General features: G+C 58.2%; 121 protein-coding genes (2 of these 121 cut by a window edge). 60 read left to right on the plus strand and 61 right to left on the minus strand.

The window, feature by feature from the left end; all coding sequences use genetic code 11:
- Positions 1 to 694: the final stretch of a YifB family Mg chelatase-like AAA ATPase gene (locus ACR0JX_RS13575; RefSeq protein ID WP_480544326.1), read on the plus strand. 821 nt of this gene lie to the left of the window's left edge; 694 of the gene's 1,515 nt are visible here — the last part of the coding sequence; the start codon falls outside the window, past its left edge; its stop codon occupies positions 692 to 694.
- On the opposite strand, the gene gshB is transcribed toward ACR0JX_RS13575, so the two are convergent.
- The 3 genes from gshB to rsmI all read right to left on the minus strand — a co-directional run bounded on the left by gshB (position 691) and on the right by rsmI (position 2,915).
- The gene (gshB, locus tag ACR0JX_RS13580; protein WP_480544327.1) at positions 691 to 1,623 is read right to left on the minus strand and encodes a glutathione synthase; all 933 of its coding nucleotides are present in this window, start codon (positions 1,621 to 1,623) and stop codon (positions 691 to 693) included. The two genes, ACR0JX_RS13575 and gshB, sit on opposite strands and share 4 nt — an antisense overlap.
- Before the next feature lie 61 nt (positions 1,624 to 1,684).
- Entirely contained in the window at positions 1,685 to 2,056 is a 372-nt protein-coding gene (locus tag ACR0JX_RS13585) for a YraN family protein (RefSeq protein WP_480544328.1), read from the minus strand.
- Between the two features lies 1 nt (position 2,057).
- Positions 2,058 to 2,915 carry a 16S rRNA (cytidine(1402)-2'-O)-methyltransferase gene (gene rsmI / locus ACR0JX_RS13590; protein ID WP_480544329.1) on the minus strand — a complete coding sequence of 286 codons (858 nt, stop codon included), beginning with the start codon at positions 2,913 to 2,915 and terminating at the stop codon, positions 2,058 to 2,060.
- An 88-nt stretch (positions 2,916 to 3,003) separates the two neighbouring features.
- Between rsmI and ACR0JX_RS13595 the strand changes: the two genes are divergently transcribed.
- From ACR0JX_RS13595 to murJ, 3 genes are read left to right on the plus strand one after another with little or no spacing between them, the layout of a single operon-like run.
- Positions 3,004 to 4,176, plus strand: coding sequence for a penicillin-binding protein activator (locus ACR0JX_RS13595; RefSeq protein WP_480544330.1), 1,173 nt, complete (start codon positions 3,004 to 3,006; stop codon positions 4,174 to 4,176).
- The gene (locus tag ACR0JX_RS13600) at positions 4,136 to 6,955 is read left to right on the plus strand and encodes a [protein-PII] uridylyltransferase (protein WP_480544331.1); all 2,820 of its coding nucleotides are present in this window, start codon (positions 4,136 to 4,138) and stop codon (positions 6,953 to 6,955) included. Before ACR0JX_RS13595 ends, ACR0JX_RS13600 begins: the two co-directional genes overlap by 41 nt.
- Complete coding sequence (gene murJ / locus ACR0JX_RS13605) at positions 6,952 to 8,493, plus strand: murein biosynthesis integral membrane protein MurJ (RefSeq protein ID WP_480544332.1); 1,542 nt, start codon at positions 6,952 to 6,954, stop codon at positions 8,491 to 8,493. Before ACR0JX_RS13600 ends, murJ begins: the two co-directional genes overlap by 4 nt.
- Here murJ and ACR0JX_RS13610 read toward each other — a convergent pair whose 3' ends face one another.
- Entirely contained in the window at positions 8,494 to 9,180 is a 687-nt protein-coding gene (locus ACR0JX_RS13610; RefSeq protein WP_480544333.1) for a rhomboid family intramembrane serine protease, read from the minus strand.
- A gap of 86 nt (positions 9,181 to 9,266) precedes the next feature.
- On the opposite strand from ACR0JX_RS13610, the gene trpS reads away from it, so the two are divergent.
- From trpS to ACR0JX_RS13675, 13 genes are all read left to right on the plus strand, one after another.
- Positions 9,267 to 10,295, plus strand: coding sequence for a tryptophan--tRNA ligase (gene trpS, locus ACR0JX_RS13615; RefSeq protein ID WP_480544334.1), 1,029 nt, complete (start codon positions 9,267 to 9,269; stop codon positions 10,293 to 10,295).
- 58 nt (positions 10,296 to 10,353) lie between these two features.
- The gene (locus ACR0JX_RS13620; RefSeq protein ID WP_480544335.1) at positions 10,354 to 11,217 is read left to right on the plus strand and encodes a branched-chain amino acid aminotransferase; all 864 of its coding nucleotides are present in this window, start codon (positions 10,354 to 10,356) and stop codon (positions 11,215 to 11,217) included.
- A 76-nt stretch (positions 11,218 to 11,293) separates the two neighbouring features.
- Positions 11,294 to 11,749 (plus strand): universal stress protein, encoded by a 456-nt coding sequence (locus tag ACR0JX_RS13625; RefSeq protein WP_170535882.1) that lies wholly within the window; start codon positions 11,294 to 11,296, stop codon positions 11,747 to 11,749.
- 1 nt (position 11,750) lies between these two features.
- Entirely contained in the window at positions 11,751 to 12,344 is a 594-nt protein-coding gene (locus tag ACR0JX_RS13630; protein ID WP_480544336.1) for a DsbA family protein, read from the plus strand.
- Between the two features lie 69 nt (positions 12,345 to 12,413).
- Positions 12,414 to 12,977, plus strand: coding sequence for a NifU family protein (locus ACR0JX_RS13635; RefSeq protein ID WP_170535878.1), 564 nt, complete (start codon positions 12,414 to 12,416; stop codon positions 12,975 to 12,977).
- Positions 12,967 to 13,557, plus strand: a complete 591-nt coding sequence (gene tsaB / locus ACR0JX_RS13640) for a tRNA (adenosine(37)-N6)-threonylcarbamoyltransferase complex dimerization subunit type 1 TsaB (RefSeq protein ID WP_480544337.1) — start codon at positions 12,967 to 12,969, stop codon at positions 13,555 to 13,557. The genes ACR0JX_RS13635 and tsaB overlap by 11 nt, the downstream gene beginning before the upstream one ends.
- Positions 13,554 to 13,973 carry a GNAT family N-acetyltransferase gene (locus ACR0JX_RS13645; protein ID WP_480544338.1) on the plus strand — a complete coding sequence of 140 codons (420 nt, stop codon included), beginning with the start codon at positions 13,554 to 13,556 and terminating at the stop codon, positions 13,971 to 13,973. The genes tsaB and ACR0JX_RS13645 overlap by 4 nt, the downstream gene beginning before the upstream one ends.
- Positions 13,974 to 14,125: 152 nt before the next feature.
- On the plus strand, positions 14,126 to 15,124 hold the full coding sequence (locus tag ACR0JX_RS13650; RefSeq protein WP_480544339.1) for a BMP family lipoprotein: 999 nt from the start codon (positions 14,126 to 14,128) through the stop codon (positions 15,122 to 15,124).
- Between the two features lie 91 nt (positions 15,125 to 15,215).
- Positions 15,216 to 16,745, plus strand: a complete 1,530-nt coding sequence (locus tag ACR0JX_RS13655; protein ID WP_480544340.1) for an ABC transporter ATP-binding protein — start codon at positions 15,216 to 15,218, stop codon at positions 16,743 to 16,745.
- A gap of 3 nt (positions 16,746 to 16,748) precedes the next feature.
- On the plus strand, positions 16,749 to 17,843 hold the full coding sequence (locus ACR0JX_RS13660) for an ABC transporter permease (RefSeq protein WP_480544341.1): 1,095 nt from the start codon (positions 16,749 to 16,751) through the stop codon (positions 17,841 to 17,843).
- Positions 17,843 to 18,811, plus strand: coding sequence for an ABC transporter permease (locus ACR0JX_RS13665; protein WP_170535868.1), 969 nt, complete (start codon positions 17,843 to 17,845; stop codon positions 18,809 to 18,811). The genes ACR0JX_RS13660 and ACR0JX_RS13665 overlap by 1 nt, the downstream gene beginning before the upstream one ends.
- A 256-nt stretch (positions 18,812 to 19,067) precedes the next feature.
- Positions 19,068 to 19,988: a sulfite exporter TauE/SafE family protein gene (locus ACR0JX_RS13670; RefSeq protein WP_170535866.1), complete on the plus strand. Its 921-nt coding sequence runs from the start codon at positions 19,068 to 19,070 to the stop codon at positions 19,986 to 19,988.
- Between the two features lie 2 nt (positions 19,989 to 19,990).
- Positions 19,991 to 20,758, plus strand: coding sequence for a TIGR02186 family protein (locus tag ACR0JX_RS13675; RefSeq protein WP_480544493.1), 768 nt, complete (start codon positions 19,991 to 19,993; stop codon positions 20,756 to 20,758).
- 5 nt (positions 20,759 to 20,763) lie between these two features.
- Here ACR0JX_RS13675 and ACR0JX_RS13680 read toward each other — a convergent pair whose 3' ends face one another.
- The 7 genes from ACR0JX_RS13680 to ACR0JX_RS13710 all read right to left on the minus strand — a co-directional run bounded on the left by ACR0JX_RS13680 (position 20,764) and on the right by ACR0JX_RS13710 (position 27,677).
- Positions 20,764 to 21,492 carry an SDR family oxidoreductase gene (locus tag ACR0JX_RS13680; RefSeq protein ID WP_480544342.1) on the minus strand — a complete coding sequence of 243 codons (729 nt, stop codon included), beginning with the start codon at positions 21,490 to 21,492 and terminating at the stop codon, positions 20,764 to 20,766.
- Positions 21,489 to 23,021, minus strand: coding sequence for an ATP-dependent DNA helicase (locus ACR0JX_RS13685; protein WP_480544343.1), 1,533 nt, complete (start codon positions 23,019 to 23,021; stop codon positions 21,489 to 21,491). The genes ACR0JX_RS13680 and ACR0JX_RS13685 overlap by 4 nt, the downstream gene beginning before the upstream one ends.
- A gap of 61 nt (positions 23,022 to 23,082) precedes the next feature.
- Positions 23,083 to 23,721 carry an acyl-homoserine-lactone synthase gene (locus ACR0JX_RS13690; protein WP_480544344.1) on the minus strand — a complete coding sequence of 213 codons (639 nt, stop codon included), beginning with the start codon at positions 23,719 to 23,721 and terminating at the stop codon, positions 23,083 to 23,085.
- 83 nt (positions 23,722 to 23,804) lie between these two features.
- Positions 23,805 to 24,524, minus strand: a complete 720-nt coding sequence (locus ACR0JX_RS13695) for a helix-turn-helix transcriptional regulator (RefSeq protein WP_480544345.1) — start codon at positions 24,522 to 24,524, stop codon at positions 23,805 to 23,807.
- A complete protein-coding gene (locus ACR0JX_RS13700; protein WP_480544346.1) occupies positions 24,463 to 24,681 on the minus strand; it encodes a hypothetical protein in 219 nt (72 codons plus the stop codon). The genes ACR0JX_RS13695 and ACR0JX_RS13700 overlap by 62 nt, the downstream gene beginning before the upstream one ends.
- A gap of 207 nt (positions 24,682 to 24,888) precedes the next feature.
- A complete protein-coding gene (gene ccrA, locus ACR0JX_RS13705) occupies positions 24,889 to 26,175 on the minus strand; it encodes a crotonyl-CoA carboxylase/reductase (RefSeq protein WP_353011947.1) in 1,287 nt (428 codons plus the stop codon).
- A 113-nt stretch (positions 26,176 to 26,288) separates the two neighbouring features.
- Entirely contained in the window at positions 26,289 to 27,677 is a 1,389-nt protein-coding gene (locus tag ACR0JX_RS13710) for a 1-acyl-sn-glycerol-3-phosphate acyltransferase (RefSeq protein ID WP_480544347.1), read from the minus strand.
- Between the two features lie 51 nt (positions 27,678 to 27,728).
- On the opposite strand from ACR0JX_RS13710, the gene ACR0JX_RS13715 reads away from it, so the two are divergent.
- From ACR0JX_RS13715 to deoD, 3 genes are all read left to right on the plus strand, one after another.
- Complete coding sequence (locus ACR0JX_RS13715) at positions 27,729 to 29,789, plus strand: protein meaA (protein ID WP_480544348.1); 2,061 nt, start codon at positions 27,729 to 27,731, stop codon at positions 29,787 to 29,789.
- Positions 29,790 to 29,911: 122 nt separating this feature from the next.
- Positions 29,912 to 30,229, plus strand: a complete 318-nt coding sequence (locus ACR0JX_RS13720) for an H-NS histone family protein (protein WP_480500099.1) — start codon at positions 29,912 to 29,914, stop codon at positions 30,227 to 30,229.
- Positions 30,230 to 30,246: 17 nt separating this feature from the next.
- Positions 30,247 to 30,960 carry a purine-nucleoside phosphorylase gene (gene deoD, locus ACR0JX_RS13725; RefSeq protein WP_480544349.1) on the plus strand — a complete coding sequence of 238 codons (714 nt, stop codon included), beginning with the start codon at positions 30,247 to 30,249 and terminating at the stop codon, positions 30,958 to 30,960.
- A 271-nt stretch (positions 30,961 to 31,231) separates the two neighbouring features.
- Here the strand turns inward: deoD and ACR0JX_RS13730 are convergent, their stop codons facing one another.
- From ACR0JX_RS13730 to ACR0JX_RS13780, 11 genes are all read right to left on the minus strand, one after another.
- Positions 31,232 to 31,375: a hypothetical protein gene (locus tag ACR0JX_RS13730; protein ID WP_353011959.1), complete on the minus strand. Its 144-nt coding sequence runs from the start codon at positions 31,373 to 31,375 to the stop codon at positions 31,232 to 31,234.
- 130 nt (positions 31,376 to 31,505) lie between these two features.
- On the minus strand, positions 31,506 to 32,285 hold the full coding sequence (locus ACR0JX_RS13735) for a succinate dehydrogenase iron-sulfur subunit (protein ID WP_170535844.1): 780 nt from the start codon (positions 32,283 to 32,285) through the stop codon (positions 31,506 to 31,508).
- Between the two features lie 13 nt (positions 32,286 to 32,298).
- Positions 32,299 to 32,925, minus strand: a complete 627-nt coding sequence (locus ACR0JX_RS13740; RefSeq protein ID WP_480544350.1) for a sulfotransferase — start codon at positions 32,923 to 32,925, stop codon at positions 32,299 to 32,301.
- Positions 32,926 to 33,024: 99 nt separating this feature from the next.
- Positions 33,025 to 34,833, minus strand: a complete 1,809-nt coding sequence (gene sdhA, locus ACR0JX_RS13745; protein ID WP_480544351.1) for a succinate dehydrogenase flavoprotein subunit — start codon at positions 34,831 to 34,833, stop codon at positions 33,025 to 33,027.
- A 25-nt stretch (positions 34,834 to 34,858) separates the two neighbouring features.
- Complete coding sequence (locus ACR0JX_RS13750) at positions 34,859 to 35,230, minus strand: succinate dehydrogenase, hydrophobic membrane anchor protein (protein WP_480544352.1); 372 nt, start codon at positions 35,228 to 35,230, stop codon at positions 34,859 to 34,861.
- 11 nt (positions 35,231 to 35,241) lie between these two features.
- Positions 35,242 to 35,625, minus strand: a complete 384-nt coding sequence (gene sdhC / locus ACR0JX_RS13755; RefSeq protein WP_480544353.1) for a succinate dehydrogenase, cytochrome b556 subunit — start codon at positions 35,623 to 35,625, stop codon at positions 35,242 to 35,244.
- Between the two features lie 213 nt (positions 35,626 to 35,838).
- A complete protein-coding gene (locus tag ACR0JX_RS13760; protein WP_480544354.1) occupies positions 35,839 to 36,501 on the minus strand; it encodes a DUF1194 domain-containing protein in 663 nt (220 codons plus the stop codon).
- A 38-nt stretch (positions 36,502 to 36,539) separates the two neighbouring features.
- The gene (locus ACR0JX_RS13765; protein WP_480544355.1) at positions 36,540 to 37,568 is read right to left on the minus strand and encodes a MaoC family dehydratase; all 1,029 of its coding nucleotides are present in this window, start codon (positions 37,566 to 37,568) and stop codon (positions 36,540 to 36,542) included.
- The gene (locus tag ACR0JX_RS13770) at positions 37,568 to 37,774 is read right to left on the minus strand and encodes a DUF1737 domain-containing protein (protein WP_480544356.1); all 207 of its coding nucleotides are present in this window, start codon (positions 37,772 to 37,774) and stop codon (positions 37,568 to 37,570) included. The genes ACR0JX_RS13765 and ACR0JX_RS13770 overlap by 1 nt, the downstream gene beginning before the upstream one ends.
- A gap of 12 nt (positions 37,775 to 37,786) precedes the next feature.
- A complete protein-coding gene (locus ACR0JX_RS13775; RefSeq protein WP_353011985.1) occupies positions 37,787 to 38,341 on the minus strand; it encodes an NnrU family protein in 555 nt (184 codons plus the stop codon).
- A gap of 6 nt (positions 38,342 to 38,347) precedes the next feature.
- On the minus strand, positions 38,348 to 39,205 hold the full coding sequence (locus ACR0JX_RS13780; RefSeq protein WP_480544357.1) for an HpcH/HpaI aldolase/citrate lyase family protein: 858 nt from the start codon (positions 39,203 to 39,205) through the stop codon (positions 38,348 to 38,350).
- A gap of 179 nt (positions 39,206 to 39,384) precedes the next feature.
- Between ACR0JX_RS13780 and ACR0JX_RS13785 the strand changes: the two genes are divergently transcribed.
- Positions 39,385 to 39,690, plus strand: coding sequence for a hypothetical protein (locus ACR0JX_RS13785; protein ID WP_480544358.1), 306 nt, complete (start codon positions 39,385 to 39,387; stop codon positions 39,688 to 39,690).
- On the opposite strand, the gene ACR0JX_RS13790 is transcribed toward ACR0JX_RS13785, so the two are convergent.
- Entirely contained in the window at positions 39,687 to 40,442 is a 756-nt protein-coding gene (locus tag ACR0JX_RS13790; RefSeq protein ID WP_480544359.1) for a sulfite exporter TauE/SafE family protein, read from the minus strand. The two genes, ACR0JX_RS13785 and ACR0JX_RS13790, sit on opposite strands and share 4 nt — an antisense overlap.
- A gap of 161 nt (positions 40,443 to 40,603) precedes the next feature.
- Between ACR0JX_RS13790 and mdh the strand changes: the two genes are divergently transcribed.
- The 10 genes from mdh to lpdA all read left to right on the plus strand — a co-directional run bounded on the left by mdh (position 40,604) and on the right by lpdA (position 51,917).
- Positions 40,604 to 41,566 (plus strand): malate dehydrogenase, encoded by a 963-nt coding sequence (gene mdh, locus ACR0JX_RS13795; RefSeq protein ID WP_480544360.1) that lies wholly within the window; start codon positions 40,604 to 40,606, stop codon positions 41,564 to 41,566.
- Between the two features lie 307 nt (positions 41,567 to 41,873).
- Entirely contained in the window at positions 41,874 to 43,067 is a 1,194-nt protein-coding gene (gene sucC / locus ACR0JX_RS13800) for an ADP-forming succinate--CoA ligase subunit beta (protein ID WP_480500114.1), read from the plus strand.
- Between the two features lie 83 nt (positions 43,068 to 43,150).
- A complete protein-coding gene (gene sucD, locus ACR0JX_RS13805) occupies positions 43,151 to 44,032 on the plus strand; it encodes a succinate--CoA ligase subunit alpha (protein ID WP_170455655.1) in 882 nt (293 codons plus the stop codon).
- A 149-nt stretch (positions 44,033 to 44,181) separates the two neighbouring features.
- Positions 44,182 to 44,694 (plus strand): DUF805 domain-containing protein, encoded by a 513-nt coding sequence (locus tag ACR0JX_RS13810; RefSeq protein WP_480544361.1) that lies wholly within the window; start codon positions 44,182 to 44,184, stop codon positions 44,692 to 44,694.
- Positions 44,691 to 45,233, plus strand: a complete 543-nt coding sequence (locus ACR0JX_RS13815; RefSeq protein WP_480544362.1) for a DUF805 domain-containing protein — start codon at positions 44,691 to 44,693, stop codon at positions 45,231 to 45,233. The genes ACR0JX_RS13810 and ACR0JX_RS13815 overlap by 4 nt, the downstream gene beginning before the upstream one ends.
- Entirely contained in the window at positions 45,230 to 48,187 is a 2,958-nt protein-coding gene (locus ACR0JX_RS13820; protein ID WP_480544363.1) for a 2-oxoglutarate dehydrogenase E1 component, read from the plus strand. Before ACR0JX_RS13815 ends, ACR0JX_RS13820 begins: the two co-directional genes overlap by 4 nt.
- Before the next feature lie 3 nt (positions 48,188 to 48,190).
- Complete coding sequence (gene odhB, locus ACR0JX_RS13825) at positions 48,191 to 49,696, plus strand: 2-oxoglutarate dehydrogenase complex dihydrolipoyllysine-residue succinyltransferase (protein WP_480544364.1); 1,506 nt, start codon at positions 48,191 to 48,193, stop codon at positions 49,694 to 49,696.
- Between the two features lie 2 nt (positions 49,697 to 49,698).
- Entirely contained in the window at positions 49,699 to 49,968 is a 270-nt protein-coding gene (locus ACR0JX_RS13830) for a hypothetical protein (RefSeq protein WP_353012019.1), read from the plus strand.
- Positions 49,969 to 50,048: 80 nt separating this feature from the next.
- On the plus strand, positions 50,049 to 50,459 hold the full coding sequence (locus ACR0JX_RS13835) for an MAPEG family protein (protein WP_480544365.1): 411 nt from the start codon (positions 50,049 to 50,051) through the stop codon (positions 50,457 to 50,459).
- Between the two features lie 69 nt (positions 50,460 to 50,528).
- On the plus strand, positions 50,529 to 51,917 hold the full coding sequence (lpdA, locus tag ACR0JX_RS13840) for a dihydrolipoyl dehydrogenase (RefSeq protein WP_480544366.1): 1,389 nt from the start codon (positions 50,529 to 50,531) through the stop codon (positions 51,915 to 51,917).
- Between the two features lie 21 nt (positions 51,918 to 51,938).
- Here the strand turns inward: lpdA and ACR0JX_RS13845 are convergent, their stop codons facing one another.
- Positions 51,939 to 52,517, minus strand: coding sequence for a TetR/AcrR family transcriptional regulator (locus ACR0JX_RS13845; protein ID WP_480544367.1), 579 nt, complete (start codon positions 52,515 to 52,517; stop codon positions 51,939 to 51,941).
- Positions 52,518 to 52,620: 103 nt separating this feature from the next.
- Here ACR0JX_RS13845 and ACR0JX_RS13850 point away from each other — a divergent pair, with 103 nt between their 5' ends.
- Complete coding sequence (locus ACR0JX_RS13850) at positions 52,621 to 53,214, plus strand: NAD(P)H-dependent oxidoreductase (protein ID WP_480544368.1); 594 nt, start codon at positions 52,621 to 52,623, stop codon at positions 53,212 to 53,214.
- A 9-nt stretch (positions 53,215 to 53,223) separates the two neighbouring features.
- On the opposite strand, the gene ACR0JX_RS13855 is transcribed toward ACR0JX_RS13850, so the two are convergent.
- From ACR0JX_RS13855 to ACR0JX_RS13870, 4 genes are read right to left on the minus strand one after another with little or no spacing between them, the layout of a single operon-like run.
- Positions 53,224 to 53,829: a pyridoxamine 5'-phosphate oxidase family protein gene (locus tag ACR0JX_RS13855; protein WP_480544369.1), complete on the minus strand. Its 606-nt coding sequence runs from the start codon at positions 53,827 to 53,829 to the stop codon at positions 53,224 to 53,226.
- Entirely contained in the window at positions 53,816 to 54,556 is a 741-nt protein-coding gene (locus ACR0JX_RS13860; RefSeq protein WP_480544370.1) for a lysophospholipid acyltransferase family protein, read from the minus strand. Before ACR0JX_RS13860 ends, ACR0JX_RS13855 begins: the two co-directional genes overlap by 14 nt.
- Positions 54,556 to 55,455 carry a cell division protein FtsX gene (locus ACR0JX_RS13865; protein WP_480544371.1) on the minus strand — a complete coding sequence of 300 codons (900 nt, stop codon included), beginning with the start codon at positions 55,453 to 55,455 and terminating at the stop codon, positions 54,556 to 54,558. Before ACR0JX_RS13865 ends, ACR0JX_RS13860 begins: the two co-directional genes overlap by 1 nt.
- A complete protein-coding gene (locus ACR0JX_RS13870) occupies positions 55,452 to 56,129 on the minus strand; it encodes a cell division ATP-binding protein FtsE (RefSeq protein ID WP_480544372.1) in 678 nt (225 codons plus the stop codon). The genes ACR0JX_RS13865 and ACR0JX_RS13870 overlap by 4 nt, the downstream gene beginning before the upstream one ends.
- A 182-nt stretch (positions 56,130 to 56,311) precedes the next feature.
- On the opposite strand from ACR0JX_RS13870, the gene ACR0JX_RS13875 reads away from it, so the two are divergent.
- Positions 56,312 to 57,061, plus strand: coding sequence for a zinc-ribbon domain-containing protein (locus tag ACR0JX_RS13875; RefSeq protein WP_480544373.1), 750 nt, complete (start codon positions 56,312 to 56,314; stop codon positions 57,059 to 57,061).
- 5 nt (positions 57,062 to 57,066) lie between these two features.
- On the opposite strand, the gene ACR0JX_RS13880 is transcribed toward ACR0JX_RS13875, so the two are convergent.
- From ACR0JX_RS13880 to argH, 4 genes are all read right to left on the minus strand, one after another.
- Entirely contained in the window at positions 57,067 to 59,610 is a 2,544-nt protein-coding gene (locus ACR0JX_RS13880) for a TIGR02302 family protein (RefSeq protein WP_480544374.1), read from the minus strand.
- 36 nt (positions 59,611 to 59,646) lie between these two features.
- Entirely contained in the window at positions 59,647 to 60,912 is a 1,266-nt protein-coding gene (gene lysA / locus ACR0JX_RS13885; protein WP_480544375.1) for a diaminopimelate decarboxylase, read from the minus strand.
- Between the two features lie 266 nt (positions 60,913 to 61,178).
- Positions 61,179 to 61,364 (minus strand): argininosuccinate lyase, encoded by a 186-nt coding sequence (locus tag ACR0JX_RS13890; RefSeq protein ID WP_417750407.1) that lies wholly within the window; start codon positions 61,362 to 61,364, stop codon positions 61,179 to 61,181.
- Entirely contained in the window at positions 61,361 to 62,749 is a 1,389-nt protein-coding gene (gene argH, locus ACR0JX_RS13895) for an argininosuccinate lyase (protein ID WP_480544376.1), read from the minus strand. Before argH ends, ACR0JX_RS13890 begins: the two co-directional genes overlap by 4 nt.
- A gap of 21 nt (positions 62,750 to 62,770) precedes the next feature.
- On the opposite strand from argH, the gene ACR0JX_RS13900 reads away from it, so the two are divergent.
- From ACR0JX_RS13900 to yddG, 10 genes are all read left to right on the plus strand, one after another.
- Positions 62,771 to 63,337: a TlpA disulfide reductase family protein gene (locus ACR0JX_RS13900; RefSeq protein ID WP_170535784.1), complete on the plus strand. Its 567-nt coding sequence runs from the start codon at positions 62,771 to 62,773 to the stop codon at positions 63,335 to 63,337.
- A 64-nt stretch (positions 63,338 to 63,401) separates the two neighbouring features.
- Complete coding sequence (locus ACR0JX_RS13905) at positions 63,402 to 63,767, plus strand: hypothetical protein (RefSeq protein WP_480544377.1); 366 nt, start codon at positions 63,402 to 63,404, stop codon at positions 63,765 to 63,767.
- A 131-nt stretch (positions 63,768 to 63,898) separates the two neighbouring features.
- The gene (locus ACR0JX_RS13910) at positions 63,899 to 64,285 is read left to right on the plus strand and encodes a hypothetical protein (protein WP_480544378.1); all 387 of its coding nucleotides are present in this window, start codon (positions 63,899 to 63,901) and stop codon (positions 64,283 to 64,285) included.
- Positions 64,282 to 65,253, plus strand: a complete 972-nt coding sequence (locus tag ACR0JX_RS13915; RefSeq protein WP_480544379.1) for a sterol desaturase family protein — start codon at positions 64,282 to 64,284, stop codon at positions 65,251 to 65,253. The genes ACR0JX_RS13910 and ACR0JX_RS13915 overlap by 4 nt, the downstream gene beginning before the upstream one ends.
- 96 nt (positions 65,254 to 65,349) lie before the next feature.
- Positions 65,350 to 65,538 (plus strand): hypothetical protein, encoded by a 189-nt coding sequence (locus tag ACR0JX_RS13920; RefSeq protein ID WP_480544380.1) that lies wholly within the window; start codon positions 65,350 to 65,352, stop codon positions 65,536 to 65,538.
- An 89-nt stretch (positions 65,539 to 65,627) separates the two neighbouring features.
- Positions 65,628 to 66,461, plus strand: a complete 834-nt coding sequence (locus ACR0JX_RS13925) for an EAL domain-containing protein (protein ID WP_480544381.1) — start codon at positions 65,628 to 65,630, stop codon at positions 66,459 to 66,461.
- Between the two features lie 193 nt (positions 66,462 to 66,654).
- Positions 66,655 to 67,830: an acetyl-CoA C-acetyltransferase gene (locus ACR0JX_RS13930; RefSeq protein WP_480544382.1), complete on the plus strand. Its 1,176-nt coding sequence runs from the start codon at positions 66,655 to 66,657 to the stop codon at positions 67,828 to 67,830.
- Between the two features lie 187 nt (positions 67,831 to 68,017).
- Positions 68,018 to 68,740 carry an acetoacetyl-CoA reductase gene (gene phbB, locus ACR0JX_RS13935; protein WP_170535772.1) on the plus strand — a complete coding sequence of 241 codons (723 nt, stop codon included), beginning with the start codon at positions 68,018 to 68,020 and terminating at the stop codon, positions 68,738 to 68,740.
- 301 nt (positions 68,741 to 69,041) lie between these two features.
- Entirely contained in the window at positions 69,042 to 69,989 is a 948-nt protein-coding gene (locus ACR0JX_RS13940; protein WP_480544383.1) for a transcriptional regulator GcvA, read from the plus strand.
- Positions 69,986 to 70,852 carry an aromatic amino acid exporter YddG gene (gene yddG, locus ACR0JX_RS13945; protein WP_480544384.1) on the plus strand — a complete coding sequence of 289 codons (867 nt, stop codon included), beginning with the start codon at positions 69,986 to 69,988 and terminating at the stop codon, positions 70,850 to 70,852. The genes ACR0JX_RS13940 and yddG overlap by 4 nt, the downstream gene beginning before the upstream one ends.
- Here the strand turns inward: yddG and ACR0JX_RS13950 are convergent.
- From ACR0JX_RS13950 to ACR0JX_RS13960, 3 genes are all read right to left on the minus strand, one after another.
- Complete coding sequence (locus ACR0JX_RS13950; RefSeq protein ID WP_083445267.1) at positions 70,849 to 71,013, minus strand: YdcH family protein; 165 nt, start codon at positions 71,011 to 71,013, stop codon at positions 70,849 to 70,851. The two genes, yddG and ACR0JX_RS13950, sit on opposite strands and share 4 nt — an antisense overlap.
- 115 nt (positions 71,014 to 71,128) lie before the next feature.
- Positions 71,129 to 71,908 carry a tRNA1(Val) (adenine(37)-N6)-methyltransferase gene (locus ACR0JX_RS13955; protein ID WP_480544385.1) on the minus strand — a complete coding sequence of 260 codons (780 nt, stop codon included), beginning with the start codon at positions 71,906 to 71,908 and terminating at the stop codon, positions 71,129 to 71,131.
- Positions 71,905 to 72,120, minus strand: a complete 216-nt coding sequence (locus ACR0JX_RS13960; protein ID WP_170387439.1) for a putative signal transducing protein — start codon at positions 72,118 to 72,120, stop codon at positions 71,905 to 71,907. Before ACR0JX_RS13960 ends, ACR0JX_RS13955 begins: the two co-directional genes overlap by 4 nt.
- Positions 72,121 to 72,176: 56 nt before the next feature.
- Between ACR0JX_RS13960 and ACR0JX_RS13965 the strand changes: the two genes are divergently transcribed.
- Positions 72,177 to 73,175 (plus strand): polyprenyl synthetase family protein, encoded by a 999-nt coding sequence (locus ACR0JX_RS13965; RefSeq protein ID WP_480544386.1) that lies wholly within the window; start codon positions 72,177 to 72,179, stop codon positions 73,173 to 73,175.
- Here ACR0JX_RS13965 and ACR0JX_RS13970 read toward each other — a convergent pair.
- The 4 genes from ACR0JX_RS13970 to soxR all read right to left on the minus strand — a co-directional run bounded on the left by ACR0JX_RS13970 (position 73,168) and on the right by soxR (position 78,033).
- Positions 73,168 to 73,989 carry a 4-(cytidine 5'-diphospho)-2-C-methyl-D-erythritol kinase gene (locus tag ACR0JX_RS13970; protein ID WP_480544387.1) on the minus strand — a complete coding sequence of 274 codons (822 nt, stop codon included), beginning with the start codon at positions 73,987 to 73,989 and terminating at the stop codon, positions 73,168 to 73,170. The genes ACR0JX_RS13965 and ACR0JX_RS13970 overlap by 8 nt on opposite strands.
- Positions 73,979 to 75,691 (minus strand): tetratricopeptide repeat protein, encoded by a 1,713-nt coding sequence (locus ACR0JX_RS13975; protein WP_480544388.1) that lies wholly within the window; start codon positions 75,689 to 75,691, stop codon positions 73,979 to 73,981. The genes ACR0JX_RS13970 and ACR0JX_RS13975 overlap by 11 nt, the downstream gene beginning before the upstream one ends.
- A gap of 104 nt (positions 75,692 to 75,795) precedes the next feature.
- The gene (locus ACR0JX_RS13980) at positions 75,796 to 77,442 is read right to left on the minus strand and encodes an electron transfer flavoprotein-ubiquinone oxidoreductase (protein ID WP_480544389.1); all 1,647 of its coding nucleotides are present in this window, start codon (positions 77,440 to 77,442) and stop codon (positions 75,796 to 75,798) included.
- A gap of 135 nt (positions 77,443 to 77,577) precedes the next feature.
- Complete coding sequence (soxR, locus tag ACR0JX_RS13985; RefSeq protein ID WP_353013598.1) at positions 77,578 to 78,033, minus strand: redox-sensitive transcriptional activator SoxR; 456 nt, start codon at positions 78,031 to 78,033, stop codon at positions 77,578 to 77,580.
- Between the two features lie 88 nt (positions 78,034 to 78,121).
- Between soxR and ACR0JX_RS13990 the strand changes: the two genes are divergently transcribed.
- The 3 genes from ACR0JX_RS13990 to ACR0JX_RS14000 all read left to right on the plus strand — a co-directional run bounded on the left by ACR0JX_RS13990 (position 78,122) and on the right by ACR0JX_RS14000 (position 80,218).
- Positions 78,122 to 78,502 carry a VOC family protein gene (locus tag ACR0JX_RS13990; RefSeq protein WP_480544390.1) on the plus strand — a complete coding sequence of 127 codons (381 nt, stop codon included), beginning with the start codon at positions 78,122 to 78,124 and terminating at the stop codon, positions 78,500 to 78,502.
- A 235-nt stretch (positions 78,503 to 78,737) separates the two neighbouring features.
- On the plus strand, positions 78,738 to 79,208 hold the full coding sequence (gene greA / locus ACR0JX_RS13995) for a transcription elongation factor GreA (RefSeq protein ID WP_480544391.1): 471 nt from the start codon (positions 78,738 to 78,740) through the stop codon (positions 79,206 to 79,208).
- A 14-nt stretch (positions 79,209 to 79,222) separates the two neighbouring features.
- Complete coding sequence (locus ACR0JX_RS14000; RefSeq protein ID WP_480544392.1) at positions 79,223 to 80,218, plus strand: hypothetical protein; 996 nt, start codon at positions 79,223 to 79,225, stop codon at positions 80,216 to 80,218.
- Here the strand turns inward: ACR0JX_RS14000 and ACR0JX_RS14005 are convergent.
- From ACR0JX_RS14005 to ACR0JX_RS14030, 6 genes are read right to left on the minus strand one after another with little or no spacing between them, the layout of a single operon-like run.
- Positions 80,215 to 80,763, minus strand: coding sequence for a GNAT family N-acetyltransferase (locus ACR0JX_RS14005; protein WP_480544393.1), 549 nt, complete (start codon positions 80,761 to 80,763; stop codon positions 80,215 to 80,217). The genes ACR0JX_RS14000 and ACR0JX_RS14005 overlap by 4 nt on opposite strands.
- Before the next feature lie 41 nt (positions 80,764 to 80,804).
- Positions 80,805 to 82,850, minus strand: a complete 2,046-nt coding sequence (locus ACR0JX_RS14010; protein WP_480544494.1) for a molybdopterin-binding protein — start codon at positions 82,848 to 82,850, stop codon at positions 80,805 to 80,807.
- A 20-nt stretch (positions 82,851 to 82,870) separates the two neighbouring features.
- On the minus strand, positions 82,871 to 83,362 hold the full coding sequence (mobB, locus tag ACR0JX_RS14015) for a molybdopterin-guanine dinucleotide biosynthesis protein B (protein ID WP_480544394.1): 492 nt from the start codon (positions 83,360 to 83,362) through the stop codon (positions 82,871 to 82,873).
- Positions 83,359 to 84,003 carry a molybdenum cofactor guanylyltransferase MobA gene (gene mobA / locus ACR0JX_RS14020; protein WP_480544395.1) on the minus strand — a complete coding sequence of 215 codons (645 nt, stop codon included), beginning with the start codon at positions 84,001 to 84,003 and terminating at the stop codon, positions 83,359 to 83,361. Before mobA ends, mobB begins: the two co-directional genes overlap by 4 nt.
- A complete protein-coding gene (locus tag ACR0JX_RS14025) occupies positions 84,000 to 84,536 on the minus strand; it encodes a hypothetical protein (protein WP_480544396.1) in 537 nt (178 codons plus the stop codon). Before ACR0JX_RS14025 ends, mobA begins: the two co-directional genes overlap by 4 nt.
- On the minus strand, positions 84,533 to 85,471 hold the full coding sequence (locus tag ACR0JX_RS14030; RefSeq protein ID WP_480544397.1) for a formate dehydrogenase accessory sulfurtransferase FdhD: 939 nt from the start codon (positions 85,469 to 85,471) through the stop codon (positions 84,533 to 84,535). Before ACR0JX_RS14030 ends, ACR0JX_RS14025 begins: the two co-directional genes overlap by 4 nt.
- Between ACR0JX_RS14030 and ACR0JX_RS14035 the strand changes: the two genes are divergently transcribed.
- Together ACR0JX_RS14035 and ACR0JX_RS14040 are read left to right on the plus strand one after the other, a co-directional pair.
- A complete protein-coding gene (locus ACR0JX_RS14035; protein ID WP_480544398.1) occupies positions 85,470 to 86,180 on the plus strand; it encodes an AzlC family ABC transporter permease in 711 nt (236 codons plus the stop codon). The two genes, ACR0JX_RS14030 and ACR0JX_RS14035, sit on opposite strands and share 2 nt — an antisense overlap.
- The gene (locus ACR0JX_RS14040) at positions 86,177 to 86,509 is read left to right on the plus strand and encodes an AzlD domain-containing protein (protein WP_480544399.1); all 333 of its coding nucleotides are present in this window, start codon (positions 86,177 to 86,179) and stop codon (positions 86,507 to 86,509) included. Before ACR0JX_RS14035 ends, ACR0JX_RS14040 begins: the two co-directional genes overlap by 4 nt.
- Here ACR0JX_RS14040 and ACR0JX_RS14045 read toward each other — a convergent pair.
- The 7 genes from ACR0JX_RS14045 to ACR0JX_RS14075 form a co-directional block, all read right to left on the minus strand.
- Positions 86,498 to 87,130: a hypothetical protein gene (locus tag ACR0JX_RS14045; RefSeq protein WP_170535739.1), complete on the minus strand. Its 633-nt coding sequence runs from the start codon at positions 87,128 to 87,130 to the stop codon at positions 86,498 to 86,500. The two genes, ACR0JX_RS14040 and ACR0JX_RS14045, sit on opposite strands and share 12 nt — an antisense overlap.
- A gap of 20 nt (positions 87,131 to 87,150) precedes the next feature.
- Positions 87,151 to 87,285, minus strand: a complete 135-nt coding sequence (locus ACR0JX_RS14050; protein WP_170535738.1) for an aa3-type cytochrome c oxidase subunit IV — start codon at positions 87,283 to 87,285, stop codon at positions 87,151 to 87,153.
- A gap of 67 nt (positions 87,286 to 87,352) precedes the next feature.
- The gene (locus ACR0JX_RS14055; protein WP_480544400.1) at positions 87,353 to 87,913 is read right to left on the minus strand and encodes a hypothetical protein; all 561 of its coding nucleotides are present in this window, start codon (positions 87,911 to 87,913) and stop codon (positions 87,353 to 87,355) included.
- A complete protein-coding gene (locus tag ACR0JX_RS14060; protein ID WP_480544401.1) occupies positions 87,900 to 89,738 on the minus strand; it encodes a glycerophosphodiester phosphodiesterase family protein in 1,839 nt (612 codons plus the stop codon). Before ACR0JX_RS14060 ends, ACR0JX_RS14055 begins: the two co-directional genes overlap by 14 nt.
- A 56-nt stretch (positions 89,739 to 89,794) precedes the next feature.
- Positions 89,795 to 90,247 carry a DUF6173 family protein gene (locus tag ACR0JX_RS14065; RefSeq protein ID WP_353013580.1) on the minus strand — a complete coding sequence of 151 codons (453 nt, stop codon included), beginning with the start codon at positions 90,245 to 90,247 and terminating at the stop codon, positions 89,795 to 89,797.
- A gap of 3 nt (positions 90,248 to 90,250) precedes the next feature.
- Positions 90,251 to 91,276: an MBL fold metallo-hydrolase gene (locus ACR0JX_RS14070; protein WP_480544402.1), complete on the minus strand. Its 1,026-nt coding sequence runs from the start codon at positions 91,274 to 91,276 to the stop codon at positions 90,251 to 90,253.
- A 19-nt stretch (positions 91,277 to 91,295) separates the two neighbouring features.
- Complete coding sequence (locus tag ACR0JX_RS14075; RefSeq protein ID WP_480544403.1) at positions 91,296 to 92,999, minus strand: acyl-CoA dehydrogenase; 1,704 nt, start codon at positions 92,997 to 92,999, stop codon at positions 91,296 to 91,298.
- A gap of 139 nt (positions 93,000 to 93,138) precedes the next feature.
- Here ACR0JX_RS14075 and ACR0JX_RS14080 point away from each other — a divergent pair, with 139 nt between their 5' ends.
- Positions 93,139 to 94,086 carry an L-threonylcarbamoyladenylate synthase gene (locus ACR0JX_RS14080; RefSeq protein WP_480544404.1) on the plus strand — a complete coding sequence of 316 codons (948 nt, stop codon included), beginning with the start codon at positions 93,139 to 93,141 and terminating at the stop codon, positions 94,084 to 94,086.
- Here ACR0JX_RS14080 and ACR0JX_RS14085 read toward each other — a convergent pair whose 3' ends face one another.
- Positions 94,087 to 94,641 carry a YqgE/AlgH family protein gene (locus ACR0JX_RS14085; RefSeq protein WP_480544405.1) on the minus strand — a complete coding sequence of 185 codons (555 nt, stop codon included), beginning with the start codon at positions 94,639 to 94,641 and terminating at the stop codon, positions 94,087 to 94,089.
- A 145-nt stretch (positions 94,642 to 94,786) separates the two neighbouring features.
- Here ACR0JX_RS14085 and ACR0JX_RS14090 point away from each other — a divergent pair, with 145 nt between their 5' ends.
- Together ACR0JX_RS14090 and ACR0JX_RS14095 are read left to right on the plus strand one after the other, a co-directional pair.
- A complete protein-coding gene (locus ACR0JX_RS14090) occupies positions 94,787 to 95,599 on the plus strand; it encodes a protein-disulfide reductase DsbD domain-containing protein (RefSeq protein WP_480544406.1) in 813 nt (270 codons plus the stop codon).
- A 4-nt stretch (positions 95,600 to 95,603) separates the two neighbouring features.
- Positions 95,604 to 96,023 (plus strand): NUDIX hydrolase, encoded by a 420-nt coding sequence (locus tag ACR0JX_RS14095; RefSeq protein WP_480544407.1) that lies wholly within the window; start codon positions 95,604 to 95,606, stop codon positions 96,021 to 96,023.
- On the opposite strand, the gene ACR0JX_RS14100 is transcribed toward ACR0JX_RS14095, so the two are convergent.
- From ACR0JX_RS14100 to ACR0JX_RS14120, 5 genes are all read right to left on the minus strand, one after another.
- Positions 96,020 to 99,421: an efflux RND transporter permease subunit gene (locus ACR0JX_RS14100; RefSeq protein ID WP_480544408.1), complete on the minus strand. Its 3,402-nt coding sequence runs from the start codon at positions 99,419 to 99,421 to the stop codon at positions 96,020 to 96,022. The two genes, ACR0JX_RS14095 and ACR0JX_RS14100, sit on opposite strands and share 4 nt — an antisense overlap.
- Before the next feature lie 5 nt (positions 99,422 to 99,426).
- Positions 99,427 to 100,875 carry an efflux RND transporter periplasmic adaptor subunit gene (locus ACR0JX_RS14105; RefSeq protein WP_480544409.1) on the minus strand — a complete coding sequence of 483 codons (1,449 nt, stop codon included), beginning with the start codon at positions 100,873 to 100,875 and terminating at the stop codon, positions 99,427 to 99,429.
- Between the two features lie 105 nt (positions 100,876 to 100,980).
- On the minus strand, positions 100,981 to 101,517 hold the full coding sequence (gene moaB, locus ACR0JX_RS14110; protein ID WP_480544410.1) for a molybdenum cofactor biosynthesis protein B: 537 nt from the start codon (positions 101,515 to 101,517) through the stop codon (positions 100,981 to 100,983).
- Positions 101,518 to 102,114, minus strand: coding sequence for a metallophosphoesterase family protein (locus tag ACR0JX_RS14115; protein ID WP_480544411.1), 597 nt, complete (start codon positions 102,112 to 102,114; stop codon positions 101,518 to 101,520).
- The gene (locus ACR0JX_RS14120; protein ID WP_480544495.1) at positions 102,114 to 102,878 is read right to left on the minus strand and encodes a uracil-DNA glycosylase; all 765 of its coding nucleotides are present in this window, start codon (positions 102,876 to 102,878) and stop codon (positions 102,114 to 102,116) included. Before ACR0JX_RS14120 ends, ACR0JX_RS14115 begins: the two co-directional genes overlap by 1 nt.
- A gap of 241 nt (positions 102,879 to 103,119) precedes the next feature.
- Between ACR0JX_RS14120 and ACR0JX_RS14125 the strand changes: the two genes are divergently transcribed.
- The 8 genes from ACR0JX_RS14125 (at position 103,120) to ACR0JX_RS14160 (ending at position 108,268) form a co-directional block, all read left to right on the plus strand.
- The gene (locus tag ACR0JX_RS14125; RefSeq protein ID WP_480544412.1) at positions 103,120 to 103,296 is read left to right on the plus strand and encodes a hypothetical protein; all 177 of its coding nucleotides are present in this window, start codon (positions 103,120 to 103,122) and stop codon (positions 103,294 to 103,296) included.
- 340 nt (positions 103,297 to 103,636) lie between these two features.
- Positions 103,637 to 104,572: an aspartate carbamoyltransferase catalytic subunit gene (locus ACR0JX_RS14130; RefSeq protein WP_353013558.1), complete on the plus strand. Its 936-nt coding sequence runs from the start codon at positions 103,637 to 103,639 to the stop codon at positions 104,570 to 104,572.
- A complete protein-coding gene (locus ACR0JX_RS14135) occupies positions 104,569 to 105,087 on the plus strand; it encodes a hypothetical protein (RefSeq protein WP_480544413.1) in 519 nt (172 codons plus the stop codon). The genes ACR0JX_RS14130 and ACR0JX_RS14135 overlap by 4 nt, the downstream gene beginning before the upstream one ends.
- Positions 105,072 to 105,458: a hypothetical protein gene (locus tag ACR0JX_RS14140; RefSeq protein ID WP_480544414.1), complete on the plus strand. Its 387-nt coding sequence runs from the start codon at positions 105,072 to 105,074 to the stop codon at positions 105,456 to 105,458. Before ACR0JX_RS14135 ends, ACR0JX_RS14140 begins: the two co-directional genes overlap by 16 nt.
- Positions 105,455 to 106,735, plus strand: coding sequence for a dihydroorotase (gene pyrC / locus ACR0JX_RS14145; protein WP_480544415.1), 1,281 nt, complete (start codon positions 105,455 to 105,457; stop codon positions 106,733 to 106,735). The genes ACR0JX_RS14140 and pyrC overlap by 4 nt, the downstream gene beginning before the upstream one ends.
- Positions 106,735 to 107,340: a glycerol-3-phosphate 1-O-acyltransferase PlsY gene (gene plsY / locus ACR0JX_RS14150; RefSeq protein ID WP_480544416.1), complete on the plus strand. Its 606-nt coding sequence runs from the start codon at positions 106,735 to 106,737 to the stop codon at positions 107,338 to 107,340. Before pyrC ends, plsY begins: the two co-directional genes overlap by 1 nt.
- Entirely contained in the window at positions 107,337 to 107,606 is a 270-nt protein-coding gene (locus ACR0JX_RS14155; RefSeq protein WP_480544417.1) for a hypothetical protein, read from the plus strand. The genes plsY and ACR0JX_RS14155 overlap by 4 nt, the downstream gene beginning before the upstream one ends.
- Positions 107,607 to 107,794: 188 nt before the next feature.
- Complete coding sequence (locus ACR0JX_RS14160; RefSeq protein WP_353013544.1) at positions 107,795 to 108,268, plus strand: YHS domain-containing (seleno)protein; 474 nt, start codon at positions 107,795 to 107,797, stop codon at positions 108,266 to 108,268.
- 130 nt (positions 108,269 to 108,398) lie between these two features.
- On the opposite strand, the gene ACR0JX_RS14165 is transcribed toward ACR0JX_RS14160, so the two are convergent.
- The 3 genes from ACR0JX_RS14165 to ACR0JX_RS14175 form a co-directional block, all read right to left on the minus strand.
- Complete coding sequence (locus ACR0JX_RS14165) at positions 108,399 to 109,382, minus strand: quinone oxidoreductase family protein (protein WP_480544418.1); 984 nt, start codon at positions 109,380 to 109,382, stop codon at positions 108,399 to 108,401.
- A 108-nt stretch (positions 109,383 to 109,490) separates the two neighbouring features.
- A complete protein-coding gene (locus ACR0JX_RS14170) occupies positions 109,491 to 110,477 on the minus strand; it encodes an NAD(P)H-quinone oxidoreductase (protein ID WP_480544419.1) in 987 nt (328 codons plus the stop codon).
- A gap of 57 nt (positions 110,478 to 110,534) precedes the next feature.
- Positions 110,535 to 111,124, minus strand: partial view of a COQ9 family protein gene (locus tag ACR0JX_RS14175; RefSeq protein WP_480544420.1) — the 3' portion only. 103 nt of this gene lie beyond the right edge of the window; only the last 590 of its 693 coding nucleotides appear in the window; the start codon falls outside the window, past its right edge — the gene reads right to left on this strand; it ends in the stop codon at positions 110,535 to 110,537.

Raw genomic sequence — 111,124 nt, forward strand, 5'->3', positions numbered from 1 at the left:
GGCGGCGATTGTTGGTGGTGGTAAGGGCGCGAAACCGGGTGAGATATCGCTGGCCCATAACGGCGTGCTGTTCATGGATGAGTTCCCCGAATTCCCCCGAACAGTGCTAGAGACCCTGCGCCAGCCGATTGAAACCGGCGAAGTCATGGTCGCCCGTGCCAATGCCCATGTGAAATACCCCTGCCGCTTCATGCTGATCGCGGCGGCAAACCCCTGCAAATGCGGATATTTGACCGACCCGTCCCGAGCCTGTTCGCGTGCACCCGGATGCGGTGAGGACTACCTAAACCGCATTTCCGGCCCGTTGATGGACAGATTCGACCTGCGGATCGAGGTGCCGCCGGTTGCATTCACCGACCTCGATCTGCCGCCCTCTGGTGACAGTTCAGCCACCGTCGCCGCACGCGTCGAACAAGCACGGGCGGTGCAGGCCGCCCGGTTCGAGGGCCACAGTTCAGTACGTCAGAACGCCGACGTCGAAGGCAAACTGTTGGAAGAAGTTGCCGCGCCAGATGCTGAAGGGAAAGAGCTGTTGCTTAAGGCCGCTGACCGGTTTGGCCTGTCAGCCCGCGCGTTTCACCGCATTCTGAGGGTCGCGCGCACCATCGCGGACCTCGAAGGAGCACCTGATATCCGCCGCCCTCACGTGGCCGAGGCGCTGAGTTTTCGCATCAGCGCCAAGGTGATGGCTTAAACTTTGGCCTCAATCGCCTGCCAGATCTTTTCGGCAATGTTCTCACCATTGAACCGTTCAAGCTCTTGTATGCCGGTCGGCGAGGTCACGTTGATCTCGGTCAGATAGTCGCCAATGACGTCGATGCCGACAAAAATCTGGCCCTTTTCTTTCAGAAGCGGGCCGATTGCAGCACAGATCTCCAGATCGCGTTCTGTCAGCCCGATTTTCTCGGGCCGACCGCCCACATGCATGTTCGATCTGGTCTCACCTTCGGCAGGAACACGGTTGATGGCGCCGACGGCCTCGCCATCCACAAGGATCACACGCTTGTCGCCATTTCTGACGTCGGGCAGGAATTTCTGCACAATCAACGGCTCACGCGAAAAGCCGGTAAACAGCTCATGCAGAGAGGTTAGGTTACGATCACCCGCATCCAGCCGGAACACGCCTGCGCCGCCATTGCCATAGAGCGGCTTCAGGATGATGTCCTGATGCTTGTCCCTGAACGCTTTGATGGTTTGCAAATCCCGCGCAATCGTCGTGGGCGGTGTCAATTCCGGGAAATCCAACACCAGCAGTTTTTCAGGATAATTGCGCACCCAGAACGGATCATTCACGACAAGCGTCTGACCTTTGAGCCGATCAAGAAGATGTGTCGACGTGATATAGTGCATATCGAACGGAGGGTCCTGACGTAGCCAGACGACATCAAAATCGGCCAGATCAACTTCGCGCTCTGGCCCAAGTATAGCCGGGTCGCCAGGTATCCGCTGCACCGTCATATCGTGACCCCGTGCCGTGATCCTGCCTTCTTGATAGGCCAATTGGTCCGGGCCGTAGAAGAACAGCTCATGACCTCTGGCCTGCGCTTCTTCCGCCAGGCGGAAAGAACTGTCGGCATTGATGTCAACGTCCCCGATCGGGTCCATTTGAAAGGCGATTTTCATGGCATGTCCCTCAACTTCATGCCAGATACATGGCCCAGCAGGCCGAGTGGTTCAATGGGGCTTAGGCCTGACCAAATGCGTTTTCGATGATTTGAACCGCGCCTGAGCGATCTACCAGGGCAGCGTCAAACCGGACATTCGTCAGTTGCCCACCCGGTTCGCTTTCCAGAAACTGCGCGGCAGAGGCGCAAATTCGTTCCGTTTGCCGCCGCGTGATCCGGGCAGCGGCCCGGTCAAAACTGCTGCTTTTCTTCACTTCGATGAACACCAACCCATTCGCATCACGTGCGATCAAATCAATCTCTCCACGTGCGCCGCGCCAGCGTCGATGCGCAATCGAATATCCGCGTCGTTCATAATCGCTTGCAACCCGCGATTCAGCGGCCTGCCCTGCATGATACGAGACCGATCCCTGATCCGACCGTTGCGCCATCTTATCCCTTTCCCAGTTTCAGGGCCTTTTGGTAGATCGGGCGGCGCGGCAGTTCGTACATTTGCGACACCAGATCCGCCGCATCCCGTACCGAATGGGTTTGCAAGGCCTGGATCAGTGCTTCTTCTACGTCAGACTCGTTAACGGTTTGCGAATGACTTCGATCCACCAGTAGAACAACTTCACCTTTGACGGACTGGCCCTCATAGGCGTCCGAAATCTCACCCAAGCTGCCGCGCCGAACCTCTTCGAACTTTTTCGTCAATTCGCGGCAAAGCGCGGCTTGGCGGTCCGATCCCAGAACATCTGCCAGATCAGACAGACACGCCGCCACACGCTTTGGCGATTCGTAAAAAACAAGCGTGCCGGGAATATTACGCAGCGCTTCGATACGACTGCGACGTGCGCCAGACGCATTTGGCAAAAATCCCGCGAAAAAGAACGCATCCGTAGGCAATCCGGCCAGCGTGAGCGCGGTTAAAACCGCCGACGGGCCGGGCGCGCAGGTCACGGTATAGCCGGCTTCGGATGCCTGCCGCCCTAGATCATAGCCTGGGTCCGCAATCAGCGGCATTCCAGCCTCGGACGCATAGGCCACCGAAAGCCCCTGGTCTAACGCATCCATGATCTTGCCGCGTGCTCCTGCACCGCTGTGATCGTGATAGGCCTGAATGCGCCGCCCCTGTAGTGGAACGCCATGAATCTCCATCAGTCTGCGCAGACTGCGCGTGTCTTCGGCTGCGATCATGTCGGCAGAGGCCAAGACGTCCAAAGCCCTGAGCGTAATGTCGCGCGCGGTTCCGATGGGTGTGGCAACAAAATACAGGCCCGCAGCCAATCTGATCTTTTGGAAATTCAAAGCTGGACCCTCACCGCGTGACGTTTATTATCTCGGATCGACAGAACAGCGGCGTCGCGCGCTGCCGGATCAGGGAGTTTTCTTTTAGATGTTTACTGTTTGCAATCCCATAAGCAAGCTGGCAAAAGCCGCAGCGGCCCTGGCCATCGCAGCATTACTGTCAGCCTGTGAGCCCGGCGGCCTTGGCGGAGGTCCATCAATCGATACATCCGATCCCGTTCCGGTCGCCCTATTGGTGCCGCGCGGTTCAGGTCAGGCCGGAGACGCCGCATTGGCACAAAGCCTCGAAAATGCCGCTCGGCTTGCCATGTCTGATCTGCCGAACGTGAAAGTCGACCTTCGGGTCTATGACACGGCCGGAAATGCGGGCACCGCCTCGACAGTCGCGCAACAGGCTGTGGCAGACGGTGCAAAGATCATTATTGGCCCGGTTTACGCGCAGGCCGCAAATGCCGCTGGCTTGGCCGTGTTAAACAAAAACGTCAATGTCCTGTCTTTCTCGAACAATACCAGCATCGCCGGAGGCAATGTCTTTGTTCTTGGTCCAACCTTCCAGAACACAGCGAACCGGCTGGTGAACTATTCGGCCGCTCAAGGCAAAACCGGAACCGTGATCGTCTACAGCAACGACGCAGCCGGCCAGTTGGGGCAATCTGCAATTGCCTCTGCCTTAGGCAGCAGCCCGGTCAACAACGCGGGCAACGTATCCTATGACCGCTCGCAACAAGGGGTGATCAACGCGGTGCCGACCATCAAGGCCACCGTCGATTCTTCCGGTGCGGACTCGGTCTTCCTGACGGCGACAACAGCTGGGGCGTTGCCTTTGCTGACACAGCTTTTGCCCGAAGCGGGCGTGTCCCCTGCCACAACGCAATTCATCGGCCTGACGCGTTGGGATATACCGCCTCAAACACTTGAACTACCAGGGGTTCAGGGGGGGTGGTTTGCCCTGCCCGACCCATCCAAGGCGCAATCCTATCGTCAGCGCTATAACGCGACCTATGGCGAAGCACCGCATCCGATCAGCGGCCTCGCCTATGACGGGATCGCCGCGATTGGCGCGCTGGTTGCACAAGGCAAATCAAATGCGCTGACCGGAGCAGCCCTGACCCAGAGCGCCGGATTCCAGGGCGTAGGCGGCATTTTCCGCCTGCTTCCGAATGGCACCAATGAACGCGGTCTGGCCGTCGCCACGATCCAGAACAAACAGGTGGTTGTGATTGACCCTGCCCCACAAAGCTTCGCTGGCGCCGGTTTCTGACCGGTCCGGCCTGATCACAGCGCCTGATGCTGAACTGATCTGCCCCGCCAACGACATTTTCGACAGTGCCAATGTGACGGAACACTTGGCTGCTGCATTTGAGACCTGCTCGGACAATACCGCCATGCGGGCAGAAACGGTGCGAATCCTGCGGGAGGCTCAAAAATCCGGACGCAAAGCGATTGCCGATGCCTTCGCGAAGCGCCCATTTGAAGCGCGCCCCTTGACGCGTTCGTATACCTACCTAACCGATCAGTTGGTGGGCACGGCAATGCGCGTGTCCAGCGAACGACTGCACCCGCTTGCGACACCCACACAAGGCGAGCGGATCGCCGTTCTGGCGGTTGGCGGTTATGGGCGGGGCGAAATGGCCCCCGCATCCGACGTGGATCTGCTGTTTCTGACGCCTTACAAGATCACCGCCTGGGCCGAGAGCGTGATCGAATCCATGCTCTATATCCTGTGGGATCTGCGGTTAAAGGTCGGGAATTCCTCTCGCACGATCAAAGACTGCCTGCGCCTCGGGGCAGAGGACTTTACCATCCGCACAGCCATGCTGGAGCAACGCTATCTGGCGGGTGACAAGGCGCTGGCGGATGAGTTGGACAAACGGCTTAAATCCGAACTGTTCAAAGGAACCGAGCGCGAGTTTATTGAAGCCAAGCTGCAAGAACGCGACGCCCGGCACCTGAAGCAGGGCCAGCGCTATATGGTCGAGCCCAATGTGAAAGAGGGCAAAGGCGGATTGCGTGACCTGCAGTCGCTGTATTGGATCGCCAAATACATCTACGGTGTCCAGGACGTGGCCGAACTGGTGCCTTTGGGGTTGTTCACACCCGAAGAATTTCAAACATTTGTCGAGGCCGAAGATTTCCTATGGGCCGTTCGATCACATCTGCATCTGGTGACCGGCCGCGCAACGGAACAGCTGACCTTTGACCTGCAAGTCGAAGTGGCCGAGCGCATGGGATACAAAGACCGTGCCGGGCGACGCGCGGTCGAAGTGTTCATGCAACGCTATTTCCGCGAAGCGACCCGCGTAGGCGAACTGACGCGAATCTTCTTGACCAAGCTGGAAGCGGCGCATGTGAAAGGTGCCCCGCTGCTGGAACGGATTTTCCGCCGGCGTCCTCAGGTCAAAGACGGTTACAAGGTTGTGCATGGGCGGCTGGACATTGCCGACCCGGATGCGTTTCTGTCTGACAAGGTCAACTTACTGCGCCTGTTTGAAGAAGGGCTGCGGACCGGCATGTTGATCCATCCCGACGCCATGCGCCTTGTTACGGCCAATTTGCACTTGATCGATGAAGACATGCGCAACGATAAAGAAGCGCGGCGCATTTTCCTGGACCTGATGCTCAAACACGGCAACCCCGAACGCGCCCTAAGGCGCATGAACGAGCTTGGAGTGCTATCGGCTTTCCTGCCCGAGTTCGAGCCCATCGTCGCGATGATGCAATTCAATATGTATCACAGCTACACGGTGGACGAGCATACCATCCAATGCATCACGAACCTGGCTCAGATTGAACGTGGCGAATTGGTTGAGGCTTTGCCATTGGCCTCATCAATTCTGGAAGGCGGCGTCAATCGCAAGGTTTTGTATGTGGCGCTGTTGCTGCATGATATTGCCAAAGGGCGGCCCGAAGATCATTCGATCCTTGGGGCGCAAATCGCGCGCAAAGTGGCCCCACGGCTTGGGTTGAACAAGACCGAATGTGAAACCGTCGAATGGCTTGTTCGGTATCACCTGCTGATGTCAGACATGGCACAAAAACGCGACGTCTCGGACCCACGCACGGTGCGCGACTTTGCCAAGGCGGTGCAGACCGTCAAGCGGCTGGACCTGCTGACCGTGCTGACGGTGTGTGATATTCGCGGCGTCGGGCCAACCACCTGGAACAACTGGAAAGCCACCCTGCTGCGTGCGCTGCATGCTGAAACCAAACGTGCATTGGACACCGGACTGGAGGTCCTGAACCGCGCCAATCGTGGAGCCGAGGCGAAAAAGGCGTTGCGGGCCGAACTGGCCAACTGGACCAAGACAGACCTCAAGACAGAAACTGGTCGTCACTATGCGCCTTATTGGCAGGGTCTGCCTCTGTCGGCTCATGTCGAATTTGCCGAGATGTTGCGCGCGCTTGAGATCAGCGGCGATCCGGGGGCAATGGAAATTCGCCTACACCCGGATGAAGATCGTGATGCGACCCGCGCCTGCTTTGCGATGGGTGATCACCCCGGCATTTTCGCACGGATCGCCGGTGCGCTGGCATTGGTCGGTGCCAATGTCGTGGACGCGCGCAGCTACACCACCAAGGACGGCTATGTCACCGATGCGTTCTGGATACAGGATGCCGAGGGTCACCCATTCGAAGCTTCGCGCCTGCCGCGCCTAACGCAGATGATCCAGAAGACGCTCAAAGGTGAGGTGGTCGCCGGTGAAGCACTGAAATCCCGCGACAAGATCAAGAAACGCGAACGCGCCTTCAACGTGCCGACCCATATCACCTTCGACAACGAGGGTTCCGAGATTTACACGATCATCGAGGTAGATACCCGTGATCGGACAGGGCTTTTGTATGATCTGACCCGTACGCTTGCTTCCTCGAACGTCTATATCGCCAACGCGGTGATCGCGACCTATGGCGAACAGGTTGTGGATACTTTCTATGTGAAAGATATGTTTGGCCTGAAGTACCACTCGGAAAGCAAGCAACGCGGGCTTGAGGCAAAGCTGCGCAAAGCCATCACCGAAGGCGCCGAGCGCGCGGTCTCATGAAGCAAATCCGGTTGTTTTCGGGCCTGTTTACGGTTGGGTTCTGGACCCTGGCCAGCCGTATCCTTGGGTTTTTGCGAGAGATTCTGCTGACCGCCTATATCGGCCCCGGACCGGTGATGGACGCGTTTGTCGCCGCGTTCCGCCTGCCCAACATGTTCCGCAGGTTCTTTGCCGAAGGGGCATTCAACGCCGCCTTTGTACCGATGTTTTCGAAAAGGCTGGAGGGCGATGAAAACGCCGAAGGGTTCGCGCAGGATGCCTTTAATCTACTAGGTGCCGCTGTACTGGTACTGGTTGGTCTGGCTATGGTTTTCATGCCCGGCCTTGTTTGGCTAACGGCAGAAGGGTTTTATGGAGACCAAAGGTTCGATCTGGCCGTCGACTATGGCTATATCGTCTTTCCTTACATCCTTTTTATGTCTCTGGCGGCATTGTTCTCAGGTGTCCTGAACGCTACCGGACGCTTTGCAGCCGCCGCTGCAGCCCCCGTTTTGCTGAACATCTTCGCCTGCACAGCCCTGATCTTCGGCGCTCTGTCCGGGGGGGAGGTCATTCGCTGGCTGATCGCAGTGATCCCTGTTGCTGGTGTCGCACAACTGGCACTGGTCTGGGTAGCAACGGAACGGGCCGGCATCCGCATTCGCCCCGGCGTACCCCGACTTAGCCCCGAGATGCGCAACATGGTTCGCATCGCCATACCGGCGGCTTTGGCGATGGGTGTCACACAAGTCAATCTGGTGGTTGGACAATTGGTTGCTTCAAAAACCGAGAAAGCCGTCAGTTGGCTTTTTGCGGCAGATCGGCTGTATCAACTCCCCTTGGGCGTTGTGGGGATTGCTATCGGTATCGTCCTGCTGCCTGATCTGTCCCGACGCCTGCGCGCGGATGACAAAGATGGCGCACGCAACGCCTTTTCCCGCGCTGGCGAGTTCATGCTGCTGCTCACGCTGCCCTCAACCATTGCCTTTTTGATCATCCCAATCCCACTGGTTTCGGTCCTGTTCGAACGGGGCCAATTCAGCCCCGAGGATACTGCCGCCACAGCGTTGGCCGTTGCCGTCTATGGCGTCGGGCTTCCCGCTTTTATGCTGCAGAAACTTCTGCAACCCCTGTTCTTTGCGCGCGAGGATACGCGGTCGCCCTTCCGCTATGCTGTGGTCGCCATGGTCATCAATGCGGCGTTGGCCTTTGGGCTCTATCCGCTGGTCGGATGGATTGCGCCCGCTATTGCCGCCTCTGCCGCTGGATGGGCCATGGTCGCCTTACTGGCCATCGGCGCGCGCCGCATGGGCGATGAGGCGCGGTTCGATGATCGGTTCAAACAACGGGCATGGCGGATTGGGGCGGCTTCGGTTGGGATGGGTGTCGTGTTGTTTGCTGCCATCCAGTTGTTTGGTTGGGCCTTCGCGTTGGCAGGCTGGCGTTATCTTGCCCTATTGGGTCTGATCAGCGTCGCAGCCGTAACGTATTTTGTGCTTGGACACCTGTTGGGGGCTTTCAAGCTGGCCGAGTTCAAACGCGCCTTGCGACGGTCCTGATCAATCCCGCCGAATGCGACCTCTGATCCGGGCCCAACCACCCGGTGCCAGAAAGAATGACAATCCGAACCCGGTGGCAAACCCGGCCAGATCGGCGATCCAATCCGGCGCCCCGCCAAAGATCAATCGAAACAGAAACTGAATTCCCATCAGCACTGCAATCAATTGAAACGCCCTTGCCTGGTTCTCGCCCACCAAAGACAGCTTGCGCCACAAAAGCCATGTGAATGCGCCGATCAAGCCGTAGACTGGTGGAAACCCGCCAACCAGATACGCGCCAGGAGCCAGGATCAACGCATAGACCACAGCTGCGCCGACACCAGACAGCACAAAGATCAGCAACGTCGCAATGCTCCCGAACACTTCGGCAACCATCTTACCCATGGCTAGAACGAAGACGCAGACAAAGACGGATTGCGTGAAGTTGAACGAGACAAACGGATATGTGACCAGGCGCATCAGATAATCGGCGCGCCACTGCCCTGTCTGCAACATCCGGTCAAACTGGCTGACAAAGAACGAATAACTGTCAATCGCCTGCGTGCGCCAGCCAATAGCCCCAGGCCCGCCGATCAGGCCGCGCTCTCCCAGAATAAAAGCCAGCTCGATCCCCATGATGAACAGAACCAGCGCCACGACGACTGGCGGCAGAGGGTTCACGGCGGGTGTATAATGCTCACTGCTCATCTGCCGGGCCTTTCGCGGCTGTTGACGTCCCTGACCCTCATGGGTAAGCGACGAGGGCTGATTTTTCCAGACGGGAGTTCCCTTCGATGACCCAGACCCAATTCACGCCGCGCGTGTTTTCCGGCATCCAACCTTCGGGCGGGCTGACCTTGGGCAACTATCTGGGCGCGCTGAAGCGCTTTGTGGATATGCAAGGGCCAGAGTTCGAAACCATCTATTGCATGGTCGACCTGCATGCGATCACCACATGGCAAGACCCCGCAGTGCTGTCGCACAATACCCGCGAGCTATGCGCCGGGTTCATCGCGGCTGGCATCGATCCGGAACAGTCGATACTATTCAATCAAAGCCAGGTGCCGGAACACGCACAGCTTGGTTGGGTCTTCAACTGCGTCGCCCGGATGGGCTGGATGCAGCGCATGACCCAGTGGAAGGACAAAGCGGGCAAGAACACACAGAACGCCTCGTTGGGTTTGTTTGCATATCCGTCGCTGATGGCAGCTGACATTCTGATCTACCACGCGACACATGTGCCCGTGGGGGATGACCAGAAACAGCATTTGGAATTGACGCGCGACATTGCGATCAAGTTCAACAATGATTTCGGCGTGGATTTCTTTCCGATCACTGAACCCGTGATTGAAGGGGCAGCGACACGCGTCATGAGCCTGCGGGACGGATCCAAGAAGATGTCCAAATCCGACCCGTCGGATATGAGCCGCATCAACATGACGGACGATGCCGACACCATCGCCAAAAAGATCCGCAAGGCCAAAACGGACCCGGATGCCCTGCCCTCCGAGGCAGACGGTTTGGACGACCGGCCTGAGGCACGTAATCTGGTCAATATCTACGCGGCCCTTTCGGATCAAAGCGTGGAACAGGTACTTTCAGATGTGGGCGGCAAGCAATTCGGAGACTTCAAACCGATGCTGGCCGATCTTGCGGTCGAAAAGCTCTCGCCCATCTCGTCCGAGATGGCCCGCCTGATGAATGATCAGTCCGAGATCGACCGCATCCTGGCCCGAGGTGCCGAACGCGCGCGCGAGATCACCGTGCCGATCCTGAAACAAACCTACGAGATCGTTGGAATGGTCGGCGCGTCGACGCGCTGATTGCACTGGACCTTCGCCTGACGCCCTCCTAGGTTTGCCCAAAGATTGGGAGGGCGTCATGGCAACGGGCAAAAACATCCGCACCTATTTTGAAGGGCAGTGGCATGATGGGGACGCGCCTATTATGCGCGCGGCAGATCATGGTGCATGGCTGGGGTCGTCCGTCTTTGACGGGGCACGGTATTTCAACGGTATGGCCCCAGACTTGCTGGCCCATTGCGCCCGCGTGAACCGATCCGCCAAAGCGCTGATGCTGACCCCGACTGTGACCCCTGAACACATGGTCGAGTTGGTGCATGAGGGGCTGCAAAGCTATGCCCCTGACAGCGCTGTTTATATTCGCCCTATGTATTGGGGCATTGATGGCGATCACACCGCAATCGTGCCGCAGGAAAACAGCACAGGATTTGCCATCTGTCTGGAAGAAATCCGGATGGCGCCCGAAACGGCCTCTGTCACGCTGACAACTACTCAGTTTCGGCGGCCGGTTCTGGAGTCTGCCGTGGTGAACGCCAAGGCCGGGTGCCTGTATCCGAACAATGCCCGGATGTTGGCCGAAGCGAAGGCCAAGGGTTTCTCAAACGCACTGGTGGCGGATGCGATGGGCAATGTTGCCGAGACTGCAACCGCCAACATCTTCATGGCCAAGGATGGAGAGGTGTTTACCCCAATCCCGAACGGCACGTTCCTAGCCGGAATCACCCGCGCGCGTCATATCGCGAATTTACGCGCGGATGGTGTCACGATCCACGAAACCATCCTGAGCTTTGATGATTTCCACGCAGCGGATGAGGTGTTCATGTCCGGGAACATGAACAAAGTGACGCCCGTGACTGCTCTGGACGATACACAATATCAGATTGGCCCTATCGCGCGGCGCGCACGCGCGCTTTACTGGGATTGGGCTGCAAGCGAAGGCTAACCGATCACCCGGTATTTGCCCGAGTTGCCAGCACGCTATCGGTCGGGCATGATCCCCGAAATGAATGAGGACCCCCATGCGCAAGTTTCTGGTCGTATTGGATGATAGCCGCGAATGCCTGAACGCCATGCGCTTTGCCGCCATGCGCGCCTCGCACACCGGTGGCGGTGTCACGATCCTGTCCGTGATCCCGCCGGATGAGTTTAACCATTGGATCGGCGTGGCCGAAGTGATGCGGGAAGAAGCGCGCGAGCGTATCCATGCGCATTATGAGGTGTTCGCCAAATGGATGCGCGACAAACAGGGCGTCGATCCTGAACTTGCGATCCGCGAGGGCGATCCCGTGCCTCAGATCATCGAACATGTTCAATCGGACCCTGAGATCGGGGTGCTGGTTCTGGGCGCAGGAACCGACAAGAAAGGTCCCGGCCCCCTGATCACCCAGTTAACAAAAAGCTCTGGCAGCTTGCCGATTCCGATCACGATCGTACCTGGTGATCTAAGCAAGGAAAAACTTGAGGAAATCACCTGATATGGGGGCACGGGTCGAATTCTGGTTCGAATTCGCCTCGACCTATTCCTATCTCAGCGCCATGCGTATCGAACAGGCAGCCTCTGATCGCGGCGTAGTGGTCGACTGGCAGCCCTTTCTGCTGGGGCCTATCTTTGCGGAACAGGGGTGGACCACATCGCCGTTCAACCTCTACCCCGCCAAGGGCACATATATGTGGCACGATATGGAAAGGTTATGCTCCGCACGGGGCCTGCCATTTCAGAAACCGGACCCTTTTCCCCAAAATGGCCTGCGCGCGGCGCGGCTTGTTTTGGCAATCGACGACCCAGCTGATAAGGCCCGACTTGTATGTGCGGTCTACAATGCTGAGTTTGGAGATGGGCGCGATATCTCGCACGAAGCGACGCTGCTGGCCTGTTTGAACAAGGCTGGGCTATCGCCAGATCTGCTGCACCGAACCGCTGAGCCGGACATCAAATCCGCCTTGTTCCAGCAAACCCAGCGTGCCAAGGAAAAGGGTATCTTTGGAGCCCCGAGTTTTTGCGTTAGTGACGAACTGTTCTGGGGTGACGACAGATTGGACGAGGCGTTGGACTACGCGACTCGAATTTAGAACCGTTCCAAATCTTGACTTCCACGAGCGCCACGCGCATATCAGAGGCATCTCAGATGGAGCTGCCCCATGTTCATTCAGACCGAATCCACCCCAAACCCGGCTACGTTGAAGTTTTTGCCCGGCCAGACGGTGCTGGAAGCGGGAACAGCGGATTTCCCAACTGCCGAAGCGGGTGAGAAATCCCCCTTGGCCAAGCGTATCTTTGGTGTCAGCGGTGTGACTGGCGTGTTTTTTGGCAATGACTTCGTCACGGTCACCAAATCTGACTCTGTAGAATGGGATCACATCAAACCCGCCATCCTTGGCGCAGTGATGGAGCATTTTCAGTCCGGCCAACCGGTCATGGGTGCAGACGCAACGGCGGCCTCGGGCCATGCGGAACATACCGGTGAAGACTCGGAAATCGTGGATCAGATCAAGGACCTGCTGGACAGCCGCGTCCGGCCAGCGGTTGCGCAGGATGGGGGTGACATCACGTTCCACGGTTTTGACCGGGGCGTGGTTTATCTGCATATGCAGGGCGCCTGTGCGGGCTGCCCGTCTTCGACCCTGACCCTGAAAATGGGCATCGAGAACCTGCTGCGCCACTATATTCCCGAAGTGACCGAGGTTCGCCCGGTTGCCGTCTGACCCAACAATATTGGCATTTGACACATCGGCCGCGCATTGCGCGGCCGCTTTGCTGCGGGATGGGCAAATCATTGTGTCAACCACCGAGGCCATGTCGCGCGGGCAGGCCGAACGGCTGATGCCGTTGCTGGAAGAGGTTTTGGAGCAAGCTGGCTGTATCTGGGCCGATCTTGACGCAATTGGCGTCGGTGTCGGACCGGGGAATTTCACCGGCATTCGAATCTCGGTCTCGGCAGCGCGGGGTCTGGCATTGGGGCTAGGTGTTCCGGCCGTCGGGGTTTCAGGCTTCGATGCCTTGGCCGAAATCGCACCGAACGGTCAGATCCCGGCCATTCAGGCACCGCGCGAACAGGTCTATCTGCAGCAATGCGACGGCCCCGCGCGCCTGATGCCCAAAATCGAGGCAGACACGCTCGGACAGCTGTTCTTTTGCTCCGATCCGGCAGCACAGGCACAGGCAATTGCCACAGTTGCTGCGCGTCGCTGGAAAGACGTCTCAGACCCACCTGCCCCGCTGTATGTCCGGGCTGCTGATGCCGCGCCATCCGGCGACCAACCTCCGGTGCTACTGGACGAATGACCCCACACGAGATGGCCCAAACACATGCGGCTGCATTCACACAATCCCGCCCGTGGACAGCGGCAGAGTTTGCCGACCTGCTGGCAAACCCGTTTACGCACTGCGTTGGATCAAGTGATTCTTTCGCCCTGTTTCAGGTCATCGCGGATGAAGCGGAACTGCTGACCATTGCGACTCACCCCGCGTATCAGCGGCGGGGTCTTGGCCAGCAATGCATGGCGGACTGGCATTCTAAGGCCAAAACGCTTGGGGCAAAACGCGCCTTTTTGGACGTGGCCGCCGACAACCTGCCCGCAATTGCGCTGTATGAACGGTGCGGATACCGGCCTTGTGGGCAGCGAAAGGGCTACTATGCCCGAAAATCCGGCGAAACCTGCGACGCAATGGTCATGGAATACCTGTTGCACCTTAACTAAGGCACAATTTTTGGACCAACTGGTCAAAAACCACTTGACCCTGCCGGTTGCAAACACCCTTAATTCCCGTCATCACAACGGTTATGCTCGCTCTGAGTGGGTAAACGGGGCTATCTTGGTTCCGGACCGACAAAAACCAACGGGAGTAAAAAATGACCCTGATGAAATCTTTGATGGGTGCCGCTGCGGCGGTCGCACTGACAGCTGGCACTGCTCTGGCCGAGCCCGCGCTGATCTTTGACCTGGGCGGTAAGTTCGACAAATCGTTCAACGAGGCGGCCCACAATGGCGCCACACGCTGGGCCGAGGAAACCGGCGGTACATACCGCGAGATCGAATTGCAATCTGAAGCCCAGCGCGAACAGGCACTGCGCCGCTTTGCCGAAGCGGGCGCGAACCCGATCATCACCATGGGCTTTGCCATGGCCGATCCGCTGTCGGCCGTTGCCGGTGACTATCCGGACACCAAATTTGTCGCCGTCGACGTCACTTGGCTGGATGCACCAAACATCCGTCAGATCGGATTTGCCGAGCACGAAGGCTCCTACCTGGTTGGCATGATGGCCGCGATGGCGTCGGAATCCGGCACCGTTGGCTTTATCGGCGGTATGGATATCCCGCTGATCCGCCACTTTGGCTGCGGCTATGCGCAAGGCGCCAAAGCTGTGAACCCGGATATCGAAGTTGTTGCCAACATGACCGGCACCACCCCGGCGGCCTGGAACGACCCGGTGAAAGGGTCCGAGCTGACCAAGGCGCAGATCAGCCAGGGTGCTGACGTGATCTATGCAGCCGCAGGCGGCACCGGTGTCGGCGTTCTGCAAACCGCAGCCGACGAAGGCATCCTGTCGATCGGCGTAGACAGCAACCAGAACCACCTGCACCCGGGCAAAGTTCTGACTTCGATGCTGAAACGCGTGGACGTGGCCGTCTACGACGCTATGAGCGCGGGCGAAGGACTTGAGACCGGCGTATTCGCAATGGGTCTGGCCGAAGAAGGCGTGGGCGTCGCAATGGACGACAACAATGCCTCGCTGGTCTCGGATGACATGAAAGGCGCGGTCGACAAGGCACGTCAGGACATCATCGACGGCAATGTGACCGTTGTCAGCTACTACGAGAACGACAGCTGCCCAGCACTGCAATTCTGATCTTTCGCGGGACGGAGGCTTGGCCTTCCGTCCCGTTTCCACTCTGCCGCTATGTGCAAACGCGGCCCTTTCGGCAACCCAAGGACAAGACATGACCGTCCCCGCCATTGAGCTCAAAGGGATTTCCAAAGCCTTTGGGCCGGTTCAAGCTAATAAAGACATTTCCATCAGCGTCGCCCCCGGCACGATCCACGGGATCATCGGTGAAAACGGTGCGGGCAAATCCACGCTGATGAGCATTCTCTACGGCTTTTACAAAGCCGATAAAGGTGAGATTTGGATCAACGGCACCAAGACTGAGATACCGGATAGCCAGGCGGCTATCGCCTCGGGCATCGGCATGGTGTTTCAGCATTTCAAGCTGGTTGAAAACTTCAGCGTTCTGGAAAATATCGTTCTGGGTGCCGAAGACGGCGGGCTATTGGCCCCGTCGCTGGCCAAGGCCCGCAAAGAACTGAAAGCGCTGGAAGAAGAATACGAGCTGTTCGTCGACCCCGACAAACGCATTGACGAGATCGGCGTCGGGATGCAGCAGCGGGTCGAGATTCTGAAAGCGCTTTATCGCAAAGCCGAGATCCTGATTCTGGACGAACCAACCGGCGTTCTGACCCCCTCTGAGGCGGATCAGCTGTTCCGCATTCTGGATCGGCTGCGGACCGAAGGAAAAACGATCATCGTGATCACGCATAAACTGCGTGAAATCATGGAAAACACCGATACCGTGTCGGTCATGCGACGCGGTGAGATGACGGCGACCGTAAAAACTGCCGAGACCAACCCCGAAGAACTGGCCGAACTTATGGTGGGCCGCAAGGTACTGCTGCAAGTCGACAAAGTACCCGCCCAACCGGGCAAGCCCATACTGGAAATTGAGAACCTGCAGGTGTTCGACAGCGCGGGCGTTGAGCGGGTCAAAGGCATCGACCTGACCGTGCGCGCGGGTGAGATCGTCGGCATCGCAGGGGTTGCGGGCAATGGTCAGTCGGAACTGTTGGAAGTTCTGGGTGGCATGCGCCCCGGTCAAGGCTCGATCAAGCTGAACGGCACCCCGCTGGCGCTCAGCGGTGCCGGATCGGATGGTCAGGCACGACGCGCGCAGCACATCGCTCATGTGCCCGAAGACCGCCAGCGCGAAGGGCTGGTGATGGACTTCCACGCGTGGGAGAATGTTGCCTTTGGCTATCACCGCGATCGCGCCTATCAGCGCGGTCTGTTCATGGACAACGCCGCCTTGCGCGCCGATACTGAAGCCAAGATCGCCAAGTTTGACGTGCGCCCGCCCGACCCGTGGCTGGCCGCCAAAAGTTTTTCTGGTGGCAATCAACAGAAAATCGTCGTTGCACGCGAAATCGAGCGGAATCCTGATCTGCTGCTGGTCGGACAACCGACACGCGGCGTGGATATTGGCGCAATCGAGTTCATTCACAAACAAATCGTCGCCCTGCGCGATCAGGGCAAAGCGATCCTGCTGGTCTCGGTCGAGCTGGAAGAGATCTTCTCGCTGTCCGACCGGATCGCCGTGATGTTCGACGGGCATATCATGGGTGAGCGTTTGCCTGCCGAGACCGATGAAAGAGAACTGGGCCTGCTGATGGCCGGTGTTGCGGAAGAGGCCGCTTAAAGCATGGAAAAGATGCCTAAATGGGCCGATGTCGTGCTGATCCCGGTGATCAGCTTGCTGTTGGCCACGATCCTATCGGCGCTGGTCATTCTGGCCATTGGTGAGAACCCGGTTGAAGCCGTGAACCTGATGGTTACGGGCGCGCTGGGGTCGACCTATGGCTGGGGCTATACACTCTACTACGCAACCAACTTCATGTTCACCGGGCTGGCCGTGGCCGTGGCCTTTCATGCGCGGCTGTTCAACATTGGCGGCGAAGGACAGGCGATGCTGGGCGGTCTTGGCGTAGCCATGGTATGTCTGTACATTCCCTGGCCGCATTGGAGTATTGCGCTGGCCGCCGCATCGCTTGGGGCCGCCTTGTTCGGTGCGGCATGGGCCGCAATCCCTGCCTATCTTCAGGCCAAGCGCGGCAGCCATATCGTGATCACCACGATCATGTTCAACTTTATCGCTGCTGCCTTTCTGAACTACATGCTGGTCAATGTAATGCGCCCTCAGGGCTCGCAGGACCCGGCTACAGCGCGATTCCCCGAGGCCGTACATCTGCCGACGTTCCAATCCATGTTCTCGACCGCTGAGAACGTGATGTTCCGAGGCGCACCCGCCAATATCTCATTCTTCGTGGCGATCTTGGCTTGTGTCGTGGTGTGGGCTCTGATCTGGCGCACGCGCCTTGGGTACGAGATTAGATCCTATGGCAAAACCGAAACCGGAGCCGTTTACGCTGGGATTTCGCCGGTACGGATCACCATCATTGCCATGCTGATCTCGGGCGGGCTGGCCGGTTTGATGGCAATTAATAACGTGATGGGCGAGGCGGAGCGTCTGGTCCTGAATTCGACCGAAGGGGCCGGGTTCATTGGTATTGCCGTCGCGCTGATGGGACGCTCGCATCCGTTTGGCGTGTTTCTTGCCGCGCTCCTGTTTGGCTTCCTGTATCAGGGTGGGGCCGAGCTTGCGCTTTGGACCTCGATCCCGCGTGAGCTGATCGTCGTCATTCAGGCGCTGGTTATCCTGTTCACAGGGGCGCTGGACAATATGGTGCGCATGCCGCTTGAAAAGCTGTTTCTGGGTCTGCGGAAAGGGGCGGAGTGATGGAGTTCTTTATCACACTCATTCAAGTCCTCGATTCGACCATTCGCCTTGCGACACCTCTGCTGCTTGCCTGTCTGGCCGGGCTTTATTCGGAACGAGCTGGCATCTTCGACATCGGGCTTGAGGGCAAGATGCTGATGTCTGCTTTCTTCTCGGCAGCCGTTGCAGCAGTGACTGGATCAGTCTGGCTGGGTCTTTTGGCGGGTATCGGTGCGTCGCTTATCTTGTCGGCCTTGCACGGGGTGGCTTCGATTACCTTCCGGGGCAATCAACTGATCTCGGGCGTGGCGATCAACTTTCTGGCCTCGGGGCTGACCGTTCTGATCGCGCAAAGCTGGTTTCAGCAAGGCGGTCGCACCCCGTCCCTGTTTGGCGGAGGCCGTTTTGAACCGATCGAGTTCCCCTTTGCAGAGGCGCTAAGCAACGTTCCGGTCATCGGTCCGATCTACTCGGAACTTCTGTCCGGACATTCGATACTGGTCTACGTCGCCTTCCTAATGGTGCCTCTCACATGGTGGATCCTATATCGCACCCGGTTTGGCCTGCGCCTGCGAGCCGTGGGTGAAAACCCTGCGGCGGTCGATACAGCTGGCGTTTCGGTCGTTGGCTTGCGGTTTGCGGCCGTTGCGATCTGCGGCATTCTATGCGGGATTGCCGGGGCCTATCTTGCTACGGCCTTGCAGGCGGGTTTTGTCAAAGAAATGACAGCCGGTCGCGGGTTCATCGCTTTGGCAGCTCTGATCTTCGCAAAATGGCGGCCATGGCATGCGATGTGGGCGTGCCTGTTGTTCGGTCTGCTACAAGCCATCGCCCTGCGGTTCCAGAATATCGATCTGGGCGGGGTCGTGATCCCGGTTCAGGTGATGGACGCCCTGCCTTACATCCTGACTGTGGTGATCCTGGCCGGGTTTGTCGGCAAGGCCGTTCCCCCACGCGCAGGCGGCGAACCCTATGTGAAGGAACGCTGATAAGTCCAGTTTGGAACAAATTTGGGTCCTGTTCGCTGCAAAGCGGCATGCAGAGTTGATTTTGCATGCCGCAACCGCTCTAAGAGGGTATGAACCTCTGGTCTCGGATAGAATTCACAGCTCGGCGGCCTTGGTACGCTGTTGACGTTGGGCTTGTGACTGTTCAGAACTCGGGTCGAATCCAATTGCCAACCCGTTCCCGCCGCGACAGCATTGCATCGTTGCGCAATCGTTTCCGGCGCGCCTAGAAGAAACCATGCAAATATACCTTCCCATTGCCGAAGTCTCTGTAAATGCCTTTCTTCTACTAGGGCTGGGGGGGATGGTCGGCATCCTGTCCGGTATGTTTGGCGTCGGCGGGGGGTTCCTGATGACCCCTCTGCTGTTTTTTATCGGCATTCCCCCGGCAGTCGCTGTTGCAACCGAAGCCAATCAGATCGTCGCGTCTTCGTTCTCAGGCGTGCTGGCACATCTTCGACGAAAAACCGTAGATTTAAAGATGGGCACAGTGCTTCTGGTGGGTGGCCTAATCGGGGCCGCCGTGGGTGTAGTGATCTTCAACTATCTCAAAAGCCTGGGCCAGGTCGATCTGTTGGTCACCCTCTGCTACGTCGTCTTTCTGGGCGTCATCGGCAGTCTGATGTTCGTCGAAAGCCTGCGCGCCCTGCGGCGGGTGAAGAAAGGCACAGGTGGGCCTGCCAAACGACGCCAACGTGGCTGGGTGCATTCGCTGCCTCTGAAGATGCGCTTTCGCACCTCTGGCTTATATATCTCGGTCATCCCGCCGGTTGTCGTCGGGCTGTGTGTCGGCATCTTGTCCGCCATCATGGGCGTGGGCGGAGGCTTTATCATGGTCCCGGCCATGATTTACCTGCTGGGAATGCCGACGAAGGTTGTGGTCGGAACATCATTGTTCCAGATCATCTTCGTCACCGCCTTCACAACCATGCTCCATGCCACCACCAACTACACGGTCGACATTGTGTTGGCCGTTCTCTTGCTGGTGGGCGGCGTGATCGGCGCCCAGATCGGTACCGTGATCGGAGCCCGCATGCCCGCCGAACAACTGCGCGTTCTTCTGGCGGCTTTGGTCCTTGTGGTCTGTGGCAAGCTGGCGCTTGATCTTCTTCTGGAACCGAGCGAGCTATACTCCCTCGGCGCAAGCGGAGGGCATTGATGATGGTCCGCGCGTTCTTTGCCGCCCTATGTCTGATGTGCTTGCCTGCCACCGCGGCAGAGGAACAGGTCGTTCTTGGGCTCAGTCAGGATCGCGTCGCGATCACCGCGAATTTCGACGGGTCCGAGATTCTGATCTTCGGCGCCATCAAACGCGAGGCCCCAATCCCCGAAGGTCCCCCGGTTGAGGTTATCGTCGCCTTGGCAGGCCCGTCAGAACCCATCACCGTGCGCCGCAAGGCCCGCAGGCTAGGGATTTGGGTCAACACCGACAGTGTACTGGTCGACCTTGCGCCCAGCTTTTATGCGGTCGCCACCAGCGCACCGTTTGACGATATCATCACCGACACCGAAGACCTGCGCTATCGTATCTCAATCGAGCGGGCCATTAGGTCTGTTGGCGCCGCGATGAACATTCAAGGCGCTCAGGATTTCGCCGAAGCAGTTGTGCGCATTCGGGAAAGCGAAGACCTCTATTCCATCCGTGAAAACACGGTGGCAGTGGATGAGCAAACCCTGTTTCGCACCTCGGTTGCGATGCCTGCAGACCTGACCGAAGGTGACTATGTGGCGCGTATCTTTCTGACAAGAGGCGGCGAGGTCGTGTCGCGCTATGAGACAACGATTGACGTGCGCAAAGTGGGGCTGGAGCGGTTTCTTTATACCATGTCGCGCGAGCAACCGGTGTGGTATGGCCTGATGTCGCTGGTCATCGCAATCGTAGCGGGTTGGGGTGCCTCAACCGCGTTCAGATTGCTGCGCGAAAAGTAAAAAGCCTAACCCCTTCCGATATAGGGCATGGTGGTGGCCATCACTGTCATGAACTGGACATTCGCCTCAGACGGCAGATTGGCCATATGCAGGACCGAACGCGCAGCATCCTGAACATCCATCGTCGGGTCGGGTGTTTCACCGCTGGCAATGGCCGCATCAACCAGTCCCTGAACCATCTGCGTGCGCGCATTGCCGATATCGATCTGACCGCAGGCAATGCCGAAACTGCGCCCATCCAGAGACAGGCTGCGGGTCAACCCCGTGATCGCGTGTTTCGTGGCCGAGTAGTGCACCGAGTTCGGACGCGGCACATGAGCGGCGATGGACCCGTTGTTGATGATGCGGCCACCTTGCGGGGATTGGTTGCGCATACTCCGAAACGCGGCCCGGGCACTCAGAAACATGCCGTTCAGGTTCACATTGATGCTGTGATACCAATCCTCCAGCGCGATTTCATCAATCGTGCCGCCGGGGGCAAAGATGCCCGCATTGTTGAACAGTACATCCAGCCGACCGGTTTGGCCCTCAAACGTCTGAAAAGCGTGATCGACAGCCTTGGGGTCCGTGACATCCGCAACCAGCGGTATCGCATGCGCCTGACCTTCGGCAATTGCGGCCAGTTTGTCAGCACTGCGGGCCAGCAAGCCCACAGTCCAACCTTCGGCCAGAAACAACTCTGCCGTGGCCCGGCCAATGCCTGAACTCGCTCCGGTGACTATGATTGTTTTCATGTCTCTTCCACCTCCAGCGTCAGTGAGGCTGCCGGGACAGCCCTCAGGTCATCAACACGCAAAGGATATGTGGGTTTCGACAACCGGTTTCGCACGACCCAGATCAAGCGCTCCTGCGCGCGTGTGATCGCCACATAGGCCAACCGTTTCCAAAGGGGTTGCCCGGCCTCAGTCCGCCCCATCCGGGCCGCTGCATAGATATCTGGGGCAAAGACCTGCACCGTATCCCATTGTGATCCCTGCGCCTTGTGGATTGTCACTGCGGCACCATGCAGAAACGTTGCACCCATGCGAGCCGCATAGGGGATAAAAGGTTCTTCTTCATCCGGTTGTTCGATCTGCACAATCGAGGCGGCACTGACCTGCGGGTCTTCTGCCCCCATTACATGCAGGCGCGAAAACCCCGGTTTGCGCCCCGGTCCCAGATAGATGACCTGAGCGCCTTTGATCAGGCCGCGCGCCTCAAGGTCCAGCCGCTTTTTGCGATGTTTCAGCGGCAGCTCAATACCGTCACAGATCAGCGGCTCACCTTCCAGCAATTCGGTATCCGGCGCCCCATGTACCTGCCTGAAGGCTTGTATCAGACGAATGCGCGTTGCATTGCGCCAGACCAAAACAGGGCTACGGGCCATCAGGTCGACCTCGACCCGCTGCCCCCAAACCACACGGTCGTCACGGCGCGCTGTGTCTTCGACCATCCGCTCGAAATCTTCAAACCCCATGGTCGGATCGGCCAGCGCGTGGGCCAGATCAAGAATCGGATTGTCGGCATCCTGCCGGTGGACCCGGTGCAATTCCAGCTTGCGCGGCTCGGGCAGGGTTTCGAAAACCATGCTGCCGGATTGATTGACCGGAGCCAGCTGCGCCGGATCACCAAACATCAGCAAGGTCGGAAAAATCTCTTTCAGGTCTTCGAACTGACGATCATCCAGCATCGAAGCTTCATCAACAAAGCCGATATCCAGCGGCTCATCCCGACGTTTCCAACCGGTGATGAAATCCGACCCTCGCAACCCAGCTGCAGCCAGTGCACCGGGGATCGACTTGTTGTTTTCATAAAAGGCTGCCGCGCGGTCCAGCGCCTCATCGGTCAGACCCTCGATTTCGGGCCGTTCGCCATTTCCGGCCAGCCATTCCGCGATGCGCTCGTATTCCGGATCATAAACGGGTGTATAGAGGATGCGGTGAATGGTGGTGGCGGGCACGCCGCGCAAGCGCAGCACACTGGCGGCCTTGTTGGTCGGGGCCAGAATCGCAAGCGTCCGCTTGTCTCGGGATTTGCGGCTTTCATAGTCGCCCGAAACGATCTGAACACCGCTTTCGGCCAACGCCTTGTAAAGTTCCGCCAGTAGTAGAGTCTTACCCGAACCGGCCTTGCCAATCACGGCCATAGCGCCAGACTTACCTGCCCCCGGCAGCTTCAGCAAAGCGTCATCTTCCAAGTCTACACCGGCTTGGCGCAGCATCTCGGCGATGCTGTCATAGGCGGCGGCCTGGTCTTCAGAAAAGGTCACGTGCGGCAAAGACATGGCGCGACCCTACAAGGCCGCGCCAGCCATCGCCAGATGCCGAATGGTGTTTTCGCGTTCGTTACGCGGACAAAGCAAACCGATGGTGTTTTCCGGAACCAAACGCCGTTTTGAACCACAGTCTGGACAGCTCTCTTGGAATACCAGCCCGTGCGGCGACACGGTTGCAGTCATCCGCCGAGTAGGGCCACAACCCGACCGAAATCTGATCGCGCCCATTACCTTCGGTTCCCAACACAACCGGTGATGAGCCGATCATCCGGTAGATCCGGATCATGCGGGCATCGAATACACCGGCAATATGGGTCAGGCCGAACCCTTCCATCATCTCACCACCGCTGAGCATAATGGCCCCGGCTGTGTGCGGGCTGGCCGTTCGAGACAAACAAAACCGCGTCACCTCCCAGATCAGCGGGCTGCAAATCGGCTCCCCTTCGTTCAGGTGCCCGAATACTTCGTTGATCATCACCGGTCCGGTGGTCGGCAATACCCGCATTGAACCACCGTGACTGCCATCGGGTTCTTCCCAAATGACATAGAGCGGGTTGAGATCATCGTATTGATCCCGCTCTTCCCCTTTTGCATTCACGCGAACATCCCAGCCCAATCGGGTTTTGAACTGATCCGCGCGATCCAGAAACATCCCCTCGGCCAAAGTTGGAAATTTGTGCAACTCGTCGGCATACAGATAACGCAACATGACTTTTTCCCCTTGTCGTCCTGTGCAGGAACGAAAGGGGTACAGAGTCGTGGTTAATTATCTGTTCTCAGGGCGTGCGGGGCTTAAACCACTATTAATCCTCGGCTAAGTGCCGTGGCGATCGCATGGGTTGTGTTTTGCGCGCCCAGCTTTGCGCGGGCGCTTTCAATGTAAACCCGCAGGGTATGTTCAGAAATCGATAGGGAATGCGCCACCTGCGCACGGCTATAACCCAAAGCCAGCAATGTCATTGCGTCGATCTCACGCGGGGACAAGCTGCGTGTCGATTCGGGTTGCCGATCCGTTTCAAACTCCAGTGCCTTGCGGTTGATGAAATGGGCCACCAGAATCAGCTCGCGCCCACAATCTGCAATGAAGTTCTGCCAGGTTTTATCGTCACAACTGTGATTGACAGTAAACAGCGCGAACTGCCCATTGGGCCCACGGATCGGGATCGAATATCCCTGATTGCCAACCCCATGATCCAGTGCGTCCTGCAAAAACGCCTTTGACACTTTCCCAGACCAGTCCAGAGACTTCCAATCAACCGGATGAAATCGTTGGAAACAGCCCAGAATGACAGGGTCGATGCGGTGATAGTTTTTTTCCCGGTACCGTGCGTCCCAGTCATCAGAATAGGTCGTACAGCCGTATTGATCTCCGGCCCCGTCAACCCAATGGTACGTCAGATGTTCGATCTTCAGATGATCGCGTAATCGAAAGGCAACGACGCTGAGCTCGTCAAGCGTGCTGGTGTTTTCCAAATCCTGCAGGATTTGACTCAAATCGAGTTTTGTTGCCATCCGCCGGCGCCTGTACCTTATCCTTGATGGACGCGATCTCGGCGGCGGCGATCAGCCGGGTGTCATCCAACTGTTCAGCCAACGCGGTCAACCCATTCGCAACTGCAAACGCGTTGAGGTCCGACAATACGTCCAAAATCCACTCATTCTGCGCCATCAGGGTCTCTCTGAAACAGTTAACGAACAGTTAACACAACCATAACATGTGTGATGTTTTTCAGCCTATTCACTGGTTTCTACTCCCCAAAAGTAGCGAGGGCTGGTTCCGCAACCCATTGATAGCCTTAAATCTGGTCCGAAAAAGTAAAACACCCGCGAACCGAAACCGTGATTCGCGGGTGCCGAAAGACGAATTGTGGTTGTCTTAACCCCGCGCGTCCAGAACCTCTTCCAACGTGCGCATGCCAGTACGTGGCGCCTGAACAAGGACCGACATGTTACCGGGCTTGTGCTCGTTTCGCAGCATTTTCATATGCGCCTCGGGCAAGTCGTTCCAGGTGAACACTTCGGACATGCACGGATCCAGGCGACGCTCGACCATCAGCTTGTTTGCCGCTGCGGCTTGCTTCAGATGCGCAAAATGTGAGCCCTGCAAGCGCTTCTGGTGCATCCACATGTAACGCACGTCGAAAGTACAGTTGAACCCGGTGGTTCCGGCACAAATCACAACCATACCGCCCTTTTTCACCACGAAGGTGGAGACCGGGAAGGTGCTTTCGCCGGGATGCTCGAACACCATATCGACATTGTTGCCCTTGCCAGTGATGTCCCAGATTGCCTTGCCGAACTTGCGGGCCTCTTTGAACCACTCGGCGTATTCGGGCGTGTTGACCGTGGGCAGCTGACCCCAGCAGTTAAAATCCTTGCGGTTCAGAACGCCCTTGGCGCCCAGGCCCATGACAAAGTCACGTTTGCTTTCGTCTGAGATCACACCGATGGCATTCGCACCTGCGGTATTGATCAACTGGATCGCATACGAGCCCAGACCACCCGATGCGCCCCAAACCAGAACGTTCTGACCGGGTTTCAGATCGTGCGGCTCGTGCCCGAACAGCATCCGGTAGGCGGTGGCCAGCGTCAGCGTATAGCATGCAGCTTCTTCCCAAGTCAGATGCTTGGGGCGCGGCATCAGCTGTTGCGCCTGCACGCGCGTGAACTGGCTGAACGAGCCGTCAGGCGTTTCATAGCCCCAGATACGCTGGCTGGGCGAATACATCGGATCGCCGCCGTTGCATTCCTCGTCGTCGCCATCGTCCTGATTGCAGTGGATCACCACCTCATCGCCGACCTTCCAGCGCTTGACCTTGTCACCCACGGCCCAAACGATACCCGACGCATCCGAACCAGCGATATGATAGGGCGCTTTGTGGCCGTCAAACGGGCTGATCGGCTGACCCAGTGCGGCCCAGACGCCGTTATAGTTGACGCCCGCCGCCATCACGAGGACCAGAACCTCGTTGCTGTCCAACTCGGGCACATCAACCACTTCCTGCTGCATCGCGGTATTTGGTTCTCCGTGACGCTCTTTGCGGATCGCCCAGGCGTACATCTGCTTGGGCACAAACCCCATCGGAGGGATTTCCCCCATCTCATAGAGATCCTTTTCGGGTGCCTCGTACGACGCGATACCGCTTTCGGTGTCCAAAGCCATGCTGGCCTCCTTCTCTCAATACCTTTGCCGCGCCGCAGAATCGCGCGCGTCTCAAAATGTGAATATTGGCGCTCAAGTAATATTGCAACCGTTTTTGCATGAAATTTGAAATTTTATGACCCAGCAGATGCAGAAAATTCCTTCGCATCTGCAGTATTCCCAGAAATCACACGCGCCGGAACGGATGCCGCGTAGTAGTTTTGAAGATCGACGCGTTGATCTGACAGGCTGAAGATACCTTCGTCACGGCTCAGGAGTCGACGCTCGACCAGTTGATCCAGTGCATTATCCACTGCATCGCCATTTTCGGACAATCGATTGTCATCCGCCTTCATCAAGCCTGTAATACGCGCTTTCAAATCTTGCTCGGACAGCGGACCATGGTTGCGTAGCAGCGCACAGGCAGCCGGTGCGGGGACCACGGGGATTGCAGCGCCAATACGCTGCATGAGTTCGCGGGCAAGATCTGTCATCAGATCACTCCGGCCCTCCCCACTGAACTGTTTCAGCGAAATCGGCCTGCCATATCTAACAGATGCCATGCCAAACCGCTTGTAACGGCCAATCAAGCGGCGCCAGATCTGTTTCAAAATCCAGCGCGTGATCACCCCGATCCGAGCGTGAAATCGCCGTTCAGACCCCAATGCGGCACGGGTCAAGATCGTATCCTCTAGAACCCGGTCGTAATTCAGGGCGACGGGCACAAAGACCACATCCCGGCCTTCGGGCGAAGTTCCATCGATGATGTACTTCAAAAGCCCTAACTTTGGCCGCCCCAATGCGCCGGTCAGGCTAAGCCCTCCTTCCGGGAACATGGCTTGTGTCACCCCGGCCTCGGTCGCGTGACGGACATAGCTGGCTAGAACCTGTCGATACAGATCGCTGCCAGACTTACGACGGATAAAATAAGCCCCCATGGCCCGGATCAAGCGGCTGAGGGGCCAGACCCGCGCCCATTCACCCACCGCATAGGACAGCGCGGATTGCTGTGCGGCCAGATAAGTGACCAGCACATAATCCATATTGCTGCGATGGTTCATGACAAAGACCACTGTCGCTTCTGGATCAATCCTCTTGATCGCTGCTTCGTCCGCATAGCTTAGGCGGACATCGTAGAACGTGTTGCTGAGCAGTCGGGCAAGACGAATGGCGAAGCTGAAATAGATAAAGGTCGAAAAAGAAGGCGCGATCTCGCGCGCGTAACGACGCGCCTGTTCAAAAGCGACCGCTTCGGGGATTCCTTCTTCATGCGCATGCTGTTGAACGGCCTGACCAACCTGTGGGTCATAAATCAGCCGCTGGATCATGTCATGCCGCCGCGCGAGTTTAAACGGCTGGATCGGTCTTTGCAGGCGCTGATTCAACCGGGAAACGGCCCGTTCCAACCGGCGCCGAAAAAACCAGCGCACCGAGGGGAACAGAAAATGCGAGGCAAAGGTGACCATGGCAAAGACCACGATCAACAGAAAAAGCCACAGCGGAAGCTCCACGGTCTGAGTCATGTCAGCACAGTGCCACTAATTGGAGCGGCTCACAATCTGAACAAACTTGAAATGCCGCAACGCAGCGAATTGACATGGCCTGAAAATTGCGCTTTAGAACCCCAAGACGTAATTTTGTTACCCTTCGAGACACGAGGCCCGCCGATGACGCAGACGCAGAAAGACCGCCCTTGGCTGATCCGAACCTATGCCGGTCATTCCACCGCTAAAGCCTCGAACGCGCTGTATCGCGGAAACCTTGCCAAAGGTCAGACCGGCCTGTCGGTGGCCTTCGATCTGCCAACGCAGACCGGCTATGACAGTGACCACACGTTAGCACGGGGCGAGGTCGGCAAGGTGGGCGTGCCGATCTGCCATCTGGGTGACATGCGGGTTCTGTTCGACCAGATTCCGCTGGAACAGATGAACACTTCGATGACGATCAATGCGACAGCCCCTTGGTTGCTGGCCTTATATATTGCGGTGGCCGAGGAACAGGGCGCGGATGTCTCGAAACTGCAGGGCACAGTTCAGAACGATCTGATCAAGGAATACCTGAGCCGTGGTACATATGTGTGCCCACCCAAACCATCGCTGAAGATGATCGCGGATGTCGCCGAGTATTGCTATACACATGTGCCAAAATGGAACCCGATGAACGTGTGTTCCTATCACCTGCAAGAAGCCGGTGCGACACCTGAACAGGAACTGGCTTATGCACTGGCCACTGCCATCGCAGTGCTAGATGAACTGCGCCCGCGTGTCCCAGCCGAGGACTTCCCAGCGCTGTGTGGACGGATATCGTTCTTTGTGAACGCCGGTATCCGCTTTGTCACCGAGATGTGCAAAATGCGCGCCTTCGTCGATCTTTGGGACGAAATCCTGCAAGACCGTTACGGCGTTGAGAACCCGAAATTCCGCCGCTTCCGCTATGGCGTTCAGGTGAACTCGCTGGGATTGACCGAGCAGCAGCCGGAAAACAACGTCTACCGCATTCTGATCGAGATGCTGGCCGTGACCCTGTCGAAAAAGGCCCGCGCCCGTGCGGTGCAACTGCCTGCTTGGAACGAGGCGCTTGGCCTGCCGCGCCCATGGGATCAGCAATGGTCGATGCGGATGCAGCAGATTTTGGCCTATGAGACCGACCTGCTGGAATACGGTGATCTGTTTGATGGCAACCCCGCAGTCGACGCCAAAGTCGAAGAACTGAAGAACGGCGCGCGTGCTGAACTGGCGAACCTGGACTCGATGGGCGGTGCCGTCGCCTCAATCGAGTACATGAAATCCCGCCTTGTCGATTCCAACGCCGAACGCCTAAACCGGATCGAGCGCAACGAGACGGTTGTGGTTGGCGTGAACAAGTGGATCGAGGGTGAACCCTCGCCCCTGCAAACCGAAGATGGTGGGATCATGGTTGTTGATCCGGCTGTCGAGCAGGAGCAGATCAACCGCCTGAACGATTGGCGCGCTGAGCGCGACGATACAGCGGTTGCCGCCGCCCTGGCCGCGCTGCGCGAGGCTGCGCAGAACGGTACCAATGTGATGGAACCCTCGATTGCGGCAGCAAAGGCGGGTGCCACCACCGGCGAATGGGCCGAAGAAATGCGCAAGGTCTATGGTACCTATCGTGGTCCGACCGGTGTGTCCGGGTCCGTCTCAAACAAAACCGAAGGTTTGGACGACCTGCGCGCCGCCGTGGACGCTGTCAGCGACAAGCTAGGCCGCCGTCTCAAGTTTCTGGTTGGCAAGCCCGGTCTGGACGGCCATTCGAACGGGGCTGAACAAATCGCCTTCCGCGCACGGGATTGTGGTATGGATATCAGCTATGAGGGTATCCGCCTGACGCCCGAAGAGATCGTCGTCGCCGCTGCCGAGGATGACGCGCATGTCATCGGCCTGTCTATTCTGTCTGGCAGCCACTTGCCCTTGGTCGAAGACGTCCTGTCCCGCTTGCGTCACGCCGGTCTGGATCACATACCAGTCGTTGTTGGCGGTATTATTCCGGATGAAGATGCGGAAAAGCTCAAAGCCATGGGTGTCGCCAAAGTCTATACCCCCAAGAATTTCGAATTGAATTCGATCATGGGGGATATTGTTGAATTGGTGGATCCGAAAAACCTGGCCGCAGAATAACGGACATTTAATCCAATAAATTCCCCGTTTCTATTCCCAATTCTTTGGGGGTAGGGTATCGCGTTGCGTGAACGCGCACGCGTCTTTGCGTACAGCACCGAAATACTGGACGGAGAATACCAATGGGGATCAATCTTGAAGAAATGTCGCGGAAAGAGCTGTTGTCTTTGCGCGACAATGTCGAAAAAGCGCTGATAAATGCTGAAAAACGTGAACGCAAAGAAGCGCTGAAAGCGGCAGAAAAAGCCGCGGCAGAATTTGGCTTCTCGCTTTCTGAATTGTCTGATGACGCACCACGCACCGCTAAAGGCACCAAGGCAAAAGCAAAATATCGCAACCCGGCCGATCCGGCGCAAACCTGGACAGGTCGCGGCCGGAAACCGCAATGGATTCATGATGCGCTGAAATCTGGCGCAGATATTTCCGATTTGGAAATCTAAGCAAGATAGGGGCCGAAATGACAATTCATATTGGCGCGGAACAAGGCGAAATCGCTGAAACCGTTCTTTTGCCTGGTGATCCGTATCGTGCAAAATGGGCGGCTGAGACATTTCTGGACGACGTCAAGCAGGTCAATAATGTTCGGGGTATGCTGGGCTTTACTGGCCGTTGGAATGGCCATCCGGCAACGATTCAAGGTAGCGGCATGGGCATGCCGTCCCTGTCGATCTACGTGAATGAATTGATCCGGGACTATGGTGCCAAAACGCTGATCCGGATCGGATCATGCGGAGGGATGCAGGACAGCGTTAATATTCGGGACGTTATTCTGGCGATGACGTCAACGACGCTCAGCACGCCATCACGTGGTATCATGAAAGAGCTGAACTTTGCCCCCTGCGCAGATTGGGGCTTGCTGCAGGCGGCGGCCAACGCGGCGAAGGCAAAAGGAACGCCAACCCATGTCGGTGGGATCTACTCGTCGGATGTGTTCTACGATGAACGCCCTGATCTAAACGAGCAGATGGTGCGCCATGGTGTGTTGGGCGTCGAGATGGAAGCCGCTGAGCTGTATATTCTTGCCGCACGGCACAAATGCCGGGCTCTAGCCGTCCTGACGGTGTCTGATCATCTGCTAACCGGTGAGGCCCTGCCCTCATCCGACCGCGAAAGCAGCTTTGGAGATATGGTCGAAATTGCACTGCAGGCCGCTTTTCCGGACGCAGGCTAGACCTGAACGGGCAGAGTTCGCTTCTGCCCGATTTCTATTTCCCCGATGTCTACCGCAAGCATTGCGTTGGGCTATCCACGCTTTCCACCTTCGCGCCACAATAGGCGCAAACCCACAGGCCTTCGTCGCGATGTTGCCGCCATCGGCATTCTCGCGTCAGTGAGGACGTGCGGGAGCGCCATAGAAAGTAGGCAAAAACCCCAGCGGCCAGAAGAAGCAATAGTATGGGCATGAATCTGTTTCGCCCATTCTATCCATCGATGGCAAGCCCTCAGGCTGCGTTTGCGTACTCAAAAAGCTCGGGCTCACGCGACTGAACAGTCGACGGCTCGGGCGTGTAGTAGGCCCATGCCTGTTCAAGCATTTCCAATGCTTCCTTGGCGGTCGGTTTTGGGGTTTGTGGTGTTGTTTTCATCGGAGTGATCCTGAGTTGATCCCATCACTCCTCCCTATCGCAAATCTAGGGTGTTTTGCGCCCGTCGACATCGGTTGATTTCGCAACAGGGACATGCGCTTGCCGCAACTCGGCAAGCGCGATTTTTGGGTCAAACCGAACGTTCAACCATCATCTTCTTGATCTGCGCAATTGCCGCCGCCGGGTTCAATCCCTTGGGGCAGGTCTTAGCGCAGTTCATGATCGTGTGGCAGCGGTACAGCTTGAAGGGATCCTCAAGCTCATCCAGACGCTCACCTGTGGCTTCATCGCGGCTGTCGATGATCCAGCGATATGCATGCAGCAATGCTGCGGGGCCAAGATAGCGGTCGCCGTTCCACCAGTAGCTCGGGCACGAGGTCGAGCAGCTGGCGCACATCACACATTCATACAAGCCATCCAGCTTCTTGCGGTCTTCGATCGACTGCTTCCATTCCTTCGCGGGACGGTTGGTTTTGGTTTCCAGCCAAGGCATGATGGATGCGTGCTGAGCGTAGAAATGGGTCAAATCGGGGATCAAGTCCTTGACCACCGGCATATGCGGCAGCGGATAGATTTTCACGTCGCCCTTGATCTCATCCATGCCATAGATACAGGCCAGCGTGTTGATCCCGTCGATATTCATCGCGCAAGAGCCACAGATCCCCTCGCGGCACGACCGGCGGAAGGTCAGGGTCGGATCAATCTCGTTCTTGATCTTGATCAGCGCGTCCAGAATCATCGGACCGCAGGTATCCATATCGACGAAATATGTGTCGACACGCGGGTTCTGGCCGTCATCCGGGTTCCAGCGGTAAATCTGGAACTTGCGCAGGTTTTTCGCGCCCTCCGGTTTGGGCCAGGTCTTGCCGGTTGTCATCCGGGAATTCTTGGGCAGGGTCAGTTGAACCATGTCAATTCTCCATTCAGCCTGTCCGGGCGCGATCAGATGCGCCGCGATTATGATGCCCCCAATGGGCAATGTTCACGTCAAAATCCGGGGATAGCCAGTCGGCAATGGCCTGCGGGGTGTCCCGGTCGATATCAAAGCGCAGAAACCGGGGGTTTCCAGCGAAATACTCCTGCACCTCGACATGGTGCACGTCATACATACGGCGCCAGCCTTGCTTGACGTCGTCAGCGGTCTGGCCGTTTGCCTTGCAGCACCGTTCCAGATATCCGCCATTGCTGTGACGCGCGCGTGAGGCGATCCAATCGTCCACATTGCGCGTGTTCAGCAGGAAATAGGCGTCTGGATATGCGGCGTGCAATTCGCGGAAAAACCGAGTGCCATCCAGCATGAAGCGCGCGTTCACAAAAGAGATATCTGTAAACGCCCGAACAGCACCAAACCCATCCAGCGGTTTGCGGCCCATGGCGATGTTTGTCATCATACGATGCGCCAGCTTATCGCCCCGCTCATCCACCCAATGCACCGACGGAATACCACTGTCCTGAAACAGCCTGTGGAACGAGGTCGTCGCGCAGCGGTTCAAACCGATCAGAATGATTTTCGGATCGGTTTGAACCGAGTGCAGCACCTCGACCGTCATGACCGCCTCCGGGCACTAAACGGTGACAAACGGCCAAAGGTCAGGGCGTTGTCCTTGGGTATGTGGCGTTCGCACACCATTGCCTGATCAATTCACTCCTTAGAAGGTTCGCGCCTTGGGCGCGATTTTCTTGAGGCTGATGCCGCCTTGGTCTTCGTTGGTCAGCGGATCAACGATCACTGGGCGATAGCTGAGGTCCACCTTGGTGCCGTCAACACGGCTAACGGTGTGAACGCGCCAGTTTTTGTCGTCCCGTTCGCTGAAATCCTCATGGGCGTGCGCACCACGGGATTCCTTGCGCGCTTCAGCCCCGACAATAGTGGTCAGAGCATTTGGCATCAGGTTGGTCAGCTCCAATGTCTCCATCAGGTCGCTGTTCCAGACCAGCGAGCGGTCGGTGACCTGCAGATCGTCCATCTTGGCGGCAATCGCGGTCATCTTTTCGACCCCTTCGGCCATGGTTTTGGCGGTCCGGAAAACAGCCGCGTCAGCCTGCATGGTTTTCTGCATCTCAAGTCGCAGATCAGCGGTCGGGATTGCACCGCTGGCGTTGCGGACCGTGTCGAATCGGTCAAACGCCTTGTCGACCGACGCCTGATTCAGAACCGGGTTCGGAGCCTCGGCATCCACAACCTTACCGGCGCGGATCGCAGAGGCACGACCAAAGACCACAAGGTCGATCAGCGAGTTCGAACCCAGTCTGTTCGCACCATGGACCGAGGCACAACCGGCCTCACCCACGGCCATCAGGCCCGGCACTACGGCAGTCGGGTCTTTAGCGGTTGGGTTCAGAACCTCACCCCAATAGTTGGTCGGAATACCGCCCATGTTGTAATGCACGGTCGGCAGAACCGGGATCGGTTCTTTGGTCACGTCGACACCGGCAAAAATCTTGGCGCTTTCCGAAATGCCCGGCAGACGCTCGGCCAAAGCTTCGGCAGGCAGGTGTGACAGGTTCAAGTGGATGTGATCCCCTTCGCCACCGACCCCACGGCCCTCGCGGATTTCCATGGTCATCGAGCGCGAGACATAGTCCCGCGGTGCCAAATCCTTGTACTGGGGCGCATAGCGCTCCATGAACCGCTCGCCTTCCGAGTTGGTCAGATACCCGCCCTCGCCACGCGCACCTTCGGTGATCAGGCAGCCCGAGCCGTAGATGCCGGTCGGGTGGAACTGCACGAATTCCATGTCCTGCAAGGCGAGACCCGCACGCGCCACCATACCGCCACCGTCACCGGTGCAGGTATGGGCCGAGGTCGCGCTGAAATACGCCCGGCCATAGCCGCCGGTTGCCAGCACCACCATCTTGGCGTTGAAGACATGCATCGTGCCGTCGTCCAACTTCCAGCAGACGACGCCCTGACACTGCCCGTCTTCGGACATGATCAGATCGATGGCGAAATACTCGATGTAGAACTCGGCATTGTTCTTCAGCGACTGACCATAGAGCGTGTGCAGGATCGCGTGGCCGGTCCGGTCCGCAGCGGCACAGGTCCGCTGTACGGCGGGGCCTTCGCCAAACTCGGTCGTGTGGCCACCGAACGGGCGCTGATAAATCTTGCCTTCTTCGGTCCGGCTGAACGGCACGCCGTAATGTTCCAGCTCATATACAGCTTTGGGCGCTTCACGCGCCAGGTATTCCATTGCGTCGGTATCACCCAGCCAGTCCGAGCCCTTGACGGTGTCATACATGTGCCACTGCCAATGGTCCGGGCCCATGTTGGACAGCGACGCGGCGATCCCGCCTTGCGCTGCAACCGTGTGCGAGCGCGTTGGGAAGACTTTGGTTACACAGGCTGTACGCAGGCCTTGCTCTGCCATACCCAGCGTTGCGCGCAGACCGGCGCCGCCGGCTCCGACAACCACGACGTCATATTCGTGGGTTTCATATTCATATGCTGCTGTCATTATCTCTGATCCTTACCGCGCGTCTTCACAGGGCCAGCTTGACGAGGGCAAAAAGCCCCGCAGCCATCAGCGTGTAGCCAAAAGCCCACATCGCAACGAGTGTGATCTTTTCCGCGATCCCGTGCACGTAATCCTCGATGGTTTCTTGCGCCTCATACATAAGCTGTTGCAGGCCAACGACCAATGTCAGGGCGGTGACGATGGCCGGGAAGGGTCGGGCGAAATAGGCCAGAACCTCTTCGTAAGTTCCGCCGATGCCGTAACCAAAAGTGAAGACGAACAAGGGCACCAGAACGGTTAGTATCATCGCGCGAACCATGGTGCGCCAATGGGTTTGCGTTCCGGAGTTCCCAGCGCCCAAGCCTTGCGCGCGTTTGCGATCGGTAAGGTATTGCATCGCGATCCTCCTTACACCAAAGCCATGGTGATGATGGTCAGAACGGTCGCCCCGACAAACATGCCAATGCCCATCTTTTCGGAAACCGAAACATCCAGGCAATAGCCGAAATCCCAAATCACGTGGCGCAGGCGCCCCAACGTGTGGTACCACAGTGCCCAGACCCCACCCGTCAGGATAAGCTGACCAAACCAGCTGCGCAGAAAGCCGTCGATGCCAGCAAATGCGGCCTCAGACGTGGCAGCAGCAAGCAACCACCAAACAACAAGTGCCGCGATTGCGAACGCCGCAAGACCGGACAGTCGAACCATGATCGACGATATCGAGGTCATCTGCGGACGGTAGATCATAATGTGTGGCGAGAGCGGGCGGTTGCCCCGATTGACATCGGCCATGGCGGCTCCTCTTACTTTGGCTACTTGTCGTTTTACCGGTTTTTGGTGGTCTGTCACGTGCTGCACCCGCAAAAACAGGTAAAATTACCGCAAAACGGGTGATTTCTTCAATATGTGATCACGCAAATAAAAGCTGTGATCACAAATTGCATTCAGCACTGCCTATGTTAGCGATTTCAGTAGGAAAGCAATGTGATCACGAATCTGCCTTGCTTATTTCAAGTCGGCGGATTGCTGTGTTACCTCGCGCAGCAGCTTTTTTCGAATACGTTCAGGGTAATCAGCAAACCCGGCGGCAGACACAACAAAAGCACCCTCGCCCACGATGACATTCTCAAAGAAATAGGCAGTCAGATCGGGCTCGGATTCTTCGATGGCAATCGCATTCACGGTTACGCCACGGGCACGAAGCAGGCGATGGATCTGATTAGGCTCGACCCCTTCGTTCGAGACCCCATCGCCAGAAATATCGATCAACAAACGTTTGCAATCGTTCACAGCATCAAAGCTGGCCAGCGTCATCTCTAACGCCTCACCAATAGCCGTTGAGAAGTTTCGCCAGATGCGCGGATCTTGTGCGACTTTGCTGGCAAACCCATCCAATGCGTCGAAACTGTCGATCCGAGTCCAGGGAATAGTTACCCGCTGACGCGATGCACCGGTCCATTGCACGAGCATCAACCGCGCCTGCCCACGCACCAGTGCTTCGGATACAATCGGGTCGCGCAACCCCGCCGCCAGCCCATCCATCTGGACGCGATATTCATCACTGTCGACCGACCCCGAAACATCGACAGCCAAAGCCAATGCCAAATCGCAAGACCAAGCGGGTGGTGTTAAACACAGGCAAGCGATCAAGGCGCGAAACAGGATCATAGCAGTACCCTAGCATGTATCGCAGGGTCTGCACGAAATCACATTGGCATGAGCGCCCAGTAGTCCAGATCCAACAGAACCTGCGGCTGGTACTTGCCGTCTTCATTGCGCAACTCAAACGGCGCACCGCCTTTGGTGGCAACCAATCGCAAGCGAATAGCCCCAACGCCGGGAACGCTGGTTTCGGCCTTGTCCAAAACCTCGGACCAGGCCTTGATGGTATCACCCGCAAAACAGGGATTCGCATGGGCACCACCGTTCAGGCCAACGATCATCTGCGCATTGGCCAACCCGTTGAACGACAAAGCCCGGGCCATCGAGATCACGTGACCGCCATAGATCAATCGCCCCTCGGGTCGGAAGGTCAGATCGAAATGAACCTTGGCCGTGTTCTGCCACAGGCGGGTAGCCAGCATATGCTCGGCCTCTTCGATGGTCACACCATCCACATGGTCGATTGTCTCACCGATCGCGTAATCACCCCAGCGATGGGGCTCGCCCGCCAGAGTGAAATCGTAGTTCGAGAAATCCAGACCCTCGGGGATCACCAGATCTTCCGGTGCCAAAACCATTTTTAGGTCGGGCACAACGGTTTCCGGCGCCGGCGCATCCGGGTTCGACTTTCGAACCATAACCCAGCGCACATAGTCGATCACCACCTCGTCCAGCTGGTTCAGACCACGGGTGCGCACCCAGACCACCCCGGTTTTGCCGTTCGAGTTCTGCTTGACCCCGATCACCTCAGAGATCGAGCGCAAAGTATCACTTGGATAGACCGGTTTTATCCAGCGCCCTTCGGCATAGCCCAGATTGGCCACCGCGTTCAGCGAGACATCCGGTACGGTCTTGCCGAACACCACATGAAACGCCGCCAAATCATCAAGCGGACTTACCTGTAACCCACAAGACCGCGCAAACTCGTCCGAGGAATAGAGCGCGTGGCGCGCCGGATAGAGCGCGTGATACAGCGCGCGCTCCCCATCCGTCACGGTACGGGGCACCGCATGGGGCAGGACCTGCCCTACGGAATAGTCCTCGAAAAATCTGCCCGGATTGGTTTTTGCCATTATTGCTGTCCCAGTTTCATGTCAGGTGAATAATCGACCTCGACCTCTTTGGTCACGGCCTGCGCACAACGCATGACACCGTTTTCCGCGTCAAACGCGTAGGATGGGTCGCCATACAGGTCCCACCCTTTGGCCAGCGCATCTGATACTTTGTGGCAGAACGCGGAGGTGTCTTCCTCGGTCAGCAATCGGTAGAGCTTTGCCATGACTGGTTGCCCCTATCCACCGAACGGGGAAGGGCCGACCAACCCGTGGATATATCCGATGATTCCGAGCAAAACGATTGAGGCGACAAAGAACATCGCGTCCTTACCATATGTGCCCGGTTCACCCGGCGTCCAATCAGGTTCGGATTTGTTGATCACAATGACTTCAACCACGGCCCAGGCCAAAAGACCGCCGAACAAGACAATCGAGGCCAGATCGCCATTCACCAGCAGATGCGCAAACGCCCAAAGCTTGAACCCGCCCAGCATCGGATGGCGCATCTTGTTCAGCAGACGGCCTTTCTGGCCAGCCGGGCTCATCATAAAGATCGCGATCAGAACCAACAGGTTGTTGACGTGGATCAGGAAAGTCGGCGGGGCCCAGACATAGATGAAATCGGTCATGCGATAGCCGAAGATCATCAGGAGGATCGAGGCAACCAGCGCCAGCGCCACCACGCCTTTACCAGCATCTCCCATTGCTGCCCGCTGCTCGGGCACCACGCGTTTGAAAAGATGCGCGGCCCACCATAGTGCCACGCCCAAAATCAGAAGAACAAAGCCCATGCTGGCTTACCCCGCTTGCAAAGCTGAAATCGCCTCTGCTTTTGCCAGAATTTCGCGGGCAGTTACAACATGCAGGTTCTCAACAATCTTGCCATCAACGACGGCGACGCCCTGCCCCTGCGCCTCGGTCTCTTCAAAGGCAGCGATCTGACGGCGCGCCAGATCGATCTCGGCGTCAGACGGGGCGAAGGCCTCATTGGTCACCTCAACCTGCGCCGGATGGATCAGTGTCTTCCCGTCAAAGCCCATATCTCGACCTTGAGCGCATTCAGCTGCCAAACCCTCGGTATCTTTGAACGCGTTATAGACCCCATCGACGATAATCAGGCCTTCGGCCTTTGCGGCCAGCAGACACAGGCCCAGCGAGGTCATCAATGGAAGTCGATCCGGGCGGAAACGGGTCTGAAGCTCTTTGGCCAGATCGTTGGTACCCATCACAAACCCGGTCATCAGGGGATGGGCGGCAATCTCGGCTGCGTTCAACATACCGCGTGGCGTTTCCATCATCGCCCAGATCGGCAGATCACCGGTGATTGCGGCCAGCGCATCCACATCCGCGGCGGAATTCACCTTTGGCAGTAGCACCACATCAGCGTCCATGTCGCGCAAGGCCTCGGCATCCGCGCGGCCCCATTCGGTGTCCAACCCGTTGATCCGAACGATCTTGACCCGCGCGCCATAGCCACCGGCAGCCAACGCCGCCTTTAGCGTTTCGCGGGCGTTGGGTTTTTCGTCAGCGGCGACTGCATCCTCAAGATCGAAGATGATCGCGTCCACAGGCAGAGTGCGCGCCTTGTCCAGCGCCCGCTCTTTCGAGCCTGGAATATACAAAACCGAACGATACGGGCGTTGACGCGGGTCCATTGACCTCTCCCTAAGCAATAATGTTGCGCGGAATGGGGCATTTTTTTCGAGAAACTTCAAGGTCAAATTTGCCGCATCGCAGCATAAGCGCGTATTCGTGACGCAACGCACTTTGGTTTAATCAAATCTCCTGCCCTTGTTCGCAAGCTGGTCCTCAGATCAGACAGAAGGGGCCATAGATGAAGAAATCGCTTTTGAACATGACGATCGGGCTGGGGATTATGGTGCTGGCCGCACAGCAAGTGAACGCGCAGAGCCGCAACTGCGCCCCGCGCGCGGACGTAATCAAACGTCTGTCAGAGGGGTATGGCGAAACACGTAAAGGGATCGGGATCGCTGGCCAGGGCGCGGTGATGGAATTGTTCGCCTCTGATGAAACAGGTAGCTGGACCATAACCGTCACGCTGCCGGATGGCACAACCTGCCTTGTCGCCTCGGGGCAGTCCTATGAGACTTTGGCAGAAGCCTTGCCGCCAAATGCCTAAGCCAAAGCGTCCCAGATGAGTTTGCTGCCGGTTAGTGTTAACAAAACATAGGTGATCCCGAAAAACACCCGCTCGGACAGCATGAAATGCGCCCGAACCCCAAGCCACGCACCTAATAGTGCGAAAGGCGACAGCAGAATGTTCGCCCAAGCGGTGTGCCACGTGAAAAGGCCCAGATAGGCGTAGGGCACAAACTTCACGATGTTGACGACCCAAAAGACCAGTACGGTCGAGGCCTGAAACTGGGTCTTTGTGAGACGCCGCGATAACAGATAAACGGCGGCGGGCGGGCCGCCAGCGTGGCTGACAAAGCTTGTGAAGCCTGCCACCAATCCGGCGAACAAACCTGCCGATGGCGGCAACTGCCCCGTGAAACCGCCAATCCAGCCCTTTGCACGCGCCACATGCCAGATCACAAACCCGATCGAAATCGCACCGATCAAAAGGCGTAAGACATCGTCATTGGTCGCGCGATACAGAACCGTTCCCAATATCACGCCGGGTATTGCCCCCAGCATCAGCAGGCGAGCACTCGGCCAATCCCAGCGTTTCCAGTAGGGCTTCAACGTCGCAAGATCGATGATCATCAGGATCGGCAGCATCAGAGCCAGCGCCTGACCCGGGCTCAGGATGATGGCCAGAATCGATGAAGATGCAAAGGCTACACCCGACCCGAACCCGCCCTTGGAAATACCCGCGAAGATGACCGCAGGGATCGCCACGGCAAAAAACATCAGATTCAATTCGAACATGTGGCGGCCTGCGAATTGGCTTGTCTCATTAGCCGTTTAGCGCAACCACCAAGGGCAAGGCAAACGGTATGCGGTTGCATGCCGCGCGGCAGAGGCCTTGCGTTGCGGCGTTTAAAGGACTAGCACAACCGCGATTTCAAAACCGACCGGAGATATTCCAAATGGCCAGACCCAAGATTGCGCTGATCGGCGCGGGGAACATCGGCGGCACGCTTGCGCATCTTGCAGCTGTCAAAGAACTGGGTGACGTAGTCCTGTTTGACATCGCTGACGGGCTGCCCCAAGGCAAAGCGCTCGACATCGCCGAATCCGGCCCGTCCGAAGGGTTTGACGCGTCGATGTCCGGCAGCAGCGACTATGCCGATATCGCAGGCGCGGACGTCTGCATCGTCACCGCTGGTGTCGCACGCAAACCGGGCATGAGCCGCGATGACCTTCTGGGTATCAACCTCAAAGTGATGAAGTCGGTCGGTGAAGGTATCGCCAAACATGCACCCGACGCGTTCGTAATCTGCATCACCAACCCGCTGGACGCGATGGTCTGGGCCCTGCGTGAATTCTCGGGCCTGCCGCACAACAAGGTCTGCGGCATGGCGGGCGTGCTGGATTCGGCCCGTTTCGCGCATTTCCTGTCGGAAGAATTCAACGTCTCAATGCGCGACGTCACCGCCTTCGTTCTGGGCGGCCATGGCGACACGATGGTACCTTCGGTACGGTATTCGACCGTTGCCGGTATCCCGCTGCCTGATCTGGTCGAAATGGGCTGGACGACACAGGAAAAGCTAGACGCCATCGTACAGCGTACCCGTGACGGTGGCGCTGAAATCGTTGGTTTGCTGAAAACCGGTTCGGCGTATTACGCACCGGCTACTTCGGCAATCGAAATGGCCGAAGCCTATTTGAAAGACCAGAAGCGCGTTCTGCCTTGTGCCGCCTACTGCAATGGTGAGCTGGGTGTTGACGGGCTTTATGTTGGCGTTCCAACCGTGATCGGTGCCGGTGGCGTTGAGCGTATCGTTGACATCAAGCTCAACGAAGACGAGCAGGCCGGTTTCGACAATTCGGTCAACGCCGTGAAGGGCCTGATCGACGCATGCAAGGGCATCGACAGTTCGCTGGCATAGGCTTACTGAAAGCTTCCGAGAACCGGCCCTCAGCAGGGCCGGTTTTTTTGTGCCAAGCCCGTCCGTCATATCTCAAATGTTTGCGCAACCGTCGCAAACCCCCTTTTTTGAATATGTTTTCCGCATGTGCATTGTGGGATTCGAATCAAAACCAAGGGCCTATCAATTTGTGATCACACGCTAAAAAAGCGTGATCACAAATAGTGAAAATCTTCGTGAAAAACCTCTTTGCTGTCAAAAAACCCTTTAAACTTGCCCGCTAGACACCCCTATAACGGTTTAATCGTAGTCAGACGGGACAGTTTCGATGAACATTCACGAATATCAGGCCAAAGCGCTTCTTCGCAGCTATGGCGCTCCGGTCTCCGACGGTCGCGCGGTTTTGCGCGCCGAGGAAGCCAAAACCGCAGCCGGTGAACTGGATGGCCCCCTGTGGGTTGTCAAAGCACAGATCCACGCAGGTGGACGTGGCAAAGGCAGCTTCAAAGAAGCGGATGCCGGTGAAAAAGGCGGCGTCCGTCTGACCAAATCGGTCGAAGAAGCCGCTGAAGAGGCCAAGAAGATGCTGGGTCGCACGCTGGTCACGCACCAAACCGGCCCCGCAGGCAAGCAGGTCAACCGCATCTATATCGAAGCCGGATCGGGCATCGAACGTGAACTGTACCTGGCCCTGCTGGTGGACCGCCAGACCAGCCGCATCTCATTCGTCTGCTCGACCGAAGGCGGCATGGATATCGAGGAAGTCGCCGCTGCCACTCCTGAGAAAATCCTGTCCTTCTCGGTCGACCCGGCCACTGGCTATCAGGCTTATCACGGCCGCCGTATTGCTTTCTCGCTGGGTCTGGAAGGCGCGCAGGTCAAGCAATGCGTCAAGCTGATGAACCAGCTCTATAACGCCTTCGTCGAGAAGGATATGGAGATGCTGGAGATCAACCCACTGATCGTATCGGACAGCGGCGACCTGAAAGTGCTGGACGCCAAGGTCGGTTTCGACGGCAACGCGGTCTACCGCCACCCCGACATCGCCGAACTGCGCGACACGACCGAGGAAGACCCCAAGGAACTGGAAGCCTCGAAATACGACTTGAACTACATCGCGCTGGATGGTGAGATCGGGTGCATGGTGAACGGTGCCGGTCTGGCGATGGCAACCATGGACATCATCAAACTGTATGGGGCCGAGCCTGCCAACTTCCTCGATGTGGGCGGTGGCGCGACCAAAGAGAAAGTGACCGAGGCGTTCAAGATCATCACCTCGGATCCGAACGTCAAAGGCATTCTGGTCAACATCTTCGGCGGCATCATGCGCTGTGACGTCATCGCCGAAGGCGTTGTCGCTGCGGTGAAAGAGGTCGGCCTGCAGGTTCCGCTGGTCGTGCGCCTGGAAGGCACCAATGTCGAGAAAGGCAAAGAGATCATCAACACCTCTGGCCTTGACGTGATCGCGGCGGACAACCTGAAAGACGGTGCCGAGAAGATCGTGAAAGCTGTCAAAGGCTGATTGCCATCCCGTAGGGTGGGCTTTGGCCCACCTTTCCCAAGATTTCGGCGGGCTGAAGCCCGCCCTACAAAGGAGAACGCCAGATGGCAGTCCTCATCGACGAAAATACCAAAGTGATCTGTCAGGGCTTTACCGGCTCGCAGGGCACATTCCACAGCGAACAGGCCATCGCCTATGGCACCAAGATGGTCGGCGGCGTGACCCCCGGCAAAGGCGGGATGGAGCATCTGGGCCTGCCCGTGTTCAACTCGGTCCACGAAGCCAAGCATGTGACCGAAGCCAATGCCTCGGTGATCTATGTGCCGCCGCCCTTTGCGGCTGACTCGATCCTCGAAGCGATTGATGCCGAGATGGAAGTGATCGTCTGCATCACCGAAGGCATTCCGGTTCTGGACATGATGAAGGTGAAGCGCGCGCTGGAAGGCTCGAACTCGCGCCTGATCGGACCGAACTGCCCCGGTGTCATCACGCCCGACGCCTGCAAGATCGGCATCATGCCCGGCCACATCCACAAGCGCGGCTCGGTCGGCGTTGTGTCGCGCTCGGGCACCTTGACCTATGAGGCCGTAAAGCAGACCACCGATGTGGGTCTGGGCCAGTCCACCTGCGTCGGCATTGGCGGCGACCCGATCAAAGGGACCGAGCATATCGACGTGCTGGAATGGTTCCTGGCAGATGACGAGACCCACTCGATCATCATGATCGGTGAGATTGGTGGCTCGGCCGAAGAAGAAGCCGCGCAATTCCTGGCCGATGAGGCCAAGAAGGGCCGCAAGAAGCCAACCGCTGGTTTCATCGCAGGCCGCACAGCCCCTCCGGGCCGCCGCATGGGCCACGCGGGCGCAATTGTCGCCGGTGGCAAGGGCGGTGCCGAGGACAAGATCGAAGCCATGCGCTCAGCCGGTATCGTCGTCGCCGAAAGTCCAGCGCAGCTGGGTGAGGCTGTGCTGGAAGCGATTGGGTAAGTGACCAAGGACCGGGCATATGCGTTTAGGGCAGCGCCTGGCCCGAGGGTGGGCGAGAAGCGCCCGCCCGCCAAAACATTGGTTTGCCTTCAGCAAAACGAGGCGGGTCGGGCGCTGCCCGGCAATGCTCGCCGGTTGGGCCAGTATTGATGGGACCCCTGCAGGCTATATCGACCGGACTGCGGAAAACCTTGGTTTATTCCGGCAGAGCCACACGCTCGGAATTCTGGTGGTTTGCACCGGTCGCACTGGTCTTTCCAATGTTAGCGATTACACAACTTAACTGGCAGAACGCCGAGATTTTGGGCATCTGGCAACTGTTTGTAGTAATGGTAGCATCTGTTCCTCTGCTTTCGGCCATGAGCCGCCGGTTACAAGACACTGGGGAGGAGGGTCATCAGGCATTCTACCCTTTCATGCCTGTGATTACTCTCTGGCTCGGTTATCGGATGATGTACTGGCTCGGGTTGGTACTGCTATCCAGTAGCGGTTTCGGAATTCTTTTTCTGGGGTTATTCGCTTTGGTGCTGGTCACAATAGTGCTCCTTGTTGGATTTATCTCAAGCGCGCTAATTGCCGCCAACGTTATTGGCATGATGCTTGTAGCATCAGATCCGCAAAGCAATCGTTTCGGAGCGCCCGAGGCAGGATTGACCCCATGACCTTCTCCGACGCCATCCGCACCTGCTTCTCGAAATTCTTCACCTTCTCGGGCCGTGCCGCGCGGCCCGAATACTGGTTCTTTTTCCTGTTCATCGTGATCTGGAGTGTCATTGCCGGGATCATCGATGCGCAGTTCTTCACGCAAGTTGCAGTGACCGAAACCGAAACATCCAACTCCATCACAGCAACCTCTTCACAACCTGTCCAGAGCATCGTCAGTCTCGTCGTCTTCTTCCCGCATCTCGCCGTCGCCTGGCGGCGGATGCATGATACCGGGCGCAGTGGCCTCTACGCTTTGCTGCCAATCCTGCTGATCCTCGGGGCCTTTGCGACCCTGTTCTTCGGCATCGGCCTCGCCTCCAGTTTCCAGCATGGCGGCAATCTGGATATCCTGTTCACCCGTGCCACTCTGCTGATCGTCATTCCGACACTTCTGATCCTGTTTGTGTCACCCCTCCTGGTCCTGTGGTGGTTGTCCCGCCCCAGCCAGCCAGGCACCAACCAATACGGTCCCAACCCATATGAGGTAGCCCAATGACCGAACATACGCCCAACACTGCCTTTCATGCCTCAAGCTTCATGCAGGGGCATAATGCCGAATATCTGGAACAGCTTTACGCCCAGTACACCAAGGACCCCAACGCAATGGATGCGGCCTGGGTCGAGTTCTTTCGGCAGATGGGCGACGCCACACCGGATGTTCAGAAAGAGGCGGAAGGCCCCTCCTGGGCACGCACCGATTGGCCGCCGATGCCGACAGATGATCTGACCGGCGCTCTGACCGGTGAATGGGCCGAGATCGATGCCAAGGCGGCTGGCAAGAAAATCAAGGAAAAAGCTGCTGACACGGGTATTCAGGTTAGCGAAGACCAGATCAAGCGCGCCGTGCTGGACAGCCTGCGCGCCCTGATGCTGATCCGGGCCTATCGTATCCGGGGCCATCTGGCCGCTGATCTGGACCCGCTGGGCATGCGGGCGGCCAGCAACCATCCGGAACTGGACCCGAAGACATACGGGTTCGCCGATGCCGACATGGATCGCCCGATCTTTATCGACAACGTGCTGGGCCTGCAGATGGCCAGCATGCGCCAGATCGTCGAGATCGTAAAGCGCACCTATTGCGGCACTTTCGCGCTGCAGTACATGCATATCTCGAACCCGGAAGAAGCCGCCTGGCTGAAAGAACGCATCGAAGGCTACGGCAAGGAAATCCAGTTCACCAAGGAAGGCCGCAAGGCGATCCTGAACAAGATGGTTGAGGCCGAAGGTTTCGAGAAATTCCTGCATGTCAAATACATGGGCACCAAGCGCTTTGGTTTGGACGGTGGCGAAAGCCTGATCCCCGCGATGGAGCAGATCATCAAGCGTGGCGGAGCCTTGGGCGTTCAGGACATTGTCATCGGCATGCCGCACCGCGGGCGTCTGAACATCCTCGCCAATGTGATGGGCAAACCCTACCGTGCGATTTTCAACGAATTCCAGGGCGGCAGCTTCAAGCCCGAAGACGTGGATGGCTCGGGCGATGTGAAGTACCACCTCGGCGCCTCCAGCGACCGTGAGTTTGATGGCAATAGCGTGCACCTGTCGCTGACCGCAAACCCCAGCCACCTTGAAGCGGTGAACCCGGTTGTGCTGGGCAAGGTTCGGGCCAAGCAGGATCAACTGAAGGATACCGACCGGACCAAGGTGATGGGCATTCTGCTGCACGGCGATGCGGCCTTTGCTGGTCAGGGTGTGGTCGCCGAAGGGTTCGGCCTGTCCGGTCTGCGTGGGCACAAGACCGGCGGCACCATGCATATCGTGGTGAACAACCAGATCGGTTTCACCACCGCGCCGCACTTCAGCCGCTCCAGCCCGTATCCAACGGATATCGCGCTGATGGTCGAGGCTCCGATCTTCCACGTGAACGGCGACGATCCCGAGGCGGTTGTACATGCTGCCAAAGTGGCAACCGAATTCCGCCAGAAGTTCCACAAGGACGTGGTGATCGATATCTTCTGCTACCGCCGGTTTGGCCACAACGAGGGCGACGAGCCCATGTTCACCAACCCGATCATGTACAAGAAGATCAAGACCCATAAGACCACGCTGTCGCTGTACACCGAACGTCTGGTCAAAGACGGGCTGATCCCCGAGGGCGAGATCGAGGATATGAAAACCGCCTTTCAGGCCCGTCTGAACGACGAGTTCGAGGCTGGAAAGGACTACAAGCCCAACAAGGCCGATTGGCTGGACGGGCGGTGGTCGCATCTGGACAAGAACAAAGACGAATACATGCGCGGTGAGACCGCCATTTCGCCGGACACTTTGGCAGAGATCGGCGCTGCACTCTCGCGCACGCCAGATGGGTTTGCGATGCACAAAACCGTTGGCCGTCTGCTCGAACACAAGAAACAGATGTTTGATACCGGCAAAGGGTTCGACTGGGCGACAGGTGAGGCCTTGGCCTTTGGCTCATTGCTGACCGAAGGCTACCCAGTTCGCTTGTCCGGTCAGGACGCCACACGTGGAACCTTCAGTCAACGCCATTCTGGATTCATCAACCAGGAGAATGAAGAGCGGTACTATCCGCTCAACAATATCCGGCCCGGTCAGTCACACTATGAAGTGATCGACTCGATGCTGTCGGAATATGCGGTTCTGGGTTTTGAATACGGCTATTCACTGGCCGAACCCAACGCGTTGACCCTCTGGGAGGCGCAGTTCGGCGACTTCGCCAACGGCGCGCAAATCATGTTCGACCAGTTCATCAGCTCGGGCGAAAGTAAATGGCTGCGCATGTCTGGTTTGGTTTGTTTGCTTCCGCATGGCTTTGAAGGTCAGGGCCCGGAACACAGCTCGGCGCGACTGGAACGGTTCCTGCAGATGTGCGGCCAGGACAACTGGATCGTGGCGAACTGCACGACGCCTGCGAACTATTTCCACATCTTGCGTCGGCAGCTACACCGGACCTTCCGTAAGCCGCTGATCCTGGTGACACCCAAGTCGCTGCTGCGCCACAAGCTGGCTGTCAGTACGGCTGAGGAATTCACCACCGGCTCCAGCTTCCACCGCGTGTTGTGGGACGATGCGCAGCATGGCAATTCGGATACCAAGTTGGTCAAAGACGACAAGATCAAGCGGGTCGTGATGTGCTCGGGCAAGGTTTACTATGACCTTTTGGAGGAGCGTGACGCGCGTGGGATCGACGATGTCTACCTGATGCGAATTGAACAATTCTATCCGTTCCCTGCGCATTCTTTGATCAATGAGCTTGAGCGTTTCAAAGGCGCCGAAATGATCTGGTGTCAGGAAGAACCCAAGAACCAGGGGGCTTGGACCTTCATCGAACCCAATATCGAATGGGTCCTTACCCGCATCAAAGCGAAACATACACGGCCTCGCTATGTCGGCCGCGCCACATCGGCTTCGCCCGCGACGGGTCTGGCCAGCCAACACAAAGCCCAACAACAAGCGCTGGTGAACGAAGCGCTGAGCATTGAAGGAAAGTAAACGATGACGATTGAAGTTCGTGTTCCCACGCTTGGCGAGTCGGTAACCGAAGCCACAGTTGCGACATGGTTCAAGAAACCAGGCGACGCGGTCGCTGTGGATGAGATGCTCTGTGAGCTTGAAACAGACAAGGTCACCGTCGAAGTCCCCGCCCCCGCCGCCGGTGTGATGGGTGAGATCGTTGCGGCCGAAGGCCAGACGGTTGGCGTCGATGCGTTGCTGGCGACCATCGCAGATGGTGACAGCGCAGCGGCTGCCCCTGCGGCCGCGGCGCCGGCCCCTGCAGCAGCGCCCGCGGCGTCAGCGGGCAGTGTCGACGTGATGGTGCCAACACTGGGCGAGTCCGTGACCGAGGCAACCGTGTCAACTTGGTTCAAACAGGTTGGCGACAGCGTCGCTCAGGACGAAATGCTATGCGAGTTGGAAACCGATAAAGTCTCGGTCGAGGTACCTGCCCCCGCAGCGGGTGTTCTGGCAGAAATTGCAGCTCCCGAAGGTACAACTGTAGATGCCTCAGCGAAACTGGCGGTGATATCGGGTGCGGCGGCTGGTGCGGCTCCGGCGGCTGCCGCAGCAGCAACGGCCCCCACAGCAGCCAGCACAGGCAAAGACGTGGCCAATGCCCCCTCTGCTGAGAAAGCCATGGCCGAGGCAGGCATGTCCGCTGATCAGGTCACCGGGACTGGTCGTGATGGCCGGATTATGAAAGACGATGTGGCACGTGCCGTTGCAACCGCTGCTGCCCCGGCCCCCGCACCTGCGGCAGCGCCTGCTCCGGCCCCGCGCGCTCCGGTTGCGGCCAGCGACGCTGCGCGCGAGGAACGGGTCAAAATGACCCGCTTGCGTCAGACCATCGCAAAGCGCCTGAAAGACAGCCAGAACACCGCAGCGATGCTGACCACCTATAACGAGGTCGACATGACCGAGGTGATGGCCCTGCGCAGCCAGTACAAGGACCAGTTCGAAAAGAAACATGGCGTCCGTTTGGGCTTTATGTCCTTCTTCACCAAGGCCTGCTGCCACGCGTTGAAAGAAGTGCCCGAGGTGAATGCCGAGATCGACGGTACCGACATCGTCTACAAGAACTTCGTCCATATGGGTGTAGCCGCTGGTACACCGACAGGACTGGTGGTTCCGGTTATCCGCGATGCCGACAGCATGTCCTTTGCCGCGATCGAAAAGGCGATTGCCGAAAAAGGTAAACGCGCCCGTGACGGCAAGCTGAGCATGGAAGAGATGCAAGGCGGCACCTTCACCATCTCAAACGGCGGTGTCTACGGCTCGTTGATGTCCTCGCCGATCCTGAACCCGCCGCAATCGGGCATACTTGGCATGCACAAGATTCAGGACCGCCCGATGGCGATCAACGGTCAAGTGGTGATCCGCCCGATGATGTATCTGGCGCTGTCCTATGACCACCGGATCGTCGACGGCAAAGGCGCGGTAACCTTCTTGGTTCGCGTGAAAGAAGCGCTTGAAGACCCCCGCCGCCTGCTTATGGATCTGTAACCATGGCAACGCATATTCTCTGGCAGGCCGATGTCGCAGATTTCGATGTCTGGCTAAAGGTGTTCCGCGAGGATCAAAAAATGAGAGAGGCCGCGGGTATCCGCGACCTCCACATCTGGCGTGACCCCAATTTGAAAGATCATGCGGTGGCCTTGTTTGAAGTCACCGACCTTGAACGCGCACAGAGTTTCATCGAGTCCGAAGAATTGGCCATGCATCACGAACGCGGCGGCGTGGCCCATATTCAGGTCAAGATACTGACACCCGTTTGAATGCGACTGCCACTGGACATAGACCCCAAGTATGGCCCGGGCACGACGACGCCGGGCAACACAACAAAAGTTTCTCAAGCGTGACCCCTGAACTCACAGCCCTGACATTGGCCGCACTTTTGCAGGTTGTTCAGTATGTGGTGATGGCAGTCCCCGCAAATTTGGAACTCGGACCCGGCAAGACCACGTCTGCTCGCGACCGAAGCCGGTTGGGCGGCGGGTTAGAAGATCAGCTTTCGGAAAAAACAGCGCGTCTGTACCGCGCGTTGAACAATCACTTCGAAGGGCTGATCCTGTTCGCTATCGCCTGTGTCGTCGTCACACTCAGCGGATCAACCGGTGGCTTCACGACCACCTGCGCGTATATCTATCTGACTGCGCGCGTCCTGTATGTGCCAGCGTATTACTATGGCCTCAGACCCTGGCGCACACTGATCTGGTTGGTCGGATTTCTGGCCACAACCCTCATGCTTTTGGCGGTGTTATTGTGACCCCGCTGTTGTACAAATTGTTCATAGGCCCAAACCCTGTGACAGCCCGACTTCTCAAGGAGATCCCTCATGGCAAACTATGACGTCATCGTAATCGGAGCAGGCCCCGGCGGCTATGTCTGCGCCATCCGCTGCGCCCAGTTGGGCCTGAAAACCGCCGTGGTCGAAGGACGTGAGACGCTGGGTGGCACCTGCCTGAACGTGGGCTGCATCCCATCCAAAGCGCTTCTGCATGCCAGTCATCAATTGCACGAGGCCGAACATAACTTTGCCAAGATGGGTCTGAAAGGCAAAAGCCCCTCGGTCGATTGGAAGCAGATGCAGGCCTACAAAGAAGAGACAATTGAAGGCAATACCAAGGGCATCGAGTTCCTGTTTAAGAAGAACAAGATCGACTGGCTGAAAGGCTGGGGCTCGATCCCGGCTGCCGGCCAGGTTAAGGTGGGTGACGAATTGCACGAAGCCAAGAATATCATTATCGCTTCGGGCTCGGAACCGGCTTCGCTGCCTGGCGTCGAAGTGGATGAAAAGGTTGTTGTGACCTCGACCGGTGCGCTGTCTTTGGGCAAAATCCCCAAGAAAATGGTCGTGATCGGCGCGGGTGTAATCGGCCTGGAACTGGGCTCGGTCTATCAGCGTTTGGGGGCTGAGGTCACGGTAATTGAATTCCTCGATGTGATCACTCCGGGCATGGACCCCGAGGTGCAGAAAACCTTCCAACGTATCCTGAAGAAGCAGGGTCTGAAATTCGTGATGGGGGCCGCAGTTCAGAAAACCGAGGCCACTAAGACAAAAGCCAAAGTCACGTACAAACTGCGTAAAGATGACAGCGAACATGTGATCGACGCAGACGCCGTGCTGGTTGCCACCGGGCGCAAGCCGTTCTCAGACGGTCTGGGACTGGATGCTCTGGGCGTCGAAATGACACCGCGTGGTCAGATAAAGGTCGGTGCCGACTGGCAGACCAACGTGCCCGGTATTTATGCCATCGGCGACGTGACCGAAGGCCCAATGCTGGCGCATAAGGCCGAGGATGAGGGCATGGCCGCAGCCGAACAGGTCGCGGGCAAGCATGGTCATGTCAACTATGGCGTCATTCCGGGTGTGATCTACACCTGGCCCGAGGTCGCCAATGTTGGCGAGACCGAAGAGACGCTGAAAGAACAGGGCCGTGCCTACAAAGTTGGCAAGTTCATGTTCATGGGCAACGGTCGCGCCAAGGCGAACTTTGCCGCCGATGGGTTCGTCAAGATTCTGGCCGATAAGGAAACTGATCGTATTCTCGGCGCACATATCATCGGCCCGGCCGCAGGTGATCTGATCCATGAGGTCTGCGTGGCGATGGAGTTTGGTGCCTCTGCCGAGGACCTCGCCCTGACCTGCCACGCCCACCCGACCTATTCCGAAGCCGTGCGCGAGGCTGCACTGGCCTGCGGTGACGGACCAATCCACAGCTAACGCTCATGACCCCAGCCGCGATCAGCGCGCTGGGGTCAGCCACGCCTCCAGATATGTTTCCAGCCGATCTGTAAATGTCGTCGCAGAATGCAGCGCGCAGAATCTCAGAGACATGGCCTGAATCGCAAAAGCCTGCACGCCCTCGGCCAATAGCTCTGATGGCACATCCTTGCGCATCTCGGTTGCATCAAGCCACATCATCACCACGCGGAAATACCGCTCAAAGCAATAGGCGATGGGCCCGATTTCAGCGATAGCGGTTGCACCTGAATATCGGATCAAAAGATCGAAGACATACCTCTCGGACGTCATGAAACTGTGAACCGGTTCAAGGGCGGTGATGATCTCGGCGACGGTTCCTGGCTTTGGCCCGTTGTCAGCCTGATCCAGACAGGCATTCAATTTGTCCGCGATCATGATCTCCATCAACGCATCTTTGTCGCGGAAATGGGCGAAGAACGTGCCTTTGGCAACGCCAGCCAGTTGCACCACCTCCTCGACCCTTAAGGCCTCGTATCCGTTTTTCTGAATCAACTCTTCCGATGCTGCCATCAGGCGGGCGCGGGTTTTCAGTGTGCGTTTCTGAACTGTCTTTTGCATGAGCCCAGATTGCATATTTTTTGACCGCGGTCAAATTTATTATTGACCGTAGTCATTTTTTGATTCTATAAGATGACCGTGGTCATTTTTTAGGAGAAACCCAATGCAACCGAAGAAAATCCTGATCCTGGACGGGCACCCTGGTGGAAACAGCCTGTCGCGCACCTTTGCGCAGACATATGGCGATGCGGCACGCCAGAATGGCCATGACGTGCGCGTCGTTCACCTAAGCGATCTTCAGTTTGACCTGGATTTCGGTCAGGGCAATTACCATGATTTCAAACCCCTCGAACCCGAACTGGAACAGGTTCTGCAAGATATTGAGTGGAGCAATCATCTGGTCCTGACTGCGCCTATGTGGTGGGGTGGATTGCCTGCGAAACTGAAAGGGCTGATCGACCGGATGTTCATCCCGGGGCGCACTTTCGACACGCGCAACACGACGAAACTCGGTTTTCCAGCCCCGATGCTGACCGGGCGCACTGCGCGCGTGATCCTGACCTCAGACACGCCCGGCTGGTTCATGCGCTTGATCTATCGCCAAGCGCTCATCCGTCAGGTGCGTGATCAGATATTGGGGTTTGTCGGCTTCAAACCAACGAAGTTCACTTATTTCGCAGGTGCCAGCTATCCAAAAGCCGGCAGCGTCGAGCGCTGGATCTCGAAGGTTGAAAAAATTGGGGCGGCGGCGGTTTGATCGCTATGCCTACCACATCGTTTTGGCGGCGCGCGGAGCCCATTCCTGGTCATAGCGTGCGCCACCCTCCTCACCGTCCGACGCTTCGGCAAGGATCTCTCCCACCGTTGGGAGGCCTTGGGATTCATCATCGCTTGACCAAGTTTTAGCCCGCATCAGCGCACGGGCGCATTGCGTGTAGATTTCCTGGATGTCAATCACGATAACGGTCGCTGGGCGTTTGCCATGCTTTTCGAACCGCACGCGCAAGTTCTCATCAGCCGTCAACCGTGCCGATCCGTTCAAACGAACCACATTGTTTGAACCCGGCACAAAAAACATCAACGACACGCGCGGGTCTCGCACGATATTGCGCAGCGAATCCAAGCGGTTGTTTCCTCGCCAATCCGGCAGGGCCAGCGTAGCGGGATCCAGTTCCAGAACCACCGGGCCATCGTCACCGCGCGGGCTGCCATCTACGCCTTCCGGGCCAACCGTACTCAGAACGCATAGTCGGGACGCCATAATCCACTTACGATAAAGCGGCGTAAGCTGTCGCACCACCTTACGCAAAGATGGCGCGCCCGGTGTGCCGTAGAGCCCTTCTAGCGTGCTTAGATCGTCAATGAACTGCATCCGGATCAAACCCCACTTCTTGCATCAGCGCGTCAGAACGTGTTTCGATTACGTTTTCTAGACGTTCCAGAAATTCTTCGCGTTCTACACCGGGCTCAATGGGTTCAAGGAAGTCTACAATCGCAAGGCCCGGCTTGCGCATGAGACCCGTACGCGGCCAAAACACGCCCGCATTTGTCGCCACAGGGACACAGGGAAAACCCAACCCTTCGTACAAAACGGCAGTGCCAACTTTGTAAGGTTTCTTGGCCCCCGGTGCGACGCGGGTGCCTTGCGGATAGATGACCAGCTGACCGGGTTCGGTGAATTCTTTAGCGACGTCCTTGACCATCTTGGCAACGGCAGCGCCCTTCTTGCCCCGGTTCACGGGAATACAGCCCAGACGGCGCGCATACATCCCGATGATCGGGGTCCACAACAGCTCTCGCTTCATGATGAACTTGCCATGCGGGATAGCGTTGAAGATCATAATGATATCGAGAAAGGATTGATGCTTGGCACCGATTACAACCTCACCTGTCGGCGGTGTACCGCGTACTTCGCTGCGAATACCCACCATCCAGCGCGCCAGCCACAATGTGCTGCGCGCATAGGTTTTGCAGGCCCTTGATGCCCCCCGTTTTGCAAAAATCGCATAGGGCAAAAACACGATACCAAGGATCAACATCCAAAGGTAGATCACGAACATAAAGACCAACGAGCGGAGCCATTGAACAGCCTTGGACATCAGGAAAGCTCCTTCAACTTGCGGCGCGCAGCGGTCCAAGTCGCGAAGAAAGCGACAACGGCACCCAGAATTGGGATCACCACCGGCAGCGCCCAATCCGTCCCCTGAAATCCGACGCCGGACAAGAACCCTCCGGCATCCGAGGCTTCGGGCAATAGCAGAACACCGATCATGCCCAGCATTGTGCCCACCGCCGCACCGAACAGCGCACGATAGGTGAACCGACGCACAAAAGCGCCCGCGATGAACCGGTCGCGCGCACCGACCTGACGCAACACCTCGATGATCTGCGCATTCGCCGCCAGAGAGGCATTGGCCGCTAACGTGATCATGGCAGCTGTTGCGCCTCCGATCAGCAGGATCGAAATCCACCCAAGCCGTCGCAGTGACATGGCCGCGTCTACCAAAGGTTCGCGCCATCGTGTGTGGTCGTCCAGTACAGCACCCGGCACTTCGGCCCCCAAACGCAGGCGCAGGCCAGCAACATCCAAACCCGGTTCACCTTCGACAATCTCGATCAGCTGCGGTATGGGCAACGTATCCAGCGGCAAGTCCGGTCCAAACCAGGGCGACAGCAACACCGCCTGTTCTTCAACAGTCAGCGCACGGGCTGATGCCACACCCGGTGTCTGGTTCAGAACGGTCAGAGCGGCCTCAGTCTGGGCAGCCAGTTGTTCAGCAGGGGCGTTGATCCGCAACGTTGCCGCCCCGGCCAGTTCCGAGGCCCAGCGATCCGCGATCCGGCCCGAGGCCAGAGACAAGGCCAACGCAAAAACCGTCAGAAAGGCCATCGCGCCAGAAACGAACAATGTCAGATGAGCGGTATAACCAGTTGGCGGTACCACCCGATCGGCGCGGCTGTCGCGGCGCAGCAGATTTCGGATGTCACCCTTGCTCATAGATCTGCCCCCGCCAGCTGCAACCGGCGTTGCGAAATTCGCAGAACGCGGGCCTGGACCTGACTTTTTGCGGCGCGGATCAGACTTAGATCATGGGTTGCGATCAGGACGGTTTTGCCCATTTTGTTCAACTCGACCAGCAAGCGCAACAGACGCTGCGACATCTCCCAATCCACATTTCCCGTGGGTTCGTCCGCCAATACAACATCGGGTGACAGGATCAGGGCACGCGCCAGTGCGGCACGTTGGCGTTCACCTCCCGACAGTTCGGGCGGATGTGCGTCTAGCCGCGAACCTAAACCGACCCATCCCAGCAATTCTGACAGATTGCTTTGTTCCTCGGCCTCGGCGCGGCCCGAAACCATCAAGGGCAAGGCCACGTTTTCTGCCAGCGTCATGTGATCAAGGAACTGACAATCCTGATGTACAACACCGATCCGGCGGCGCAGCAACGCCATCTCATCACGGTCTAAGGCTGAAACATCCTGCTCAAAGGCGCTCAGACGCCCCGACGTTGGCAACAACGCACCATAGCACAGCTTTAGAAAAGTGGTTTTGCCCGCCCCGGATGGACCCGTCAGAAAATGAAACGAGCCCGGCTGCAATTGCACCGAGACGTCGCTCAGCAATTCGCCGCCACCATAGGTGTAGCTGACATTCTCCAGCTCGATCACACGTGTCCCCTTTATTATGCTGCTCTTCTTGCCCGAGCGCGAATGTGGTTTCAATGCCTGTACCGAGTCCAATTGGTGACACTTGGACCCTGAAACCGAAATCGCGCTTTGCTGTTGGGTCTTAACGGAATAATATGCCTGAAAAAACTATTATCCGCCGAATTGCCGGCCGGGGAGGCAGCATGCGTCTTACATGTCCGAATTGCAGTGCCCAATATGAGGTGCCAGACGAGGTCATCCCCGAAGAAGGCCGCGATGTACAATGTTCGGCCTGTGATCAGACATGGTTTCAGGCGAAATACCCCGCCGATGAAACAGCTGGGGTGGAAACCACCGAACTGAAGGCCAAGCTGTCTGAGCTCGAGACGTCAACACCTGAGGAGGAAGACGACACAGGCAGTGACAGGTCTCCGGTCGAGGAAGCTTTTTCCGACCAGGAGACGGAAGTGGCCACGACTGAAACCAACACGTCCGGAAATATTGACCCCTCTGTCGCCGATATTCTTCAGGAAGAGGCCGCACGAGAATCCGAACTCAGGGCGCAGGAAGGCAGCAGCCTTGAAACGCAGCCTGATCTCGCATTGGATGTCGCACCAATTCCAAAGGTCGAACCCAAAACGCCAACCGCGTCAGAAACATCCGAAGATGCCGGTCAGAAAGAGGCGTTGCCGGATGTCGAGACCATCAACTCCAGCATGTTGGCCGAAGACCCGGATGCCGCGCAACCAGCACGCAAATCCGGTGGCTTTGTACGCGGGTTTGCATTGGTTCTGATCATCGCGGTGATCCTATATCTGATCTACGGCAATGCGCAGCAAATCAGCGAAGTCGTCCCACAGGCCGATCCAGTGCTGAAACCCTACGTATCGCTGATCGATCAGGCGCGTATCTGGCTTGAGGCACAGGCCGGATCAGGCGCATCACAGGACTGACGGCCTCAGAACCGTTCCAGCAGCCGTTTCAGGTATTCCAACTCAATCGTAGGCCGGTCGGTTTCTCCGGTCCGTCGGCGGATTTCATCCAGCAGCTCACGCGCGCGGCGGTAAACATCTTCGCCTTGCAACAGATTGTCATCCGTCGAGATGGACCCCGCAGCGCCGGGGTTTCGACCCAGTGGATCACGGTTATTCGCTTGGGCCTCGCCTTCCTGCGCACCTTGACCGGATTGGTTTTGCTGGTTCTCGGCCAACGCCTCACCAAGTGAGCGCATGCCTTCGCGCAGGGCTTCCATCGCTTCGGATTGACGATCTATCGCCTCGGCCAGATCGTCGCCGCGCAGGGCCTGTTCGGCCTCATCCATGGCCCGACCCGCACGGCCCAGCGCATCGCGGGCAGCTTCGCCCTCCTGCGTGCCGGCACCCGGCAGGCCCTGTTCCTGACGCCGCAATTCATCGCGCAGCGCCTGTTGACGATCCGCCAGACTTCCCTGACCGGATTGGCCTTCACCAGCCTGATCCGAATCCTGCCCCTGACCGCCCTGCCCTTCGTGGCTTTGACCCCGACCCTGACCACCATTGCGACCTTCATTGCCCAGGCTTTCACCGGCCTGCCCGCCCGGGTTGAATTGTTCCTGCAAATCGCGGAAGGCCTGATCGCTCAGACCTTGTTGTTCGCGCAATGTCTCGGCTAGACCTTCCATGGCCTGTTGCCCCTCGGACTGGCCACCTTGACCCTGACCTTGGGTAACACGCATGTTTTCCATCATCTGCTGAAACTCTTCCAGCGCCTGCTGGGCTTCGGCCATGCGGCCCTGTTCCATCAGTTCTTGAATGCGGTCCATCATGGCCTGCAGATCATCCTGCGACATCTGCAGCGACTCGCCATTTTGCCCAGACTGACGTTCACCATCTTCGCCATTCTGTTGCGCCAGACGCTGCAACTGTTGCAGATAGTCCTGCGTCGCCTCGCGCAGCTCCTGCATCAACTCTGCAATCTCTTCTTCGCTCGCACCATTTTGCATCGCCTCGCTTAGGCGTTCCTGCGCGCGGCGCATCCGCTCAAGTGCGTCGGCCAGGGTGCCGTCTTCGATCAGCACCGCCAGATCCCACAGGGCTTGCGCGATTTCTTCCTGCTGAGGCTGCTTCAACCCGTACTGATTAAAGGTCTCCAACCGACGTAATAACACGCGCAGTCGCAGATAGGCCGTATCCGAGCGGAACAGACCCTCGGGCTGATGCGAAACTGCCCGCAACACCTGAGCGACCCGTGCGCCGTTCTCGCGCGACCAAAGCAGATCGCGCCGTTGTTCGATCACAGCAGCCGCAAGCGGATCAAAGAACCGGCGCGCAGGCAAGAGGGTCAGATAGGGTTGCGATTCCGATTGCTGATCCGCCGCATCGCGCGCCATCAGCGTTATCCGCACCGGCAGATGCGCCCATGGATGCTGCGAGAAGTCTTCAATCAAGTCTTCGGTAAAATCAGCCCGGTCGCCGGTGATGGGCATGGGCAATTCAATCTCGATCACCTCGCGCGGCTCAGGTTCGGTGGTCAAACCATACCGGCGATCTACGGCGTCCAGATCAAGTTCGATCAGGGCAGAGCCAGAGACAACGCCATAGTCGTCACTGGATTGAAACGGCAGCTTCATCTGCCCGCCCGCTTCGGCCTCGGCCCGACCTGCCACGTCAATGGTCGGAGGGGCATCGCCAATCACGTCAACAACCCAATCCCGGCCTGCAGGTCCTTCGATCCGCAATTGCCCCGATTGAGTGACAACAAAATCCTGTTCTGGTTCAGTGGCAGCTTCGGTTCCAGTGACCGAACTTGTTTCGGTCAGGCTGTGGGCACCAACCTCACCATAAAACCTCAAAGTCACACTACTGCCCGCAGGCACCGACAGAGCGGGCTCGGATTGATCGGCAAGATAGAGTGTCGGCAGGCCGGTATAGCGCGGTGGCTCAACCCAGCCCTCCCAGGTTGGTCCCTGCCCCGCGACCGCCGTTCCCGGCGTCATCTCGGCGACGGAGCCAATGCGCCATAGCGATCCGAACAGCATGGCGACAACCAAAGCCAATAGCGCGGCATAGCGCAGGGCGTATGGATCGCGCGAAGCAAGGCGCAGATCAGGTTGCACTGCCTCGGCCTGAGAAACGCGCTGCGCCATCCGTGCCTTGTGTGCCTGCCACAAAGCAACTGAATCCGCATCCGTCGCCCCAATGGCCTGGTCATCGATCAACGCCTGAATAGGGCGACCGGGCAAAGCCTCATCCAAGCGCACAAGCGCCTCAGAGCGCGTCGGCCGATGGAATCGCCGAATCCCAACAGCTGCAGCCACGCTCAGCGCGATCAGGCTGACTGCACCTGCGGCCCAGACAAATTCAACGCGCACCTGATCCTGAAGGCCCAGCATCAAAGCAGCCAGAACAGCCATCAAAATCGAGAAAAACGGCCAGAATGCGCGCAAAACCTGCTCGGCCAGCATCCCCGCATGGGTCAGCCAGAGCGAACGTTTTGGGATCGGCAGTTTCACTTTATCGCGCAATGCGGGCCTCCTGATCGGGCCCTTACGCTGATTGCGTCAAAGCCACGTAGGTATGGTATCGCGGTTTATGATTTCGTCAAAGCTTGGGCGTTCACGAATAACTGCAAATTGATCCTCATGCACCAGAACCTCGGGGATCAACGGCCGCGTGTTGTATTCACTAGACATCACCGCGCCATAAGCACCGGCACTGCGGAACGCCACCAGATCACCCGCATCGAGCGGCGGCATGTTGCGCTGTTTGGCAAAAGTATCGCCGCTTTCGCAGACCGGGCCCACGATGTCATAGGGTTGTTGTTCAACGCCAGGCACAGGTTCCTGAACAGCAATAATGTCGTGATACGCCTCGTACATTGCCGGGCGGATAAGATCATTCATTGCGCCATCAAGGATCAGAAAATCTCGACCCTCGCCGGATTTCACATAGATCACCTTGCTCACCATCAACCCGGCATTGCCCGCGATCAGACGGCCAGGTTCGATCTCGATTTCACAATCCAAATGTCCCAGCGTCTTCTTGATCAGCGCACCATATTCGACAGGCAGCGGCGGCGCATCGTTCGAGCGCGCATATGGAATGCCCAAACCGCCCCCTAGATCAAGGCGGCGGATATTGTGCCCCTCGGCCCGCAACTGTTCGGTCAGTTCAGCGACCTTGGTATAGGCAAGCTCAAACGGCTCCAGTTCGGTCAATTGTGATCCGATATGAACGTCAATCCCAATCACCTCGAGCCCCGGTAGGCTGGCGGCCAGCGCATAAACCTCGGATGCGCGCGAGATCGGAATGCCAAATTTATTTTCGGACTTACCTGTCGCAATCTTGGCATGAGTCTTCGCATCCACATCCGGGTTCACCCGGATTGTGATCGGCGCAACCATCCCCAGCTCTGCCGCAACCGCGCTGATCACCTTCAGCTCGGGTTCGGATTCCACGTTGAACTGACGGATACCGCCGGTCAGGGCAGTCCGGATCTCATCTGCCGTTTTGCCGACGCCCGAAAACACGATCTTGTCACCCGGAACACCTGCTGCTTTGGCGCGCAAGTACTCACCGCCCGAAACAACATCCATCCCAGCGCCTGCCTGTGCCAATGTCTTCAGGATGGCCTGATTGCTGGCCGCTTTCATCGCGTAGCAAACAAGGTGATCGGTTCCCTCAAGCGCATCATCAAACAGCTTGAAATGACGCAGCAAGGTGGCTGTTGAGTAGACATAGAACGGGGTTCCGACCGCGGCAGCGATTTCGGAGACAGGGACATCCTCGGCGAAAAGCGCGCCGTCGCGGTAGAGAAAGTGATCCATATCTGCGCGCTTAGACCAAAACGGCCCCCCGGTTCAATGGATTCGGGTGCTCAAGAGCCCCGCGCGGCCATTTAGAACTCTGTCGAGACCCCGGCACGTGCATAGCCGGATACAGAAATGCCGGACTGTTTTGGCTCTGGCTTAGGATCAGGGCGCGACGCAGATGTGGATTCGCACGCCGCCAAAACGGCAAGCGTTAGAACTAGGCCGATGGTTCGCATATGCCGTTCTCCTCAGGCTAGGTGCTAACGGTGTTGGGTTTCGGATCAGACACCCAGATAAAGGCCAAGGCCGCCTTTGCGTAGGCCAACGCCTCCGCCAACATGTGTCCCACTGGATCCGACGCCAACACCCAGGCTGGCGGTCGGCTGAACAGGTTCGCCATCGGCACCACAGGCTGCCAAGGCAAAACCGGTCAAGATCAGCAGAATGACCCGAAACATACGCATCATACCAACGCCTTCCATCGTTTGATCTGAGCCCGCACCTGATCAGGCGCAGTCCCTCCATAAGATTGGCGCGAGTTTACCGAGTTTTCAACGGTGAGGACAGAATAGACGTCATCGGTGATATCATCGTGGACCGATTGCATGTCTTCCAACGACAGATCCGGCAGGTCGCTGCCCTTGCTTTCGGCCATGGCAACCAGCGACCCGGTCACATGGTGCGCATCGCGGAACGGCAGGCCCAGCACCCGGACCAGCCAGTCGGCTAGATCGGTCGCGGTCGAAAAACCAGACCCCGCAGCGGCAGCAAGGCTATCGCGGTTGGCGTTCATATCCTTGACCATGCCTTCCATCGCGGCCAGCGCGAGCATCCAGTTGTCGGCGGCGTCAAAGACCTGTTCCTTGTCTTCCTGCATGTCCTTGGAATAGGCCAGCGGCAGGCCCTTCATCACCATCATCAGCGCAGTGTTCGCACCAAAGATGCGGCCAACTTTGGCGCGGATCAGCTCCGCCGCGTCGGGGTTTTTCTTCTGCGGCATGATCGACGAGCCGGTCGAGAATCGGTCGGACAGCGTCACAAACCGGAATTGGGCCGAGGACCAGATCACCAGTTCTTCGGCAAAGCGCGACAGGTGAACGGCGCAGATCGAGGCAGTGGACAGGAACTCTAGCGCGAAGTCGCGGTCGCTGACCGCATCCAGCGAGTTCGCGGCAGGGCAGTCAAAGCCTAGCGCTTCGGCCGTCATGTACCGGTCGATTGGGAAAGATGTCCCGGCCAGCGCAGCGGCCCCCAGCGGGGATTCGTTCATCCGGGCGCGCGCGTCACGCACGCGGGACAGGTCGCGACCAAACATCTCGACATAGGCCATCATGTGGTGGCCCCATGTTACCGGCTGCGCGGTTTGCAAATGGGTAAAGCCCGGCATGACCCAATCCGCCCCGGCCTCGGCCTGCGCCAAAAGCGCGCGGATCAGAGCCAGAATGCCGGTTTCTGCCGTATCCAACTGATCGCGGACCCAGAGTTTGAAATCGGTCGCCACCTGATCATTGCGCGACCGACCCGTGTGCAGACGGCCTGCGGGTTCACCGATCACCTCTTTCAGGCGCGCTTCGACATTCATGTGGATGTCTTCCAGCGCGGTCGAGAACTGAAAGTCTCCGTTTTGGATTTCTGACAAAACGGTGAGCAGCCCTTCCCGAATAGCCTGCGCGTCACTATCACTAATAACGCCTGTGGCGGCCAACATGGCGGCATGGGCGCGCGAGCCTGCGATGTCCTGGGCTGCCATCCGCTGATCGAACCCGATCGAGGCATTGATTGCCTCCATGATCGCGTTTGGACCGGCGGCGAAGCGGCCGCCCCACATCTGGTTCGAGGATTGATCGGTCATGAAAGAAAACCCGGAGTTGATATGCGCCTGTTACGTCTGATCCCCCTTTATATGGCCCTAGCGCTGGGTGCAAACGCCGCTTTGGCAACCGATGCCGAGACATTGGGGCCGCTGCGCGAGGACAGCCTGAAGCGACTGATCCTGCACAAAGAGCCCAAACCGGTTGAAGCGGTTGAATTTGAGTTGGAAGATGATGGCGGCACGGCGTCTCTGGAGGACTATAAGGGCAAATACATCCTCCTGAACTTCTGGGCCACCTGGTGTGCCCCGTGCCGCAAGGAGATGCCCCAGATCGCTGAACTTCAAGAAGAGTTCGGCGGCGACAGGTTCGAGGTGCTGACGTTGGCCACCGGGCGCAACTCACCCGCCGGGATCAAAAAGTTCTTTGACGAGAACGGGATCGACAACCTGCCTCGCCATCAGGACCCCAAACAGGCCGTGGCGCGTGAGATGGGCGTGATTGGCCTGCCGATCACCGTGATACTTGATCCGGACGGCAATGAGATCGCGCGACTGATTGGTGATGCCGAATGGAACTCGGATAGCGCGAAGGCGATTATCTCGGCTCTCGTCAACGCTGAAAGCTGAGAAATTCTGCTCTAAACCGTTAGAATCATGATACTCTCTTGCCGTTTAATCAGGAGAGTATTTTATGAAGAGTATCGTAACACTTGCCGCTGCTACCTTTATTGCACTGGCGGCGGCGGTGGCAGCCGACGCCAAGGACATCAAAAAGCAGAAGCAATTCCTTGATGCAGTTGCTGGCAAAACGCTGACTGGGAACGGGGCGACCCTGGTCATTTCGGCCGACGGAAAACTGTCTGGTAAACTGGACGACGGTCGAAACGTTGCCGGGGCCTGGGTTTGGAACAAACGGTTCTGGTGCCGCAATCTGGTGGTTGGAAGCGATACGTTGCCGCAAGATTGCCAGACCGTTTCGCTGGACGGCAATCAGGTGACGTTCACCCGCAACAAAGGCAAGGGTGACTCTGGCGGGACTTACACGATCAGCAACTGATATAATTTTGACCCGATCGAGTTCTCGAGGGGCGCAACCACTGCGGCTGCGCCCCTTTGCCATTCCGCCTTACGCCACGCCACCTTTGACAGCTGCAAAGGCCGGCTGCACTCTGGCCGCGGGAGGGCCAAATGCCGCTGGAAATTCTTCTGGTGCTGGTGGTCGGAGGAATCGCTGGTGTCACGCTGTTGCTGCACCTGACAGGCCGATCGCAATTGCGCGCGCTGACACAGGACAACACGCTTCAGGAATGGCTGCGCCATTTCCCGGACGATGACGTGATCGATCTGACAATCGCCCACGATGGCCACACTGCCCTGATCCGAACCACAAACAGCCCTGGTCTGATCTGGTCCTTTGGCACGGATACCGTCGCGCGGCACCTACTGGATTATGACCTGCTGGACCATCCCGACGGGTTCGAAATCCAGTTTCACGACTTTGCCACACCCAGATGCCTTGTTCGTCTGGACGAATTCGAACGCAGCCATTGGCGTAACCTGATGGAACCCACATGACAGACCAGATTACCTTTCCCGACGCCGTCCAATGGGCCGTTCCCTTTTTCATCGCCGCGATTCTGGCCGAATTCCTTTGGATCGCTGTCAAAGGCCGGGGTGGCCGATATGAGACACGGGACGCGGTGACCTCATTGATTATGGGGGCCGGAAACATCGCCTCGGGATTTCTGCTGGGGTTCATCGCCTATGCGTTCTTTATGTGGCTGTGGCAGATCACGCCGCTCGATCTGGGTAGCTCGATCCCGGTGATCATCCTGTGCTTTGTGCTGGATGACCTGCGGTACTACTGGGTGCACCGGTTCGGTCATCGTATCCGCTGGGTCTGGGCCAGCCATGTGAACCACCACAGTTCACAGCACTACAACCTGACCACTGCATTGCGGCAGACATGGACCTACACTTTTACCTTCATGATGGTCGTTCGCGCACCACTGATCCTGCTCGGCTTTCACCCGGCCATGGTCCTGTTTGTCGGCGGGTTGAACCTGATCTACCAGTTCTGGATCCATACCGAAGCCATCGGCAAAATGCCCCGCTGGTTCGAGGCTGTGATGAACACCCCCAGTCACCACCGGGCCCATCACGGCCGCAACGCGCGCTATCTGGATTGCAACTATGCAGGTGTTTTCATCATCTGGGACAAGATGTTCGGCACCTTTGTACCCGAACAAGAGGATGAGCGGGTCGACTACGGGCTGGTCCACAACATCGGAACCTTCAACCCGTTGCGCGTGGCCTTTCATGAATGGGTTGGCATCTGGCGCGACGCCACACAACCCGGCCTGACTTTGCGCCAAAGGCTGGCCTATTGTTTTGCACCACCCGGCTACAGTCATGATGGCAGCCGCGACAGCTCAGAGCAGATCAAACAAAAGCATCTGGCACGGCACCCCGAAGATCGCGGAACGCCCGGTTTCCAGCATCTTGGCGATGAATTGCCCAATCTGAAGGCAAAACAATTCTGAACTGCGCGTGATCATGCCTGTCTCAGCTTGAAATATCGGTTACGGGTGCCATATGGAGTCCATGGTTTGAGATAACGAGTGACCGGAGACACACCCATGACCCGCTTAACTACCCTTTCGATATTGGTGGGTCTGATGGGTCTGATGCTGGCAATGATCGCCGCGCTTGCCAGCGCTTTGGCCGGTTTGATCGCGTTGGGTTTCCTGATGATGCTGTTGGGCTTTACCGGAGCAGTGATCGGGGCCGCAGCCTCTTTGGCACGCGCCCAACACGCTGCCCGCTGAAACTTCACCCGTTTTAACCGCAGATTCACCTGTTTGCCCTGACACTGGGACCGAAACTCTATTCGGACATGTGCAGGGAACCGGCGCTTATGCGGGACAAGAAACTTGCGGATCTACATGAAGGATCGGACAGCCCGTTAAAATCGGCCATCTCGGCGCGGGATCGATCCGTGGTGAAAATGGCGACCGAAGCGGTGAAGCACAAACAGTGCAAGCTGGCCTTTCAGCCGGTTGTGCAGGCGCATTCGCCCGGCGGCATTGCCTTCTACGAGGGCTACATCCGCGTATTGGACGATACCGGGCGCGTGATCCCGGCGCGAGAGTTCATGCCGCAGTTGGAAAACACACCTCTGGGGCGCGAGCTTGATTGCATCGCGCTGGAACTTGGATTGCAGACACTGGTGCGAAACCCCGGCATACGATTGTCGATTAACATGTCTGCCCGCTCGATCGGGTTTGCGCGCTGGACAAAGGTGCTGGATCGGTTTCTGAAACGCGACGAAAGTATAGGAGAGCGGCTGATCCTTGAAATTTCGGAACAATCCGCCATGCAGGTACCCGAGCTCGTGATCGACCTGATGGATCGCCTGCAGGAACGCGGCATTGCCTTTGCACTGGACGATTTTGGCGCCAGCGACTTTGGCATTCGCCATTTCCGTGAGTTCCTGTTCGATGCGGCAAAGATCGATGGTCAGTTTATCCGAGGTGTCAGCGAACAGCCGGACAATCAGGCTCTGGTGCGCGCATTGATCTCGATCGCGCAGGAATTCGAAATACTGGTGACCGCCGAATCGGTTGAAAATCAGGCTGACGCCGAGTTTCTGCGCAATAGCGGCGTCGACTGTTTGCAAGGTTTTCTGTTTGGCGCGCCCTCAGTCACTCCGCCGTGGAAACAGGAAAAGAAATCCAAAACAGGCTCTTAGGCGGTAATCCGCGCTCGCGCACAGATTGTATCGGTCGCTGAGACAAGCTGCCCGTTGCTGCATATGCAGCATTGCGATATGCCATGAAGTGCTGGAGCGGGGAACTTGGGGCGCTCTTGTTTTGTCAGAGATGCTCTCTGCCACCTGCGCCGTCAGATTTCCCAAAGGACCTTGACGGTAAAGGACTGACTATATGACCAACGTAGTAATCGCATCCGCCGCACGCACGGGCGTCGGCAGCTTTAGCGGTTCGTTTGCGAACACCCCTGCACATGATCTCGGCGCTGCCGTCCTGGAAGCAGTCGTAGAACGCGCCGGAGTAGAAAAAGGCGAAGTAAGCGAAACCATCATGGGTCAGGTTCTGACCGCCGCACAAGGCCAGAACCCCGCCCGCCAAGCACATATCAATGCGGGCCTGCCGCAGGAAAGCGCAGCTTGGGGCATCAACCAGGTCTGCGGCTCGGGCTTGCGCGCTGTGGCTCTGGGTGCGCAGCATATCCAACTGGGTGATGCGGACATCGTCGCCGCCGGTGGCCAGGAAAACATGACCCTGTCGCCCCACGCCGCCGCCCTGCGCGCCGGTCACAAGATGGGCGACATGAAATATATCGACACGATGATCCGCGACGGCTTGTGGGATGCTTTCAACGGCTACCATATGGGTCAAACCGCCGAGAACGTCGCCGAGAAATGGCAGATCAGCCGCGACATGCAGGACGAATTTGCTGTTGCCTCGCAGAACAAGGCGGAAGCTGCGCAAAACGCCGGCAAGTTTGCGGATGAGATCGTGCCCTTCACTATCAAGACCCGCAAGGGTGACATCGTGATGGATAAGGATGAGTACATCCGCCACGGCGCCACCATGGAAGCGATGGCAAAACTGCGCCCAGCTTTCACCAAAGACGGTTCGGTCACCGCCGCCAACGCCTCGGGCCTGAACGACGGCGCGGCGGCGACTCTGCTGATGTCGGCCGAGAACGCCGAGAAGCGCGGGATTGAACCTCTGGCGCGGATCGCATCCTACGCAACCGCCGGTCTGGACCCGTCGATCATGGGCGTTGGCCCGATCTACGCCTCGCGCAAGGCGTTGGAAAAAGCAGGTTGGTCGGTTGACGATCTGGATCTGGTTGAAGCTAACGAAGCCTTTGCCGCGCAGGCCTGTGCTGTGAACAAGGACATGGGTTGGGACCCGTCCATTGTGAACGTCAATGGCGGTGCGATCGCCATCGGCCACCCGATCGGTGCCTCGGGCTGCCGCGTTCTGAACACGTTACTGTTCGAAATGAAACGTCGCGATGCCAAGAAGGGTCTGGCGACCCTGTGCATCGGTGGCGGCATGGGCGTTGCCCTGTGTGTGGAGCGCGACTAAGTGCTTTGACAACCAAATAGAAAAGGGCGTCCCACCGGCGCCCTTTTTTGTTACAATCTATGCATATCCGACACATGCGACAATATCGCCAGACAGAAAGCCCTAAATCTCTACGAAACGATATTGCGCAACAACATCTCTCAGAGTAACAGAATTACCAAGACGACTAAATTTGGAGGATTCCTAAATGGCACGTACAGCACTCGTAACCGGCGGCTCTCGCGGCATCGGCGCAGCAATTTCCAAGGCGCTCAAGGCCGAAGGGTACAATGTTGCGGCCACCTATGCAGGAAATGATGAAGCCGCCGCAAAATTCACCGCGGAAACCGGTATCGCCACCTATAAGTGGAACGTGGCCGACTATGACGAGTCCAAAGCTGGAATCGAAAAAGTCGAAGCCGAAGTTGGCCCGATCGATATCGTTGTGGCCAACGCTGGCATCACCAAAGACGCACCGTTTCACAAGATGACGCCCGAGCAATGGCATCAAGTGATCGACACCAACCTGACCGGCGTGTTCAACACGGTCCACCCTGTCTGGCCCGGCATGCGCGAGCGCAAGTTTGGCCGCGTGATCGTCATCAGCTCGATCAATGGTCAGAAGGGTCAGTTTGCACAGGTGAACTATGCTGCAACCAAGGCGGGTGATCTGGGCATCGTAAAATCGCTGGCTCAGGAAGGCGCCCGTGCGGGCATCACCGCCAACGCGATCTGCCCCGGCTACATTGCCACCGAAATGGTTATGGCCGTGCCAGAGAAAGTTCGTGAATCCATCATCGGCCAGATCCCGGCGGGCCGCTTGGGCGAACCAGAGGAAATCGCACGCTGTGTCGCATTCCTGGCCTCGGACGATTCTCAGTTCATCAATGGCTCGACCATCTCGGCCAACGGTGCTCAGTTCTTCGTCTGATCAGACTCAGTAGCAACAAAAACGGGCCGGTCCTTTTGGACCGGCCCTTCTTTATCCCGTAAGATCACGCGCGCTGTGATCAGCGGGAACCGGTTAACCACGCCCAAAGTTGGTGAATGACTTTGCTGCGTTCTTCATGGGCGCGACGGATCGCATCTTGAACAGACGGGTTGGTCGTCATCTCGATCATGGCATATCCTCCTGGCTAAAGATGAACTTGACTTGCTCTCAACATGGCGCTTGATTTCAAAACGTACAAACGAGAGTTTTCGACAGCTCAGGTAAGTAAATCTTAAGTGAAATGTCCGACCGACTGCCTCCTCTGACCGCTTTGCGCGCCTTTGATGCCGCCGCGCGCCATATGTCATTTGCGAAAGCGGCTGATGAGCTGAACGTAACGCCCGCTGCGCTGTCCTTTCAGATCAAATCGCTGGAGGAGCATCTGGGCTACCCCCTATTCCGACGTTTAAACCGCGCAGTGGAATTGACCGAAGCGGGCAAAGCACTTGCCCCAGGAACGGCCGAGGGGTTTACCGCGCTCAAATCCGCATGGACCGCGACCCGCAGATTGCAGGACAATACAACGCTCACCGTTACAGCCGGACCGGCGCTAACGGCAAAATGGCTTGCCCCGCGCCTCTATGAATTTGCGCGCGCCCATCCGGAAATCGATCTTCGGTTTTCGGCCACCCTGCGCAATATGGATTTGGAACAGGACGACGTGGATGTTGCGATCCGCTTTGGCTCTGGCCAGGATGAGGGGCTGTATTGCCTGCCGGTGCGCAAGGAATGGCTGACGCCGGTCATGACACCCGAGCTGGCAGAGCAGTTTTCCACCCCCGAAAGCTTGCGTGATGCGCCCTTGATCCATGATGATTCAATCGCGTTTCTCAAACCACCAGCCGATTGGCCGACCTGGTTCAAGGCCGTTGGGATGGAGTTCACGCCAACACATGGCGCGCATTTCTCGAACGCGGATCACGCGATTGATGCTGCGGTGGCCGGGGTTGGTGTCGCCTTGGGGCGGCGCGCGATGATCATCAAAGACATGACCGAGGGGCGATTGATCGCCCCGTTCAAAACCGCCATCGAAACAAAGGGGCGGTTTCGGTTTCTGTGCCTGCCAGGTGCGGAAAACCGGCCACAGGTCGCCGCGTTCCGCGATTGGTTCGCGACCGAGATTGAAAAGACCGCCCATATCTCGGATGAGTTCACTATCATTCCCGTAGAAGACGTCTTAGCCAAATGACTAGAAACCGCGCCACTGCCACCGGATTCATCGCTGTTCTGCTGTGGGCCTTGCTGGCGCTATTCACCGTCGGCTCGGCCCCGACACCGCCCCTTTTGCTCAATGCCATATGTTTCAGTATCGGCGGTTCTCTGGGTTTGATCTGGACATGGCAATCCGGTGGGTTTTCCAAACTGCGCAGTATCAGTTGGAAAATCTATGCATTCGGCACTGTTGGTCTGTTTGGATACCACGCGCTTTATTTCTCTGCCCTGCGCATGGCTCCGGCGGCAGAGGCTGGGCTGATTGCCTATCTCTGGCCCCTCCTGATTGTCCTGTTTTCAGGACTTCTACCCGGCGAGCAACTGAGGCCGGGCCATTTGTTCGGGGCCTGCCTCGGCTTTACTGGGGCCGCACTGATCATCACCGGTGGTGGCAGCGCAGGTTTTCAGGTCGATCACCTGCCGGGATACGCGCTGGCCTTCCTCTGTGCTCTGACATGGTCGGGGTATTCGGTACTGTCCCGTAAACTGGGCGAAACGCCCACAAGCACTGTTGCTGTGTTCTGCGTGCTGACTGCCATCGCCTCGTGGGTACTGCATTTCGCACTCGAAACCACCGTCTGGCCCGATACTGCGCTCAGTTGGGCCTCAACCTTTGCTTTGGGCCTGGGGCCTGTAGGGCTGGCGTTTTATGTGTGGGATATCGGGGTCAAACAGGGCGACATACAGATGCTGGGAACCAGCTCTTATGCGGCACCTTTGCTGTCTACTGTTGTTCTAGTTGGTGCCGGGATCGCCATGCCGACATGGACATTGGCGATCGCGGCGGTACTGATCACCGGCGGCGCTGTAATTGCGGCGCGCGCCAGCCTGACTGGTTAAGCTGACAGGCGTTCGATCTCTTCCTTGAGCTTAAGTTTCTGCTTTTTCAGCTGGGCGATATGGAGATCATCGATGCCTGGCGAGCGTTGGGCTTGTTCCACTTCTAGACCGAGAGATTCGTGCTTCTTCTTCAGTTCCGTCAGATGTGCGCTCACGCTCATGGCGATCCTCCTTGGTTACGTGTCTAAAAGTCACGTAAGAAGTTGAGCACATCGTTTCCACCCTGTCACGCTGCAGACGCACAGAATCTGCAATAAATCCGACAAATTCGGCTGGTCATCGCCGAGAGGTATGAAACGGCCCCATGGCTGCACCATCCCTCAGCACGGCTGAAATCTCAGGGCTATAGCTTTCGCCATCCTGTTCGTGCCGGTCCCCCTGATGCAGAATCAGCGGGGCATGCAGGCGGAATGCAGCGCGGCCGCCCTTTCGGGCACGCAAAATCACCAACTCGGCCTCACGCCCTGACCGCGCCGCCAAGGGCAGCGCTTCGACCGAGCCCAACTGGCCCTGGCAAGCCATCAGCATGTCTGGCAGGCGGTCGGCTTTTTGGACCATGTGTAGATACCCGCGCGGCGCAAGGCGTTTGATGGCCACATCGATCCAATTGGCCAATGGGGTCTGTTCACCCAAGGCAATACTGCGCCCTGAATCATGGGCCGGACTATGAGCGTCAGCACGGTAGTAGGGCGGGTTTGCGATCACATGATCAAACTGACGTTGTTTTAGTTCTGGCGGAAGTGCGGTCAGATCGGCGGTTACAACCTCCAGCGTAATGGAATTGTCGGCGGCGTTGCGACGCGCCAAACCCGCATAGGGTGGTTGCAGCTCAACGCCGCACATTTGCAAACCCGGAACCCGTGCAGCAAGACAAAGAATGGCCGCCCCGGCCCCGCATCCAAGCTCGAGCACTGATTGGCCGCTGGTGGCCGGAACCGACGCGGCAAGTAAAACCGGATCGACCCCGGCGCGATACCCTTTGACAGGCTGCCACAAGTGCAGCTTGCCGCCCAAAAACGCATTTTGGCTTAGGTCTTTATCCTCGAAACGGGTCATCGTCCCAGCGGGATGTCATTATCGCGCATCACGCGTTCGGCACGGGTCAGATCATCCGCCCGAACCATCAGGCGACGAGGGAAGATTCCAATGCCGCCTTCGAGGATGCTCATATTTACGTCCATCTGAAAGCAGTCTATATCCTCGCCCTCAAGAAGAGCGGATGCAAAGGCCAGGATTGTCGGATCGGTGCTGCGCAATAGTTCTTTCATGGGGATGGATGTAAGGGCAAGGCATGGCAGAAGTCGAGCCTTGTATCAGGAGTGTGATGGACGTCAGCACAATCTCGAAACCGCATGAGCGGCTCGCTGAAATTCTGACCGGCGAAATGGAGGCGGTGAATACGCTGATCCGGACCCGGATGGCATCTGAGCACGCACCGCGCATCCCTGAAGTGACCGCACATCTGGTCGAAGCGGGTGGCAAACGTCTGCGCCCGATGCTGACATTGGCGGCAGCGCGTCTGTTTGGCTACACGGGCGAGCATCATGTGCGTCTGGCCGCGACGGTTGAATTTATTCACACTGCGACCCTGCTGCATGACGACGTGGTCGACGAAAGCGCCCAGCGGCGTGGGCGGCCCACGGCGAACCTTTTGTGGGACAACAAATCCAGCGTGTTGGTGGGCGACTATCTGTTTTCCCGCAGCTTTCAGTTGATGGTGGAAACCGGCTCGCTACGTGTTCTGGATATTCTGGCCAATGCCTCGGCCACGATCGCCGAGGGCGAGGTACTGCAAATGACCGCCGCCACCGATCTGGGCACGGATGAGGCCGTCTACCTGCAAGTCGTGCGCGGCAAGACAGCGGCGTTGTTCTCGGCAGCGACCGAAGTGGGCGGTGTGATCGCCGGTGCGGCGGAACCACAGGTCGAGGCTCTGTTCGATTATGGCGATGCGCTGGGTATTGCATTCCAGATTGCCGACGATCTGCTGGATTATCAGGGGGATAGCAAAGCGACCGGCAAGAATATCGGCGATGATTTCCGCGAACGGAAGCTGACCCTGCCGGTGATCAAGGCCGTGGCGCAGGCCACGCCTGACGAGCGCGTGTTCTGGGAACGCACGATTGAGAAAGGCCGACAGCAAGATGGCGATCTGGATCATGCGCTGAGCTTGATGGCGAAGTATCAGACGCTTGAAACCACACGTCAGGATGCGCTGGGATGGGCCAACAAAGCCAAAGTAGCACTGGAGGTGCTGCCAGATCACGAGCTGCGGACCCTGCTGCGAGATCTGGCTGATTACGTGGTGTCCCGGCTCAACTAAGCTGAGTCGCGCGGCACCACCAATCGGGATGCGCCGCACCAATCTCATAGGCTGCGAAATGCGCGGCTTTCATTGATGGATAAAGCGCAAAGCAGGTTGACCCTGAACCTGACATCCGCGCCAGTAACACCTCCCGAGTCCCGGTCAATTCGTCCAGAACACGCCCAATCTGAGGGGCGATGCCAATAGCAGGGCTTTGCAGGTCATTTCGCTGATTGGACAGCCAAAAGGCACAGTCAGCAACGCCCTCAAAAATCGGAATATCATCTGGCATCTGCGGGTTTTGACGCGATTCCATGGCTTTGAATACAGCCCCTGTGGGCACTTCAACGCCGGGATTTACCAAAAGGGCAGGCAACTCAGGCAGGGTCATCACAGTCACCTGCTCACCTATCCCCTGCATCCGCGCAGCCTTAGCCATCATGCAAACCGGTATGTCCGCCCCCAGAGAGACTGGAAGATCGGATGGAATATCAATGCCCTGACCTTGCGAATGGCGCAACATGGCCGCCGCGTCAGATGATCCGCCGCCTACCCCACCGCCATGTGGTAGCACTTTGTTCAGATCGATATACCCGGTCCAGCCGATGGCTTCAGCCGCCTTCCAAACAAGATTACGCGTATCTGTGGGAACCCCGGCCGCATGCTCTCCGCTAACGGAAATCGACAGATCGGGCCCCGGCGCAAACTCCAGTTGATCCCCGACATCTGCAAACGCCACGAGCGAATCCAACAGGTGATACCCGTCCTCCCGTTGGCCGGTAACATGCAGTGTGAGGTTTATCTTGGCGGGCGCGAAGCCCTTAGTTGCCATTGGCGACCTTCAAAGGATCGGCGCCTTCCTCGGCCAATACTGCATCCAGACCCACCTCGATCTTGCGGCGGATGCGCTCGGGGTCAGCTTCGCCATCGGTCTCTTCCGGGTCAATAAAGGACAATGCGCGTTTCCACTGGAACTCGGCCTCACGGTCTCGGCCAACGGCCCAATAGACATCGCCCAGATGATCATTGACCACCGGATCAACCGGCATCAGGGCTACGGCGCGTTCCATATGTTCCACGGCTTCGTCATAGCGCCCAAGGCGGAACAGGACCCAACCCAGGCTGTCGACAATGTAACCGCTGTCTGGGCGCGCCGCGACGGCCCGTTCGATCATATCCAACGCCTCGTCCAGCTTTTCGCGGCGTTCGACCAGCGAATAGCCCAGATAATTCAGAACCTGCGGCTGATCCGGGTTCAACTCCAGCGCCCGCCGAAAATCCGCCTCGGCCTGATCCCAGTTCTTCAACCGCTCATGCGAGATGCCACGCGCGTAGTGCAGAAACCAGTTCCCGCTTGACGCGGCGTCTGTCAGGGCGATTGCGCTGTCATAGGACGCTGCTGCGGCCGCATAGTTTTCCTGTTGCCGCTGGATATCCGCAAGTGCCACGTGAACGCTGGGCAGATTGGGTTTCTTTGCCGAAAGATTCTGTAGCACTTCGATGGCGGCATCTGTTTTGCCCGACCGGCTGAGCACCTCGGCCCGACCCAGCTCAGCGGCATGGTGATCATTGCTGTCAGCTGGAACCTTTCGATAGGTATCGACGGCCAGATCATATTGCTTCAATTCATCCAGAAGCTCTGCGCTCAGCAAGATTGCATCTACATGATCGGGGCGCAGGAAGCTTGCGACGCGAGTGTACAGCAGTACATAGTCAGGCGACGCTTCGGTGTTCAGCACCGCAGCGACCGAGAAAAAGATCTCGGCCATGCCATCCTGAGCGGATCGAACATGGGTAAAGGGCAGTGTTTCACCAGCATTCAACTGGCTGACATAATCTTCAATCGAAGGGTCACTGCCCGCCGCAAAGACGGTTTCCAAGAACGCCAGCGCATCGGCGTTTCGGTCAAGCTGCGACAGAACCTCAGTCCGCGCCATCGCTGCGCGGCGCGAGAATTGGGCAATCGCACCATCATTTTCCGCAAAGATCGCCTCGGCCCCCTCAAAGTCACCGATCGAGGCCAGTGCCATTGCCTTGTGATACAGCGCAAATTCGCGCAGCCCATCCTGGGTGGATACAGTGTCGAACTGCTCCATCGCTTTGGTCAATTCACCCTGACCAAGATGGGCCCAGGCGATCATCAGCCCGTCTACCAGCGGGCCAACACCCTTTGTTTCGGGGTCGCGCGCCAAAAGCTCTGCCAGTTTGTCATTCGCAATCAGATTGGCGGCGACCACCATTCTGGCGGCCTGGCTGGGTAGTTCAGCCTCTTCAATCGTTTGCGCGATGGGCAAGGCGCGCTCGATCTCTCCCAGCGCCAGTCGTGCCACCACAACACTTTCCAACAAAAGCGCGTTCTGAGGGTCAAACTTTAGCGCCTGCGCATAGTATTGCTCGGCTGCTGTATAGTCGCTTTCATAAATCGCCTGACGACCGGCCAGATAGGCCCCTGCCCCTGTATCCGCAGACACTGGCACACTGACCGTCGAAAAAAGCAGCGCGGCCAATACCGCGCGATGCACAAGGGAAATCACCTAAATCCTGCCCTGCTAACATAGACTGACCGATAAGCTAGGGCCTTGGCTGGCAAGAGGCAATGGCAGAGCCTTCACGACCCTGCCAGTGCACCGGTTTTCGCCTACATATTGGGATAGTTCGGGCCATCCCCACCCTGCGGTGTGGTCCAGGTGATGTTCTGGCTGGGGTCCTTGATATCACAGGTTTTGCAGTGGACGCAGTTCTGAAAGTTGATCACGAATCGCGGGCCGTTTTCGTCTTCGACCACCTCATACACACCTGCCGGGCAGTAGCGCTGCGCCGGTTCGTCGAACTGAGGCAGGTTGACCTTTACCGGAACCTCTGGATCAGACAGGTGCAAATGGCAGGGCTGGCTTTCCTCGTGGTTGGTCATCGCAAACGACACGTTGGTCAGACGGTCGAAAGACAGAACACCATCAGGTTTCGGATAATCAATGGGTTTGTGCTTGCTGGCATCCTCGGTCGCCTCGGCATCGTTTTTACCGTGACCGATGGTGCCGAACAGGGAAAAGCCCAGCGTATTGGTCCACATGTCCAAACCACCCAGCATCAGTGACGCGGTCAGGCCCCATTTCGACCAGATCGGCTTGACGTTGCGAACCTTCTTGAGGTCGCTGCCGATGGGGCCGCTGCGCACTTCGGTCTCATAATCTGTCAGCTCATCACCAGACCGCTCGGCCTTGATGGCTTCATAGGCAGCCTCGGCTGCGGCCTTACCCGACAGCATGGCGTTATGGTTGCCCTTGATGCGCGGCACGTTGACCATGCCTGCCGAGCAGCCCAGAAGCGCCACACCCGGCGCGACCAGCTTCGGCATCGACTGGAACCCGCCTTCAGTGATTGCCCGTGCGCCATATGCCACGCGCTTGCCGCCTTTCAGCAGGTCAGCAACGACCGGGTGATGTTTGAAGCGCTGGAATTCCATGTAGGGGTACAGATGCGGGTTTTTATAGTTCAGGTGAACCACAAAGCCGACATAGACCTGATTGTTTTCAAGGTGATAGATGAACGATCCACCGCCCGCGTTGCTACCCAGCGGCCAGCCCATGGTGTGCGTGACACTTCCTTCCTTGTGCTTGGAAGGATCGACCTCCCAAATCTCCTTCATGCCAACGCCGTATTTCTGCGGCTCTTTGCCAGCAGACAGGTCGTATTTGGCAATGACTTCTTTGGACAGCGACCCGCGCACACCTTCCGACAGGAAGACATATTTGCCGTGCAATTCCATGCCAGGCTCGGTGTTTGGACCGTAAGAGCCATCGGCTTCCAGGCCAAAGACACCTGCGACCACGCCTTTGACTTCGCCGTTCTCGCCATAGACAAGCTCCGAACATGCCATGCCAGGGAAGACTTCCACGCCCAGCTCTTCAGCCTGCTCGGCCATCCAGCGGCAGACATTGCCCATCGAGACAATGTAGTTGCCGTGGTTGTTCATCAGCGGCGGCATTGGGAAGTTGGGGATACGGATCTGACCCGCCTCTCCCAGCATATAGAAGTTGTCTTCGTTGACCGGTGTGTTCAGCGGCGCGCCTTTTTCCTTCCAATCGGGGATCAGCGCATCCAGACCACAGGGATCAAGCACCGCGCCTGACAGGATATGCGCGCCGACTTCGGACCCCTTTTCCAGAACCACAACGTTCAGATCCGCATCCAGCTGTTTTAGACGGATGGCCGCCGACAGGCCCGCAGGACCTGCGCCCACGATCACCACGTCATATTCCATCGCTTCGCGTTCAATATCGGCCATCGCGGGCTCCTTAGCTAACTTTCCGAATTGGCGCTTTTCTCGTGCAGTCGGCGCAATTTTGTTTCACGGCTGATTACATGGTCGGAAAGACCTTGGTCAATCAAAACACGGCGTAACATTGCTGCAATGCGGCAGTTAAGCCTCTGGAGAGTCGCCCATCAGGTATCTGGGACCGCTCCCATTTGATTTGGCGCGATCATCTGGATTGTACAGTGCACATTTCGGCAGGCTTAAGCACCCACAGCCAATGCAGCCATCCAGATTGTCGCGTAGCCGTACCAATGTGTCGATTCGCTGATCTAAATGCGCCCGCAGCGTTACACTGATATCCTTCCAATCTTGCGGTGTCGGGGTGCGGTTGCCCGGAAGGCCCGACAGAACCTCGCGGATTTCCGGCAGGGTCAAGCCGAACTGCTGTGCGATCATCACAAAGCTCAGCCGTCGGATATCGGCCCGCTGATACCGCCGCTGCCCGCCCGCGTTGCGCCACGGCGAAATCAGGCCCTGAGCCTCATAATACCGAATGGCCGATACCGCCAAACCGGTGCGCCGGGCCAGTGCGCCGATTGCCAGCCCTTCAGATGCAGCCATTAGACCCTCGTAAAAAATACCTTGACCTAAAGTTAGGTTTAGAAATTACGGTGAGTCGTGACAAGCCTCAATTCGTAAAGGAGATCCCATGATGGCGACGCTTGAACACACCAATTTCACCGTTCGCGACCCGCAGGCCTCGGCGGCGTGGATGCAAAAGGTCTTTGGCTGGAAGACCCGCTGGGAAGGCCCGGCCATTGCGGGTGGCTACACTGTGCATGTGGGCAGCGCGCATACCTACCTGGCGCTTTATGCGCCCAGTGATCCCAAACCCGCAGGTGAAAGCAGCTATGACATCGTCGGCGGCTTGAACCATGTTGGCGTTCTGGTCGAAGATATCGACGCCACCGAAGCCAAAGTACGCGACGCCGGTTTCACACCCCATAACCATGCGGATTACGAACCAGGCAAAAGGTTCTATTTCGACGATGACAACGGCATAGAATTCGAAGTGGTCCAATATGATTGAGATGCTGTGGCTATGCACTCATTCGCGCCGCTGGCGCCGGGACAAGCCCCCCGATCACCGCCACAGGCGCGCGCCTGTCCCGTCCGAACGGCGCTAAGCCGCGAATTGAACGCGGGCTGCCCCTTGGCCTCTTGCAATTCACGCCCCATTTAGGTCAGGTACTGAACGACCCATCATTCGCCCCGACGCTTTCCCTGCGGCGGGGCGGCTCAATTTATGCGTGGACAACAAGACTATGGAAAAGATTCCAATGACGCCTGCGGGCAATGCCGCGCTGGCAGCAGAGCTGAAAAACCTCAAATCCGTCGAGCGCCCAGCGATCATCGAAGCGATCGCAACGGCCCGAGAACTGGGTGATTTGAAGGAAAACGCCGAATATCATTCTGCCCGCGAAAAGCAGGGCTTTATCGAAGGCCGCATCAAGGAACTGGAAGGCATCCTGTCTCTGGCCGATGTGATCGATCCCGCCAAACTGTCTGGCGCGATCAAATTCGGCGCAAAGGTCACATTGGTCGATGAGGATACCGACGAGGAAAAGACCTGGCAGATCGTCGGAGAGTATGAGGCCAATATCGAAAACGGCCTGCTGAACATCAAATCGCCCATGGCCCGTGCTTTGATCGGCAAGGATGAAGGCGACAGCGTCGAAGTGCGCACACCCGGCGGTGTGCGATCCTATGAAGTTCTGAGCATCGAATACGCCTGACCGGAGCATCTGACATGTCGGGGAACGAACCTGACCAAGAAACCGAACGGCCGACCTCGCTGGGGATCTATGATCGCCCGGACCGGACACCTGTAACCTCGATCGAAATCGCCGCCGCTGTGCTGAGTGTCGTCTGGCTGGTGATATCGGTCGTGTTTCTTGTGCTGCCCGATCAGGCCGAAGGTAGTGGGATCATTGTGACCTTTCTTGCGGTGTTCATGCCGGTCGCGATGATCTGGGTCGCGGCCACCGCCATGCGTGCCAGCCGCATAATGCGAGAGGAAAGTGCCCGGCTCCAGACGGCCATCGATGCGATCCGTCAGGCCTATGTCGTGCAACAGCAGCGCGCTGCCAGCTCTTACGAACCGACGGTGAGCAAAAAGCTGGACGAGATCGCCGCAGCAACCAAAAAGGCCGAGGATGCCTTGGCCACATTCTCGACCAAACGCCGCGAGCCTGTTCAGACCCTTCAGTCAGCCCCGGTTGCCGGAGATCAAACCTCGCTGGCACTGGGCACCACGGCCGAAGAGATCACGCCACCACTGACAACCGATATCTTCATCCGCGCCCTGAATTTTCCCGAGACCGATAAAGATACCGAAGGCTTCAATGCGCTGCGGATGGCATTGAAAGACCGAAAGGTCGCCAAGCTGGTACAGGCTTCACAGGATGTGCTGACCCTGCTCAGCCAAGAAGGCATCTATATGGATGACCTACGCCCCGACATGGCACGGCCTGAGATCTGGCGGCAATTCGCTCAAGGTGCTCGTGGGCGTGCCGTGGCAGCTTTGGGTGGAATTCGGGATCGATCGTCACTGGCGCTGACGGCGGCGCGAATGAAGCAAGACCCAATTTTCCGGGATGCGGCGCATCATTTCCTGCGACGGTTCGACAACATGATTGTTGAATTTGAACCTGACGCCAGCGATTCCGAACTGACTGCGCTGGGTGACACCAGAACGGCGCGCGCCTTTATGCTGGTGGGGCGTGTTGCCGGGACGTTCGATTAGGCGGGCGTAACGGCCCAACTCATCTTGGTTGCACTGCTAAACCCAAACACATACCGGAATGGCCACGTCTCTTCATAACCTACCGGTTTGAATCCTTCGCGTTCATACAAAGCCTGCGCGCGCGGGTTTGTATCGATCACATCCAATTGCACTTCGGTCATGCCACGGCTGCGCGCCTCATCCTTGATCGCGCTCAGCAATGTCGTCCCGACGCCCTTCCCGCGCGCCTCAGTTGCGACAAAGATACCATCCATTTGGAACACACCGGGTTTCAGGTCTCGCTCCAACACGCTCAGCACCGTGCCGCGCCACAGTGCCCCGAACCATCCATAGACACGCGCAAGGTCAGACAGGCTGCCTCCGGCCAGACCACCCTCGTTGGTCTTGAAACCGGCAAGCCCCAGTATTTGTCCGGACGAGTCGCGTGCAACCAATGCAAAGTCTGGATTAAGAGCCTGCTCGAAAAAGGCCAAACCCCGTTCTTCCGGGCCCATCACTCTGTGTAATTTCGCTGCGAAGACCTGCCAGAACAGTGCAGCAGCCATCGGCCGTTCATCTGGACTAAACCCTTTCGAGACGGTGACACTCATAGCCCGAAACTGCCGTAAGGAATGAACCGGACCGGATCGCCCGGTTGAATATGCCGGGCACCATCGTCGATTTCGACCAGCCCCTCGGCCCAGCTCAGCCCGCTGATCCGGCCTGACCCTTCCGAATGAAACACCTCGGCCCTGCCATCGCGCAGACGCGCGCGCAGATATTCGCGGCGCCCAGGTTTCTTGCGCTTCTCAAACGCGGCAGGCACTTCAAACCCTTGTGGTTCAACCCATCCTTCGCCGGACATCAGGCACAGGGCAGGCCGTGCGAAGATCAGGGTACACACCATGGCGGCCACAGGATTGCCGGGCAGGCCAAAGACAGGCGTGCCCGACCACATGCCCAGCGCCAAAGGTCGCCCGGGTTTCAGCGCAATCCGCCATTCCTGCATGGCACCTGCGTCATGCAGAAGGGCCGACACATGATCCTCATCCCCTGCTGAGGCCCCTCCGCTAGTCAGGATAACATCCGCCTTTGCGGCGGCCTCATCCAGTCGTTGGCGAAGCGCGTCCCGGTTGTCCTCGACTCGGCCCATATCAACGGGCACAAATCCCATCCGTCCAATCAAAGACAGTAACATCGGACGATTGGCATCGAAGATTTGCCCCGCGCCTGCAACATCGCCCGGCTCGACTAGTTCATCCCCGGTCGACAAAACCGCCACGCGCAGGGCTTGGTGAACCGGCACCTCAGCAACACCGACAGCCGACAACAAGGCCATATCCGCGGGGGTCAGCTTTCGCCTGGCTGAAAGGGCTGTGTCACCCTCCACCAAATCCTCACCCGCGCGGCGCGTGTTTGCACCTTTTTTCAACGGCCCTCGGAACGCGATGTGACCATCCTTCCGCGTCACATCCTCTTCAAGGATCACCGTATCCACACCCTCGGGCAGGGTCGCCCCGGTCAGGATGCGCAGCGCATGGCCGGGCGGGACCTGGCCATCAAATGGAATGCCCGCCGCTGCACGACCTTCAGTCAAAGGCATCACCTGTGCACCATCTGCGGCAGGGCCTGCAAAGCCATAGCCATCAACCGCCGTGTTGGGTTGCGGCGGGTTCGAGCGTTTTGCCACCACGTCTTCGGCCAAAACCCGGCCCACGGATCGCGTCAACGGAACAGTTTCAATCCCGGTCACGGGATGTAACCGGCTCTGAAGCAAAGCCAAGGCCTCATCCACCGGCGTCCAGTTCACTCCCGCAGGCAAGGCAAAACAATCGTTTCGCAATCGCGGCGGCGCTATGTTCGGTCTGTCTTGTGGCACACCCAAAATCCACCCCTCCTCGGGGGCTGAAACATCCAACTGTTCTGTCAATTCCTGATCGCTAAGCCGGGACAAAGTCAAGGCGACCTGTTCCATCTGCCAGGCATCCTTGATCCGGTCCGGCGGGGCGGACCCCAGATTGAGCGAGGGCCAGATCTCGACAAACGCGACCGGTTTGTCCAGCGGTTGAAACGGCCAGACTGCGACCTTGCCATCAAAGGCATGCCGCAATCGGTTGAGCACCGGCAGGCCCATCATAACCTGCCCCCCGACAGACCCGGCCCCGGCCATTTGCCAGCAGGTAAAGCTGCCCTTCGCCAACAATTCGACCGCACGGCGGTCGGGGAACGGGTTGTGATAGTCCTGTTTCGTGCGCGGCAACCCGTCGATATCGCGGCGCAGCGCATTCATCCAGAACGGGCCCTTGCCACCAAACCGGCTATTGATCAGCCCCGCCAGATCGAAGCGATTATTGGCGTTGGGTGAATCCTCGACTTGTGCCTCTAGCCAATCCCACAACGCCAACGGATCATTGTGGCCTGTCATGGCTTCGGCAAATCCTTGAGGGTAGCCAAACGGGAAATCGAACCCCAGAAACAGGCGTCGACCCGCCGCCAATTCGGTCTCGATCAGCTCACGCAGCCAGGTTTCCGCCACCACACGATCGCGCAGATAGTCAAGCGCCTGCACTTTGCCATCACGCACAACGCAAGCCCAGATCGCATCTTTGCGCGGGGTCGGCCCGGTATCGTTACCACCTGACCAATCCACCATCGCAAAGCTGTCAAACAGGCTCACAAACCGACCTCGGCCAGAATGAAATCCGCAATCGCCACCGCGTCGTTCAAGTCAAAGACAGGACGATCCAGCGTCAGCGGAGTATCACTGGCAACCGCACGGATCGTGGGGTCGCCCTTGGCGATCAATTCATTGCCCGGCTCGGCCCGAAACGCTTCGACTTTTGGGTGAGGTTCGCGCTTGTACCCTTCGATCAGCACCAGATCGACTGATGACAGGCGGGCCAACAAATCCTTAAGCGCCGGTTCCGGAGCACCCCGCAATTCCTGCATCAACGCCACCCGCTGCCCCGAGGCCAGCAGAACCTCACGGGCGCCCGCCATTCGGTGGCGATGGCTGTCCCGCCCCGGCTGATCAACATCGAAAGAGTGATGCGCGTGTTTGATGGTCGAGACGGAAAATCCCCGCCCGGTGATCTCGGCCACCAGCCGCTCCATCAACCCGGTTTTGCCCGCGTTTTTCCAGCCGGTCACGCCGTAGACCTTCATGCCTGCCCCAACAGCTTTTCGGCCAACGCCAGATCATCCGGCGTGTTGACGTTAAAAAAAGGATCAAACGGCTCAGCCGGGAATAGGGCCTCACGACCGTCATGCTGATCGGTCCACAGCACCACCTTGCGCAGTCCGTCGTTCAGCGCAGCCCGCAGATCATTGCGCAGCGTAACGGGCCAGAGGCCAAACGTCGGATGCCGATTGACCCGTTTGCTGCCGCCTGATTTCAACGCCTCATCCCCGGTGCGCGGAGTGGTCGCCAGAACCAGCGGATGGGTCTGACCTTCGGCTGCGGCGGTCAAGCGGTCGACCAGATCACGTGGCAAGAACGGCGTATCCGCGGCTGCCGTGACAATACTGTCCGCCCCTTGCTCTGCCGCCCAGTCCAGCCCCGCCAAAACCCCCGCCAAGGGTCCAGCGAATCCGTCAATCGTGTCCGGTATGACGGACAGATTGATGTCGGCGAACCGTTCTGGATCGCCATTGGCGTTTAGTGCCAAACCGCTCACCTGTGGCGACAGCCGGTCGATCACGTGGTCCAAAAGGCTCCGCCCGCCAATCTGCAACAGGCCCTTGTCGCCGCCGCCCATTCGGGTTGCAAGCCCGCCTGCGAGGATGATGCCCAAAGTGCGGGTCATTGTACCACCTCTGGCTCGGGCCATTTCCTAAACTTTTCTGTCGGCAGGAAGGCCACTGGCGCGATGGCCAATCCGAAAACTGCAAACCAAAAGCTTGCGGACCATCCTGTGAAGTCGGCCGCATAGTGACCCATGCGATAGTATGCGGGCAAAAACACCATGAGCGCACTTACAACAAATATAAGGCCAAAACAGCGACGGTAGGTTCGCGACGCTTTTCTAACCTCGACAGGTATCCCGGAAAACCCTGGCAAGCCATGCAGCAAAACCCGCTGAAGCACGAGCGCTTGTTGTTGAGACAATGCACCCCAAGCCTTCCAACCAAAGCGAAATGGAGCGCTGACATCCCATCTGCTGATGTACTCTTCGGGCTCCCACCCCAGACGGTCGCGCAGTTTTACGTCCAGTTGTGCCATCCCCACAACAACAGCGCGCTTGGACCGCTCATGGACCCAGAGCACAAAGACCATCAAGGGCAACAGGCTGCAAGCTGCGATGAATAAAACCAAGGCTCCGAAGACTTCCAAGATCATCCCGCACTCTTCCGTCGATGTTTCTTGTCCTCAACCGCCACACTCGCCGGGTCCACATCCCGCAGCAACCGAGCCTCGCCCGACAAACAAACAAACCGCTGACCCCGCATTCGACCAATCAAGGTCAAACCGACCTCACGCGCGATTTCAACGCCCCAAGCAGTGAAGCCGGACCGAGAGGCCAGAACCGGAATGCCCATCATAGCGGTTTTGATCACCATCTCGGACGTCAGGCGGCCTGTGGTGTAGAGGATCTTGTCATCGGCTGCTTCACCCTCGGACAGCATCCAGCCTGCGATCTTGTCGACCGCGTTATGGCGACCCACGTCTTCCATATAGACCAGCGGCCGGTTCTGGTGGCACAGGACCGTGCCGTGGATCGCGCCCGCCTCAAGATACAAAGACGGCGTGCGATTGATCTTGGCGGCCAGATCATACAGCCACGAGGTGCGCACTGAGACCTGCGGCAGACGCACGTCCTCCAACCCTTCCATCATGTCACCAAAGACAGTGCCCACAGCGCAGCCGCTGGTGCGGGTCTTTTTCTTCAACTTCTCCTCATACGAGGTCTCGCGCAGCGTCCGAACCACTACCGTTTCTAGATCATCATCATATTCGACACGCGTGATCTGATCATCATGCAGCAACATCCCCTGATTGCGCAGAAAGCCTAGCGCCAGGTATTCCGGGTAGTCACCGATTGTCATCGCCGTCACGATTTCCTGTGAATTCAGAAAAATCGTCAGCGGGCGTTCCTCGACAACCGAGATCTGGCTGACCTCACCATTCTGGTCCACACCTTCGACGGCACGCGTCAACCGGGGCGCTCCCGGATCAGGCGCGATGATGTAGTCCGAGGCATTCGGTTTCGTGGCCAATTGCAACCCTCTCTCAAGACAGCTACTGCTGCTGCGATCACCATAGGATTTCGCCATGGCAGACGCCACATCCAAGTCATACTTCTGGAAGGGTTTTCGTGACGGGACGCCGTTCATATTTGTCGCCATCCCGTTTGGCACCCTGTTCGGTGTCTTTGCGACAGAGGCCGGGTTGAGCATCGTACAGGTGATTGCCTTTTCCGCCACGGTGTTCGCCGGCGCGGCGCAATTCACTGCCTTGCAGCTGATGCAGGAAAACGCACCAACGGTGATCGTGCTGGCCTCGGCCTTGGCGGTGAACCTGCGGGTGGCGATGTATTCGGCGTCACTGACACCGTTTCTGGGCGCGGCCCCGATGTGGCAAAGGGCTTTCGCGGCCTATCTGACGGTCGACCAATCCTATGCCTGCAGCATCGTGCAATTCGAAAAAGAACCGAAGATGACGCTGCCGCAGAGGATGGCGTATTTCTTTGGTTCGGTCACACCCATCACACCGCTTTGGATATTGGCCACATATCTGGGTGCCGTACTGGGTGCGCGCATTCCAGAAAGCTGGGCGCTGGATTTTGCCCTTCCGATCACTTTTCTGGCCATGATCGGGCCGATGATGCGCACGCTTCCCCATGTGATCGCAGCCTTTGTTGCAATCATCGTCGCCCTCCTGACCGTCTCTGTCCCGTTCAACCTGGGCCTTTTGATCGCGGGAACGGCAGGAATGATCGCGGGTGCACAGTCCGAAGCGATGCTGGAACGGAGGAAGACATGACCCTGATCGATCCTGTCACCATGTGGACTGTCATCATCGGGCTCGCGATTGGCAGTTTTGCCCTTCGATTTACCTTTATCGGTCTGGTTGGAGACCGCCCGATGCCGCCATGGCTGCTGCGCCACCTGCGTTATACGGCTGTGGCGATCCTACCTGCGTTGATCGCGCCGCTGGTTGTCTGGCCCGCGGCCACCGAAGGCCAGCCCGATATTGCACGTATGGCGGCGGCAGCAATGGCACTGGGCGTCGGGGTGCTTACCAAAAACGTCCTCGCCGCGATCTTTTCGGGGGCTGCGACGCTTTATGGTTTGCTCTATTTACTCGGCTAGGGCCGCGTCCAACTGATTGAGACGCGCATTGTTCGCCGCCAGACCTTTTTGCAGATCGGCATCATCGTTTTCACGATAGTCTTCAGTCACCACACCGGGCAATTGACCAAATTGATCCGAGAGTTTCACAGGATAGAAGGTCACATCGATCTGCTCGAATCCGGGCACCTGTTGCAGCAATCGCGCTGTTGAGTTCGCACAGAACGCACCCGCGACCGGGCCGCTCTGTTTGGCCAACTGCAAGGCAATTTCCGCCTGCTGGGGTGAGACTTGAATGGTCTGAACACGCGCATAATGCGACTCGCGGGCATGCGAGCTGCGATAGGCCTGCTCGACTGCCGGGGTAATGCCATAGAGAACATCGTCCTTGACCGGCACGACATCGGCCCGGAAAGACCCCGCTGGATCAAAAATCACCCGTTCACTGCCACCGATCATCAGCGACGTATGCGCCCCGGACCCAGTGCGCGTGTTGATCATTGTATAGAGCGTCAGCGTTGACGGCCCCGGATCACGGTAAGACCGGGATACGATCTCTGACGGATCAGCTTGAGGGCGCTGCGAGCCTGCGCAGCCTGCAACGGTTGCTGCCAGTAGGCAGGCAATCAAAATCCGGAACACGGGGCAGCCCTCGCTACGCGTTACGCTGCGAAAACCGCCAGGAACAGGCAGAGGAAGGCGATAGCAATCACACACCAGGTTGTGGCTTTGATAAAGCCGTTGAAGGTTTTGGTTTGAACGGTGATGTCCATTTCGCCGTGCTTGTGGTCAGCCATGAGTCTCAGAATCCCAATTCGCGTGTTTTCCTGTTGGATAATCGAAAAGGCAGTGGCTGTCACGACGTCATTCGCGCGCAGGGGTGCGATCCCCGAAAACAGAACACCCCGGATACCCAAACCCCCAGCGCCACGGCAGCCCGCTGCAAGGTCCGCCGCCGAACCGAACGGCACCATACATTGCATCTGCCGTCAGCGCATGAACGTTGCGCACTTGATCCGGCGTCATGTCATAACGCTGTGCATAATCCTCGGCATATGTGTCCCCATGATCCTTGACGCAGGCGCGCAGGGTCTGATCTGCGGACAGTCGCGCGTCGTAGCTGTCCTCGGGCAGCAAGGCTGCGCCCGCATTGTGATAGGCCCGGTCGTGGATCACGCAGCATTCCTCCCACGGGGGGTGGGCCTCGTATAAGTCTCCGATCTGCGGAAATGTATCGGCCACCCAGCGCCAACTGGTCGACAGACCGCCTGAACAGCCATCTGTTTCAAACGGTGTCAAAGGCACAGTGCCCCGTTGCGCAATCAAAGCGCGATGTGCAGGCATCTCGACGCTGCGCATCAAATCCTGAGCCGCCGCAGCGCCGGATAGGCAGACCAGCAGCACCGCTACCTTACGGGCTTGCATCGCGCATCGCCTGCGTGTCGACCTGCATACCAAAGGTGGTGGCGAGCCACAGCAGAAGGCGTTCAGCCGGGCCCATCTCGGCCCGGATCCGTAGAACCTCTCGCGCCATTGCCGGGCGATCGGTGATCAACCCGTCAACGCCCATCGACGCCATGGCAGACATCTGCAGCGGATCGTTCACTGTCCAGACATAGATATCTTTGCCCGCGTCGTGCACGGAACGGATCAACCCCGGAGAGACCGACGCCGCATTCACGGCGACAAAATCGCCTTCAAGACCAGATAAATCCCCCACTGCCGTTGCGGCCAAAACACCCGCGCGCCAATCGGGACGTAAAGATTTCATCTTTTGTACTGCAGGATACTTCAGAGACATCGTTGCGATCTGATCCTGCATCTCGAACTCTTCGACCAGCGCAACCACCCGGTTTTCCAGATCGATATCGTGGCCATAGTATTTCAGTTCGATGATAACCTTGGCTTTGCCCTTTGCGGCTTCTAGAACTTCGCGCAGCGTTGGGGTGCGCTGATCCGCATATTCGGGGCCGAACCAACTGCCGATGTCGATCTCTGCCACGTCTTCCATCGTGGCATCCCAGACCTTCAGATCGACCTGCGCCAGTTTCATGAAGTCACTGTCATGCGCAACAATCACCTCATTATCCGCGGTTTCCTGCACATCGATCTCAACCCAATCCGCGCCATCCTCGATCGCCTTTAGAACCGAGGACATCGTGTTTTCGGGCCGCAACGCTGCCGCGCCACGATGACCGATCACCTCGGCCCGATCAGGTGCCTGTACCTGCTCCAGAAGGCGATGGCCAAACCAGCTGCCGGCCAACAGAGCAATCACCGAAAGGCCCACGGCGCCGATCAGAGACAGGCGGTGACGACGCGGTTCAGGATGCGGGATATCCGCGACCTGAGGTTCAAAGAACCCGTCCAACAGCAACGCAAGCGCGCCCAGCGCCGTTGCCGCCAAAACCAACCCCGATAGTGACCAAAGGCCCGCGATCACAAGGCTATAGATCAGTGCCATCCGAAGGTGATCGCTGCCTTGCAATGGAACCAGCGCAAACAGTAACCCGGCAATCGCCGCAATCACCGCTGCGATCACCAGGCGCAGGCCGAGCCAGGCAACCAAAGACAACTTCAATCGTCCTTGCCGCCCCTCCATCCGTATCGCGCTGACCCCAAACACATGCGCCGGGTGGACATTTTCGAACAGCACAAGATGCAGCGACAGCGCCCATGCCGACAATCTGCGGATCAGAACCCAAGCCATCACCAATGCAACCGCGCCAATCAGCAGAACGGCAATCCAAAAGGCGGGCGGGTGGAAGGTCAGGTAATAGTTGATGTCGTATTCCGTCAGCGCCCACCACGCGATCAGGCCCGAGATGGCCAGAAAGGGCAGTGCCAGAATCAGAACGCGCAGAATAAAACGCCAAGCAAACCCAAACAGGGCTGGCAGGCGCGACACCACCAGCCGGATGGCGGAACTGCCCGCCCGCCACGGGTTAGGTTCATCCATGCGTAGAGAGCCTGCCATGACGGCAAAGACGAAAACCTCAGCCATCAGAAACAGGCTCAGCACGACCAGGGCCGCGATGAACCCTGCGGGCGATAGGATGAAGGTGGCGATATCCTGATCCGTCAACGCCGACTGATCAGACAGAGAAACTGCCAGATTGATCGCTGCGGCGATAGCCGGCGCAATGAGTGCGATCAGCAGCAGGCGCACTGCAATGTAGATGGGAACAAAGGTCTGCCGCCGGGCCCAGGCACCAGAATAGGCCCGAACTATGACTGAGACATATGACACGTCGTGGCCTCCTGAATGATGGGATCATTCAAGGCCGCGTAGCCGTGAATTGCAAGTCAGCTTTCTTCCAGATCGGCGGCCAGCCGGAACCCGATACGATTGGCTGGTTTGTCTTCGACCGATTTCGGCAAGGCGCGCAACATCACATTCAGTTGGCTGACATGCTGCACCAGCTGGGTACGGCCACCGGCCCCGTCCGAGCCGTAGAAGGTGATGATATCAGGATCAAAATAGCCCATGCCTTCGATCCGCAGCACACCCGCGTCGCCGCCAGTGAAGCCCATTGCGACCTCGTGATCGCCATCCAGTGTCTTTTCGAAGTTCTGGATGTACAGGATCAGACGTTCATAAGCCCATTGCGCCGGGCTTTTGGTTTCAACCGGTTTCTGCAAAGGTTCCGGCAGGGGCTTCGACCCGGATTCAGCTTCGGAATTGGCGTGCACTTCATAGCAACGCGGCAATGCCGCCGCTTCGGCTGCCTCGGCTGAGGTCTCAATCTCGTCCTGCATTCTTTACCCTTTGCGTTGGTAGACCCAGGCTCCGTCTGCACGGCGCGTCCGGGTGACGGACCCAATGTGGTAAAGATGGTTCATATGTGCAACCGCTTCGACCAGCGCGAGGCCATATTCGCCCTCACGAATGGTCCGTTTGAACAGCGGTGCAAAGCAATCCGCCGCAGCTTTGGGTGTGTCCAGATTATCCAGCAGGCGCTTCAGCGCACCATGATGGTTATCGATCAGCTGCCGCATACGCAGGGGCAAACCGGTAAAGGGCAGCTTATGCCCCCCCAGAACCAGATGATCGGCCCGCGCAAGCCCTTCCAGCCGTTCGCACGCCTCTAACCAGCCTGAGACCGGGTCGGCCATGGGTTCGGTTGCATAGACACCCAGGTTTGGGCTGATCGAGCTGAGGATCTGATCGCCGCTTAGCACCAGGTTGTCGTCCCGGCTCCAGAGTGTGACATGTTCCGGCGCGTGGCCGTTGCCCATGTGCACATCCCAATCGCGCCCACCCGCGTGCAGTACATCGCCCTGTTTCACCCGCGTGAACCCCAATGGCATCGGATATACCGTGTCGGCGAAGTTGAAGGGCCGGTCAGCCTTGCGCTTGTTCAGAACCTCGGCAGACATGCCCGCGCTTTGGTAGAAGTCCAGCGTTTCCTGGGGCCAGCTTTCCTGAACATCCAATGTCAGCATACGCGCAAACAACCAGGCGGTTCGGCTGGTCAGAAGTTCGGCGCCATGTTCAGACTGAAACCAACCCACATTCCCGACATGATCAGGATGATGATGGGTCGCCAGCACGCGGCGGACAGGTTTGCCCGCAAGCGGACCGGACATCAACTGCTGCCAGATCGCGCGTGTTTTCCCGGATGAAATCCCGGTATCCACAAGGGTCCAGCCATCCCCATCTTCCAGCGCATAGACATTGACGTGATCCAGCGCCATGGGCAGCGGCAAGCGCATCCACAAGACACCTTCGGCAATCTCAATCGCCTCACCCGGTGCGGGCGAGTCGGGCCAGGGATATTCGATCATCGACACCGCCATTCAGCTTTTAAGCCGCCAGATCATCTGCACTGAGCGCGAAAAGGTCCTCGGCCCCGTTTTGCGCCTGCGCCAAAAGACCGGAATACTGCGGCAGCAACCCGTTGATGTAGAACCGCGCCAGCTTGCACCGCGCGCCTCGCGGATCGGCCAATGCCGCCTTGAGGTGGTAGTGCCCGCCCAGAACGCGGGCAAAAGCACTCAGATAGGCATGCGCCCCGGCAAATCGGTTGTTCATATCCCCTTGGCTGACCATCCATTCGGTTGCTTCACGCAGGGATTCGGTTGCTTCCCAGACCGGACCTGCAAGATCGGGCAGCGTGGCACGGGCCTGTTCGGCATGGTCTTCGATCTCATCCAACAGGCGCGAGGCGGCTTCGCCCCCATCCATCATCTTTCGGGCGACAAGGTCCATGGCCTGAATGCCATTCGTGCCCTCATATATCGCCGCCACGCGGACATCGCGGTAGTATTGAGCCGCCCCGGTTTCTTCGATCACACCCATGCCACCATGCACCTGAACACCTGTTTCCGAGACGCGCATCCCGGTCTGTGATCCAAAGGCTTTGCAAATGGGGGTCAACAGCGCGGCACGCGCAGCCCAATCGGCATCCCCATTGGCCTGCGCCATATCAATGGCCACCGCATTCGCCAGCATGACCGCACGCGCGGCAAAGGTGTCGGCGCGCATCTCTGCCAACATCCGGCGTACATCAGCATGATCTATGATGGTGCCCGAGGGCGTTTTGCCCTGTTTGCGATCCATCGCATAGGCCAGCGCGTGTTGATATGCAGCCTCGGCCACGCCCACGCCCTGCCCGCCAACGCCCAAACGCGCGTTGTTCATCATTGTGAACATAGCCGCCATACCGCCATGCTCTTTGCCCACAAGCCAGCCGGTCGCCCCGTCATACTGCATCACACAGGTCGGCGAGCCGTGCAGGCCAAGCTTGTGTTCAAGCGAGACGACCTTCAGATCATTGGCAACGGCCGGGTTGCCCTCGGCATCCGGAATGAACTTGGGCACCAGAAACAGCGAGATCCCTTTGGTGCCGGGAACCCCATCCGGGAGACGCGCCAAAACCAAATGGCAGACATTCCCCGCAAAGTCGTTGTCACCCCATGAGATATAGATTTTCTGCCCCGTGATTGCGTAGGTGCCGTCCCCGTTGGGTTCAGCTTTCGAGGTCAGCGCGCCAACATCGGACCCGGCCTGCGGTTCCGTAAGGTTCATTGTGCCAGACCATTCACCTGCCATCATCTTGGGCAGGTACAATGTTTTGAGGTCATCGCTGGCATGATGTTCCAACGCCTCGATTTGGCCCTGTGTCATCAGCGGGGCCAGTTGCAGCGACAGGCAGGCCGCACTCATCATCTCGTTCACTGCGGTGGTAACGGTCATCGGCAGGCCCATGCCGCCATATTCCGGATCGCCACTGATGCCAATCCAACCGCCTTCGGCAATCGCGGTCCAGCCATCGGCATACCCGGGCGAGCTGCGCAGAACACCGTTTTCCAGACGTGCGGGCGTCAGATCACCGGGCCGCTGAAGCGGGGCCAGAACCTCTTCGCACATCTTGCCCGCCTCAGACAGGATCGCGCTGACCACATCGGGGCTGGCATCCGCAAAGCGATCTGTCGCGGCGATCTGATCGAACCCCACAACGTTTTCGAACAGGAACTGATAATCTGAAAGCGGCGCGCGGTATGGCATTTTTTCCCTCAGGAGCTGTCTGATCGGCTGTTTGCAGGCGGGCTTGGAATTCCGACACTGCACCGGTATGCATCAAGGCTTGGAAGCATTACCTAACGTTCCCTATGTTCCGAGCAACCGAAACGCGGCGTCACCAGACATGATCCCAACGACTCTCGATCTGACAGCGGACCCAGGCGGCATCGCACGGGCCGCAGACCTTTTGCGGCAGGGCTTGCTGGTCGCCTTTGCGACCGAGACAGTTTATGGGCTTGGTGGCGACGCCCGGAACGGCGAGGCGGTCGCCGCGATCTATGAGGCCAAGGGACGACCCAGCTTTAACCCGCTGATCGCTCATGTCGCCTCGGTCGAGGCAGCCCGACGATTTGTCGACTGGTCAGACCATGCAGAAACGCTTGCCAATGCGTTCTGGCCCGGACCGCTGACGCTGGTTCTGCCCTTGCGTGATGGTCACAGTATCTCTCCGCTGGTCACGGCAGGGTTGGAAACACTGGCTGTGCGCGTCCCCGCCCACCAAACCGCCCGGGACCTGCTGGCTGCCTTTGACGGCCCAGTGGCCGCCCCATCTGCCAATCCATCCGGCCTGATCAGCCCCACCACCGCTGATCATGTGCGCGCAGGGCTTGGCGGCCGGATTTCTGCCATTCTGGATGACGGACCCTGTGGGGTCGGGCTGGAATCGACCATTGTTGGTTTGGCCGGGGAACCTACCTTGTTGCGCCCCGGTGGTATCGCGCTTGAGGATATCGAAACCGCTCTCAACACACGCCTGCACCTGCACCAAGTCGGGGATAACCTGACGGCACCGGGACAACTGCAATCCCACTACGCCCCTGACGCCCCCGTCCGCCTGAACGCTTTGTCGAAGCGGGGCGAGGAGGTTTTGCTGGGCTTTGGTCCGGTAGATTGCGACCTGAACCTTTCTGAGAGTGGAAACCTGATCGAAGCCGCCGCCAATCTGTTTGCTGCTTTGCACAGGTTGAATGAAACGGGCCGACCTATTGCTGTGTCCCCGATACCCGATCACGATCTGGGGTCTGCCATCAATGACCGCCTACGCCGTGCTGCGGCACCGCGCGACAGCTGACTACGCACGCCCGGCGCTGGCCGACAGGGTCAGTGGATCAACACCCAGCGTGGCCAGCGCGGCCTCCCACTTGTCGTCATCGGGGACATCGAACACCAGTTGCGGGCTCGCCTCAGCCGTCAGCCAGCCATTCATGGCGATCTCATCCTCCAGCTGACCGGGCCCCCAACCGGAATACCCCAACGTGACCATCGAGTTCAGCGGACCCCGGCCCGATGCCAGATCTTCGAGCACGTCAAGCGTTGCGGTCATGCTAAAATCATCCGAGATTTGCAGCGAGTGCAGGTTGGCATCGTAGTCGGCGCTGTGCAGGACAAAGCCGCGCGACATCTCGACCGGGCCACCGAAATGCACCAACCGTTCCCCCACCACCAGAATACGACAGGCTATGTTCAGTTGGCCTAGCAAGGCTTTGATCCGCAGGTCTGAGGGTTTATTCACGATCAAGCCCATCGCGCCGTCATCACCATGACTGCACATATAAACAACCGAATGGTCGAAGCGCGGATCACCCATGCCGGGCATCGCAATCAACAGTTTTCCGGTCAGGTCCATGGGGCGGGGTCTCTTTCAAATGGCACCTCAACAATGGCCTCGCGGCACAGGGATTGGCAAGATGGCACTGAGGTTTTTGGCAGATTTCAGTCCGGTGACCCGAACGTGACTTGGATTTCATCCGCATACCACGCATGTATAGGGCATGATCGCGTTCAAGAAACCCGTCACGGCCGCTGTTGCGGCTTGCCTGTGTGCCGTCTCGCCTGCCCCGGCGCAGCAACTGGATGGTGTCGTCCAACTGGACGTTCTGGATGGGGGTCGGACCACCAACGGCACCTATCTGGGGGCATTGCGCCTGACCTTGCAGGATGGCTGGAAAACCTATTGGCGCGCGCCGGGGGATGCGGGGATTCCGCCGCAATTTGACTGGACCGGGTCGCGTAATGTTGGCGATGTGTCGATCACATGGCCTGCCCCGGATGTGTTTGACCAAAATGGGCTGCAATCCATCGGGTACGAGGATCAATTGGTTTTGCCGGTCGAGATCACGCCGAAAAACCCTGCCAAGCCTGTTCGCCTGCGCGGCGAGATGGATTTGGGCGTCTGCAAGGATGTCTGCATCCCAGAAAGACTGGATTTTGACCACACGCTGGACGCCAAGGCCGACCGCAACCCGGCTATCGCTGCGGCCCTTGCTCAACGCCCGTTTTCCGCAGGCGAAGCCAATGTTTCAGCCGCACGATGCAGCCTGACACCTACGGTAGACGGCATGCAGATCGAAGCGCGCGTGACCATGCCCTCGGCTGGCGGGCAGGAAATAGCAGTGATCGAACCGGGCAATCCGGTGCTTTGGGCCTCGCAGCCTGAAACAGTGCGTCAGGGCGGCACGCTGATTGCAACGGCGGAAGTTATCAACGCCTCGGGCGCGCCCTTCGCGCTGGATCGGTCCGAAATTCGAATCACGGTTCTGGGCGCAAACCACGCGGTCGACATTCAGGGTTGCACCGCGGGTTGATCACATGAGCCAAACCCCAAAAATCGGTGCGCTGGCCGTTGTTCTGCATCAGGGTCAGGTCCTGCTGGTGCAACGCAGCAAACAGCCCGACCGTGGGCTTTGGGGCTTTCCGGGCGGCCATGTGGAATGGGGCGAAACCGTTCTTGAGGCAGCGCAGCGGGAGCTGTTCGAAGAAACCTCGGTCACCGCGGAACCGCTGCACTATCTGGACAATCTGGATCTGCTGCGACGGGATGAGGCAGGAGAAGTCATCTCACACTACTTACTCGTCGGCGTGGCCTGCCGCTATCAGTCAGGCGAACCCAAAGCCGGCGATGACGCGCTGGACGCACGCTGGTTTCCGATTGAACGGATACGTCAGGGCGATTTACAGATGAGCGCGCGCGTACCCCAGCTTTTGGAACGGGCCCTGCGCGCGGGCTAAGTGCCAACCCGGCCTTTCAACCGCACATAAAGCAATCCGGACGCTGCAAAGCTGAGCGCCAGTATCGGGAGTGCTCCGGCCAAAAACGCACCCAGCCCCATATCCAAGACACCCGCGCCGCCCTCATCCGGGTAAAGCGCAGAGAGAATGCCCATCGGTGCACCAGCAACTGCAGGCCACACCATAGTCACTGCAAACCACAGCATCAGCACGACCCCGGTGGCCGCGACAGCGCCCTGCATCACCCGATCTGGTGCGCGCATGGCCCGGCGCATGGCTGTCATCGGACGGGAGACGTCATTCAGAATAGCCAGCAAGGCAGGAACCAGAACCAATACCAGCAACATGCCAAAACCCAAGCCGTAGACCAGAGTGATCACGGTCGGCTTCAAAAATTGTGCTTGCTGAGAACCTTCATACAGCAACGGCGTCAGGCCCAGCACTGTCGTCAGCGTCGTCAGCATCACCGGGCGCAACCGGTCAGCCGTGCCTTCGACAATCGACGGGACCAGACCGCGTTCCTGCTGATAGCCATCTATGGTTGTCACCAAAACGATTGAATCGTTGATGATGATACCGGTCATGCCCAGCAGACCAACAACCGTGAACATGCTCAGCGGCACATCCCAAATATAATGCCCCCAGATCGCACCCACCAAGCCAAACGGGATAATGGCCATCACCACCAGAGGTCTGGACCAACTGGCAAAGACCCAGGCCAGCACCAGATAAATCCCGGTCAAACACAGGATCAGACCCGTGCGCGCCTCGGAGAGGAACTCGTTTTCCTGCTCGCTCAGCCCTGCCATGCGCCATTCGACCTGTCGTTCAGCAGCGATATTGGGCAGAATCTCTTCATTCAGCGCGCGTTCAATCTCTGCGGCGCGGGTCGGATCATCCTCGGAAATGTCGCCATTCACCGAGATCACCCGCAGCCCATTCTCGCGCCGCACAGTTGAGAAGCCGGATTTCCGCTCGACCGAGACAATATCGGCTAGCGGCACATACACCCCATCGGGTGTGCGCATCAGAGTGCGTTCCAGAAAGTCAGCCGTAAGCTCGCCCTCGGGCAGTTCCACCCTGATTTCAGCGCTGCGTGGCCCGTCCGGGAAGGTCGCGGCCTCGATCCCGTTCAATCTGTTGCGCAATACGCGCCCCAGAGTTTCGATGCGGAAGCCCAAAGCCTGCCCCTGCGCGGTCAGGTCAAGAATGTATTCTTCCTTGTCATAGGCCAGATTGTCTTCCAACGCCGAAACTTCGGGATACTTTGACAGTTCGGTCTGAAGGTCTTCAGACGCAGCCTTGAGCGTGTTCACATCGGAACCGTAGAACTGCACGTCGATGGCATCGCCACCTGGGCCGGACCGCCAGCCTCGGAAGCTGATCAGCTCGACCTTGGGATGGCGGGGCACGAAATCCTGAAGCTCGCCCACAAACTCAAAACTGGAATATGGGCGCAAGTCAGCATCAATCAGTTCGATCGAGATGCCGCCCAGCAGATCATCATCCTTGCCTTCGGCGGCGGACAGGCCAAACCCGGCGCTACCGCCAACCTCAGCCAGAACATAGTCGATGGGATTGCGACCATGGCGTTCCTCGTAAATTGCGCCCAGTTCTTCGGCGGCTTGCTGCAACTGGCGCATCATCTCGAACGTATCGGAACGGGTCGCCCCTTCGGCCATGATAAAGTTGCCGGTAACCGAACCGCGCTCGGGCGCGTTAAAGAACCGCCAATTCACATCTCCCCGGATGAACAGGGCAATCTGGCTGGCCAGAATGACAACCATCAAGGCAACGACCACATAGCGTGCCCAGACCACCCAGGCGATGAAGGGCCGGAACAGGCGATCCCGCACCCAGCGGAACCCGCGGTTGACCACCCGGTTGGGCAGGTCGTACCAGTGCTCCTTCGCCGAATGGGCGATGGCATGGGCCATGTGGTTGGGCAGGATCAAGAAACACTCGATCAGAGAGGCCGCAAGTACAGCGATCACTGTGAATGGGATATCCCGGATCAGCTCTCCGAACCGACCACCGACAAGGGTCAGGCCGAAGAACGCGATCACGGTTGTCAAAGTCGCCGCGAAGACCGGCATGGCCATCCGCCGGGCGGCGCGTTCAGCCGCAACCATGGGTGGTTCGCCCAGACGACGGGCACGAAAATCAGCGTGTTCGCCCACGACGATCGCGTCGTCCACGACGATGCCAAGGGTGATGATCAGGCCGAACAAAGAGACCATGTTGATCGATAGTCCGCCCAGATACATCAGCGCAATGGCGGCTGACATTGCGACGGGAATGCCTGCGGCCACCCAGAAAGCAATCCGCGCATTGAGGAACAGAAAAAGCAGGCATACAACCAGCCCAAGCCCGACAAGGCCGTTGTCGATCAGAATGTCCAGCCGGTCTGTGATGGACTGCGCGCGGGTCCGGATCAACTCGACGGTGACGCCTTCAGGCAGGCTGGCCTGCATCTCGGCCACCACGTCTTCGACCTGGTGTTGAATGCCGATGGCATCGCCGAGATTTGAACGATCCACCCGAATGGACATGGCCGGATCTTCGCCAACAAAGTAGCTGCGATTGCGGTCAACCCCTTCAACCCGGATCTGCGCGACATCGCCCACGAACAGTTTGGAGCCGTCCGCAAAATTGCGCAGTGCGATGCCTTCGATCTCTTCCGGGGTGCGTTTCTCCGAACCTGTCCGGATACGGGCATTGGCGCCCGTGACGTCCCCGGCGGGGCTGGCGTTAACCTCAGCCGCAATGGCCGAGGAAATGTCAGACAAGGCAATGTCGTTGGCAATCAACTGCGCCGTCGGAACTTCCACTACCACACGCGGCGCGGCCAAGCCCCGGATCGTGGTGCGCGTAACACCCGCAGCGAACAGCCTGTTGATCAGTTCATCGGTAAACTTCGCCAATTGGTCAGGCGCAACCGGACCGGTGACCACGACGTCCGTCACACGATCGCGCCACGCCCCCCGCCGGATCGAGGGTTCTTCGGCGTCTTCAGGCAAGGTTGTGACACTATCAACGGCGGTCCGAACATCTTCGACGGCGCGGGACATATCCCAGTTGGCTTCGAACTCAAGCCGGATGTTCGCAGACCCTTCTCGTGAAGTAGCTGTGGTACTGGCTACGCCCTCGACCGCCAGCAGCTCGGGCTCCAGCAGTTGAACGATACCGTTATCAACATCTTCGGGGCCTGCGCCCTCCCACTCGACGCTGACATCGACCCGTTCGAGAATGACATCGGGAAAGAACTGCGCGCGCATGTTCGGGATCGCTGCCGCCCCGAGAACGAGCATAACCAGTAACAGAAGATTGGCGACCGTCCGGTGTCGGGTGAAATAGCTTAGAATGCCGCCCGCCGCGCTTGGGATTTCGCGCATCATAGCGCTTAGCCCCCGGCCCGGTTTTCAATACGACGAACCAGCGAGGCAGGCACTTGCGCCGCTTCCAACTGACCCAGCATTCGGGTTTTGACATCCTGAGGCATACCTTCGCTGGCCTCAACCTGCGCGACAAGCTGCGCGCGCTGCGTATCCGTCAACTCGACCATATCCGCGTCGGCGCTTTCCTCAACCCGCAGGGGGCGCACGCGCACGCCCGAGCCCAGCAAAGGAGTACGGCCAATCACAACCTCGCGGCCTTCCAGGCCATCGCCGCGCAGCAAAACCTCATCACCCTGCCGTCGGATCAATTGCACCGGCAGGGTTTCCAGACGATCATCCGCGCCCAGCACCAAAACCGTGCCCGCCGCATCCAGAACGGATGAGGGCAAACGCACAACGGCGTCGACCGCCTGTTCCTGAACGGTGACCGTCACAAAATCCCCGGGTTTGAAGCCTGACGCGCTGTCCAAACGCGCAAAGATCAGACGCCCGGTCTGCCCCTCGCCCGCTGATCCGCTGTCGCGGCTGATCCGTCCTGTTGCAGTCAGGTCGGCCCCCGTCACCTCAAGCGACACGGTTACCGGAGCGTTTAATAGGGTTCCATCTTCATCCAGCAATCGGACAAATTGGGCCGTCGAAACCCGAAAGGCAACTTCCAACGCATCAGGGTCTACCAGCTCGGCCAGTTTTTCGTTGGCCGAAACCAAGCGCCCCTCGACCAATGTGACATCTGTCAGGGTGCCGCCGAACCCGGCCCGAATGGTCATATCATCCAGATCGCGTTCTGCCGCTTCAAGCGCAATCCGCGCGCGGGCCAATAGCGTGGTGGCCTGATCCACACGCGATTCAGCCTGTGCCAGTGCAATCCGACGCGCCAGAACAGATTGCTGGGCCGAGGTGGCAGACAATTCGGCCTCTTCCACGCTCGCAGTCGCACCCACACCACGGGATTCCAGATCGCGTTGCCTTTGCAGGGCGCGTTCGCGCAGTTCGGCCTGCGCTTCTGCCGATTTCAACTCATCCTGCGCCAGCAGCAGGGATCGTTCCGCATCGCGTTCCTCGAACTGGGCATCCAGCAGATCGGATTTGGCCCGGTCCAAGGCGGATTGCGTATCCGCAGGGTCCAGCTCGACCAGAACTTCACCCGCCGTAACCGTCCCGCCATCCTCGAAGTCATCGGCGAGTGAGATCACGCGACCACCCAGCGCCGCGCGTAGTTCAAGCCGACGGCGGCTTTGCACCTCACCAAAGGCTTCCAGATAAGGCGTTACGGTCTGTAACTCGGCTGTTCTGACCGACACTGTAAACACACGCTCGCGCGCCGGGGGTTTTGCGGTGTCGCGCGCAATCACGTCTTGCACAGCACCTGTGATCATCTGGACAGCGACAAACAGCAAAGCCAACGTCAGCGACGCCAGAAAGACACCGACAAGACTCTGCCTTAGAAAACGCATTCTCACTTACCCCGGTTGCAATGGGCTGCCTTGTGCAAAATGTAGCCGGACCGTGAAATATGCCAAGCCACAATGCGGTTATAAGGTGTTAAACGTACGAGCAGTCTACTTCCGTCGCAGATGTTCGTCCAATCGCGGCATTATTTCCACAAAGTTGCAGGGGCGATGACGGTAGTTGAATTGTTTCTCCAAAATACCGTCCCATGCATCCTTACAGGCACCCGGGCTGCCCGGCAGGGCAAACAGATAGGTACCACCAGCAACGCCACCAGTCGCGCGGGATTGCACGGCAGAGGTTCCGATCTTTTCCATCGACAGAATGGTGAAGACGGTCCCAAAAGCATCAATCTCTTTTTCATAGACGTCGCGATGCGCTTCGACCGTGACATCGCGCCCGGTCAGGCCCGTGCCTCCGGTTGAGATCACAACATCGGTCTGAGGATCCGCGATCCATACACGAAGTTGATCAGCGATCTGCGCACGCTCATCGGGTAAGATCCGCCGATCTGCAACGGCGTGACCCGCCGCTTCGATCCGGTCGACCAGCGTTTGGCCGGATCGATCTTCGTCAAGCGATCGCGTGTCCGAGACTGTTAGGACAGCAATGCGGACAGGGATAAAGTCTTTGTCTTGATCGATCATTCAGAGCACCTCGAACCAGTTCACTTTGGGCCCCAGATTGGCGATCTGCGTTCGACCAAGATTACCACGATACCCCCAGCTGTCATGGATGTGACCACAGAAGACCAGCCGGGGCTGAAGCCGTTCCACCGCATCGCGCACGGCCACCGAGCCGACGGAGGAACCTTGCGATGTTACGTCCCCGTGTCCTTTGGGCGGAGAATGCACGATCAGAATATCGGCAGTGTCACAGCGATCCAGCAGTTCCGAAGCCTCTGGCTCGGACAGATCACAGGACCAATCGCCAAACGGCGTGGCGGGTACTCCGTAGCCCAGCCCGAACAGGTGTATACCGTCGACTGTCATTCCGTTGCCATGCAGGACATGGGCGCTATCTGGCGCAGCATCGGTCAGCTCATCCGCGCTTTCCGCATTTCCCGGCACCAGCACCAGCGGGGCCGAGATACCCGACAGCATCTGCATAGCCTCGTCCAGTCCCTGGCGCATATTGCAGTAATCCCCGGCCCCAATCACCAGATCGGCCTGCGCGCTGGCCTCCACCAGATCAGCCGCCCGGTTGCGCGCCATATGAAGGTCTGAAAAGGCCAGAATGCGCATCACCCTGCCCCCAGCCGTGCTTTCAACTCCAACAGATCGGCCCAGGCCTCTCGTTTCATCTGCGGCTGGCGCAGTAGGTAGGCGGGGTGGAACATCGGGATCACCGGCAAATCCAACGCGTGTTCCCAAGTACCGCGCAGCCGCGTGATTCCGCGTTTTCCCAGAACGGCCTGACAACTGATATTGCCCATCACCACCAAAACCTCGGGCTTGGCCAGCGCCACATGGCGTTCCAGAAACGGCTTCATCATGCCGATCTCTTCCGGCTTCGGATCGCGGTTCTGCGGGGGGCGCCAGGGCAACACGTTGGTGATGTAGGCGTTCTGCGTGCGATCCAGATCAATCGCCGCCAACATCCGATCCAGCAACTGACCCGCACGCCCGACAAAGGGCTTACCTTCGCGGTCTTCATCTCGGCCCGGAGCCTCTCCGATGATCATCACGCGCGCACCGGGCGTACCATCGGCAAACACCAACTGCCGCGCACCGCGCTTTAACTCACAATGCTCAAATGCGTCCATCGCCGCGCGCAATTCATCCAGTGATCCGGCGCTTTGTGCTGCGGATTTTGCGATGGCAACTGGATCAACCTGCTTGGGTTTCTCGGGCGCGGCCTCGGGGCTGGCCGGTTTTTTTGACTTGGGCGCAGTATCGGGCAGCGCATACCGGTCGATTGGCACGTCTCCAATCGCCTCGGTCACGCCCAGTTCGATCTGCCAGTCCAACAGCGCCCGTGCGGTGTGATAATCCATGCCCGATTCCATATCCCACAATCTAACCGGCTTTTGACCGATGGAAAGCGAATAGACCTTGCCACGGCGCTGGGTCGCACCGACCATGATCCTGTTATGCCATCGATCTTGCGATTCCTTCTGATTGCTCTGCTGCTGAACGCCCCAGCCGGCCCGCTGCAGGCACAGCTTTCTATCGGCAATGACCAATGCCGCGGGGGTCAATTCGCCTGTGGCAGCCGCTGTTGTTCGGGGGGGCAAAGGTGCAGCTTTGATGGCCACTGCATCCCACTGGGTGGCACCTATTGCGGCGGTGGGCGCAGCTGTGGCCCATTTGAACGCTGTGTCGCGGGTGGAACGCGATGTGCACCGCAAGGTGCAAATGCCTGCAATTCAAGCCTCGATTGCCCCAGTGGGAGCCGCTGCAATGGCCGCAGAAAATGCGAGTTGATCCGCCCAGATATTGATCTGAACCTGCCACAGCCTTGCGCCGATGGCCGGATCTGCGTGCGCGGATCTTACTGTCTGCCCCAAGGTGGATGCTCGCGTCCTGGATGGTACCTATGCGAAAAAACCGGCTCGCAGTGTCGTCAGGGTTTCAAATGCTCCAGAAATCAGGGCTGTGTCCCTGTCAAAGCCATCGATTGCGGGTACGGCAAATGGTGCAAACCGGGCGAACAATGCCTGCCAAAGGGGGGGTGTCAGAAACTGCCCAACAGCACAGAACCTTAGGTTGCCTTGCCCGGCGCGGCTTTCTATAAGCGGTCCGATTGTCAGACAGGAGCCCGCCCATGCGTTTCGCCCATCGTCACCTTCTTGGCATCGAGCATCTGTCGCAATCCGATATCACCGCCATTCTCGACCTGGCAGAGACCTATGTGGATCTGAACCGTCAGTCGACCAAGCACTCGGATGTGCTGTCCGGGCTGACCCAGATCAATATGTTCTTTGAAAACTCGACCCGCACGCAAGCGAGCTTTGAGATCGCGGGCAAGCGTCTGGGTGCAGATGTGATGAATATGGCGATGCAGGCCAGTTCGATCAAAAAGGGCGAAACCCTGATTGATACAGCGATGACATTGAACGCGATGCATCCCGACCTGCTGGTGGTGCGGCATCCGCAATCCGGCGCCGTCGATCTGCTGGCGCAAAAGGTGAATTGCGCTGTGCTGAATGCAGGCGACGGGCGGCACGAACATCCGACACAGGCGCTGCTGGATGCATTGACCATCCGCCGTGCCAAGGGGCGCTTGCACCGCCTGAACATCGCCATTTGCGGAGATGTAGCCCATTCCCGCGTGGCCCGTTCGAACTTGATCCTGCTGGGCAAGATGGAAAACCGCATCCGCCTGATCGGCCCTCCGACGCTGGTTCCGGCGCAATTCGCCGAGTTCGGGGCCGAGATTTACGACGATATGACCGAAGGCCTGCGGGATGTGGATGTCGTCATGATGTTGCGCCTTCAGAAAGAGCGGATGGATGGCGGGTTCATCCCGTCAGAGCGCGAGTACTATCACCGCTATGGCCTTGATGCGGTCAAGCTTGCGCAAGCCAAACCCGACGCCATCGTCATGCATCCGGGCCCGATGAACAGGGGGGTCGAGATCGACGGTACGCTGGCGGATGACATCAACCGATCGGTCATTCAGGAACAGGTCGAGATGGGCGTCGCAGTCCGCATGGCCGCTATGGAACTGCTGGCCCGCAACCTGCGCGAGGCTGCATGAGCGACCTGACCGTCTTACCCCACGAACGTGGCGTCATCCGCCTGTTTGCACTGCACATGCGCCCGGAAGAGGCCAAGTTCCTGCGCGAACCGGGTGCTGCTGATCAGGTTTTAGGGGTTGCAGATCTGGACCTTGAACAGATCGACATCTTTCCTGTGTCCGACCTCGAAGACCTAGGCCTTTGGGGCTATCTGAACGACGGGTGTGGCGTGTCCGAAGACCAACTGGATCGCGTGGCGCTGGAGGCTGTCGAAGGCTGGGTCATGGCTCTGCGCAGCGCTGCTTTCAAAGGACAGCCCGCGGTGCTTACGCTTGATCCGCGCGTCGAGTTGGTTGGCCTGTTCACGGAACAGGCCACAAACTGGAGCGGCGGCCGGATCGAAAGCGAAAGCGCCAAGCCGTTTTCGGCGCCGCAGACACCGGTGCAAGACGGCAGGCCGCGCCAAGTGGGCTCGGCCGTGCTGGCCGTGTTCATCTTGCTGGTGATCGGAGGTGCGCTGTGGCTGATCCTGTGATCTTTACCCCTGACAAGGGTGCGTATATTCGCACCAACGCCTGGCTGGCCGCTGTGGCAATGGCCGGGGCGATGGCCGTGCTCTGGTTGATCGGAAACCCCTATGTCTGGACCGGTGCGCCCGCTGGACTTGCAGCCATCGGCCTGCGCGCCTGGTATCTGGCCTCAGAAGAACTGACCGCCAAATGGGAAATGACCGATACGCTGCTAATAGGTCCCGGCCCGCGCAAAGTCGCGCTGACCCAGATTGAGGCCGTGAACACGATGGGCAGCTTCGTCCAGCTTGTGACCAAAAGCGGCGATAAACATCTGATCAAATATCAAGCGAACCCCGCCGCCACCAAAGCCGCTATCGAAAGGGCCTTGCCATGAGCACCGTTTTGTTTACCAACGCGCGCCTGATCGACCCCGAGAACGGGACGGACACGACCGGATGGCTGCATGTCGCGGACGGGCGGATCGTTTCGAAGGGCAACGGCGATGCCCCCGCCGTGGATGGGCAGGTCGTGGAGTGCAATGGCAAATGCCTGGCCCCCGGCATTGTCGATATCGGCGTTAAAGTGTGTGAGCCGGGCGAGCGGCACAAGGAAAGCTATAAATCCGCAGGCCTCGCAGCGGCGGCGGGTGGGGTGACCACGATGGTCACGCGTCCTGACACCACACCTGCCATCGACACGCCGGAAACGCTGGAATTTGCTACACGCCGCGCTCAGGCCGACACGCCCGTCAACGTGCTGCCCATGGCCGCCCTGACCAAGGGACGCGAAGGGCGCGAGATGACCGAGATCGGGTTTCTGATGGATGCCGGTGCGGTGGCGTTTACTGATTGCGATCATGTGGTGACCAACACCAAGGTGTTCTCTCGCGCGCTGACCTATGCACGGTCCTGCGGGGCATTGGTGATTGCGCATCCACAGGAACCGGGCCTCAGCGCCGGGGCTGCTGCGACCAGCGGTAAGTTCGCCGCGTTGCGCGGCCTGCCCGCAGTGTCAGCCCGGGCGGAACGGATGGGGCTGGACCGCGACATCGCCCTGCTGGAGATGACTGGCGCGGCCTATCACGCAGATCAGATCACGACGGCTCGCGCCTTGCCCGCATTGGAACGCGCCAAGCGAAATGGTTTGGACATCACCGCCGGAACCTCGATCCACCACCTGACGCTGAATGAGTTGGACGTGGCCGACTATCGCACCTTCTTCAAAGTCAAACCGCCGCTGCGGTCAGAGGATGACCGGCAGGCGGTGATTGAGGCGGTGCGGACCGGCCTGATCGACACGATCAGTTCGATGCACACCCCACAGGACGAGGAAAGCAAACGCCTGCCGTTTGAAGAGGCTGCCTCGGGCGCGGTTGCGTTGGAGACATTGCTGCCTGCAGCGCTGCGCCTGTATCATTCAGGCCAACTGGACCTACCAACCCTGTTCCGTGCCATGACCCTGAACCCGGCCAAACGTCTGGGTCTGAACAGTGGTCGTTTGTCCAAAGATGCGCCAGCCGACCTGGTTTTATTTGATCCTGATATTCCGTTTGTGCTGGACCGGTTTACACTCAGATCCAAATCGCAAAACACGCCATTTGACGGGCAGCGGATGCAGGGTAAGGTCATTGCGACCTATGTGGCCGGCAAAGAAGTCTACCGGAGAACTTGATGCCCCTGATTGACAGTACACAATCCGAATTGCTGCTGTGGGCAGCCATGGGCTACCTGTTGGGGTCGATCCCCTTTGGCCTGATCCTGGCCAAGCTTATGGGGCTGGGCAATCTGCGCCAGATCGGGTCGGGCAACATCGGAGCCACCAATGTGCTGCGGACCGGCAACAAGGCCGCTGCCGCCCTGACCCTGCTGTTCGATGCTGCAAAAGGCGCTGTGGCGGTCCTGCTGGCGCGCGCCTTTGCCGGTGAAGACGCAGCCCAGATTGCCGCGCTCACGGCGTTTCTGGGTCATTGCTATCCCGTTTGGCTAAGCTTCAAGGGTGGTAAGGGCGTGGCCACCTTCCTTGGCCTTTGGCTGGCGCTGGATTGGCGGGTCGGTGTTGCCTGCTGTCTGACATGGTTGGTCGCGGCGGCGATATGGAGGATATCCTCAATTGGCGCACTGGCGGCGGCTGCGTTGTCGACCACCTGGATCGTGGTGCTGACGGATGGGTCCACCTTCGTTTTGGGTATTGCGCTTACCTTGCTGGTCTACTGGCGCCACAACGCCAATGTAGCCCGCATCAAGGCAGGGACTGAGCCCAAAATCGGAAAGCCGTGACCACGACCGACGCGTTCACCCGCGCATTTTTCGCATTGCCCTTGGGCACATTCACTGGTCGCGCCCATGATCGGCGCTATGTCGTCTCACGTCAGGTCATGGCAGGAAACAAGTCCCATAAGCTTGTGGCGTATGAACTCGGTGGCGAGGACTATATCAGCCTGAACCTCTACCAAACCCGCAACAGCGGAGCATTGCTGCGCCCTTGTGAAATGACTGCTCAAAAGGTCGTCGCCTTTGTTATGGCGCTCACACCCGAAGGCTAACCCAGCCACATTTCTGAACAGCATCTCTGCGCTTCTGCACAATCACAATTGATTGCTTTGAACGTGAACATCCGGCTTCCCACCTGAGTTTCTGTGACGGCCAATTACCGGTCGCACAGGACAAAATCCGGGATCGCAAATCGCAATTACGGCGACCACGCGCATCCTCTTTCACGAAAGGTGAAGCTATGAACACGTTTAAATCTCTGATCGGTGGCGTTGCGCTGTCTGTTGCCCTGGCAACTTCAACCCTGGCCGCTGGCGTTGAAATCAATGCCAGCTCGACCGGGCTGGCGATGCAGGGCTATGACCCGGTTGCGTATTTTACCGAAGGCGAAGCCACCAAGGGCGACTACCGGATCACCACGCTGCATGATGACGCAATGTACCGCTTCTCATCCGAGGAAAACAAAGCCGCGTTTGAAGCGAACCCCGAAGCTTATCTGCCCGCCTATGGCGGCTACTGCGCCTTCGGTGCAGCCATGGGCTTCAAGTTTGATGGTGACCCGAACCACTGGAAGATCGTTGACAACACACTGTACCTGAACCTGTCGCAAGACATCCAGGAACGCTGGGAAGGCGACATTCCGGGCTTCATCGAACAGGCCAGCGCAAACTGGGAAAACATCGCTGACAAGGCTCCGGCCGAACTGCAGCAATAACCCATATTCGGCAACTTTTGCGGTGGGAGCAGAAATGCTCCTGCCGCGCTCAAATCCCACTCTGAACGGAACACCCTTTGGAACCCGGCGGAATAATCAAAACCCGGCGCGTGTCGCCGGGTTTTGTTGTTCAGACATCCAAGATTGTGCTGCCCGTAGTCTGACGCGCCTCAAGTGCGCGGTGTGCGTCGGCGATCTGATCCAGTGGGAAGCGCTGATCGATGTGAATCTTGACCTCGCCGCCTTCGACCTTACCAAACAACCGCCGCGCCATCGCCTGACAGACCGTATGATCGCCGATATGCGTAAATAAGGTCGGGCGGGTAATCTTGAGCGATCCTTTCTGCCCCAAGACCCCGATATTCACAGGCGGCACCGGCCCCGAAGCATTGCCGAATGAGATCATCATCCCGAGCGGTTTCAGACAGTCCAGCGACCCTTCGAACGTGTCGGCGCCGACCGAGTCCATCACTACATCAACGCCTCGCCCATTGGTAATCTCGGCCACACGATCGACGAAGTTCTCGGTGCGGTAGTTAATGCAATGCGATGCGCCGTTGAACTGGGCCAACGCGCATTTCTCATCCGTACCGGCAGTACCGATCAAAGTGATGCCTTCGGATTTCGCCCATTGGCAGGCGATCAGGCCAACCCCTCCAGCCGCAGCATGGAACAACACCGTATCTCCGCGACGCAAAGGCGTGGTGCGGTGGAACAGGTATTCAACGGTCATGCCCTTCAGCATCATCGCCGCCGCCGCTTCGAATGAAATGCCGTCTGGCAACGGGCAGACCTGAGCCGCCGGCATCACCCGCGCCTCGCAATAGGCACCTGACGGTGTGGCAGCATAGGCGGCGCGCTGACCCGGTGTCAGATGAGCGACTCCGTCGCCAACCACTTCGATCACACCCGATGCTTCCATCCCAAGCGCATGTGGCAACTCCAGCGGATAAAGGCCGGTGCGCTGATAAACATCGATGAAGTTCAGGCCGCAGGCATGATGGCGGATAAGAACCTCACCCGGACCGGGATCACCCAAGGGCCGATCTTCGATCTGCAAGACCTCGGGGCCGCCGAAATCGTGGATAACGACTGTACGCGCAGTATTCTGCATTCTGAACCTCCTCTTGCCTGATCCCAAGCTAGCATGCTTGCGTGACAGAGCAATCAGGAGCTTGTGCTGTGGCGAGTTCGCGCGCGGATCAAACCCCGCGCATCGCCACTAGTCCGCCACGTTCAAAACGATCTTGCCGATATGGGTCGAGCTTTCCATATGCGCATGCGCTGCCGCTGCATCGGCCAGGGGGAATTCGCTGTCCATAACCGGGGCAACCTTACCGGCGGCCAGCAAGGGCCAGACGGCCTCACGCAGGTCCTGTGCGATCTTGGCTTTGGCCAGATCGCTTTGCGGGCGCAAGGTACTGCCCGTCAAAGTCAGGCGTTTGACCATCATCAGGGCAAAATTCAACTCAGCCACCGGGCCCTGTAGAAACGCGATCTGAACCAGACGCCCATCCTCGGCCAATGCCTTCACGTTGCGCGGGATATAGTCTCCGCCCACCATATCGAGGATCAGGTTCGCCCCGCCTTCAGCGCGCATAACACCCACGAAATCTTCGTCGCGGTAGTTGATTGCCTTCTCAGCACCAAGTTTCAGGCAGGCGGCACATTTCTCATCCGAGCCAGCAGTTGCAAAGACCCGCGCACCAAAGGCATTGGCCAGCTGGATCGCAGTGGTTCCGATGCCGCTGGACCCACCATGAACAAGGAAGCGCTCGCCTGGTTTCAGACCGCCGCGCGTGAACACGTTGGACCAGACGGTAAAGAACGTCTCTGGCAGACAAGCCGCTTGCTTCATGTCCATCCCGTCCGGCACTGGCAGGCAATGCGCAGCGGGTGTGGCGACGTATGCGGCGTAACCGCCACCGGGCAACAGGGCGCAGACCTTATCGCCCAGCGCCAAGCCCTCGACCCCTGCGCCCACGGCAACTACCTCGCCCGAGGCTTCCAGCCCCGGCAGATCGCTGGCTCCCGGCGGGGGATCATAGGCCCCTGCGCGCTGCAACGCATCCGGGCGGTTCACACCGGCATAGGCCACTTTCAGAACAACCTGCCCGGCCTCCGCCGTCGGCATCGGTCGTTCGGTCAGCTTAAGAACATCGGGACCACCGGGCTGCGTGATTTCGACAGCGCGCATCATCTGGGTCATGGGCAAATCTCCTTTGCCCAATGCCTAGCTGTCATCTGAGCAAAGGCCAAGCTTTGACTACTTGCGCGGGTTCAGCAGGCCCGGCAAATCTGCTCGCATTTTCATCGGAGCCTTGACCTGACCCGCCAGCCAATTCGGAACGGCCAGAAACGGTTTGAACAACGGGTTGCTGTTCACCTGCGCCTTCAGCTTCTCAAACTGCATCACGTCGCCAATGCGCCTGTCCAGAAACTCCCACGTCTTCTGGTGATCAGGCGAATCGTCCCCCAGCCAGAACAAAAGGGTCGAGGAATAGACGCCCGACAGCGTCGCCCGCTTGGTGTACCAGTTTACGTCATCCGACGTGTCACCCAATGCATCCCAAATCAGATCGCAGGTACCCCAAACAGCCTTGGCCCCGTCACCTGCATGCATTGGCAGGGCAAACAAAGTCATGCCCCGGCGGACCAGTTCCTTGTCTTCGACCGCCTCAAGCCGGAACCGAACAGCAGCGGCTACCTTTTCGCGGAACTTAAGCGCGCTGAGGTCTTCAGACTTGATCCGGTCCAGCATCATCTGGTCCCCACGCGCATGATAGGCCAGCGCCAGATCAACCGCGCCGCGCGGGCAAATCGCCCGGGCAAGACCGTCATCCAGTTCGCATTCTG

The organism is Ruegeria sp. AH7 (assembly GCF_056541325.1).

Bases quoted from the DNA above. Each gene is read 5' to 3' on its own strand.
- ACR0JX_RS13665 (WP_170535868.1), top strand. From the start codon at position 17,843: ATGGAGTTCTTTATCACACTCATTCAAGTCCTCGATTCGACCATTCGC.
- ACR0JX_RS13900 (WP_170535784.1), top strand. From the start codon at position 62,771: ATGCGCCTGTTACGTCTGATCCCCCTTTATATGGCCCTAGCGCTGGGT.
- ACR0JX_RS13730 (WP_353011959.1), bottom strand. From the start codon at position 31,375: ATGAAAACAACACCACAAACCCCAAAACCGACCGCCAAGGAAGCATTG.
- ACR0JX_RS14030 (WP_480544397.1), bottom strand. From the start codon at position 85,471: ATGGCGAAATCCTATGGTGATCGCAGCAGCAGTAGCTGTCTTGAGAGA.
- ACR0JX_RS13760 (WP_480544354.1), bottom strand. From the start codon at position 36,501: ATGATCCTGTTTCGCGCCTTGATCGCTTGCCTGTGTTTAACACCACCC.
- ACR0JX_RS13685 (WP_480544343.1), bottom strand. From the start codon at position 23,021: ATGTCTTTGCCGCACGTGACCTTTTCTGAAGACCAGGCCGCCGCCTAT.
- mobA (WP_480544395.1), bottom strand. From the start codon at position 84,003: ATGACCCGCACTTTGGGCATCATCCTCGCAGGCGGGCTTGCAACCCGA.
- ACR0JX_RS14170 (WP_480544419.1), bottom strand. From the start codon at position 110,477: ATGACCCAGATGATGCGCGCTGTCGAAATCACGCAGCCCGGTGGTCCC.
- ACR0JX_RS13845 (WP_480544367.1), bottom strand. From the start codon at position 52,517: ATGCAAAAGACAGTTCAGAAACGCACACTGAAAACCCGCGCCCGCCTG.
- sdhA (WP_480544351.1), bottom strand. From the start codon at position 34,833: ATGACAGCAGCATATGAATATGAAACCCACGAATATGACGTCGTGGTT.
- ACR0JX_RS13780 (WP_480544357.1), bottom strand. From the start codon at position 39,205: ATGGACCCGCGTCAACGCCCGTATCGTTCGGTTTTGTATATTCCAGGC.
- ACR0JX_RS13820 (WP_480544363.1), top strand. From the start codon at position 45,230: ATGACCGAACATACGCCCAACACTGCCTTTCATGCCTCAAGCTTCATG.
- ACR0JX_RS14130 (WP_353013558.1), top strand. From the start codon at position 103,637: ATGCGTTTCGCCCATCGTCACCTTCTTGGCATCGAGCATCTGTCGCAA.
- ACR0JX_RS14135 (WP_480544413.1), top strand. From the start codon at position 104,569: ATGAGCGACCTGACCGTCTTACCCCACGAACGTGGCGTCATCCGCCTG.
- ACR0JX_RS13690 (WP_480544344.1), bottom strand. From the start codon at position 23,721: ATGTTGCGTTATCTGTATGCCGACGAGTTGCACAAATTTCCAACTTTG.
- ACR0JX_RS14055 (WP_480544400.1), bottom strand. From the start codon at position 87,913: ATGCAAGCCCGTAAGGTAGCGGTGCTGCTGGTCTGCCTATCCGGCGCT.
- sdhC (WP_480544353.1), bottom strand. From the start codon at position 35,625: ATGGCCGATGTCAATCGGGGCAACCGCCCGCTCTCGCCACACATTATG.
- ACR0JX_RS13695 (WP_480544345.1), bottom strand. From the start codon at position 24,524: ATGGCAACAAAACTCGATTTGAGTCAAATCCTGCAGGATTTGGAAAAC.
- mdh (WP_480544360.1), top strand. From the start codon at position 40,604: ATGGCCAGACCCAAGATTGCGCTGATCGGCGCGGGGAACATCGGCGGC.
- ACR0JX_RS13630 (WP_480544336.1), top strand. From the start codon at position 11,751: ATGGGGGCACGGGTCGAATTCTGGTTCGAATTCGCCTCGACCTATTCC.
- ACR0JX_RS13950 (WP_083445267.1), bottom strand. From the start codon at position 71,013: ATGAGCGTGAGCGCACATCTGACGGAACTGAAGAAGAAGCACGAATCT.
- ACR0JX_RS13910 (WP_480544378.1), top strand. From the start codon at position 63,899: ATGCCGCTGGAAATTCTTCTGGTGCTGGTGGTCGGAGGAATCGCTGGT.
- yddG (WP_480544384.1), top strand. From the start codon at position 69,986: ATGACTAGAAACCGCGCCACTGCCACCGGATTCATCGCTGTTCTGCTG.
- ACR0JX_RS14075 (WP_480544403.1), bottom strand. From the start codon at position 92,999: ATGCCATACCGCGCGCCGCTTTCAGATTATCAGTTCCTGTTCGAAAAC.
- ACR0JX_RS13720 (WP_480500099.1), top strand. From the start codon at position 29,912: ATGGGGATCAATCTTGAAGAAATGTCGCGGAAAGAGCTGTTGTCTTTG.
- ACR0JX_RS13850 (WP_480544368.1), top strand. From the start codon at position 52,621: ATGCAACCGAAGAAAATCCTGATCCTGGACGGGCACCCTGGTGGAAAC.
- ACR0JX_RS13965 (WP_480544386.1), top strand. From the start codon at position 72,177: ATGGACGTCAGCACAATCTCGAAACCGCATGAGCGGCTCGCTGAAATT.
- ACR0JX_RS13815 (WP_480544362.1), top strand. From the start codon at position 44,691: ATGACCTTCTCCGACGCCATCCGCACCTGCTTCTCGAAATTCTTCACC.
- ACR0JX_RS14010 (WP_480544494.1), bottom strand. From the start codon at position 82,850: ATGGTGGATTGGTCAGGTGGTAACGATACCGGGCCGACCCCGCGCAAA.
- mobB (WP_480544394.1), bottom strand. From the start codon at position 83,362: ATGAAGGTCTACGGCGTGACCGGCTGGAAAAACGCGGGCAAAACCGGG.
- ACR0JX_RS14160 (WP_353013544.1), top strand. From the start codon at position 107,795: ATGAACACGTTTAAATCTCTGATCGGTGGCGTTGCGCTGTCTGTTGCC.
- gshB (WP_480544327.1), bottom strand. From the start codon at position 1,623: ATGAAAATCGCCTTTCAAATGGACCCGATCGGGGACGTTGACATCAAT.
- ACR0JX_RS13675 (WP_480544493.1), top strand. From the start codon at position 19,991: ATGGTCCGCGCGTTCTTTGCCGCCCTATGTCTGATGTGCTTGCCTGCC.
- ACR0JX_RS13970 (WP_480544387.1), bottom strand. From the start codon at position 73,989: ATGGCAACTAAGGGCTTCGCGCCCGCCAAGATAAACCTCACACTGCAT.
- argH (WP_480544376.1), bottom strand. From the start codon at position 62,749: ATGACCGATCAATCCTCGAACCAGATGTGGGGCGGCCGCTTCGCCGCC.
- ACR0JX_RS13645 (WP_480544338.1), top strand. From the start codon at position 13,554: ATGACCCCACACGAGATGGCCCAAACACATGCGGCTGCATTCACACAA.
- ACR0JX_RS13595 (WP_480544330.1), top strand. From the start codon at position 3,004: ATGTTTACTGTTTGCAATCCCATAAGCAAGCTGGCAAAAGCCGCAGCG.
- greA (WP_480544391.1), top strand. From the start codon at position 78,738: ATGGAAAAGATTCCAATGACGCCTGCGGGCAATGCCGCGCTGGCAGCA.
- ACR0JX_RS13750 (WP_480544352.1), bottom strand. From the start codon at position 35,230: ATGCAATACCTTACCGATCGCAAACGCGCGCAAGGCTTGGGCGCTGGG.
- ACR0JX_RS14035 (WP_480544398.1), top strand. From the start codon at position 85,470: ATGGCAGACGCCACATCCAAGTCATACTTCTGGAAGGGTTTTCGTGAC.
- ACR0JX_RS13715 (WP_480544348.1), top strand. From the start codon at position 27,729: ATGCCGCAACGCAGCGAATTGACATGGCCTGAAAATTGCGCTTTAGAA.
- pyrC (WP_480544415.1), top strand. From the start codon at position 105,455: ATGAGCACCGTTTTGTTTACCAACGCGCGCCTGATCGACCCCGAGAAC.
- ACR0JX_RS13830 (WP_353012019.1), top strand. From the start codon at position 49,699: ATGGCAACGCATATTCTCTGGCAGGCCGATGTCGCAGATTTCGATGTC.
- ACR0JX_RS13710 (WP_480544347.1), bottom strand. From the start codon at position 27,677: ATGACTCAGACCGTGGAGCTTCCGCTGTGGCTTTTTCTGTTGATCGTG.
- ACR0JX_RS13790 (WP_480544359.1), bottom strand. From the start codon at position 40,442: ATGTTCGAATTGAATCTGATGTTTTTTGCCGTGGCGATCCCTGCGGTC.
- ACR0JX_RS14050 (WP_170535738.1), bottom strand. From the start codon at position 87,285: ATGGCTGACCACAAGCACGGCGAAATGGACATCACCGTTCAAACCAAA.
- ACR0JX_RS14100 (WP_480544408.1), bottom strand. From the start codon at position 99,421: ATGATGCGCGAAATCCCAAGCGCGGCGGGCGGCATTCTAAGCTATTTC.
- phbB (WP_170535772.1), top strand. From the start codon at position 68,018: ATGGCACGTACAGCACTCGTAACCGGCGGCTCTCGCGGCATCGGCGCA.
- lysA (WP_480544375.1), bottom strand. From the start codon at position 60,912: ATGGATCACTTTCTCTACCGCGACGGCGCGCTTTTCGCCGAGGATGTC.
- ACR0JX_RS13660 (WP_480544341.1), top strand. From the start codon at position 16,749: ATGGAAAAGATGCCTAAATGGGCCGATGTCGTGCTGATCCCGGTGATC.
- ACR0JX_RS13620 (WP_480544335.1), top strand. From the start codon at position 10,354: ATGGCAACGGGCAAAAACATCCGCACCTATTTTGAAGGGCAGTGGCAT.
- ACR0JX_RS14090 (WP_480544406.1), top strand. From the start codon at position 94,787: ATGATCGCGTTCAAGAAACCCGTCACGGCCGCTGTTGCGGCTTGCCTG.
- ACR0JX_RS13625 (WP_170535882.1), top strand. From the start codon at position 11,294: ATGCGCAAGTTTCTGGTCGTATTGGATGATAGCCGCGAATGCCTGAAC.
- ACR0JX_RS13990 (WP_480544390.1), top strand. From the start codon at position 78,122: ATGATGGCGACGCTTGAACACACCAATTTCACCGTTCGCGACCCGCAG.
- ACR0JX_RS13865 (WP_480544371.1), bottom strand. From the start codon at position 55,455: ATGAGCAAGGGTGACATCCGAAATCTGCTGCGCCGCGACAGCCGCGCC.
- ACR0JX_RS13925 (WP_480544381.1), top strand. From the start codon at position 65,628: ATGCGGGACAAGAAACTTGCGGATCTACATGAAGGATCGGACAGCCCG.
- ACR0JX_RS13740 (WP_480544350.1), bottom strand. From the start codon at position 32,925: ATGACGGTCGAGGTGCTGCACTCGGTTCAAACCGATCCGAAAATCATT.
- ACR0JX_RS14070 (WP_480544402.1), bottom strand. From the start codon at position 91,276: ATGATCGAATATCCCTGGCCCGACTCGCCCGCACCGGGTGAGGCGATT.
- ACR0JX_RS13960 (WP_170387439.1), bottom strand. From the start codon at position 72,120: ATGAAAGAACTATTGCGCAGCACCGATCCGACAATCCTGGCCTTTGCA.
- ACR0JX_RS14065 (WP_353013580.1), bottom strand. From the start codon at position 90,247: ATGCAGGACGAGATTGAGACCTCAGCCGAGGCAGCCGAAGCGGCGGCA.
- ACR0JX_RS14025 (WP_480544396.1), bottom strand. From the start codon at position 84,536: ATGATCTTGGAAGTCTTCGGAGCCTTGGTTTTATTCATCGCAGCTTGC.
- plsY (WP_480544416.1), top strand. From the start codon at position 106,735: ATGCCCCTGATTGACAGTACACAATCCGAATTGCTGCTGTGGGCAGCC.
- ACR0JX_RS13635 (WP_170535878.1), top strand. From the start codon at position 12,414: ATGTTCATTCAGACCGAATCCACCCCAAACCCGGCTACGTTGAAGTTT.
- ACR0JX_RS13785 (WP_480544358.1), top strand. From the start codon at position 39,385: ATGAAGAAATCGCTTTTGAACATGACGATCGGGCTGGGGATTATGGTG.
- ACR0JX_RS13940 (WP_480544383.1), top strand. From the start codon at position 69,042: ATGTCCGACCGACTGCCTCCTCTGACCGCTTTGCGCGCCTTTGATGCC.
- sucC (WP_480500114.1), top strand. From the start codon at position 41,874: ATGAACATTCACGAATATCAGGCCAAAGCGCTTCTTCGCAGCTATGGC.
- ACR0JX_RS13915 (WP_480544379.1), top strand. From the start codon at position 64,282: ATGACAGACCAGATTACCTTTCCCGACGCCGTCCAATGGGCCGTTCCC.
- ccrA (WP_353011947.1), bottom strand. From the start codon at position 26,175: ATGGCTTTGGACACCGAAAGCGGTATCGCGTCGTACGAGGCACCCGAA.
- deoD (WP_480544349.1), top strand. From the start codon at position 30,247: ATGACAATTCATATTGGCGCGGAACAAGGCGAAATCGCTGAAACCGTT.
- ACR0JX_RS13670 (WP_170535866.1), top strand. From the start codon at position 19,068: ATGCAAATATACCTTCCCATTGCCGAAGTCTCTGTAAATGCCTTTCTT.
- odhB (WP_480544364.1), top strand. From the start codon at position 48,191: ATGACGATTGAAGTTCGTGTTCCCACGCTTGGCGAGTCGGTAACCGAA.
- murJ (WP_480544332.1), top strand. From the start codon at position 6,952: ATGAAGCAAATCCGGTTGTTTTCGGGCCTGTTTACGGTTGGGTTCTGG.
- ACR0JX_RS14000 (WP_480544392.1), top strand. From the start codon at position 79,223: ATGTCGGGGAACGAACCTGACCAAGAAACCGAACGGCCGACCTCGCTG.
- trpS (WP_480544334.1), top strand. From the start codon at position 9,267: ATGACCCAGACCCAATTCACGCCGCGCGTGTTTTCCGGCATCCAACCT.
- ACR0JX_RS13650 (WP_480544339.1), top strand. From the start codon at position 14,126: ATGACCCTGATGAAATCTTTGATGGGTGCCGCTGCGGCGGTCGCACTG.
- ACR0JX_RS14105 (WP_480544409.1), bottom strand. From the start codon at position 100,875: ATGCGTTTTCTAAGGCAGAGTCTTGTCGGTGTCTTTCTGGCGTCGCTG.
- ACR0JX_RS13930 (WP_480544382.1), top strand. From the start codon at position 66,655: ATGACCAACGTAGTAATCGCATCCGCCGCACGCACGGGCGTCGGCAGC.
- ACR0JX_RS13955 (WP_480544385.1), bottom strand. From the start codon at position 71,908: ATGACCCGTTTCGAGGATAAAGACCTAAGCCAAAATGCGTTTTTGGGC.
- ACR0JX_RS14005 (WP_480544393.1), bottom strand. From the start codon at position 80,763: ATGGCTGCTGCACTGTTCTGGCAGGTCTTCGCAGCGAAATTACACAGA.
- moaB (WP_480544410.1), bottom strand. From the start codon at position 101,517: ATGATCGATCAAGACAAAGACTTTATCCCTGTCCGCATTGCTGTCCTA.
- ACR0JX_RS14040 (WP_480544399.1), top strand. From the start codon at position 86,177: ATGACCCTGATCGATCCTGTCACCATGTGGACTGTCATCATCGGGCTC.
- ACR0JX_RS13980 (WP_480544389.1), bottom strand. From the start codon at position 77,442: ATGGCCGATATTGAACGCGAAGCGATGGAATATGACGTGGTGATCGTG.
- ACR0JX_RS14085 (WP_480544405.1), bottom strand. From the start codon at position 94,641: ATGGACCTGACCGGAAAACTGTTGATTGCGATGCCCGGCATGGGTGAT.
- ACR0JX_RS13700 (WP_480544346.1), bottom strand. From the start codon at position 24,681: ATGGCGCAGAATGAGTGGATTTTGGACGTATTGTCGGACCTCAACGCG.
- ACR0JX_RS14125 (WP_480544412.1), top strand. From the start codon at position 103,120: ATGGCCACTGCATCCCACTGGGTGGCACCTATTGCGGCGGTGGGCGCA.
- ACR0JX_RS14120 (WP_480544495.1), bottom strand. From the start codon at position 102,878: ATGGAATCGGGCATGGATTATCACACCGCACGGGCGCTGTTGGACTGG.
- ACR0JX_RS13680 (WP_480544342.1), bottom strand. From the start codon at position 21,492: ATGAAAACAATCATAGTCACCGGAGCGAGTTCAGGCATTGGCCGGGCC.
- ACR0JX_RS14165 (WP_480544418.1), bottom strand. From the start codon at position 109,382: ATGCAGAATACTGCGCGTACAGTCGTTATCCACGATTTCGGCGGCCCC.
- ACR0JX_RS13875 (WP_480544373.1), top strand. From the start codon at position 56,312: ATGCGTCTTACATGTCCGAATTGCAGTGCCCAATATGAGGTGCCAGAC.
- ACR0JX_RS13585 (WP_480544328.1), bottom strand. From the start codon at position 2,056: ATGGCGCAACGGTCGGATCAGGGATCGGTCTCGTATCATGCAGGGCAG.
- soxR (WP_353013598.1), bottom strand. From the start codon at position 78,033: ATGGCTGCATCTGAAGGGCTGGCAATCGGCGCACTGGCCCGGCGCACC.
- ACR0JX_RS13655 (WP_480544340.1), top strand. From the start codon at position 15,216: ATGACCGTCCCCGCCATTGAGCTCAAAGGGATTTCCAAAGCCTTTGGG.
- ACR0JX_RS13770 (WP_480544356.1), bottom strand. From the start codon at position 37,774: ATGGCAAAGCTCTACCGATTGCTGACCGAGGAAGACACCTCCGCGTTC.
- ACR0JX_RS13890 (WP_417750407.1), bottom strand. From the start codon at position 61,364: ATGATGCGTATGTTTCGGGTCATTCTGCTGATCTTGACCGGTTTTGCC.
- ACR0JX_RS13765 (WP_480544355.1), bottom strand. From the start codon at position 37,568: ATGGCAAAAACCAATCCGGGCAGATTTTTCGAGGACTATTCCGTAGGG.
- ACR0JX_RS14115 (WP_480544411.1), bottom strand. From the start codon at position 102,114: ATGCGCATTCTGGCCTTTTCAGACCTTCATATGGCGCGCAACCGGGCG.
- lpdA (WP_480544366.1), top strand. From the start codon at position 50,529: ATGGCAAACTATGACGTCATCGTAATCGGAGCAGGCCCCGGCGGCTAT.
- ACR0JX_RS13810 (WP_480544361.1), top strand. From the start codon at position 44,182: ATGGGACCCCTGCAGGCTATATCGACCGGACTGCGGAAAACCTTGGTT.
- ACR0JX_RS13735 (WP_170535844.1), bottom strand. From the start codon at position 32,285: ATGGTTCAACTGACCCTGCCCAAGAATTCCCGGATGACAACCGGCAAG.
- ACR0JX_RS14095 (WP_480544407.1), top strand. From the start codon at position 95,604: ATGAGCCAAACCCCAAAAATCGGTGCGCTGGCCGTTGTTCTGCATCAG.
- ACR0JX_RS13855 (WP_480544369.1), bottom strand. From the start codon at position 53,829: ATGCAGTTCATTGACGATCTAAGCACGCTAGAAGGGCTCTACGGCACA.
- ACR0JX_RS13905 (WP_480544377.1), top strand. From the start codon at position 63,402: ATGAAGAGTATCGTAACACTTGCCGCTGCTACCTTTATTGCACTGGCG.
- ACR0JX_RS13860 (WP_480544370.1), bottom strand. From the start codon at position 54,556: ATGTCCAAGGCTGTTCAATGGCTCCGCTCGTTGGTCTTTATGTTCGTG.
- ACR0JX_RS14080 (WP_480544404.1), top strand. From the start codon at position 93,139: ATGATCCCAACGACTCTCGATCTGACAGCGGACCCAGGCGGCATCGCA.
- sucD (WP_170455655.1), top strand. From the start codon at position 43,151: ATGGCAGTCCTCATCGACGAAAATACCAAAGTGATCTGTCAGGGCTTT.
- ACR0JX_RS13775 (WP_353011985.1), bottom strand. From the start codon at position 38,341: ATGGGCTTTGTTCTTCTGATTTTGGGCGTGGCACTATGGTGGGCCGCG.
- ACR0JX_RS13610 (WP_480544333.1), bottom strand. From the start codon at position 9,180: ATGAGCAGTGAGCATTATACACCCGCCGTGAACCCTCTGCCGCCAGTC.
- ACR0JX_RS13920 (WP_480544380.1), top strand. From the start codon at position 65,350: ATGACCCGCTTAACTACCCTTTCGATATTGGTGGGTCTGATGGGTCTG.